The organism is Bartonella sp. MR90HLJMH, from assembly GCF_042194115.1.
Classification (GTDB): Bacteria; Pseudomonadota; Alphaproteobacteria; order Rhizobiales; family Rhizobiaceae; genus Bartonella; species Bartonella grahamii.
On sequence record NZ_JBHIMM010000001.1, the window covers coordinates 57,672 to 173,014 of the forward strand.

General features: G+C 37.2%; 89 protein-coding genes and 1 tRNA gene (2 of these 90 cut by a window edge). 38 read left to right on the forward strand and 52 right to left on the reverse strand.

Annotated features, from left to right (window positions below):
- Positions 1 to 406, forward strand: partial view of a TlpA disulfide reductase family protein gene (locus tag ACFIJ9_RS00255; RefSeq protein WP_375635321.1) — the 3' portion only. Its footprint begins 290 nt before the window's first position; only the last 406 of its 696 coding nucleotides appear in the window; its start codon lies off the left edge, out of view; the stop codon is at positions 404 to 406.
- Between the two features lies 1 nt (position 407).
- Here the strand turns inward: ACFIJ9_RS00255 and ACFIJ9_RS00260 are convergent, their stop codons facing one another.
- The 3 genes from ACFIJ9_RS00260 to ACFIJ9_RS00270 all read right to left on the reverse strand — a co-directional run bounded on the left by ACFIJ9_RS00260 (position 408) and on the right by ACFIJ9_RS00270 (position 3,110).
- The gene (locus ACFIJ9_RS00260) at positions 408 to 884 is read right to left on the reverse strand and encodes a YaiI/YqxD family protein (protein ID WP_375635465.1); all 477 of its coding nucleotides are present in this window, start codon (positions 882 to 884) and stop codon (positions 408 to 410) included.
- A gap of 31 nt (positions 885 to 915) precedes the next feature.
- On the reverse strand, positions 916 to 1,770 hold the full coding sequence (locus ACFIJ9_RS00265; protein ID WP_375635322.1) for a YihY/virulence factor BrkB family protein: 855 nt from the start codon (positions 1,768 to 1,770) through the stop codon (positions 916 to 918).
- Between the two features lie 410 nt (positions 1,771 to 2,180).
- On the reverse strand, positions 2,181 to 3,110 hold the full coding sequence (locus ACFIJ9_RS00270; protein ID WP_375635323.1) for a prephenate/arogenate dehydrogenase family protein: 930 nt from the start codon (positions 3,108 to 3,110) through the stop codon (positions 2,181 to 2,183).
- A gap of 1,261 nt (positions 3,111 to 4,371) precedes the next feature.
- Here ACFIJ9_RS00270 and ACFIJ9_RS00275 point away from each other — a divergent pair.
- Positions 4,372 to 4,518 (forward strand): hypothetical protein, encoded by a 147-nt coding sequence (locus tag ACFIJ9_RS00275; protein ID WP_375635324.1) that lies wholly within the window; start codon positions 4,372 to 4,374, stop codon positions 4,516 to 4,518.
- 375 nt (positions 4,519 to 4,893) lie between these two features.
- On the opposite strand, the gene holA is transcribed toward ACFIJ9_RS00275, so the two are convergent.
- The 4 genes from holA to ACFIJ9_RS00295 are packed head-to-tail and all read right to left on the reverse strand — an operon-like array spanning position 4,894 to position 8,658.
- Positions 4,894 to 5,934, reverse strand: coding sequence for a DNA polymerase III subunit delta (holA, locus tag ACFIJ9_RS00280; protein WP_375635325.1), 1,041 nt, complete (start codon positions 5,932 to 5,934; stop codon positions 4,894 to 4,896).
- A 4-nt stretch (positions 5,935 to 5,938) separates the two neighbouring features.
- Entirely contained in the window at positions 5,939 to 6,733 is a 795-nt protein-coding gene (locus ACFIJ9_RS00285) for an ABC transporter ATP-binding protein (RefSeq protein WP_015857078.1), read from the reverse strand.
- Complete coding sequence (locus tag ACFIJ9_RS00290) at positions 6,726 to 7,622, reverse strand: ABC transporter permease (RefSeq protein WP_375635326.1); 897 nt, start codon at positions 7,620 to 7,622, stop codon at positions 6,726 to 6,728. Before ACFIJ9_RS00290 ends, ACFIJ9_RS00285 begins: the two co-directional genes overlap by 8 nt.
- Positions 7,623 to 7,680: 58 nt before the next feature.
- Positions 7,681 to 8,658 (reverse strand): ABC transporter substrate-binding protein, encoded by a 978-nt coding sequence (locus tag ACFIJ9_RS00295; RefSeq protein ID WP_375635327.1) that lies wholly within the window; start codon positions 8,656 to 8,658, stop codon positions 7,681 to 7,683.
- 185 nt (positions 8,659 to 8,843) lie between these two features.
- On the opposite strand from ACFIJ9_RS00295, the gene ACFIJ9_RS00300 reads away from it, so the two are divergent.
- Both ACFIJ9_RS00300 and ACFIJ9_RS00305 read left to right on the forward strand, forming a co-directional pair.
- A tRNA-Gly gene (locus ACFIJ9_RS00300) sits at positions 8,844 to 8,918 on the forward strand.
- A 558-nt stretch (positions 8,919 to 9,476) separates the two neighbouring features.
- A complete protein-coding gene (locus ACFIJ9_RS00305; protein WP_375635328.1) occupies positions 9,477 to 10,208 on the forward strand; it encodes a GNAT family N-acetyltransferase in 732 nt (243 codons plus the stop codon).
- A gap of 1,330 nt (positions 10,209 to 11,538) precedes the next feature.
- On the opposite strand, the gene thiD is transcribed toward ACFIJ9_RS00305, so the two are convergent.
- A complete protein-coding gene (gene thiD / locus ACFIJ9_RS00310; RefSeq protein WP_375635329.1) occupies positions 11,539 to 12,393 on the reverse strand; it encodes a bifunctional hydroxymethylpyrimidine kinase/phosphomethylpyrimidine kinase in 855 nt (284 codons plus the stop codon).
- A gap of 129 nt (positions 12,394 to 12,522) precedes the next feature.
- On the opposite strand from thiD, the gene ACFIJ9_RS00315 reads away from it, so the two are divergent.
- The 3 genes from ACFIJ9_RS00315 (at position 12,523) to ACFIJ9_RS00325 (ending at position 16,596) form a co-directional block, all read left to right on the forward strand.
- Positions 12,523 to 13,320 (forward strand): 1-acyl-sn-glycerol-3-phosphate acyltransferase, encoded by a 798-nt coding sequence (locus ACFIJ9_RS00315; protein WP_015857082.1) that lies wholly within the window; start codon positions 12,523 to 12,525, stop codon positions 13,318 to 13,320.
- A 706-nt stretch (positions 13,321 to 14,026) separates the two neighbouring features.
- Complete coding sequence (locus tag ACFIJ9_RS00320; RefSeq protein ID WP_375635330.1) at positions 14,027 to 15,118, forward strand: D-alanyl-D-alanine carboxypeptidase family protein; 1,092 nt, start codon at positions 14,027 to 14,029, stop codon at positions 15,116 to 15,118.
- Between the two features lie 416 nt (positions 15,119 to 15,534).
- Positions 15,535 to 16,596, forward strand: coding sequence for a CobW family GTP-binding protein (locus ACFIJ9_RS00325; protein ID WP_375635331.1), 1,062 nt, complete (start codon positions 15,535 to 15,537; stop codon positions 16,594 to 16,596).
- A gap of 878 nt (positions 16,597 to 17,474) precedes the next feature.
- On the opposite strand, the gene ACFIJ9_RS00330 is transcribed toward ACFIJ9_RS00325, so the two are convergent.
- From ACFIJ9_RS00330 to ACFIJ9_RS00340, 3 genes are all read right to left on the reverse strand, one after another.
- The gene (locus tag ACFIJ9_RS00330) at positions 17,475 to 18,224 is read right to left on the reverse strand and encodes a L,D-transpeptidase family protein (RefSeq protein ID WP_375635332.1); all 750 of its coding nucleotides are present in this window, start codon (positions 18,222 to 18,224) and stop codon (positions 17,475 to 17,477) included.
- 40 nt (positions 18,225 to 18,264) lie between these two features.
- On the reverse strand, positions 18,265 to 19,221 hold the full coding sequence (locus tag ACFIJ9_RS00335; protein ID WP_375635466.1) for an acetyl-CoA carboxylase carboxyltransferase subunit alpha: 957 nt from the start codon (positions 19,219 to 19,221) through the stop codon (positions 18,265 to 18,267).
- 78 nt (positions 19,222 to 19,299) lie between these two features.
- Positions 19,300 to 20,238, reverse strand: a complete 939-nt coding sequence (locus ACFIJ9_RS00340; protein ID WP_375635467.1) for a site-specific tyrosine recombinase XerD — start codon at positions 20,236 to 20,238, stop codon at positions 19,300 to 19,302.
- 259 nt (positions 20,239 to 20,497) lie between these two features.
- On the opposite strand from ACFIJ9_RS00340, the gene ACFIJ9_RS00345 reads away from it, so the two are divergent.
- The 4 genes from ACFIJ9_RS00345 to ACFIJ9_RS00360 all read left to right on the forward strand — a co-directional run bounded on the left by ACFIJ9_RS00345 (position 20,498) and on the right by ACFIJ9_RS00360 (position 23,465).
- Entirely contained in the window at positions 20,498 to 21,130 is a 633-nt protein-coding gene (locus ACFIJ9_RS00345) for a shikimate kinase (RefSeq protein ID WP_375635468.1), read from the forward strand.
- Positions 21,105 to 22,238 (forward strand): 3-dehydroquinate synthase, encoded by a 1,134-nt coding sequence (gene aroB, locus ACFIJ9_RS00350; protein WP_375635333.1) that lies wholly within the window; start codon positions 21,105 to 21,107, stop codon positions 22,236 to 22,238. The genes ACFIJ9_RS00345 and aroB overlap by 26 nt, the downstream gene beginning before the upstream one ends.
- 424 nt (positions 22,239 to 22,662) lie before the next feature.
- Positions 22,663 to 23,058, forward strand: a complete 396-nt coding sequence (locus ACFIJ9_RS00355) for an MliC family protein (RefSeq protein WP_375635334.1) — start codon at positions 22,663 to 22,665, stop codon at positions 23,056 to 23,058.
- A gap of 17 nt (positions 23,059 to 23,075) precedes the next feature.
- On the forward strand, positions 23,076 to 23,465 hold the full coding sequence (locus tag ACFIJ9_RS00360) for an MliC family protein (RefSeq protein WP_375635335.1): 390 nt from the start codon (positions 23,076 to 23,078) through the stop codon (positions 23,463 to 23,465).
- Between the two features lie 16 nt (positions 23,466 to 23,481).
- Here ACFIJ9_RS00360 and mnhG read toward each other — a convergent pair whose 3' ends face one another.
- From mnhG to ACFIJ9_RS00395, 7 genes are all read right to left on the reverse strand, one after another.
- A complete protein-coding gene (gene mnhG, locus ACFIJ9_RS00365; protein ID WP_375635336.1) occupies positions 23,482 to 23,892 on the reverse strand; it encodes a monovalent cation/H(+) antiporter subunit G in 411 nt (136 codons plus the stop codon).
- The gene (locus tag ACFIJ9_RS00370; protein ID WP_375635337.1) at positions 23,889 to 24,170 is read right to left on the reverse strand and encodes a K+/H+ antiporter subunit F; all 282 of its coding nucleotides are present in this window, start codon (positions 24,168 to 24,170) and stop codon (positions 23,889 to 23,891) included. Before ACFIJ9_RS00370 ends, mnhG begins: the two co-directional genes overlap by 4 nt.
- The gene (locus ACFIJ9_RS00375) at positions 24,167 to 24,652 is read right to left on the reverse strand and encodes a Na+/H+ antiporter subunit E (RefSeq protein ID WP_375635338.1); all 486 of its coding nucleotides are present in this window, start codon (positions 24,650 to 24,652) and stop codon (positions 24,167 to 24,169) included. Before ACFIJ9_RS00375 ends, ACFIJ9_RS00370 begins: the two co-directional genes overlap by 4 nt.
- Complete coding sequence (locus ACFIJ9_RS00380; protein ID WP_375635339.1) at positions 24,649 to 26,271, reverse strand: monovalent cation/H+ antiporter subunit D; 1,623 nt, start codon at positions 26,269 to 26,271, stop codon at positions 24,649 to 24,651. Before ACFIJ9_RS00380 ends, ACFIJ9_RS00375 begins: the two co-directional genes overlap by 4 nt.
- Positions 26,271 to 26,612: a Na+/H+ antiporter subunit C gene (locus ACFIJ9_RS00385; protein WP_015857096.1), complete on the reverse strand. Its 342-nt coding sequence runs from the start codon at positions 26,610 to 26,612 to the stop codon at positions 26,271 to 26,273. The genes ACFIJ9_RS00380 and ACFIJ9_RS00385 overlap by 1 nt, the downstream gene beginning before the upstream one ends.
- Positions 26,612 to 29,533: a monovalent cation/H+ antiporter subunit A gene (locus ACFIJ9_RS00390; RefSeq protein ID WP_375635340.1), complete on the reverse strand. Its 2,922-nt coding sequence runs from the start codon at positions 29,531 to 29,533 to the stop codon at positions 26,612 to 26,614. The genes ACFIJ9_RS00385 and ACFIJ9_RS00390 overlap by 1 nt, the downstream gene beginning before the upstream one ends.
- 231 nt (positions 29,534 to 29,764) lie before the next feature.
- Positions 29,765 to 30,262, reverse strand: a complete 498-nt coding sequence (locus ACFIJ9_RS00395; RefSeq protein ID WP_375635341.1) for a BA14K family protein — start codon at positions 30,260 to 30,262, stop codon at positions 29,765 to 29,767.
- Positions 30,263 to 30,429: 167 nt separating this feature from the next.
- Here ACFIJ9_RS00395 and ACFIJ9_RS00400 point away from each other — a divergent pair, with 167 nt between their 5' ends.
- Together ACFIJ9_RS00400 and ACFIJ9_RS00405 are read left to right on the forward strand one after the other, a co-directional pair.
- Positions 30,430 to 31,527 (forward strand): carboxynorspermidine decarboxylase, encoded by a 1,098-nt coding sequence (locus tag ACFIJ9_RS00400; protein WP_375635469.1) that lies wholly within the window; start codon positions 30,430 to 30,432, stop codon positions 31,525 to 31,527.
- A 53-nt stretch (positions 31,528 to 31,580) separates the two neighbouring features.
- Complete coding sequence (locus tag ACFIJ9_RS00405; protein ID WP_375635342.1) at positions 31,581 to 32,819, forward strand: saccharopine dehydrogenase NADP-binding domain-containing protein; 1,239 nt, start codon at positions 31,581 to 31,583, stop codon at positions 32,817 to 32,819.
- A 1,164-nt stretch (positions 32,820 to 33,983) separates the two neighbouring features.
- On the opposite strand, the gene lpdA is transcribed toward ACFIJ9_RS00405, so the two are convergent.
- From lpdA to ACFIJ9_RS00445, 8 genes are all read right to left on the reverse strand, one after another.
- Entirely contained in the window at positions 33,984 to 35,390 is a 1,407-nt protein-coding gene (lpdA, locus tag ACFIJ9_RS00410) for a dihydrolipoyl dehydrogenase (protein WP_015857101.1), read from the reverse strand.
- 31 nt (positions 35,391 to 35,421) lie between these two features.
- Positions 35,422 to 36,633, reverse strand: coding sequence for a 2-oxoglutarate dehydrogenase complex dihydrolipoyllysine-residue succinyltransferase (gene odhB / locus ACFIJ9_RS00415; protein WP_375635343.1), 1,212 nt, complete (start codon positions 36,631 to 36,633; stop codon positions 35,422 to 35,424).
- A 32-nt stretch (positions 36,634 to 36,665) separates the two neighbouring features.
- Positions 36,666 to 39,665, reverse strand: coding sequence for a 2-oxoglutarate dehydrogenase E1 component (locus ACFIJ9_RS00420; protein WP_375635344.1), 3,000 nt, complete (start codon positions 39,663 to 39,665; stop codon positions 36,666 to 36,668).
- 164 nt (positions 39,666 to 39,829) lie between these two features.
- On the reverse strand, positions 39,830 to 40,732 hold the full coding sequence (sucD, locus tag ACFIJ9_RS00425; RefSeq protein ID WP_375635345.1) for a succinate--CoA ligase subunit alpha: 903 nt from the start codon (positions 40,730 to 40,732) through the stop codon (positions 39,830 to 39,832).
- Positions 40,733 to 40,735: 3 nt separating this feature from the next.
- Complete coding sequence (gene sucC / locus ACFIJ9_RS00430; protein ID WP_375635346.1) at positions 40,736 to 41,932, reverse strand: ADP-forming succinate--CoA ligase subunit beta; 1,197 nt, start codon at positions 41,930 to 41,932, stop codon at positions 40,736 to 40,738.
- A gap of 90 nt (positions 41,933 to 42,022) precedes the next feature.
- The gene (gene mdh, locus ACFIJ9_RS00435) at positions 42,023 to 42,985 is read right to left on the reverse strand and encodes a malate dehydrogenase (RefSeq protein WP_375635347.1); all 963 of its coding nucleotides are present in this window, start codon (positions 42,983 to 42,985) and stop codon (positions 42,023 to 42,025) included.
- 288 nt (positions 42,986 to 43,273) lie between these two features.
- A complete protein-coding gene (gene zapE, locus ACFIJ9_RS00440) occupies positions 43,274 to 44,473 on the reverse strand; it encodes a cell division protein ZapE (protein ID WP_375635470.1) in 1,200 nt (399 codons plus the stop codon).
- A gap of 98 nt (positions 44,474 to 44,571) precedes the next feature.
- Positions 44,572 to 45,117 (reverse strand): AprI/Inh family metalloprotease inhibitor, encoded by a 546-nt coding sequence (locus ACFIJ9_RS00445; protein WP_015857108.1) that lies wholly within the window; start codon positions 45,115 to 45,117, stop codon positions 44,572 to 44,574.
- Positions 45,118 to 45,344: 227 nt separating this feature from the next.
- Between ACFIJ9_RS00445 and dapF the strand changes: the two genes are divergently transcribed.
- From dapF to ACFIJ9_RS00475, 6 genes are all read left to right on the forward strand, one after another.
- On the forward strand, positions 45,345 to 46,196 hold the full coding sequence (gene dapF, locus ACFIJ9_RS00450; protein ID WP_375635348.1) for a diaminopimelate epimerase: 852 nt from the start codon (positions 45,345 to 45,347) through the stop codon (positions 46,194 to 46,196).
- Positions 46,196 to 47,479: a tRNA (N(6)-L-threonylcarbamoyladenosine(37)-C(2))-methylthiotransferase MtaB gene (gene mtaB / locus ACFIJ9_RS00455; RefSeq protein ID WP_375635349.1), complete on the forward strand. Its 1,284-nt coding sequence runs from the start codon at positions 46,196 to 46,198 to the stop codon at positions 47,477 to 47,479. Before dapF ends, mtaB begins: the two co-directional genes overlap by 1 nt.
- 14 nt (positions 47,480 to 47,493) lie before the next feature.
- Positions 47,494 to 48,747 carry a signal recognition particle-docking protein FtsY gene (ftsY, locus tag ACFIJ9_RS00460; RefSeq protein ID WP_375635350.1) on the forward strand — a complete coding sequence of 418 codons (1,254 nt, stop codon included), beginning with the start codon at positions 47,494 to 47,496 and terminating at the stop codon, positions 48,745 to 48,747.
- Entirely contained in the window at positions 48,744 to 49,430 is a 687-nt protein-coding gene (locus ACFIJ9_RS00465) for a septation protein A (RefSeq protein WP_375635351.1), read from the forward strand. The genes ftsY and ACFIJ9_RS00465 overlap by 4 nt, the downstream gene beginning before the upstream one ends.
- Before the next feature lie 62 nt (positions 49,431 to 49,492).
- Entirely contained in the window at positions 49,493 to 50,254 is a 762-nt protein-coding gene (gene gloB, locus ACFIJ9_RS00470) for a hydroxyacylglutathione hydrolase (RefSeq protein ID WP_375635352.1), read from the forward strand.
- Between the two features lie 65 nt (positions 50,255 to 50,319).
- Positions 50,320 to 51,159, forward strand: coding sequence for a hypothetical protein (locus ACFIJ9_RS00475; protein ID WP_375635353.1), 840 nt, complete (start codon positions 50,320 to 50,322; stop codon positions 51,157 to 51,159).
- A 558-nt stretch (positions 51,160 to 51,717) separates the two neighbouring features.
- On the opposite strand, the gene ACFIJ9_RS00480 is transcribed toward ACFIJ9_RS00475, so the two are convergent.
- The 6 genes from ACFIJ9_RS00480 to rho all read right to left on the reverse strand — a co-directional run bounded on the left by ACFIJ9_RS00480 (position 51,718) and on the right by rho (position 58,686).
- Entirely contained in the window at positions 51,718 to 52,623 is a 906-nt protein-coding gene (locus ACFIJ9_RS00480) for a ParB/RepB/Spo0J family partition protein (RefSeq protein ID WP_375635354.1), read from the reverse strand.
- 32 nt (positions 52,624 to 52,655) lie between these two features.
- Entirely contained in the window at positions 52,656 to 53,453 is a 798-nt protein-coding gene (locus tag ACFIJ9_RS00485) for a ParA family protein (RefSeq protein ID WP_273787549.1), read from the reverse strand.
- A 6-nt stretch (positions 53,454 to 53,459) separates the two neighbouring features.
- Positions 53,460 to 54,107 (reverse strand): 16S rRNA (guanine(527)-N(7))-methyltransferase RsmG, encoded by a 648-nt coding sequence (gene rsmG / locus ACFIJ9_RS00490; RefSeq protein WP_375635355.1) that lies wholly within the window; start codon positions 54,105 to 54,107, stop codon positions 53,460 to 53,462.
- Complete coding sequence (gene mnmG, locus ACFIJ9_RS00495) at positions 54,107 to 55,975, reverse strand: tRNA uridine-5-carboxymethylaminomethyl(34) synthesis enzyme MnmG (protein WP_375635356.1); 1,869 nt, start codon at positions 55,973 to 55,975, stop codon at positions 54,107 to 54,109. Before mnmG ends, rsmG begins: the two co-directional genes overlap by 1 nt.
- A 106-nt stretch (positions 55,976 to 56,081) precedes the next feature.
- A complete protein-coding gene (gene mnmE / locus ACFIJ9_RS00500) occupies positions 56,082 to 57,389 on the reverse strand; it encodes a tRNA uridine-5-carboxymethylaminomethyl(34) synthesis GTPase MnmE (protein ID WP_375635357.1) in 1,308 nt (435 codons plus the stop codon).
- Between the two features lie 31 nt (positions 57,390 to 57,420).
- Positions 57,421 to 58,686: a transcription termination factor Rho gene (rho, locus tag ACFIJ9_RS00505; protein ID WP_015857121.1), complete on the reverse strand. Its 1,266-nt coding sequence runs from the start codon at positions 58,684 to 58,686 to the stop codon at positions 57,421 to 57,423.
- 554 nt (positions 58,687 to 59,240) lie between these two features.
- Between rho and ACFIJ9_RS00510 the strand changes: the two genes are divergently transcribed.
- The 6 genes from ACFIJ9_RS00510 (at position 59,241) to polA (ending at position 66,064) form a co-directional block, all read left to right on the forward strand.
- Positions 59,241 to 60,065: a pyruvate, water dikinase regulatory protein gene (locus ACFIJ9_RS00510; RefSeq protein WP_375635358.1), complete on the forward strand. Its 825-nt coding sequence runs from the start codon at positions 59,241 to 59,243 to the stop codon at positions 60,063 to 60,065.
- Positions 60,066 to 60,077: 12 nt separating this feature from the next.
- Positions 60,078 to 60,674: a Maf family nucleotide pyrophosphatase gene (locus tag ACFIJ9_RS00515; protein WP_273787544.1), complete on the forward strand. Its 597-nt coding sequence runs from the start codon at positions 60,078 to 60,080 to the stop codon at positions 60,672 to 60,674.
- The gene (locus tag ACFIJ9_RS00520) at positions 60,667 to 61,539 is read left to right on the forward strand and encodes a shikimate dehydrogenase (RefSeq protein WP_375635359.1); all 873 of its coding nucleotides are present in this window, start codon (positions 60,667 to 60,669) and stop codon (positions 61,537 to 61,539) included. Before ACFIJ9_RS00515 ends, ACFIJ9_RS00520 begins: the two co-directional genes overlap by 8 nt.
- Positions 61,536 to 62,120 (forward strand): dephospho-CoA kinase, encoded by a 585-nt coding sequence (coaE, locus tag ACFIJ9_RS00525; RefSeq protein WP_012754436.1) that lies wholly within the window; start codon positions 61,536 to 61,538, stop codon positions 62,118 to 62,120. The genes ACFIJ9_RS00520 and coaE overlap by 4 nt, the downstream gene beginning before the upstream one ends.
- 4 nt (positions 62,121 to 62,124) lie before the next feature.
- The gene (gene dnaQ / locus ACFIJ9_RS00530) at positions 62,125 to 62,832 is read left to right on the forward strand and encodes a DNA polymerase III subunit epsilon (RefSeq protein ID WP_375635360.1); all 708 of its coding nucleotides are present in this window, start codon (positions 62,125 to 62,127) and stop codon (positions 62,830 to 62,832) included.
- A gap of 322 nt (positions 62,833 to 63,154) precedes the next feature.
- Positions 63,155 to 66,064 (forward strand): DNA polymerase I, encoded by a 2,910-nt coding sequence (gene polA / locus ACFIJ9_RS00535; protein ID WP_375635361.1) that lies wholly within the window; start codon positions 63,155 to 63,157, stop codon positions 66,062 to 66,064.
- 5 nt (positions 66,065 to 66,069) lie between these two features.
- Here polA and ACFIJ9_RS00540 read toward each other — a convergent pair whose 3' ends face one another.
- From ACFIJ9_RS00540 to ihfB, 7 genes are all read right to left on the reverse strand, one after another.
- Positions 66,070 to 66,933 carry an endonuclease/exonuclease/phosphatase family protein gene (locus ACFIJ9_RS00540; RefSeq protein WP_208439356.1) on the reverse strand — a complete coding sequence of 288 codons (864 nt, stop codon included), beginning with the start codon at positions 66,931 to 66,933 and terminating at the stop codon, positions 66,070 to 66,072.
- A 112-nt stretch (positions 66,934 to 67,045) separates the two neighbouring features.
- Complete coding sequence (locus ACFIJ9_RS00545; protein WP_012754440.1) at positions 67,046 to 67,819, reverse strand: Bax inhibitor-1/YccA family protein; 774 nt, start codon at positions 67,817 to 67,819, stop codon at positions 67,046 to 67,048.
- A 1,004-nt stretch (positions 67,820 to 68,823) separates the two neighbouring features.
- The gene (gene lspA / locus ACFIJ9_RS00550) at positions 68,824 to 69,327 is read right to left on the reverse strand and encodes a signal peptidase II (protein WP_375635362.1); all 504 of its coding nucleotides are present in this window, start codon (positions 69,325 to 69,327) and stop codon (positions 68,824 to 68,826) included.
- A complete protein-coding gene (locus ACFIJ9_RS00555; RefSeq protein ID WP_273787537.1) occupies positions 69,317 to 70,171 on the reverse strand; it encodes an RNA methyltransferase in 855 nt (284 codons plus the stop codon). The genes lspA and ACFIJ9_RS00555 overlap by 11 nt, the downstream gene beginning before the upstream one ends.
- 2 nt (positions 70,172 to 70,173) lie before the next feature.
- Positions 70,174 to 71,106, reverse strand: a complete 933-nt coding sequence (locus ACFIJ9_RS00560) for a class I SAM-dependent methyltransferase (RefSeq protein WP_375635363.1) — start codon at positions 71,104 to 71,106, stop codon at positions 70,174 to 70,176.
- A 173-nt stretch (positions 71,107 to 71,279) separates the two neighbouring features.
- Positions 71,280 to 71,576, reverse strand: a complete 297-nt coding sequence (locus tag ACFIJ9_RS00565) for a lipopolysaccharide assembly protein LapA domain-containing protein (protein ID WP_375635364.1) — start codon at positions 71,574 to 71,576, stop codon at positions 71,280 to 71,282.
- Between the two features lie 7 nt (positions 71,577 to 71,583).
- Positions 71,584 to 71,862: an integration host factor subunit beta gene (gene ihfB, locus ACFIJ9_RS00570; protein ID WP_012754445.1), complete on the reverse strand. Its 279-nt coding sequence runs from the start codon at positions 71,860 to 71,862 to the stop codon at positions 71,584 to 71,586.
- Positions 71,863 to 72,046: 184 nt separating this feature from the next.
- Between ihfB and lptC the strand changes: the two genes are divergently transcribed.
- From lptC to rlmN, 6 genes are all read left to right on the forward strand, one after another.
- Entirely contained in the window at positions 72,047 to 72,691 is a 645-nt protein-coding gene (gene lptC, locus ACFIJ9_RS00575) for an LPS export ABC transporter periplasmic protein LptC (protein WP_375635365.1), read from the forward strand.
- Positions 72,692 to 72,767: 76 nt separating this feature from the next.
- Entirely contained in the window at positions 72,768 to 73,364 is a 597-nt protein-coding gene (locus tag ACFIJ9_RS00580) for an LptA/OstA family protein (protein WP_375635366.1), read from the forward strand.
- Between the two features lie 6 nt (positions 73,365 to 73,370).
- Positions 73,371 to 74,165 (forward strand): LPS export ABC transporter ATP-binding protein, encoded by a 795-nt coding sequence (gene lptB / locus ACFIJ9_RS00585; protein WP_375635367.1) that lies wholly within the window; start codon positions 73,371 to 73,373, stop codon positions 74,163 to 74,165.
- Between the two features lie 911 nt (positions 74,166 to 75,076).
- Positions 75,077 to 75,541, forward strand: coding sequence for a PTS IIA-like nitrogen regulatory protein PtsN (gene ptsN / locus ACFIJ9_RS00590; RefSeq protein WP_012754449.1), 465 nt, complete (start codon positions 75,077 to 75,079; stop codon positions 75,539 to 75,541).
- Between the two features lie 1,801 nt (positions 75,542 to 77,342).
- Complete coding sequence (locus ACFIJ9_RS00595; protein WP_026500150.1) at positions 77,343 to 77,846, forward strand: invasion associated locus B family protein; 504 nt, start codon at positions 77,343 to 77,345, stop codon at positions 77,844 to 77,846.
- A gap of 42 nt (positions 77,847 to 77,888) precedes the next feature.
- Positions 77,889 to 79,115 carry a 23S rRNA (adenine(2503)-C(2))-methyltransferase RlmN gene (gene rlmN / locus ACFIJ9_RS00600; RefSeq protein WP_375635471.1) on the forward strand — a complete coding sequence of 409 codons (1,227 nt, stop codon included), beginning with the start codon at positions 77,889 to 77,891 and terminating at the stop codon, positions 79,113 to 79,115.
- 497 nt (positions 79,116 to 79,612) lie between these two features.
- Here the strand turns inward: rlmN and ACFIJ9_RS00605 are convergent, their stop codons facing one another.
- Positions 79,613 to 80,260, reverse strand: a complete 648-nt coding sequence (locus tag ACFIJ9_RS00605) for a LysE family translocator (protein ID WP_375635368.1) — start codon at positions 80,258 to 80,260, stop codon at positions 79,613 to 79,615.
- A 170-nt stretch (positions 80,261 to 80,430) separates the two neighbouring features.
- Between ACFIJ9_RS00605 and ACFIJ9_RS00610 the strand changes: the two genes are divergently transcribed.
- The 6 genes from ACFIJ9_RS00610 (at position 80,431) to trxA (ending at position 93,106) form a co-directional block, all read left to right on the forward strand.
- Entirely contained in the window at positions 80,431 to 81,678 is a 1,248-nt protein-coding gene (locus ACFIJ9_RS00610; RefSeq protein WP_375635369.1) for an argininosuccinate synthase, read from the forward strand.
- Positions 81,679 to 82,042: 364 nt separating this feature from the next.
- Positions 82,043 to 83,704 (forward strand): lysine--tRNA ligase, encoded by a 1,662-nt coding sequence (locus ACFIJ9_RS00615; RefSeq protein WP_375635370.1) that lies wholly within the window; start codon positions 82,043 to 82,045, stop codon positions 83,702 to 83,704.
- The gene (locus ACFIJ9_RS00620) at positions 83,704 to 85,278 is read left to right on the forward strand and encodes a peptide chain release factor 3 (protein WP_208438469.1); all 1,575 of its coding nucleotides are present in this window, start codon (positions 83,704 to 83,706) and stop codon (positions 85,276 to 85,278) included. Before ACFIJ9_RS00615 ends, ACFIJ9_RS00620 begins: the two co-directional genes overlap by 1 nt.
- Positions 85,279 to 86,008: 730 nt before the next feature.
- The gene (addB, locus tag ACFIJ9_RS00625) at positions 86,009 to 89,128 is read left to right on the forward strand and encodes a double-strand break repair protein AddB (protein WP_375635371.1); all 3,120 of its coding nucleotides are present in this window, start codon (positions 86,009 to 86,011) and stop codon (positions 89,126 to 89,128) included.
- 2 nt (positions 89,129 to 89,130) lie between these two features.
- Positions 89,131 to 92,607: a double-strand break repair helicase AddA gene (gene addA / locus ACFIJ9_RS00630; protein ID WP_375635372.1), complete on the forward strand. Its 3,477-nt coding sequence runs from the start codon at positions 89,131 to 89,133 to the stop codon at positions 92,605 to 92,607.
- A 175-nt stretch (positions 92,608 to 92,782) separates the two neighbouring features.
- Positions 92,783 to 93,106, forward strand: a complete 324-nt coding sequence (gene trxA / locus ACFIJ9_RS00635; RefSeq protein WP_375635373.1) for a thioredoxin — start codon at positions 92,783 to 92,785, stop codon at positions 93,104 to 93,106.
- Positions 93,107 to 93,844: 738 nt separating this feature from the next.
- Here trxA and tsaE read toward each other — a convergent pair.
- The 11 genes from tsaE to gyrB all read right to left on the reverse strand — a co-directional run bounded on the left by tsaE (position 93,845) and on the right by gyrB (position 112,189).
- A complete protein-coding gene (tsaE, locus tag ACFIJ9_RS00640) occupies positions 93,845 to 94,315 on the reverse strand; it encodes a tRNA (adenosine(37)-N6)-threonylcarbamoyltransferase complex ATPase subunit type 1 TsaE (RefSeq protein ID WP_375626156.1) in 471 nt (156 codons plus the stop codon).
- A gap of 51 nt (positions 94,316 to 94,366) precedes the next feature.
- Positions 94,367 to 96,832: a PAS-domain containing protein gene (locus ACFIJ9_RS00645; protein WP_375635374.1), complete on the reverse strand. Its 2,466-nt coding sequence runs from the start codon at positions 96,830 to 96,832 to the stop codon at positions 94,367 to 94,369.
- Between the two features lie 33 nt (positions 96,833 to 96,865).
- Complete coding sequence (gene ahcY, locus ACFIJ9_RS00650) at positions 96,866 to 98,263, reverse strand: adenosylhomocysteinase (RefSeq protein WP_375635375.1); 1,398 nt, start codon at positions 98,261 to 98,263, stop codon at positions 96,866 to 96,868.
- Positions 98,264 to 98,981: 718 nt separating this feature from the next.
- Positions 98,982 to 99,980: a complex I NDUFA9 subunit family protein gene (locus ACFIJ9_RS00655; protein ID WP_375635376.1), complete on the reverse strand. Its 999-nt coding sequence runs from the start codon at positions 99,978 to 99,980 to the stop codon at positions 98,982 to 98,984.
- A gap of 42 nt (positions 99,981 to 100,022) precedes the next feature.
- Complete coding sequence (locus tag ACFIJ9_RS00660) at positions 100,023 to 101,342, reverse strand: bifunctional folylpolyglutamate synthase/dihydrofolate synthase (RefSeq protein ID WP_375635377.1); 1,320 nt, start codon at positions 101,340 to 101,342, stop codon at positions 100,023 to 100,025.
- Positions 101,343 to 101,346: 4 nt separating this feature from the next.
- Positions 101,347 to 102,267, reverse strand: a complete 921-nt coding sequence (accD, locus tag ACFIJ9_RS00665; RefSeq protein ID WP_375635378.1) for an acetyl-CoA carboxylase, carboxyltransferase subunit beta — start codon at positions 102,265 to 102,267, stop codon at positions 101,347 to 101,349.
- 906 nt (positions 102,268 to 103,173) lie between these two features.
- Positions 103,174 to 103,893, reverse strand: coding sequence for a sulfate transporter family protein (locus tag ACFIJ9_RS00670; protein WP_375635379.1), 720 nt, complete (start codon positions 103,891 to 103,893; stop codon positions 103,174 to 103,176).
- Between the two features lie 1,883 nt (positions 103,894 to 105,776).
- Positions 105,777 to 107,198: a bifunctional phosphopantothenoylcysteine decarboxylase/phosphopantothenate--cysteine ligase CoaBC gene (gene coaBC, locus ACFIJ9_RS00675; protein WP_375635380.1), complete on the reverse strand. Its 1,422-nt coding sequence runs from the start codon at positions 107,196 to 107,198 to the stop codon at positions 105,777 to 105,779.
- 68 nt (positions 107,199 to 107,266) lie between these two features.
- Positions 107,267 to 108,853 carry a 2-polyprenylphenol 6-hydroxylase gene (gene ubiB / locus ACFIJ9_RS00680; protein WP_375635381.1) on the reverse strand — a complete coding sequence of 529 codons (1,587 nt, stop codon included), beginning with the start codon at positions 108,851 to 108,853 and terminating at the stop codon, positions 107,267 to 107,269.
- Positions 108,854 to 108,855: 2 nt separating this feature from the next.
- Complete coding sequence (gene ubiE, locus ACFIJ9_RS00685) at positions 108,856 to 109,638, reverse strand: bifunctional demethylmenaquinone methyltransferase/2-methoxy-6-polyprenyl-1,4-benzoquinol methylase UbiE (protein ID WP_375635382.1); 783 nt, start codon at positions 109,636 to 109,638, stop codon at positions 108,856 to 108,858.
- 118 nt (positions 109,639 to 109,756) lie between these two features.
- Positions 109,757 to 112,189, reverse strand: coding sequence for a DNA topoisomerase (ATP-hydrolyzing) subunit B (gene gyrB / locus ACFIJ9_RS00690; protein WP_375635383.1), 2,433 nt, complete (start codon positions 112,187 to 112,189; stop codon positions 109,757 to 109,759).
- A 1,410-nt stretch (positions 112,190 to 113,599) separates the two neighbouring features.
- Between gyrB and ACFIJ9_RS00695 the strand changes: the two genes are divergently transcribed.
- Positions 113,600 to 114,520: a transporter substrate-binding domain-containing protein gene (locus ACFIJ9_RS00695; RefSeq protein WP_375635384.1), complete on the forward strand. Its 921-nt coding sequence runs from the start codon at positions 113,600 to 113,602 to the stop codon at positions 114,518 to 114,520.
- A gap of 11 nt (positions 114,521 to 114,531) precedes the next feature.
- Here ACFIJ9_RS00695 and ACFIJ9_RS00700 read toward each other — a convergent pair whose 3' ends face one another.
- Positions 114,532 to 115,343: the 3' portion of a YifB family Mg chelatase-like AAA ATPase gene (locus ACFIJ9_RS00700; protein WP_375635385.1), read on the reverse strand. Its footprint extends 721 nt past the window's final position; 812 of the gene's 1,533 nt are visible here — the last part of the coding sequence; its start codon lies off the right edge, out of view — the gene reads right to left on this strand; it ends in the stop codon at positions 114,532 to 114,534.

A 115,343-nucleotide genomic window follows, 5' to 3' on the forward strand; every position in this document is an offset into this window, starting at 1 on the left:
AAAAGAGCACACACTCAGCGAATTTATTGGAAAACCGATGCTGATCAATCTATGGGCTATTTGGTGTGCACCTTGCCGCACAGAAATGCCCGAACTTGCGCAATTAAAACACGAATTAGGTGGAGAAAACTTTGATGTCATAGCTATTAATATCGATAAAACTGCTTCTCCTGAAAAAATTCAGCAATTTTTACAGAATATTCATGCGAATAATTTGCTTTACTATCGCGATGAAACAATGGATATTTTCAACAATGTTAGAAAACAGGGGCTTGCTTTAGGACTCCCCATTACATTTCTCATCGATAAAGAGGGATATCTCATTGCTTCCTTCAATGGTGCAGCTCCATGGGCCAATGACGATGCCAAAGCACTTATAAAAGCTGTTATAAAAGAAGCCCTATAACCTAATAACCGCGTCTTTTTAAACGTTGTATAACGAGATCCAGTGCTGATAAAAAAGCAGAACGGTCTTTACGACAAAAAGGACGGAGACCACCCGTTATACTGCCCTGTCCCCGCAAATCTTCCATCAAATTGCGCATCGCCAAAGCCTGACCAATTGAATTTACATCAAAAATACGCCCCGTTGGCGAAAGACAAAAACCCCCAGCTTGCACAACCCGTGCTGCTAAAGGAATATCACTGGTAATAACAATACTTGCCTCATGCACATGTTCTACGATCCAATCATCAGCACCATTGAATTCACCAGCAACGACCACTCTTTCAATGAGTGCTTCATCCGGAAGGGACAAAAAACGATTTGCCACAACAAATGTCTTAAGCTGATAACGATTCATCACACGATAAACTTCATCTTTTACAGGACAAGCATCCGCATCAATCAACAAAGTGATAGCAGGCTTTATTGGGATATTCATACCTTGGCTTTCACGCAATAGTTAGGTTCTTTCATTCATCTGAATGTTGCAAATGCTTGCGATAAAACATTATCGCCGCGTTTATTTCTCCTCCCAAAATAAAAATTGCACTCAATATGTAAAGAAAAATAATAGCAACCATAATAGATGCTAACCCTGCATAGGTAGAAATATAATCAAACATTGTTAAATATTGAGCAAAAGCAATTGAAGCCATAAACCATACAAACATTGTCAGTACAATTCCTGGTAAAATATCTATAAACTTCCGCCGCTCTGCTGGTAGCCATTTATGAACAATCAAAAGGCTTACAAAGAGAACAACCGCTGCGATTATGTAACGCCATAGACGAATGATACCGATATATTCTGTAATGAAAAAAGAATGATTTTGCATAATCTTGATCAGCAGAGGTGTTAAAATCAACAAAACGCTGATCACAATAAGACCAACAGCTCCAAGAATCACAAAAAACAAACTTTGAAAACGACAAAACAACAAGCTACGCCGATCAACAACACGATAAGCTCTATTTAAAGCTGTACGTAATGCCTCTATCCCATTAGAGGCAAAATAAGCCGCTCCAATGACAGAAACTGTCAACACTCCTCCCCGCTGTATGGTTAAAACATTGATAATTTCCTGAGATAAAGGCTCTGCAATGACATCTGGTAATAACTGCACAAGTGCTTTGATTTTTTGCGGTGTATATGTAAAAGCACCAAGAAAACTGGCAAGAGAAGTTCCAAAAATAAAAAAAGGGAAAAATGCTAAAAGCCCAGAGAGCGCGACATGGCTTGCAAAAGCACTCCCATTATCACGCCAATAATGGCTTACTGCGTCAACAAGGATACGATAGCTATACCAAAAGATATTTCTTAACAAATCTCAATACTTTCTGGTAAAACTCTTCCTCTGTCTATTTCAAGCTTTATAAAAATCATCAAAACCCTGCAAACAAACATTTCCCAATGTTGCAATATAAAGGGCAATAATCAATACGGTCAAGCCTGACTTTATACTAAAACAAAAACAACAACCCACTATATGAAATTCTACAACGACTTCATTTTTTTGTCTCTTCTATAGATCCGTAACCTCTTCTGTACATCATATGCCCTATAGATAGTTAAGCACGATAATCTTGCGCACATAAAACCTTTTGAAGTCACGGTTATCTGTATCGAAGCAATCGCCACTCTTTTTTATTGCAATCTATGACTGAATAGAGAGAAAACTTCTTATCAATTTCTAGAAAAAACCAATGAAATTCAACAAAAAACCCTTGCTTTTACTCACCCTTTTTTAGAAACACTCTGACGTCCAAAATCAGGAGCATCAATTTCTTGTCCAGCATCAATAATATTGCGACGTACAGCACGCGTACGTGTAAAAAAGTTAAACAATGTCTCACCATCTCCTAAACGAATTGCCTGCTCTAAAAAAGCAAGCCCCTCACTAAAACGGCTCAACATTTCTAAAATAGCATCCTTATTATGCAAACAAATATCGCGCCACATAACGGGATCAGAAGATGCCAAACGCGTAAAATCACGAAAACCGGAAGCAGAATAAGCAATCACTTCTGAATTTGTCACCTTTTCTAAATCACTCGCTGTCCCAACAGTATTATAAGCAATCAAATGCGGCAAATGCGAAACAATAGCCAAAACAAGATCATGATGTTTAGGTTCCATCTTTTCGACACGCGCACCACAAGCTTCCCAAAACGCTGTCAATTGTGCGACAGCAGCAGCATCACTCTCAGCAAAAGGCGTTAAAATACACCAACGATTCATAAATAAATCAGCGAAACCAGCATCCGGTCCTGAATATTCCGTTCCAGCAATAGGATGCCCTGGAATAAAATGAACCGTTTTTGGCAATAAAGGCGCCATTTCCGCAATAACCAACGCTTTCGTAGAACCAACATCACTCACAATCGCTCCAGGTTTTAAATGATCATGAATATTTTTTGCCACCTCTGCACTCGCCCCAACAGGAACAGAAACAATAACCAAATCCGCTCCTTCAACAGCTTTTGCATTATCTGTCGTATAAAAGTCCCCAAGCTCCAATTCACGCGCTCTTTTCAGGGTTTCTGAACGACGCGTTGCAATAGAAATCTGAGCCGCAAGATTTTTCTTTTTAATCACCCTTGCTAAAGAAGATCCAATCAGACCGATCCCAATGAGCGCTATTTTTTCAAATTGAATATGGGGCATCTTTCACCTTCAAAGATTCTTTGCAAATGGCAATAAAGACAATTGTAAAATCATAATTTTCCTGTCTGTTTGTTCAAGAATTATGCGTAAAACATTAAAAAACGACAACTAGAGAATAAAGAATAACGCAGTTTACCAATCATCACCTGCGCAAGCTGACAACAGATCATTTTACCTAGAAAACACATAAAAAATAAATGACGAGAAATCTAACATCACGCTCTAAAACTCCCACTTAATTACTGATCAAAGCACATCACTGAAACAAAATATAAATGCACTCTCAATTATGATAACAACGACTCTACATAAAATCTCATCAGTTTACTTTATCTTACTAATTTACTCATAAAAAAACACATCAAAAGCGTAAGCAGACACCAACTCTTTCCCAATTATCCCGATACATTTATTAATTTGTACATTAGACCTATATAAGAACGTATTACGCCTCCACCTACAACATCAACACAAGTTTTGTGAATATTGAAAACACCGTAAAACAACGCATACAAAAAATACCATTAAAAACATTTTCCTCTCCCAATTCCTGATACCGTAAATCAAACAAATACGAGAAAAACACCCCCTCTCAATAAAGAAAAAGTTTGATAACAAAAACACCAAACATCCCTTTAATGGAATCACAACCCTCACGTAAAATAGAACGCCCCAAACAGAATAGATTTGGATTACAAATTCATGCATTTGTTTTAAAAAGCATCTCGCTCCCCAGCCTATCTCACAACAGTGTTCGTAAATGTTATAACTATAAATCCATTAAGTACGAGCCTCTTTACACTTAATAAAACACTATCATTATATTTGCCTACCCCCCAATGTTGCGAAAATCCTTGGAATTTGAGAGCATTCATTGCTAAGATAATCATCCCTGTATCAAACATAAAAGTCTCCCCATAGGTACTGTCGTTTTCATCATAATCTATCTTGACTTTCTCCTCATCCCACGAAGATTCTTAATTCATACCGATCTGCAAACAATTCATTTTCTTATCTAAAAGATTCCACTGGTTCACTATTTTAAGTGATTCTATTAATCTATAATATATTGATTTATAAATATAATAATTGTTTTTCAATTTGAATCATAACTTCAAATACGGTAAAATTCTTCCATCACAAATCCTCTTATCAATTAAAATCTCTTGTCTGCACGTCACAAGAAGGCATGTGAGAAAAAAATGATGAAAAACGCTCTCTAATGCCAAAAACTGTAGCAAATTAGAGACTAGGCAAATATATGATAGTGCTCTGGCTTGCACTTTTATTAAGCGTAAAGATAGAGATGCTCTATGGATTTTATATTCTTCACGGAGAACTTTACCGTTATACCATTCACAAACGCCGTCGCGAAATAGATATGACGCGCATTGAAAAATATTTCTAAGAAAGCGTATGAATTTACCATACAAGTGTCTTCTGTTGTTTGAGATGCTCTGTTTTGCATGAGGGGTGTTACCCCAATTAAGGCGCTATGAACCAGCCTAATATTCACCACATACTCACACAAAAACACCGAATGCGTAAAATTTTACCTGAGCTCTATATCACGAACCAACAGTGTTTTACGGCACAACAAGATAATAAAACGGTGTAAAAACTGCCTTTCGAAGATAAATAATTTTTCTAAAGAAAAATTTCTATAAAACTTTCAAGCTCTTCAAAACTACAACTAACCTCTACTTGTTAACACAAAAGTTTTAATTGCTGAAAATACCTCTGTGGCGTACTAAAAATAAAAAATCATCATATTTTTAAACTGTTAAGCTGCCATCTGGCGTCGTGCAATAATTGTGAGCCCTAACAAAACTTGACGAATGATAGCTTCACCCAAAAGTGGATTTTTACGACTGTCTAAAACAGCACCCTGAATTCTTTCCATTGCGTAGGAAATCTGTTCTAACTTCCAATATTTTAAAGCTTGTTCAACTGTCTTTTTCCGTTGAAAAAAAATGGGAGGCCGTGCTTGAGAAACCACCGTAAAAGGCGATTTTCCTTCAACCTCTACCTGATAACGCAATAGCTGTAATTGCTGAAAATGCCTTTGTGCTGTACTCAAAATAAAAAAAAGCGCCCCATGCAATGCTGCATGTCGATTAAAATGCACTTCAAAGCCTGATATATCACCTAATAAAAGAGCATCTATGACTTCATCTTGAGAAAGAGCACTGACATCGCTTACAACAGCTTTCACATCTTCAAGAGTAATATGAACATTTGCAGCATAAAGACAAAGCTTTTCTAATTCACCTCGTGATACAAGGCGATCCGCCCCTAAACTTTCATGCAACCATCTACGTGCATCCAAAGAAAGAGTCTTTTTAAACTGCTCTAAAACCTCATCAATCAAACCGTCAAGAGAACGCATATCATCCGCAAAACAGGGCAAAGCCATTGCTTTTGATGACGTTTCAACAGCATTGCGCAACCCTGTTCCTTTTTTTAAGTCCCCTGATTCAATGAGAATAAAACAGGCTTCTGGTGGCTTCTCAATTAAAATTTTCAAGGCAGCAAGAAAACCTTTTTGGTTAGCAGCATTAGAGATCCATATCAAACGATCTCCCCCAAAAAGCGATAACGTACGCGCTTCATTTTCCAAACGTGCAGGATCTTTATCAATTTCAGCAGCATCCAAACGAACTGTCGAAAATGGATCTTCTATTGCTACCTGTGTAAGTTTTGCAAAACATTGTGCACGCTCACAAATAAGACCACGATCTGGCCCATAAATGAGAACAATAGGAAAAGCACGTGAAAAACGCGTTAAAAACTGATCAACTTCATGTGCTTTTTTCTGAGCCACATTATTAATCCATTAACAGTTCATCATCATCAAGAACTTCCCCGCGAACTTTCTGAAACATGCCAATTAAATCATTGACATCCAAGCCCTTACGCTCTTCATGACAGACATCCAAAATCACTTTTCCACCATGCAACATCAAGGTGCGATCGCCATAATCAAGAGCCTGACGCATAGAATGAGTCACCATGATAGTCGTTAGTTTTTTCTCTTCAACGATTTTTTCAGTCAACCGCATCACAAAATCAGCCATTCCAGGATCAAGCGCTGAGGTATGTTCATCAAGCAATAAAACATCCGCATGGGCTAATGTTGCCATCACAAGGCAAACAGCTTGGCGTTGCCCACCTGATAAACTGTCCATAGGATTATGAATATATGCTTCAAGACCAATGCCTAATTGAGCAATTTTTTCTCGAAAAAATTGCCGTTTCTCATGGTTTAAAGCCGAACGCAAACCACGACGACTTCCTCGAAGAGCAGCAAGAGCCAAATTTTCTTCAATTGTTAAAGAACCGCAACTGCCTATCAAAGAATCTTGAAAAACACAAGCAACCTTTCCAGCGCGTTCACTGACTGATTGTCTAGAAACATTTTGCCCATTGATAACCACTTTCCCTGTTGAGGGAAGCGTTGCACCTGCTAAAACACTGAGCAAGGTTGATTTACCAGCGCCATTTGAACCGATAACCGTAACAAAACTACCCTGATCAATTTTAAGGTTAATATCAATCAAAGCCTGTTTTTCCAAAGGTGTTTGCGGTTTAAATGTAACCCCAACATGAGAAAACTCAATCACGTTTACGCCTCCTCCAATAGCGTGGCACAATAAGGGTTAAAATAACCAACAGTGAAGTAATCAACTGAAGATCTGTCGACGTATCAATACCAATTCCATTTGCCTCAAATGCAAATTGCACCGCCACACGATAAAGCACAGACCCCACAATACAGCTGATTATAATCCAAAAAATATTACGCGTACGAAACAAAGTTTCACCGATAATCACAGCTGCCAATCCAAAAACAATTGTTCCAATTCCACCGGTAATATCCGTTGCAATTGCAGTTTGAATATAAAGAGAACCACCAAGTGCAACACAGGCATTTGAAAGCCCCATACCAAAATAAATTAGCGCCGACGTATGAACCCCTTGAGCTGTAGCCATCCGTGGATTAGCTCCCATTGCACGCATAGCAAGACCTATTTCACTTTCCAAAAAACGCCAAATCAAAAACGCTACAACCAGCAATACAGTACCAATGAAAAGAGGACGCACAAAAATATCAGACAAACCAAACAGATTATAAAAGGGCGTTAACGCCGTATCAGCAAGCGCTAAATTAATATTAGATCCTCCCATAATTCCCATAATACGAAGATTAACCGTATAGAGCGCTGACATTGTTAAAATGGAAGCCAAAAGATTCAAAATACCAAAACGCAAATTCAACATAGCTGTTAATAAACCAGCTACCATGCCTGCACAAAAAGCACATGCCATAGCTGTCCATGCATTAAAACCTAAAAGAATCAAGACGCCACAGACACAAGACCCAAGAAGAAATGAGCCATCAACTGTTAAATCAGGAAAGTCCAAAACGCGAAAAGAGAGATAAACCCCTATAGCCACAAACGCATAAATAAGACCCAATTCCACAGCGCCAGAAAACGCAAATATATTCATGTAAAGACAATCCCCATGAAAACTTAACGTATTTTATTGTATCAACATCCTATCAAAGTTATTGAATCACTTTTGTCGCACGATCAATAACTGCCTGCGGAATAACAATCCCCGCTTTTTCTGCTGCTTTCATATCAATTCGAATGTCATTACTAGCCGCCTGCACAACATCAATATCACCAGGCTTTTCACCCTTTAGAATACGCACAACCAATTTCCCAGCTTCAACCCCTACATCATAGAAATTTACGCCCTGCGTCATAAAAGGACCGCGTCCAATAGAATTAGAATCGACAGTAAATACAGGAACATTTGCTTCCTGTGTAACTTTTGCTGCTCCTTCTAAAACAGAAAGAACCGTATTATCAGCGGGAATAAAAATAACATCCACTTTACCAATTAAAGCCCGCGTTGCCGCCTGAACATCAGAAGGTTTTGGCGCCGATGAAGGAATGACTTCAATTCCAACTTTTTTTGCCACGTTCTTTAACACCTTAAGTGTTGAAACAGAATTTGCTTCAGAAGCATTATAAAGATAACCGAGTTTTTTCAAATCTGGTTTTACTTCTTGTAAAAGTTTAACACTTTCTGCAACATCTATACGATCAGAACTTCCCGTCATATTACCGCCAGGTTTGGTAAGCGAAGAAACGATTTTAGCTCCAATAGGATCAGAAATCGCAGCAAAGACGATAGGAATTGTTTTTGTCGCCGCAAGCATTGTTTGTGCTGAAGGCGTGGTAATCGCTACAATAACATCAGGTTTATCACCAACAAATTTACGTGCAATTTGCGTTGCTGTTGAAATATTGCCTTGCGCTGATAAAAAGGTAAGTTGAAAATTTTCACCTTGCTTATAGCCATTTTCTGCAAGAACATCTTCCACACCTTTACGAACGGTATCCGCAGCAGGATGGACCATAATCTGTGTAATTGCAACTTTAACGCGTTTAACTTGGTCATCCGCTTTTGCAACACTGTTCATCATAAAAACAGCTGCAATGATAATCCCTAATATTTTTATTCTCTTCAACATTATACTCCACCCCTCTCTATGCAAAATTAAAAAAGGAATAATCTATTACTGAAGAATCTTCTAAAATCAATCTTTATTTCAATTTATTAAAACATGTACAAAATAAATCAAACTAAAATGATATTTTTTTGTTGCAATTCGTAGAAGCCTACGCCATACAGGCAAGACATATATCGAATCGGTCAGCGGGTGTAGCTCAGGGGTAGAGCACAACCTTGCCAAGGTTGGGGTCGTGGGTTCGAATCCCATCGCCCGCTCCATTGAATTTTGTATTTATTCGCTCTTGCGTGTGTAGCTTGCCAGCGGGTTTTGTATATTTTGCCACTAGGTTTTGTGCCAATTTATTTTTTCTCAAAGAGTTTTAAGATTCGTAATTTCTTGTGAAGCATCTATTGGATTGGGGCTTAGATCATAAGATAACAATTTTTAACTTAGACGGATTTTTTCTGGAAGGTTACCGTTGTCTATTAGGTCGTTAAATCCGTGTAAAATAAGCTTGAAAAGCGAGATGGACAATTCCCATTGGTTCATGACGTTATTTGGCAACAATAACTTTATTTCTTGCAATCCCGAGAATAGTTTTTTCAGTATTCGCGGCAGATCTTTTACGACCTTGGCAGGTTATAGAGGCGTATTTAAAAGAATTTGGGATTACTTTTGAGCTAACGGATTTTCTTACAGCCCCAATATTAAAAGATTAATTAGAAATGATGAGCCATGACAAGAAAAACAAATGCTAAACAAATCAAAAATTGACTTATCATTAGAGAATAATTTTTGCTCAAAGGTACGTTTTTTTACCAAAATCATGCCCTAAAATGAAGGTTGTTGATTTTCCAAATGGAGTATCTTCTGTTAATTCAACATTTGCTTCAGACACATTCAATATTGTCTCTGCTAAAAGTTTACAAGAAATTATACCTACAAACCAAGCAAAATCCATAATCCATTCCTTTAATGCACAAAAACTACCTTTAGCTTGGTGGGTTGGACCTCATTCGTCTCATTATAAAGTTGATGAAGTTCTCTTATCTATTGGTTTAGAGCATGTTGAAACAGAGGTAGGAATGGCAGCTTTAGCACAAAATATAGACTCACATGTTACTTCTACGCCAGATAATTTCAAAATCAAGGAAGTTGAATCACTTCAAGATTTTAGAGATTACGGAAATGTTACGGCATCAATCTTCGAGCCTTTTGATGAAGAAGCGGTTATATTTTATGAAACAATAGGCCGTTGTTATAAAAAAGGTCCCGATGTAGAGATGTTCGTTGGTTACATAAATAATAATCCTGTAGCAATATGTTTTTGTATTAAAGCAGATGGAGTTGGTGGAGTGTATGATATTGTCACCAATCCAGATTTTCAGAAAAAAGGTGTTGGGACATTCATGACAAAAATTGCTATTGAGCATTTAAAAAGAAAGAAATGTCATGTTATTGGTATGCAAGCATCTCACGAGGGAATTGGCATTTATAAAAAATTGGGTTTTATAAACTTTGGTGAATTTAAAGTTTATTCCAATAAACACATGATCATTGAGCGATGAATTCTTTTCATCGATAAGCGAACTTATTATTTTCAGCAAAACTCAAATACAGAAAACCAATCTATACAACCAAGAAAGTTTAGCCAATCTTCTTTAATACTGATAGTGAAAAGTTAAAAAAGTTATTACAAATATAATTGTTTCAAATGACTCACTCAAATTTTCTTACTTTTATAATTTTCAGGATCATTGTCTTAAAAAAGATATCTATCACAGATCTAAGTTGAACAAGTGAAAATTTTATTTGATATGATCGATAATTTACTGTCTGTTACTGATAATTATAAAAAACTCGAAAAAGCAAATATTTAAAACTACAGTTATATCATAGTTTGTTAGATGGTTAGTCTGTTAGTCAATTAATAGAAAAAATCTTCGCTTTATACAATAACCAAAGGAGCTTCAAAACCCTTTTAAAGGTCCTTTATGTATATTGTTTCTTTTTTTAGATTACAGTTGATGATGAGAAATCTCTTTAAAATAAACATGTTAATTAATAATATAAGTGCACTCTACTTGAAGCATACTATTTTATATGAGGAACAAAACTTCAATCAACGTAAAATAAGGTGTTGAACAGTCATAGTGCACAATAAAATCAAATCATTTTAAATACTTAATGGTGAAATCCATTAAATGACAGAATAAAAATTCAAGTTTGAAAAGATTAAACCACACGCTACAAGTCTATTGAAACTCCGATTGTGCGATCGACTACCTTCTCGCTAAAACTTAATCACTATAAATATAAAAACCTTAAAGCCGCTCTAAATCCATAAAAGTTTCTAGATCTTGCTGTATTAAATGTTGAAACTCCTCACGGCTGCTCATCTGAAACGCCAACAATTCCATAAAGCAGTTCCATAAAAAGAGGATAATGACGTTACGTATCAATTGCCATTTAGAAAACCCTACCCATGCCGACAAAAAATTCTGTAAATATTAGATATATTCAATAATTTTTATAACGACTTCGGCTCATCCTGTTTTGCCACCAATGTAAGAAACAGCAAATATGGCGGGATCAGCCAGCTTTAATATCGCCTTGTAAAAGGTCTTTCCCTCTACTCTTTTTGCTATCAAATCCTGATTTTACAATTCCTTGCTCTCTTTTTATACTCAAAATTGCCTCTGAAACAGGATAGATTAATCGTAAAAAATATATAAAAGAAATAGATTATAACATTTTTTTCTCATTCTTCTTAATACAAAATAACTGTTAATCTACAATGCGCTAACACTTATCAGTCATAAGTCCAAAACAGCATATACAGCATATAATGACGAAACAAATTCATAGAGTGAAGATTTTTCACAATCAATTATTGTATTAATCTTTCCATAATGCATAAAAATGATGAAGCGGCCCTCGCCCTTTCCCTACTTTTAAAGCATTTGAGGCAGTTAAAGCGCCATGCAAATAATCTTTTGCTTGTTTAACAGCGCAATCCAAAGGTTGGGTAGGTAACAGAGCTGCAATGGCGGCAGAAATGGTACACCCTGTCCCATGATCATGAGTGGTTGAAAGACGAGAAGCTTCAAGTATAACAAGGTTTTCACAATCACAATAAAGATCTGGACTAGAATAATCGTAATTTTCTGTACTATTCTTGGTAAGCGTATTCAAATGTCCCCCTTTTAACAAAACTGCATGACACCCTAGCGCCAAGAGTCGTGGAGCATATTGATACATAGTCTCTAAAGACCATTGCACTTCACCTCCCAATAACAGTGCAGCTTCAGGCAAATTTGGCGTGATCAAAGTTGACATCGGCACAAGAACATCACGCATAATTTCAATTGCATCAGACTTTAAAAGAACATCACCACTTTTTGCAACCATAACCGGATCAAAAACAATAAAACGTGCTTTATGATAAGCAAGACGTTCTGCAATAACCTGTGCAATCTGAGCATTTGCAACCATACCAATTTTAACGGCATCAACATGGATATCCTCAAAAACAGAATCAATTTGATCTGCAACAAAAGAAGCATCTAATGCCTGAAAAGAACGCACACCCTGAGTATTTTGTGCAACAACAGCTGTAACCACACTCATACCATAAGTTTTCATAGCTGAAAAAACCTTCAAATCCGCCTGCATTCCAGCGCCACCAGAAGGATCTGTTCCCGCAATAGATAAAATCCGTGGAATAAAAAGTTTATCTTTTTGTAATTCCATCAACCTCTTTCCTTCTGTTTTTAAATATCGGAAAATGAGTTACCGAAAAAATAGATGCTTGAAAAAACATAAAGAAGATGTTTTCTCATGTGAATTATATTATATACGAAGTCTTCTTATAGATATAAAATGGAAAATGTAGTGCTTATCCTTCGTTCTATTCTTTTTACGTTCGCTTTTTATACAACAACTTTCATACAAATGATCCTTTACGCTCCCGTTTATTTTTTAATGCCCCGCAAAAAGGCATGGATTGTCCCTAAAACATGGGCGCGCGTTACACTCTTTTTGCAAAAATACATCGCAGGTACAAGTTATGAGATTGAAGGTTTAGAAAATCTTCCCAAAGGAGCTTATATCATTGCTCCAAAGCATCAATCGGCTTGGGAAACTTTCAGTCTTGTTCCCTATTTAGATGATCCTACTCTCATTTTAAAACGTGAATTGATGTGGATTCCATTGTTTGGCTGGTATATGGCAAAAACACAAATTATCCCCATTAACCGTACAACGCCCATCAAAGCCTTAAAAATGGTTATACAAAAGGCAAAAGAGAAAGTAAAACAAGGGCGCCAAATCTTGATTTTTCCCGAAGGAACACGCCGACAACCCGGTCAAGAACCAGATTATAAGTCAGGAATTGTCGCGCTCTATAATGAATTAGGGCTTCAAGTTGTGCCTATTGCACACAATGCGGGTTTATATTGGCCACGCAATAATTTTCGCCGCTATCCCGGAACAATTCGTGTCCGTATTCTTCCCCCGATAGAAGCTGGTTTAAGCAAACGTGATTTTCTAGATCAACTTGTCCAAAAAACTGAAAAAGCATGTGATGAACTGCTTCTCTTAGCAGCTCAAGATCCTACCCCTCCTCCTATGCCACCATACGCTGTTCAGAAACTTCAAAAACTAAATCATTCATCATGAAACAATGTATTGATTGATCAGAATAATGCATCACTTTGTATATTGAGAAGAGTATATGGAACAAAAATATAAGAAAGATACTTCAAACTTTCTAATTCAAAATTATAAAACACATGTACATTATAAGAAATGACCAATGTATGAATTTTTTTTGAGAAAGAATTCTTCCTCTCTTTAAAATCGTTTAAATAACATACATAATATTGATTTATAAGGATATTTTATCGTTATTCAACTTGAATGAGACCTCGAAATACCGTAAGATTCTCTCATTTCAAATCTATTCCATATTGAATCAATTAGAATCATTTGCTTGCACATTACAAGCAGGGATATCTGTGTGAATAAAACGATACAAGAAAAGATTAAATGCTTTTTACGACCCCTCTCAAGTGCCAAGGGCTGTCCTAACAGGAGGACAAGAAAAATGTATGATTATGCCGATTCGTTCCTTCCTAAGAAACATCAATCCCCCAAGAACCTGAAATCTTGTACAATCTTCATTATTTAAAAAGTATTTCTTAAGATACTGTAAGTCATCAAACCAAATTCAAGGGGAAAATAAAAATGAGTATTGGTTTTTATCTCCGAGACACAACGGATACAGCAATTAACCATCTTTCCTTCCTAACCTAGACTTAAAAGCTTTGTGTGCTACATTAAAACAATTCTAAATAACGAATAAGAAGGAACTCGATTTAAATTAATGCAACGTCTCTTCTATAATTTATTTTTTTCTGTGATTTTGAGTTTATTCAGCGCTGTTGCTCTAGCGCAGCCTTTTATTTCTGTTGATGTTACAACGGGGCATATCTTAAAACATAATCAAGCTTTTGAGCGTTGGTACCCTGCTTCCTTGACAAAATTAATGACCGCTTATGTTATTTTTCGTGCCATGAGCCGAGGGGAAATTTCACCAGACAAACATATCACCATCAGCGAATACGCCGCAAAAGCTCCCTCATATCGTTCAGGCTATAAAGCTGGTTCTGTACTCACACTTGATACAGCCTTAAGTATCACCATGGTTAAATCTACCAATGATTTAGCCATTGCCATGAGTGAAGCTGTTGCAGGTTCACAGAAAAATTTTGTACGTAAAATGAATAGCGAAGCTAAACGTTTAGGCATGTTTGGAACGCATTTTGCGAACGCAAGTGGTTTACCAGACCCTCAAAACTACTCCACAGCGCGCGATATTGCTCTTTTAGCCGTTCAAATACGTCGAGAATTTCCACAATATGCTCATTATTTTTCTATTCCAGCCATTGATTTTGGTAACAATCGAAAAGTCCAGCATAACTCAAACAACCTCATTGGCCGTTTTTATGGAATAGACGGTATGAAAACAGGCTTTATTTGTGCCTCGGGTTTTAATCTTGTTGCCTCAGCCACACGCAATAAACGTACAATTATTACTGTCATTCTAGGTGCTAACAACATAACTGAAAGAGAAGAAAAAGCTGCACAACTTCTTGAAACAGGATTTTTGCACCAAGGAAGACCCCAATTAACACTAGCAACATTAAAACCTTATGGGAGAAATATAACACAAGCCAACAATATGAGACAACAAACATGCACACCTGAAGCCATAAAAATGCATGCAAATTCATATGATGATCAAGGAAATATTATTCTCACCTCACCTTTTATCACTGCTCCACCTCCTTTTTCTCATCCTTTACCAGTACATCTCATTCGTACGCCAAAAACACCTAAAATAACAGTAAAGCCACTAAGAAAGCCCTATAGTTCGTATAAAAGACGCGCAAACCATTCTATAAAAAAGCCATAAATCATAATCTACGATTAATTATAATACTTTGATTTATAATGATAATTAATTATTTTGTATCTTATGTTAGAACCACAAATGTTGTAAGATTCTCTCATTTCAAATCTGTATTTGTTGAATCAATAAAAACCAGTCTCTTGCACATCACGAGGTAGATGAACATGTAGATAAAATAATTAAAACAAGGAATAAAAATTCCTCCTATAAATTCTTTCAAGAACCAAGAATTATCATAACATTGACGCTAAAAAAGTGTATGATATACCCTGCATACACCTACCTTTATAAGCGTAAAGATAGTGGTACAATGGATTTCATAGGGTGTTAACCATTATATCCCTCACGGACACCATTATAAATTGGTTAGACGTACGGAAATATGTTTTTTTAAAACAAAACCACGGTTGATGATTAACATGAAAATAAAGCGCATCCCTCTCACGCTTATTACTGGTTTTTTAGGCTCTGGCAAAACAACTTTGCTCAACCGTATGCTACAAGACCCTATTTTAACAGAATGTGCTGTTATCATCAATGAATTCGGCGAAATCAGTATTGATCACCTTCTAGTTGAAAAAACGACAGAAGGAATTATTGAGCTTGCCAATGGTTGCTTATGCTGCAATTTACGCAGTGATCTCATCGATACATTAATTGATTTAATAAATCGCGTTCAAACAGGACAGATCAAACAACTCAATCATATTATCATTGAAACCACAGGGATGGCTGATCCCGCCCCTATTTTACAAATACTTTTAAGCCACCCGTTATTTATTCAAACATTATCCATAAATGCTGTTCTTGCAACATTTGATACATTAAGCACACTTTCCATATGTGAGCGCTACCCTGAAATATATAAACAATTAATATTTGCTGATAAAATTATTCTCACCAAAACAGATCTTAGAGACCCACAAACGCTTTCAGATACGCTCCTTAACACACTTAAAACGATTAATCCTACAGCACAAATCATTGACGCCCATTCTGAAGATTTTTGTTCAAATCTGTTAATAAATAACACATTATGGGATGAAAAAGTAGAAAATACAAAACTTAAACAAAATCTTACGACTACCCCACATGATCATACCCCCCATAAAACCATTCGTACCTTTTCACTCAACTGTGAGGGTCCTGTTGATTACGCCACAATTGAAGCTTTTTTAGATCTCCTACAAGAGCGTTATGGTACAAAACTATTACGTATTAAAGCAATTATCGCACTGCATGATGACCCTTATCGCCCACTTGTATTACATGGCGTACAAACATTTTTTCATCCTCCCATAAGATTGCCAGCATGGCCAAAAGGAATAAAACAAACACGTTTTGTCATCATTGCCGATGGTGTTGAAAAAGAAGCAATACAAAAGCTCCTCAATGCTTTCTTTAATAAACCAGCAATAGATACTGCAGACAAAACAGCTCTCTTAGAAAATCCTCTGATCATTCCAGGAATAAAATTTTAATTTTTTCTCACCCTCAATGATATAACATTAAATTCATTGGCACCACCATCTTTATGCTTTTAAAGGAGCAAACTGATAGCCTCATACTCTTGCCAGTTAAAAATGTTTTAGAAAACTTGGCACTTTAGAGTACTCATGAAAACTATCTGTGCTCTTTTCTTTAAGAGTTTTATTCACATGCTAATCCAATTTTATGGTGTGCAAAAAATGGTTTCGATTGATTCATTATAAACAGATTTTAAGATAAAAGGATCTTATGATATTGAGTCCCTCAATTCAAACTAAAAATAATAAACTGTCATTGTAAATCAAATTGTTATGATAAAAATTTTAATATCCATAAATCTGTAATCAGATTGTTTTCTCTCTAAATGCACTTCATCTGCGAACCACTTCATGCGATTCATTTCACAGACCGATTGGACAAATTCTTGGTTCTAAAATATTCTGCTCAACTCTATATTTACTCCAGCTAAGTGAAATCAAAATCCCTGTTAAGAAAAAAACAAAATCAGACAGAGGCAATATCGCATTTTAAAATGTGTGAATGTATCTTATATAATAGCACGACAAGATAATATTTTACAGCATGAAAGAATAAAACTCTTTGAAAGAAATAAAAAGAGAAGTACATTTTATATTAACTTACTCTTCACTAAAAATGAAGATTGACCGATGTGCAAACAATCCAACTTCTTTGAGAAAATTCCTCTTGGCTTCCCACTTCATCTGATTTACTTACATAAGACTCTATGAAAAAACTCTAGGCTTTAAAAGACTGACTACTCACTTAAACACCTTATGCGTAAAGTTTTTGCATATCCTGTATCGCCATTTATAAGTGATAGTGTCTACGGTCCATCAGGATACAATAACACTCACTGCAATAGAGAAACTGAAGTTTTATCAATATCGCGATTAAAAACGTAACGTTTTCCATAAACTTCAACAGTTGGAGGCTGACGATTTTTTTCAAAAAAATCATAACCTTTCTTAAGCATAACCCAGAATTGATAATGAGGATCATTGCTATGACGTAACATATTATCCTCGGTCATGCGGAAAGGAAAGGCCTGCAACTGAAACTCTCTTTGTCCTCCTTTAAAAGCATCCCGTGCAAACGCATAAATTTGAGCCATGTTCTTATCACTCATAGAATAACAACCTGCGGAAAAGCAAGAACCGTGCACCATAAGATTGCTTCCTGTACGACCATTTTCCTGATCATAAAGGTTAGGAAATCCTATATTAAAAGAAAGATAATATTTTGAATAAGGATTCATTTGGTTTGCGCTAATAGTATAAAAACCCTCTGGTGTCTGAAGATCCCCTTCTTTATATTTAGGTCCAAGCTTACCAGACCATTTGCAAATGCCATAGCGAGCAACCAAGATAAAAAGCCCTGAACGAGATTGCTTCCAAACTTCAGCAAGATTTTCTTCCTTGAAAAATCGCATTACAATTGGTGCATAAGGATCAATATCGTACAAAGCCATTCTGTTCTGGATTTCTTGTGGCAACGGCTGCTCAACTTTGGCACGAATAGAAGCTGGCAATCTTCCCCCACATGCCGCTAATATTCCCATTACAAACAACACACACACAGCGAGGAATCTGCTAAATGTCATCGAATAAAACTCCAATCCAACACCCCTCACAAAAAATAACCTATGTTAGAGATCGACCAATTTGAAGGTATTTTTCCCTTCGCTCTTGTTTAAGAGCTTCACCATCTTTTCCAGCCATAACTTTTAAAGCCTCCGAAATAACATCACCCGTTGCATCAATGACAATCTCTTTGCCACGATGCGCTCCCCCTAAAGGTTCCGAAATAATGCCATCAATAATCTTTAAGCGATATAAATCTTGAGCGGTAATACGCATATTCATTGCAGCATCTTTTGCACGAGCTGGATCACGCCATAAAATAGAAGCTGCTCCTTCTGGTGAAATAACAGAGTAAATTGCGTGCTCCAACATATAAACTTTGTTGGCAGCCGCGATTGCTATCGCCCCTCCAGAACCGCCTTCTCCAATAACAACGGAAACCACAGGAACTTTCAAACGCAAAGTTGCAGCTGTTGATTGAGCAATTGCTTCCGCTTGCCCACGTTCTTCAGCACTCACACCAGGATAAGCACCTGCTGTATCAATAAAAGTGAGAAGTGGCAAACCAAAGCGGTCAGCCATTTCCATAATACGTACAGCTTTACGATAGCCTTCTGGACGTGCAGAACCAAAATTATAACGCAAACGTGTTTGCGTATCGTGACCTTTCTCTTGACCGATATAAGCAACTGCTTCTCCCCTAAAGCGTGCAAACCCAGCTTGAATAGCCTCATCTTCAGCAAACTTGCGATCTCCTGCCAAAGGTGTAACATCATTCAATAAGCGTTTAGAATAGTCCATAAAATGGGGACGATCAGGATGACGAGCGACTTGTGTTTTTTGCCACGGCGATAATTTTTTATAAATATCGCGCAACGCTGTTTGGGAACGCGTTTCAAGACGAGCAATCTCGTCACTCATATCAAGACTGCCTTTTTCCTGAGAAATTTTTTTTAATTCAAGAATTTTCCCATCAAGATCAGCAACTGGTTTTTCAAAATCAAGATAATTATACATTTGTACCAACTCATTCAGTGTCACTTATACACTTATAATTTGCTTTATAAAGTCTTTTTCAAAAACATCACCTTTTCTTTAACGAGCCTTTTGCTCATCGGCAAGTGGATGATGCTCATTAACTAAACGATAAAGTCCCTCTTCCAACACATGGGTATAAATCTGAGTGGTAGCAATATCAGAGTGACCTAACAAATGTTGAACGGCACGCAAATCAGCACCATTTTGCAAAAGATGGCTAGCAAAAGCATGGCGCAACACATGGGGAGAAAAGTGTTTACTTTCAATTCCTGCCCTTGTGGCGAGATTTTTCAACTCCCGTGCAACAACTTGACGCGCAATATACCCTGTTTCTGAATGCGCTGGAAAAAGATAAGAACTTGCGGCATCCTTTCCCTGATCACGCAAATTTAACCACTGCAAAAGAACTTGATATGCTTTTTTTGATAACAGCACCATTCGTTCTTTTTTGCCTTTACCACGAACCAAAATGCTGTATGCTTTCCCCCGAACAGCCTGCACAGGCAGACTCACCAATTCACTAATGCGTAATCCTGTTGCATAAAGCATTTCACTCAATAGCTGAAGACGCAATGCACGCAGATAATCCTTAGATCCATAATGAGCTTGATTAACTTCTAACTGTGCTAAATCAAGCAATTTTATCACTGCATCTTCACTCATGATTTTTGGCAAAGGACGCCCTTGGCGAGGCGCGTCAATATCATGAGAGGGATCATCTGCTCTCAACCCTTCAGCATAAAGGAATTGATAAAACTGACGCAAAGTCGATAAACGGCGCGCTTGCGACGATGCCGCAAAACCAAAAGTATGCATAAGCGATAAAAGAGTAATTAAATCTTCTTTTTTTGCTGAAAAAAGCGAAACAGAGTGTGAAGACAATTCGTCTTGTGCCCACTGCAAATCATGCTGATAAGCCGCAAGCGTATGAGGTGAAGCCCCCCTCTCCGCGCTCATCATCTCAAGAAAATGATCTATCACAGCACCACTTTTCATTTCATTGATTCGCTTCCGTAGAAAGATTCCATGAATCCAAGGGGACATCAATGTACATATCCACAGTTACTGGTTCAACCCAAACCACAAGAGCACCCATTATAATGAAAAGAACAGAAAGCAAAATGAAAAGAATCATCAAAAATCTGGTCAATGTTGGCATAAGATAATAACCTACCAAAAATATTCTATCTCGTATTATGCCTCACAAAGATTAACAGGAATTGACTTTAAGATGGATAAATGCCGAAATAAAGTTATGAAAAGCAATCGACCAAAACGCGTCCCCATAACACAAATAAAGAATCAGCTCTTATCGTCCCTTGATAAAAGAGTACTTGTCCTTGTTGGTCTTATGGGGGCAGGAAAATCAGTGATCGGAAAACGCGTCGCCACCATGCTCCGTTTACCCTTTTATGATTCTGACCAAGAAATTGAAAAAGCTGCGCAAATGACAATCACTGAACTCTTTGAAATTTATGGTGAATCAGAATTTCGTGCTCTTGAACAGCGTGTTATTCTAAACCTCATAAAAAAAAGTCCCCTTGTTTTAGCAACAGGTGGTGGTGCCTACATAAATGAAAATATCCGAAAAGCCATTCACCAAAATGGTATATCCATATGGCTAAAAGTCGATCTTGATATCCTCATGAAACGTGTCTCAAAACACCCAGCACGCCCCCTGCTTCAAACAGCTAATCCTAAAGAAACCATGCAAAAACTCATGGAACAGCGTTATCCTATCTATGCAAAGTCAAACTTAACAATTAACAGTCATAAAGAAAGCCGTCATACCGTAGCACAAAATGTTATACGATCTGTACAGCACTACCTATACACAGAAATTAACAATAGGGACAACCAGCATGCAAACAAAGACCGTCACTGTTAAACTGGACAAACACTGTTACGATATCATCATTGGTCCGAATCTGATTGCACAAGCTGCTTCACAGATTAAACATGCTCTTAACAAAAAAGATCCTCATCCAACGCGCTTGGCACTTGTTACAGATACAAATGTTGCTTCTCTTCATTTGGAAATATTACAAGCAGAGTTAATAAAAAATAAAATTCATACTGTTCCTATTATTGTAGAAGCAGGAGAACAATCAAAATCATTTTCAACCCTGCAAATTGTCATCGGTCAAATTCTTGCTGCGCGTTTAGAAAGAGGCGATTGTGTTATTGCTTTTGGTGGTGGTGTCATTGGCGATCTAGCAGGATTTGCGGCAAGTATAATCCGCCGTGGTATGAACTTCATTCAAATGCCCACAACGCTTCTTGCACAAATTGATTCCTCCGTTGGTGGAAAAACTGGAATCAATAGCCAATATGGTAAAAATCTTATTGGTACTTTTTATCAACCGCAATGCGTTATTGCTGACACATGTCTTCTTGATACCCTACCACCGCGCGAATTTCGTGCTGGTTACGCAGAAATGGTTAAATATGGATTCATTAACCAGCCTGATTTTTTTGAGTGGCTTGAAAAAAATGGGAAAGAAATTTTTTCCAATGGCCCAATACGAACAGAAGCTATTGTCCGCTCATGCCAATTTAAAGCTGCCATTGTAGCACGTGACGAACACGAAGCAGGAGAGCGCGCGCTCTTAAATCTCGGCCATACATTTGGACACATGCTTGAAACAGCAACCGCCTATGACTCAGACCGCTTAATCCATGGCGAAGCTGTAGCAATTGGAATGATTCTAGCGCATCAATTCTCTGCTCAACTAAATTTGATAAGTCCCACACTTACACAACGTATTGAAGCACACTTCAAATCTATAGGGTTGCCTACACAATTAAAGGATATCCCAGGGAAGTTACCAGATTCTGACACTTTAATGACTCTCATTGCCCAAGATAAAAAAGTTTCGCAAAACAATTTGACCTTCATCTTAACACGCGGACTTGGTCAATCATTTATTGCAAAAAATGTCTCTCCGGAAGCAGTTTTGACTTTTCTGGAACAAAAATTAGCAGAAATTCGTTAATTCATATTGAATATAATTGATTCGTTTTTATACTTCTATTAAAGGAATAAGTATGATGATGTCTGCGTAGCTCAGTAGGATAGAGCACAGGATTCCTAAAGAAATTGGGCGCTTTAAGGAGAAATCCTCAAAGTGGATCTGCTCAAATTCGGGGAAAGCTTCATGGGAGACTATATGCCAATGCCAATCCCGAGCCAAGTCTCTCCTCAAATGAGAGAAAGGTGTAGAGACTGAACGGGCAGCACCTAAAGAGCTAAAAGCTTCAAGGTGAAGAGACAGTCCAGACCACAAACAGCCATGAAAAGCTGGCGGTGAAAATCGAAGTGGTATGAATCCTGGGGTCGCAGGTTCGAATCCTGCCGTAGACACCATTGTATCAATCAAATTATTCTTTGTGAACAATATAGGAATATAGGGAAGCATCATGAAAAAAACTTTACATTTTTTAGGATTTTTCACCGCTTTAAGTTTATCAATCTTCAGCTCAAACAATAGCTTAGCTGGTTCTTTTATCATTGAGGTACCAGACAATCCAGAGCCAAAAACTGAGACCATTACCTACCAGTGCGATACTGGAACAGGTAAAGAACGCGTTGAAGCGGTCTATCTCAATGCTGATAATATTTCGTTGGTTGATTTCAAATGGAAAGGAGAGCGCGTCGTTGCTGCAAATGTAGTCGCAGACACAGGGGAAAAATACGAAGGAAGCTGGTATATTTGGTGGAAAAAGAACAACGAAGTCACACTTTACGATCATCTTCGTGATCCAGAAAGAAAAACCCCCATCCACTGTAAAGATGAATCAACATTGTTGTTCTAAATAACGAAGGAATCATTATGAAAAAAACTCTTTTTAATTTACGGTTTTTAGTCGTTTTAAATCTATCGCTTTTTAGCTCAACGAGTGCCTTTGCCGGCTCTTTAGTCATTGAGGTACCAGACGATTCAGAACCAAAAAAAGAAACCGCTGTCTATCAATGCAGCAATGAAACAAAAAAAGAACGTGTTGAAGCAACCTACTACACTACCAATGATATTGCATTAGTTGATCTCAAATGGAATGGAAAGCGCATCATCGCTTCCAATGTCGTTTCTGCTTCTGGAGCAAAATATGTAGGGGGTGAATATGTTTGGTGGACAAAAGGAAACGAGGCCTCATTCTACAATACTCTTACTGAAGACCACGCAACGTCCCTCACGTGTGTAGAAGAAAAAAGCACAGAATAAAGAAGCTTCTTGTATTTCAAGAACCGCGCTGGCTCTCATCGCTTGATGTTCCTTCTGACGTGAGTAACTTTTCCTCCGTCTGGTCTAATAAAAGAGCCAGCGGTTTTTCTGACTGTTCTTCTGAATGATGTCGATAAGCTGCTGTATGTGAGAGCAACATAGAAGCTACCGGTGCTGTTAAAAATAAAAAAAACATCAGCAACACTTCATGAAAAACAAAATAATGGTCCACAAATATTGAATAGAGAAATGAAGAAATAAGAATGCTACCAACGCCCCAACTCGTACATACTGAAAGCATATGCAAACGCTCATAAAAACTGGAAAAACGCACCAAACCTATCGTTGCGATCAGTGTCAATCCAGACCCTAATATTAAGAAAACCGTGATAGCAATAGCAACCACAAGCGATACGTCATCTTTCATTCAATAACCTCCCCCCGCATAAGAAACTTCGCTAAAGCGATGCTTGAGACAGACCCCAACAACCCAATAATGAGGGCAGCAACAAAATAAATGGTTGTTCCTGAACGGATATCGAATGTAAGAAACAAAAGAACAGTGGTTATATAAAGAGCATCCAAACCAACAATTCTATCCTGTGCCCGTGGACCACGAATCAACCGAAACAATGCGAAGACCACCGCCAAACTTAAAAAAAACTGTGAAAAGAAAAGCCCCCAATAAAGGATCACCATACTCATAAGAAAATCTCCAAAAGTAACTTCTCATACCGTTGTTTTATCAATCGTTGATAATCATATCCATTTTTTAAATTTAGGACATGGAGCAAAAGCTCACCCTTTTTACTATTATAGGCAACCCAAGCCGTTCCAGGAGTTGCCGAAAGGATGCACGCTAAAATAGCCAAAGCAGTGCGATTATGAAGCAGAAGAGGCACTACAATAAAGCCAGATCGCTGTTTTCGAGACCTTTTTGTTAAAACAAACCAAGCCACCGAGATATTTGAGGATATAGAATCTATCAAGACTCGAAAAATAAGACGAAAAACCGCACTCCAGTTTTTAATAGCAACCTTCTCCGGCTCAAGAAGCCGTATCATCCAACCACAAAACAAAGCGGTTATAATACCTAAAAACAATTGCCCTAAACTAAAACCATTTAAAATAAGCCACATAAGGACAATGACACCACTGAAAAAAGGAGAAGGACAAAAACGATTCATTTATTCATCTCCCTCTTTTCGAGAGAAAAATCCGTTAAAACGCTCCCAATATAATTCTGAGGTTCATACAAAGTCTTAGCAGTTTCAGACATATAATGACTAACAGGACCGGCTACAATTGTTATAAGAAAACACAAGGCAAGAAGAACAGCAATAGGCGCAAATTCTATCACCTGCACACGGGGAACGCGACCTTCAAGAGAAACCCAAAAAGTTCGAATCCCCGTTCGTGTCAGTGCAATCAAAGCTGCAAAACCTGAGAGGGTGACAAAAACCACAAAAAGCCAATCATGATAAACCGGAAGAGAGGCAAAAAAATCCTCTCTACTATGGTTTAAAACTGCCATGAACATCATAAGTTTAGCAACAAAACCAGAAAAAGGTGGCAATCCAATAATCAAAATGGCACAGATACCAAAACAAGCCCCAAGAATTGCCAAGGTTACAGGGAGATATGTGCCAACTTCATCTTCTTCCTCCTCTTCATCATCACCATAAACCTCCATTGTGACAGCCAGAACATTAGCAGCCACATCTTGACAGCGTTCAACCAACTCTACCAAAAGAAAAAAAGCTCCCAGTGCTAAAGTTGAAGAAACAATATAAAAAAGTGCACCTGCTGTCAGTGCTGCATTGCCAATCCCTATTGCTGCCAACAATGTACCAGAAGAGACAAGAACACTATAAGCTGCCAAACGCACCAAAACTTGGCTCGCCAATACCCCAATAAAACCAAAAATCAAAGTGGCAAGCCCACCATAAAACAAAACCGTATGACCAAAATGGTTAAAATATTCACTTTCAGGACCAAACCACAGCAGCGTTAAACGTAAAATAATATAAATACCCACCTTGCTCAAAAGTGCAAAAGAAGCTCCAACGGGCGCTACTGCCGCGCTGTAAGTTGGCACCAACCAAAAATTAAGCGGCCACATACCAGCCTTAAGCAAAAAAGCAATACCTAGAAGTGCAACACCTATTTCGAACAAAACAATATCTGTAGAAGATATATATTTTATTTTAACAGCCAAATCGGCCATATTAAGAGTACCAGCGACTCCATAAATAAGTGCTGTACCAACTAAAAAAAGTAATGAAGCAACAAGATTAACCACAACATAATGCAACCCTGCACGCACGCGTGTCTGACCAGAACCATGCAAAGCAAGCCCATAGGAAGCCGTTAACATAACTTCAAAAAATACAAATAAATTAAATAAATCACCGGTCAAAAAAGCGCCGTTCATTCCAACCATGAAAAATTGCATCAGTGACTGAAAATGAGAACCCGCTTTGTACCAATGAGCCCGCGCAAAAACCAGTACGCTAGTCACCAATAAGCTTGAAAGTAAAAGCATCATGGCGCTTAAACGATCAAGGACCAAAACAATTCCGAAGGGAGAGAGCCAATTGCCAAGCCGATAAACATCGCAAGCCGGCGCTATTTCAAGAGTACGTATAATCAGTAAAACAGCAATAACGACCGACAATCCCGCCGAAAAAAGACTAATCAATGATTTAAATTTCGAACGCCGTTCATCATAAAAAAGAAGAAGTGCTCCAGTGATTAACGGCAAAAGAATAGGCAAAATAAGGAGATGGTGCACCCCTACTTCCATCACTGCACCTCACGTCCATCAACGTGATCTGAACCCGTTAAACCGCGTGAAACCAAGAGAATAACTAAAAATAAAGCTGTCGTTGCAAAACCAATCACAATCGCAGTTAAAACTAAGGCTTGAGGAAGAGGATCGACATAATTAGCTGGATTAATAACAGTAGTAGGATCAACAATTGGAGCGGCATTACTACGCGGTCTACTCATTGAAAACATAAAAAGATTGACACCATAGGAAATCAAAGACAAACCAAGAATGACTTGAAAAGTGCGTGGACGTAAAATAAGCCAAATTCCTGATCCAACAAGAATACCAATACCTAAAGAAAGAACAATTTCCATTAATTTTCCTTCTCTTTCAAAACAGGTTTCTTACCGATTCGGTAACTCCGAATTGACTGGTGTGCAAGTGCAATTAAAATGAGAACAGTTGCTCCTAACACAAGAGAAAGCACACCAAAATCAAACAAAAAAGCAGATGCCATGGGAACTTTTCCAATTAACGGAAAATGAATATATCGAAAAAAGGATGTTAAAAAAGGATATCCAAAAAACCAAGAGCCCATCCCCGTTACGACTGACAACAATAAACCAAAGCCCATCCAACGCAAAGGTAAAACTCTCAAATGCGTTTCCACCCACCGAATATCGCGTGCAAGATATTGTAAAATAAATCCTATCGCCAAAGTAACACCACCGACAAATCCACCTCCTGGCAGATCATGCCCTCGCATAAATAAATAAATAGCAAAAGCGATAATAATCGGAAAGAGCCAACCCATAATAACAGCAGGAACAGCTAAATAATTCAACACTGTATCTCCCACATTTCGATTAGGCTGTGCCATATCAAAGGCTTTCTGGACACGTTGCTGAAAAGGTGCATCAATACTTTCAGGGGCAGGACGAAACCGCCGTAAAAGGGCAAAAACAGTGAGTGATACAACACCCAAAACGACAATTTCTCCCATAGTATCAAAACCACGGAAATCAACCAACAACACATTCACAACATTGCGACCACCAGCATCAGAGTAAGCCTTGGTGAGAAAAAAATCAGAAATCGTCGTACCTTGAGGACGTGTCATCACTGCAAAAGAGAGCCATGCTACACCAGCACCTCCCACAAGGGCTATGATGAAATCACGGATACGACGCAAGCGCACGAAAAAACGAACAGGCGTTGGAGTAGGATTATGCAAACGTTTAGGCAACCACCGTAAACCAAGCAATAATAAGACGACTGTAACAACCTCAACAACTAATTGTGTTATTGCTAAATCAGGAGCAGAAAGCCATAAAAAGGTTGCACAAGTCATCAAACCAGCTCCCCCCGACAACATGAGTGATGCAAGACGATGAAACTTTGCTTGCCAAGCAACTAAAAGTGCACATAATCCGCCAACTAACCAAAGAGCGAGAAAGGGAATATCAACTGGGAAAAGCGGTAACGCCCCCGCTGAAATAAAACCATCGCACCAAAGTAAAAGACCAACAAATGCAAAACACACCCAAAAAATCCAGTGCAACTGTATCTGCAAACGACGTGTTGACAAAATAGATTCCACCGCACGTGCCCATTTCCAAGAAATAATCACGAGAATGCGTTCAAAAATACGCGGTCCATTTAAGTGACGAAAAAAAGGCGCTCCATCATCACAGGATAAAAAATAACGGTGCCCGACAGCGTAGAGTAATCCGCCTCCTAATAACGCAACAAAACTCATCACTAATGGAGTATTAAACCCATGCCAAACAGCTAAACTATAAGGGATTGTCATTGATCCTAAAACAGACACAACCGCGTTATCTAAAATAGGTCCTATTGTTAAATTAGGAAAAATACCAACTGCTAAACAAATAAACACCAAAAGCTCCATTGGTAAACGCATGAAATGCGGTGGTTCATGGGGAGTTTTGGGTAAATTGACAGGTTTTGGTCCCAAAAAAACGCCATGAATAAAGCGTATAGAATAGGTTACACTAAACAGACTAGCCAGCGTTGCTACATAAGGTGCAATCCAATCGAGCCATGATTCCATATGCGTTTCAACAGCTTCAGCAAAAAACATCTCTTTCGATAAAAAACCATTCAACAAAGGAACTCCAGCCATCGCTGCGCTTGCAACTAAAGCGAGAGTTGCTGTAATAGGCATAGAGCGATAAAGCCCTGACAATTTACGCATATCACGTGTTCCCGTCTCGTGATCAATAATACCAGCAGCCATAAATAAAGAAGCTTTAAAAGTAGCATGATTAGCCATATGGAAGATCGCTGCAACACAAGCAAGTGGACTACCAAGGCTTAAAAGCGTGGTAATCAATCCAAGATGACTAATAGTTGAATAAGCAAGCAGCCCTTTCAAGTCTTGCTGAAACATGGAAAAATAGGCACCAAGCAGCAATGTAGAGAGTCCTGAAAAGCCAACCAGCCAAAACCAAGATTCTGTCCCAGAAAGCACAGGCCATAAACGAACAAGCAAAAACAATCCCGCTTTTACCATGGTTGCTGAATGCAAATAAGCCGATACAGGGGTTGGAGCAGCCATCGCATTGGGCAGCCAAAAATGAAAGGGAAACTGCGCACTTTTTGTTAATCCCCCCAATAAAATACAAATAAGGACAGGACTATAAAGAGAACTTGACCGGATCATATCTCCAGACTGCAGCACTTTATCCAAATCAAAACTGCCAACAATATACCCGATCAATAAAACCCCAATAAAAAGTGCAAAACCGCCAAAACCTGTGATCGTTAGAGCCATACGCGCACCCTCACGCGCACTTGCATTATGATACCAATAGCCGATCAACAAAAAAGAAAAAATGCTGGTGAGTTCCCAAAAAATAACCAAAAAGACGAGATTACCTGATAAGACTATTCCCGTCATTGATCCCATAAAGGCCAAAAAAAAGGAAAAAAATCGCGGTACAGAATCTGCTGGATCCATGTAATAACGTGAATAAATGACAACAAGCAACCCAATTCCTGTAATGAGCAAGCAAAAAAGCCACGACAAACCATCTATACGGAGAATCAAATCGCTCCCCCATTCTGGAAGCCAAGAAATATCTAAACGCACTACGTGGTTTCCGCGAACTTCCGGATAAAGCATTATTGTAAAAATAAGACAGAAAAGTGCAACAATCCCAGCAAACCATGCTTCATTATTTTTTGCTGTCGAGCGAAAAAAGCCAATGATAGCACTTCCACCAAAGGGAAGCAAAACGAGCAATATCAACATTGCTTCCCGTGTTGTCATTCTTTCAACTCCATCCTGTCCTTAATATTTTGTCATCGACAAAACAAAAACTTATATCCTCACCCCCCATTCCACACTTAATGATAATAAGATTTAATAAAACTTAAAAGTATTTAAATTTTTCAAAAAAAACGCTTTCATGAAAATGCTGCGCACCACGCAAGTTTTCCCTTTATTGTAAGAACAATAACGCCCACGACAAGAAGCAATTAAAAATTTATTTAATAATTTCTATCCTTTAAAAAAGCGTGATAAACACTGTTTACGCCCCCCATGAAAAGGCTGAAAACTATTATCATTTTTATTATAAGAGCGATAACGCGCACGGCAAGATTCAATATGTTGTTTAAGCATCCATGGCTCTTTTTTTTCTAATTTTTCCGAAGAAGACGTTAAAAACACTTTTTTAGCATCTGGTACAGCTTTTAATGATGCGCTTTTTGTGCTTAAGTGCGGTGACGTAACAAATGCCACTTCAGGATACCACCAATTATCACTATATTTACGATAACCACGCCGATAATGACGATAACCTTTAAAACCATTAAGTTCTCTACGCCCCGTAAAAATCAAAGGCACCGAACTATCTTGGACAGAAGTCTGAGTAACCAGTTTGGCTTTAGCATCACTCCTATTTTGCCCCCAATTAACAAGAGTAGTTGTTACAATGAAAAAACTGCTAACCAATACAAAAGCTAAAGCATAATATAATTTTTTTTTCATACTCATAACGCAAAACTCAAAATAATAAACAACAGTAATTACAGAAAGCCTTTCTCTTTCTAGACAGAAACAGATTCTTTTCTTAAGACTCTTTTTTCTTGAGACATTCTGTTACTCTTTGTACTAAACGTTGATCTTGGTAATAAGATCCTTCAAAGAAGAATGAATAAATGATGATAAAAACCCCCTACTACCTTATAGACAAATCGAAACTCATCAAAAACATGCAAACAATTTCTCGTTTACGGGAAATGTCTGGAGCTAAAATTTTACTTGCTTTGAAATGTTTTGCCACATGGAGTGTTTTTGATTTAATGTCTGAGTTCATGGATGGAACCACATCATCATCCCTTTATGAGCTGCGTTTAGGAAGAGAAAAATTTGGCAAAGAAACACATGCTTATTCGGTTGCTTGGGCCGATCATGAAATTGATGAAGCCTGTAGCTATGCAGACAAAATTATCTTTAACTCAATCCAACAACTTCAACGTTTTTCTAAAGCTAGCAAAACCATCCAACGGGGTTTGAGGTTAAATCCAGGAATCAGCGCATCCAATTTTGATCTTGCCAATCCCTCCCGCCCTTTTAGCCGCTTAGGCGAAACCAATCAAAGCGCTATAAAAGAAGTTCTACCCCTCATAAATGGCCTGATGATCCACAACAATTGCGAAAATGCTGATTTTAATCTTTTTAACCAAATGCTGAATCACATGGAAGAAAAATTTGCAGAACTTTTCGCTGCGGTTAACTGGATAAGCCTTGGTGGCGGAATCCATTTTACCGCTGAAAATTATCCTTTAGAATCTTTCGCAAAACGTTTAAAACAATTTTCTAAAACCCATGGTGTTACTCTTTTTCTAGAACCAGGAGAAGCTGCTATCACCAAAAGCACCACATTAGAAGTCAGTGTTCTTGACACATTGTATAATGAAAAGAATCTTGCCATCGTTGACAGCTCAATTGAAGCACATATGCTTGATCTTCTCATTTATCGTGAAAATGCCAAATTAGAACCGAATCAAGGACCACACGAAATCATGGTTTGTGGAAAATCTTGTCTTGCTGGTGATATTTTTGGAACATTTCAATTTCAACAACCTCTTAAAATAGGCGATCGGCTGTCTTTTCAGGATGCAGCAGGTTATACAATGGTCAAGAAAAACTGGTTTAATGGCGTTACAATGCCTGCTATTGTTCTCAAAGAATGCGATGGTACACTAACACTTCAACGCCAATTCAGCTATAACGACTATCAGAAAAGCCTTTCATAAAGATCAACCATAAAAACGTCATACAACAGTATTAAAAAGGAGATGAACCTACAATGAAAAAAAATGTTCTCATTATTGGTGCTGGAGGTGTTGCACAAGTTGTTGCACACAAATGTGCTCAAAACAACGATATTCTTGGTGAAATTCATATTGCTTCACGAACACTCAAAAAATGTGAAGCCATCATTGCTTCTATTAAAGAAAAAAACACTATGAAAGAACAGGGTGTTCTCAAAAGCCATTCGCTCAATGCCATGAATGTAGAAGAAACTATAAAGCTCATCCAAAAGACCAAATGCGAAATTGTCATTAATGTTGGTTCTGCCTTTCTTAATATGTCTGTTCTTTCAGCTTGTATTGAAACCAAATGCGCTTATATCGATACAGCGATCCATGAAGACCCCTTGAAAATTTGTGAAACACCTCCTTGGTATGGCAATTATGAATGGCCTCGGCGTCAAGAATGTGAAAAAGCTGGTATAACCGCTATTTTAGGAGCAGGTTTTGACCCAGGTGTAGTGAATGCCTATGCAGCATTAGCGCGCGATAATTATTTTGATAAAATCACAGATATTGATATTATTGATATTAATGCCGGAAATCATGGGCGTTGGTTTGCTACAAATTTTGATCCAGAAATTAACTTCCGTGAATTTACAGGACAAGTATGGTCATGGCAAAATAAAAAATGGACTTCCAATAAAATGTTTGAAATCAGCCATGAATGGGATCTCCCCGTTGTTGGAAAACAAAAAGCCTATATGACAGGGCATGATGAAATTCATTCATTATCGAAAAATCTCGATGTGGAGAACGTCCGTTTCTGGATGGGATTTGGTGAACGTTATATCACTGTTTTTACGGTTCTAAAAAACCTCGGACTCTTATCCGAACAACCGATTAAAACGGCAGAAGGTCAAGAAGTCGTGCCCTTGAAAGTCGTGAAAGCCGTCTTACCCGACCCTTCCTCTCTCGCCCCAAACTACACAGGAAAAACCTGTATCGGAGATCTTATTAAAGGCGAAAAAGATGGACACCTGCGAGAAATTTTTATCTATAATATAGCCGATCATAAACAAGCTTTTCATGAAACTGGAGCACAAGGCATTTCCTATACCGCTGGCGTACCAGCTGCTGCTACAGCCCTTCTCATTGCTACAGGCGAATGGGATGTTAAGACTATGGTCAATGTAGAGGAATTACCACCCCGCCCTTTCCTTAAATATCTTGATCGTATGGGGCTTCCCACTTTTATAAGAGAACAACAAGAGGATAAAAAATTAGAATTTTAAATTTATACCTATAGAAAACATATGCTTAATTTTTTAAGTTATCAGAAAACTGCCCAATGAAAACAAACTTAATATTCTCATGTAATTATGGTTTTCAAAAAAATTTTAGTTATTCGTTATATTTTGGCAACATTACGATTTCTTAACAACCTTAAAGAAGAAACATATCATCTTTCTAAGACATAACAAGCAATGATCAAGAAAAACAGAGAAGCAAAAACTAATTTAATCACACTGTATAACTTGTCATTATCATCAAAAAGATAGTGTGATAAAGAAAAGATATAAAAATACCGCTCTTTTAAAAAAGAGTGGTATTTTGTAGAATATTCAATCCCTCCCCTCTTCATCTTAAATGACAAATATCCTTAACCCACACCAATCATTAAACAATTCAATTTCTTTGAGCGAATTCCTCTTGGCTTCTCTCTTCATATGATTCATTATCATATATAACACATTGATTTATAACAATAAATATCACTTTCAACTTGATTCATAACGCTGAATATTATAAGATTCTCTTATCACAAACTCCCTCACATTGAATCAATTAATATCTTTTTCCTGCACATCACAAACAAAGCGGGCGTGTGAGTAAAAATGATAAAAGAAAAGAATAAAAATCTCTCTTATAAAAACTCTCAAATAATAAAGAGCTTTAGCAATATTGAGAACTGAAAAAGTGCATTATAATGTCAGCGTGTACTTTTACTAAACATAAAGATGATGATGCACAAATAGGTCTTATAACAATTTGAATGAATTTTATATATTTCAAGAGGAACTTTACAGCTATACCATTCATGAGCACCATCGTGAAATAGGTTTGCGCATTTTGAGAGATGTGTTCTTAAAACAAAGCACGCAAATAGGCTCAGAACCCTATCCTAAATATTTTATAATAGTATAAAAACCACCCCATATGTAAAACTTTACATAAACCAAACAAACACCACCGCTCTAAACAATAATACACAACAGGATAATCAATAAAAACTACACAACTGAATTTTAAAACAATAATTATAGAAAAGCATACAACAAACGGAATATTTCAATACAATTGGTTGTATTCCTTTTTAAAGTTTTAAAATGTTGTTGTATGCTTCACAAATATTTTCTGCCTCCTATGACTTTTAAAATGTACTTTTTAAAAGCTTTTTAAATATGAAGTGGTTTAGCAAATGTTGCCAAAGCTGCCTCACGCACGGCTTCTGATAAGGTAGGATGTGCATGGCAACAACGCCCCAGATCTTCTGATGAACCACCAAATTCCATTAAAACTGCAATTTCATGGATCATTTCACCAGCACCAAATCCAAGAATATGCCCCCCTAATACCCGATCTGTTTTTTTATCAGAAAGGATTTTAACGAACCCATCACTCTTTTGCATTGCACGAGCACGACCATTAGCCATAAAAGGAAATTTGCCAACATTATATTCAATACCAGCAGTTTTTAGCTCTTCTTCTGTCCTTCCTACACTAGCAATTTCCGGCTGTGTATAAACAACACTAGGAATAACATCAAAATTAACATGCCCTTTTTGACCTGCCAAAATTTCTGCCACAGCAACGCCTTCTTCCTCTGCTTTATGCGCTAACATTGGCCCTTTTACGACATCACCAATCGCATAAATTCCTGGAACATTCGTCTGCCAATGGGCATCAATTGCAATAAATCCGCGTTCATCTAACTGAACACCAGCCTCCCCTAAGCCAAGCCCCTCCGTATACGGAGAACGTCCAGTAGCAATAAGCACAACATCAGCCTCTAAAGTTTCAGCTGCACCACCTTTGACGGCTTCAAAAGTCACCTGAGCAGTTGAGCCAGATTGTGTAACAGCTGTCACCTTTGTTCCCGTCTTATATTCTATCCCCTGTTTTTCCATTAATTTCTGAAATTGCCGTGAAACTTCACCATCCATTGAGCCCAAAATTTTATTAAGATACTCAATAATGGTAACTTTAGCACCTAAACGGCTCCAAACTGATCCAAGTTCTGAACCAATAACACCAGCACCCACTACAATCATATGCTCTGGTACTTTTTCAAGTGAAAGGGCTCCCGTAGAAGAAACAATAGTCTTTTCATCAATTTCAACATTCACACCTGGAATGCCTGAACTCTCTGAGCCCGTAGCAATAATAATATTTTTTGTTTCAATTGTTTGTTTATTACCATCTCTGGCAACAACTTCCACATGACCCGCACTCAAAATTTTAGCTGTCCCCAAAAAAGTATCAACTTTATTTTTTTTCATCAAAAAAGAAACGCCACTTGTATTGGCTGTCACCACAGCTTTCTTATGAACCATCATTTGTTCAAGATTAAGCTTAGATTTGCCAATAGAAATACCAAGTGTTTCAAAACCATGCTGGGTTTCAGAAAACACTTCTGAAGCATGCAACAACGCTTTAGAAGGAATACAACCAACGTTGAGACATGTTCCTCCTAATGTTGTACGCTTTTCAATAATCGCTACTTTAAGTCCTAGTTGTGCAGCCTTTATTGCTGCTACATAACCACCTGGACCCGCTCCGATCACAGCCACATCATAAGACATCCGTTTCTCCTTTCATCCTGAAAACTGTATTTTACAAATCAAGAACAAGGCGTTCCGGATCTTCTAAGCTTTCCTTAACACGCACAAGGAAAGTTACAGCTTCTTGCCCATCCACAATACGGTGATCATAAGAAAGCGCTAAATACATCATGGGGCGGATCACAACTTGGCCCTCAACAACCATTGCTCGCTCTTTAATCGCATGCATTCCCAAAATACCAGATTGTGGTGCATTCAAAATCGGTGTTGACATCAACGATCCATACACACCACCATTGGTAATGGTAAAAGTTCCCCCTTGCATATCAGAAACGGCTAATTTTCCATCACGCGCAAGACGCCCCAAACGACCAATCTCTTTTTCAATCTCTGCCAATGACATTTGATCTGCATCTCGCACTACTGGAACAACAAGCCCTTTATCCGTTCCAACAGCAATTCCAACATTGACATAGTTTTTGTAAACAATATCTGTCCCATCAATCTCGGCATTAACAGCAGGAAGTTCTTTTAATGCATGACAAACAGCTTTGGTAAAAAAGCCCATAAAACCAAGTTTAACACCATGTTTCTTTTCAAAAAGGTCCTTATAACGCTTGCGCAAATCCATCACCGCTGACATATCAACCTCATTAAATGTGGTTAACATTGCTGCTACATTTTGTGCATCTTTAAGACGGCGAGCAATTGTTTGACGCAATTTCGTCATACGAACCCGCTCTTCACGTGTTTCTTGGACAGGAGCTGCCGAAGCACTCGTCGCAGAAGAAGAGGGTGTAGAGGCATTTGTACTTTGTTTTAATCCACCAAGAACATCTTCTTTAAGAATTTGTCCACGTTTTCCAGAACCTGAAATATCGCTTTTTGCAACATTATTTTCAGCCATCAATTTTGCTGCTGAAGGAGAAGGAGGCATTGTACTGCTCGAAGCAGGCTTCTCTGATTCAGATGAAGCCGCTGGAACAAGTGTAGCAGAAGGTGAAGATGATTGGGAGACACCAGCTTCTCCAGCTTCCACCACTCCTAAAAGAGCATTTACTTCAACCGTATCGCCTTCTTTTGCAATGATTTCAGATAATTTTCCCGCAACAGGAGAAGGAACTTCAACGGTCACCTTATCAGTTTCTAATTCAACCAAAGGCTCATCCATAGCGACAGCTTCGCCAAGTTTTTTAAACCATTTGCCAATCGTTGCTTCGGTAACCGATTCGCCCAAAGTAGGAACACGAATTTCAGTAGTCATAATATTTTTCCATACATCAGAGTAGTAATAAATTAAGAACCTAACGCGTCTTTAAGAAACGCAGCCAGTTGTTCAAGGTGTTTCACCATTAACCCAGAGGCCGGTGACGCACTCGCAGGACGTCCTGCATAACGAGCACGTGAATATTGCGCATTAATATGCGTCAAAACCCATTCCAAATAAGGCTCAATAAATGACCAAGCCCCCATATTTTTTGGTTCTTCTTGGCACCAAAAAACTTCCGCCTGCAAAAAGCGCGACAACACATTCACCAAAACTTTAGCAGGGAAAGGATAAAGTTGTTCAACACGAAGGAGGTAAACATCATCAATACCCTTTTTTTCACGTTCTTCATAAAGGTCGTAATAAACCTTACCAGTACAAAGAACGACACGGCGAATTTTATTATCTTTCTGCAACTTAATGACAGAATCTTTGAGACATTCTGCATCATCAAGCAACACACGACAGAAACTTGTTTCTGGCCCCATTTCATTGAGAAGAGAAACAGCGCGCTTATGACGTAAAAGTGATTTCGGTGTCATCAAAATCAATGGCTTACGGAAGTCACGCTTAATTTGTCGACGCAAAATATGAAAATAATTTGCAGGGGTTGTACAATTAGCAACCTGCATATTATCTTCCGCACAAAGTTGAAGAAACCGTTCTAAACGTGCAGAAGAATGCTCCGGCCCTTGCCCTTCAAAACCATGAGGCAATAAACACACAAGACCAGACATACGAAGCCACTTACGCTCCGCGGATGAAATAAATTGATCAAAAATGACCTGTGCACCATTAGAGAAATCACCAAATTGTGCTTCCCAAAGTGTTAATCCTCGTGGTTCAGCAAGAGAATATCCATATTCAAAACCAAGAACAGCTTCTTCAGAAAGCATAGAATTAACAACTTCATAAAGCGCTTGCCCTTTTTGTAAATGATTCAAAGGAATATAACGCGCCTCATTTTCTTGGTCATAAAGAACTGAATGACGTTGTGAAAAAGTTCCCCGTTCAACATCCTCACCGGAAAGACGAACCGGTGCTCCTTCCAAACAAAGAGAACCAAAAGCTAGAGCTTCAGCGGTTGCCCAGTCAACACCCTCACCGGTTTCGAAAATTTTAGCACGATTATTTAAAAAACGTTGAATGGTTTTGTGAACGTGAAAATCTGCCGGAATTTCGACAATTTTCTGACCAATTTCCTTTAAAATTTTTAATTCAACACCGGTTGTTCTAGAATGTTGTTCATCAGAACTACTAAAAGCTTTGAGTCCCGTCCAGCTTCCATCAAGCCAATCAGCTTTATTAGGCTTATAAGAAGCACTTGCTTCAAATTCACCTTCAAGCTTATCGCGCCATAATTTTTTTTGTTGCTCAATCTCTTCTAAAGAAATCACCCCTTCTGCTACCAATTGGTCACTATAAAGTTGAAGTGTTGTTTTATGATTACGAATTGCTTTATACATAAGCGGTTGCGTAAAGGAAGGCTCATCACCTTCATTATGCCCATAACGGCGATAACAAAACATATCAATAACCACCGGTTTATGGAAAATTTGGCGAAACTCTGTTGCTATTTTGGCAACAAAAACAACTGCCTCAGGATCATCACCATTCACATGGAAAATTGGTGCATCAATCATTTTTGCAACATCTGATGGATAAGGCGAAGAACGTGAAAAACGTGGAGATGTTGTAAAACCAATCTGATTATTGATAATAACATGAAGTGAGCCTGCAACACGATAACCTTTAAGACCTGAAAGACCAAAAGTTTCTTGGATAACGCCTTGTCCCGCAAAAGCAGCATCACCATGAATAAGCAATGGCATCACTTTTGAACGCTCACTTAATGAGAGTAAATCAGTATGTGCAAGTCCCATAAGTTGATCTTGTTTAGCACGTGCTTTTCCCATAACAACCGGATCAACAATCTCAAGATGAGATGGATTGGCCAACAGCGATAAATGAACTTTTTTACCATCAAATTCAAGATCAGCTGAAGTTCCCAAATGATATTTGACATCACCGGATCCCTCCACATCATCAGGCTTATAAGATCCCCCTTTGAATTCATGAAAGATAGCCCTATGCGGCTTGGCAAGAACTTGTGAAAGAACATTTAAACGACCACGATGTGCCATTCCTAAAATAACTTCCTGTACCCCTAAAGCACTACCACATTTGATAATCTGTTCAAGAGCGGGAATCAGCGCCTCACCACCATCGAGTCCAAAACGCTTTGTACCTTTATATTTAGTGTCTAAAAACTGTTCGAATCCTTCTGCCTGAATAAGCTTTTTCAGGATAGCTTTCTTGTCTTGTTGTGTGAAAGAAATTTTTTCATCTCGCCCTTCAATGCGTTCTTGAAGCCATGCTTTCTGAACCGGATCAGAAACATGCATATATTCCACACCGATTGTTGAACAATATGTACGGTTGAGAATTTCAAGCATTTGTGGAATAGTTGCATATTCCAACCCTAAAACATTATCAATAAAAATGGGACGCTCGTAATCAGCTGGAGTAAAACCATAAGCTTCTGGAGAAAGTTCCTTATAATCTTCTTGTTTTTCGGCCAATTGAAGAGGGTCAAGCCGCGCACGAAGATGCCCCCGTGCTCGAAACGCACGAATCATCATAATTGCATGAACGGAATCACGTGTTGCACGAATAATATCTTGCTCACTGGAAGTTTTTCCCTTTTGTGCAGCACCTGTTATTGCTTTTTCCTTTAATTTATCACCAAGATATTTTTCAAGAGAAGACCAATCACCATCAAGAGCAGAAACCAATTCTCCATTTGCCTTTACTGGCCAATGATCACTTTGCCATGTTGCCCCTTCAGCATTTCTGAGAACATCTTCTTTATTATCATCAAGTCCTTCAAAAAAAGCACGCCACTGTGAATCAACACTGGTAGGATCTTTTTCATATTGAGCATAAAGTTGATCTATATAATCCGCATTGCCACCATAAAGAAATGATGTCTGTGCAAAAAGGCTATTTATTTCGTCCTGCCTTGCCATATACCTCTCCGGAACATCTATTCCGTCTCCTTATATCTCTTTTCGACCTTTAAATGCTTACAAAACAAGCAATGATTCAAACATTCAAAAAAGTTTTACCTTTTTATACTCAAGTTTTTTCACCTGAATCTAAGAACTTTTTCTTATTCAGGTGAAATTTTCTTTTAGCCCTTCAAAACTGACATCAAAGTCTTACCTATCTGTGATGGTGAAGGAGACACTCGAATCCCTGCTGATTCCATTGCCGCAATTTTATCTTCTGCTCCACCTTTACCACCAGAAATAACAGCACCAGCATGTCCCATTGTACGTCCTGGAGGAGCTGTACGGCCAGCAATAAAGCCAACAACTGGTTTTTTACGACCTTTTTTTGCTTCATCTTGCAGAAACTGTGCTGCTTCTTCTTCAGCAGAACCACCAATCTCCCCAATCATAACAATAGACTGAGTTTCATCATCCGCTAAAAACATTTCCAACACATCAATAAATTCAGTGCCCTTAACAGGGTCGCCACCAATCCCTATCGCAGTTGTTTGCCCGAGACCTTCCTGACTCGTTTGAAAAACGGCTTCATAAGTTAAAGTTCCCGACCTCGAAACAACCCCAACAGAACCTTTTCTAAAAATAGAACCAGGCATAATACCAATTTTACATTCATTTGGTGTAAGAATACCAGGACAATTAGGACCAATAAGACGAGACTTTGAGTTTTCTAATCGCGCCTTCACTTTAACCATATCCATAACGGGAATACCTTCCGTAATACAGATAATTAAACGAACTTCAGCTTCAATAGCCTCTATAATAGCTGCCGCAGCCCCTGCAGGAGGAACATAAATAACAGAAGCATCCGCGCCTGTTTTTTCCTTTGCTTCTGCAACATTAGCAAAGATAGGAAGAGTTTCGCCTTTTGAACCTTCCCATGTTTCTCCACCCTTTTTAGGATTAACACCCCCAACCATTTGCGTATCATGATAAGCAAGCGCCTGTTCTGTATGAAATGTTCCTGTTTTTCCTGTAAGCCCTTGAACTAGAACTTTTGTCTCTTTATTCACAAGAATCGACATAGCTTAAGCTCCCTTCACGGCTGCAACAATTTTTTGGGCAGCATCATCTAAATCATCAGCAGGAATAACATTCAAACCACTTTCATTAATAATTGCTTTACCCTGCTCAACATTAGTGCCTTCAAGACGAACAACTAAGGGAACCTTTAAACCAACCTCACGAACAGCAGCAACCACACCTTCAGCAATGACATCACAACGCATAATACCACCAAAAATGTTAACCAAAATGCCCTTAACATTTGGATCGGCCGTAATAATTTTAAAAGCAGCTGTCACCTTTTCTTTTGACGCTCCACCACCAACGTCAAGAAAATTTGCAGGCTCAGCTCCATAGAGTTTGATAATATCCATTGTTGCCATAGCAAGACCCGCACCATTAACCATGCAACCAATCGTACCCTCGAGAGCAACATAAGCAAGATCATGCTTTGATGCTTCAATTTCTTTTGGATCCTCTTCTGAAAGATCGCGTAATTCTAAAATATCTGGATGACGAAACAGAGCATTATTATCAAAAGAAACTTTTGCATCAAGAACACGTAAACGACCATCTTTCATCACAATAAGCGGATTGATTTCTAAAAGGCTCATATCTTTTTTACAAAATGCCTTATAGAGAATCGGAAAAAGCTTTTCACCATCTTCTCGCGCACTACTTTGTAGTTTCAATGCATCACAAAGTCTTGCACAATCAACCGAAGTAACACCCTCTACAGCATCAATGGGAAGCGTGAATATTTTTTCTGGTGTCTCTTCAGCAACCGTTTCAATATCCATTCCACCTTCTGTTGAAACAACAAAAGCAATTCGACCAACGCTACGATCAACCAAAAGTGAAAGATAAAGCTCCCTTTCAATATCAGCACCATCCTCAATGTAAAGACGATTGACCTGCTTACCCTCTGGACCCGTTTGTTTGGTTACCAAAGTTTTACCAAGCATTTCTTGAACATTTGCAACAACTTCTTCAACAGATTTTGCAAGCCGAACACCACCCTTTGCATCAGGACCAAGTTCTTTAAACTTACCCTTACCACGACCACCAGCGTGTATCTGACTTTTAACCACATAGAGAGGTCCGGGCAATTTTTCCGCCCATTTTTCAGCTTGCTCAACAGAATAAACAGCAACACCATTTGCAATTGGTGCTCCATATTCATGAAGCAGACGTTTGGCCTGATACTCATGGATATTCATGCATTTGTCCTTTTCTTTTATGGATCATTATTAATCCTAAAGTTTTAATATTCTAAATACTTAGTTTTAATGAATTAAATCTTGTTCAATTTACTTGAGACTAGGCACAAGAGCAATACAAGCTTCACAAAGCTTTTTAACTGCATTTACTGAATGATCAAAAGCACCTCTTTCTTCTTTATCAAGATCAATTTCAATGACTCGTTCAACACCACCTGCACCAATTACAACAGGAACACCAACGTAGGTATCATTAACCCCATATTCTCCTGAAAGATAAGCTGCAACAGGCACAACACGCTTAGTGTCCTTTAAATAGGCCTCAGCCATAGAAACAGCAGAAGCTGCTGGTGCATAATAAGCAGAACCTGTTTTTAACAAACCAACAATTTCTGCACCGCCATCACGGGTACGCTGGATAATTTGATCAATTCTTTCCTGTGTTGTCCAGCCCATCTTTATAAGATCAGGCAAAGAAATACCACCAACTGTTGAATAACGCACGAGAGGAACCATTGTATCACCGTGCCCCCCTAAAACAAACGCTGTCACATCTTTAATAGAGACCTTAAATTCCTCAGATAAGAAATGACGAAAACGCGCTGAATCAAGAACACCAGCCATACCAACCACTTTATGTGTAGGGAGACCTGAAAATTTCTGCAATGCCCACACCATTGCATCAAGGGGATTGGTAATACAAATAACAAATGCTGAAGAAGCGTATTTTTTAATTCCAGCTCCAACTTGTTCCATAACCTTTAAATTAATGCCCAAAAGTTCATCACGGCTCATACCAGGTTTTCGCGCAACGCCTGCTGTTACAATAACAACATCAGCACCTTCAATTGCTTCATAAGCATTAGCACCTTTTAGACTGATATCAAAACCATCAACGGGAGAAGATTCGGCGATATCTAGAGCCTTACCTTGTGGCACACCTTCTGCAATATCAAATAAGACCACATCAGCAAGCTCTTTAAGCCCAATAATATGTGCTAAAGTACCACCAATCATACCTGAACCAATGAGAGCTATTTTTTTCCGTGCCATTTTATTTTTTCCTAACTTTTAGATAATTCAGCGCACACCCATCAGCGTCCCTATACTGAATATTTTTGACTTCAACCATATTCAAACAATATCATAAAAAGGAGTAAAGAAATGAAATTTACAAATTTTTCTCCTTACAGAAACAACAACCCTCCGCTGAAACAACTATTAGAAAATTATCACGATGTATCGATAAAGTGAATTTTAAAAAAATACAACAGAATTATTACATTTCTTTAATTTCAAAGAGTTATTGTTTTTACAGTTTACGTAAAGGTAAAAGTATAATCAATGCTTCTTCTTCAAAAGAAAATGTTCTTCCCAAAGTTTTAAATAATCGTGGCTTTGCATTTCAAAAAGACGTGACTGTGTTCTTTGAAATTCAAATGTTTCCGTAATCTGCGCATGCCCTTTATACAAATCTCCCACCTCTGCCGCAGCCGACATAAATAACCGTATGTGGCGCTCATAAAGAATATCAATAAGCAAAATAAACCGTTTTGTTTCATTGCGACATGTATCATCCATGACCGGTACATTATCAATAAAAATCGTATGATAATTCTCCCCTAATACCAAATACTCAGCCGCTGCCAAAGGCTTTGCACATAAATCTCCATAATCAAAGCGTGCACATCCTGCACCAACCCGCGGAATAGGAATAAGGCGCCCTTTTATAGAAAGCTCATCAGATATCTCCTTATGTCCTTGCAATACAAGTGCCCATGCTTGATCCATGCATTCATCTGCTTTTTTCCCTAAAGGTGCTACATACACAGGCTGTAGATTTGATTTTTCAAGACGATAATCTGTTTTTGCATCAAGATTAACAACACGAACATATGCTTTCAAAACTTGAATAAAAGGCAAAAAGAGTTCACGATTTAAACCGTTATAATAAAGGTTATCCGGCGCCACATTTGAAGTCGCAATAAAGAAAATTCCTTTATCAAACAAAGCAGAAATAAGCCGCCCCAATACCATAGCATCAGCAATATCTGTTACACTAAACTCATCAAAACAAAGTACCTTTGCTTCTCGTGCAAGATCTTCAGCAACAGCTAAAATAGGATTATCTTGTTTAAACTTTTCACCCCCAGATGCTTGACGATAAAAATTAATACGCTCATGCACATCAGTCATAAAATCATTAAAATGAGCACGCTTTTTATGACCTTTAGGCAAACAAGAAAAGAACAAATCCATCAGCATGGTTTTGCCCCGTCCTACTTCACCAAAAACATACAACCCCTGAAAAGAACCTTTTTCATCCCCTTGTTTTACAACACAAGAGATATTTTGTTTTTTCCTCTTAAATATTCTATTAAAGAAAAAGCAAAATATCCAAGTCCAAGGACGAGAGATGTTTTGTTCCGCAATTTTTTTTAATAAATGGTCAAAATATTCTGTTATAGCTAATTGAGCGGGATCAAAACAAACCTCCCCTTTAGAGACAAGCTCTTTATAACGTGTTGAAACGAGAATCATCCAAATAACCTTTTTCAAACCGTTCTCAATGAAAAATACAAATACTTTTCACGAATCTGCCCGTCTAGCTTAGTTTTTCATAAACGATCAAAAATGATTTAACGACTTAAAACAACGGGATGATCATCAAGTGTACGTCCCTCAAAACGATCAACATTTGAAGAGTAGAGAGCAAGGATAACACGTCCAGAGTTATTATAAAAATATAATCTTTTTCCTTTAACAGCCCACGATCTCACTTGGGAAGCAATTCCTGGACAGTGTAAAGGACCAGCGCGGTACCCTTGTCCAAACTTTGTTTGCGGCGTTGCGATCCGACAAACTTTACCCCCCATAGAAAGATTCCATACACCAGCAACACTTGCAGGAAATAAATCAGTAGCATTACTTGGCAATTCGAGACTAGCCATTCGTCCATCACTCTGAGAATCTCCTTTTTCATACATCGAAGCGTTTGCTGCCTCAGATATCGACGAAGAAGTAGATGACAGATCAGACACTTCCAATGTTGTCATTTGTTGAGATGGATAAAAAACTTCTAATGCGTTACTACCGTCATTACTGTCAAACCGTGTTGTTGAACATCCCCCTAAAAGCATTACAGTTGATAGTGCAACGAAAAACGAAATTTTTGAAAACGACATATCTGTACTCTCTCCCACGACAATAAATAAGTTCACAAAAAAAATTAAGTGAATATTTGTTATAGTTACAAAGATAAATTAACAAATTAAAAAAAACAGGTTAAAATCACTTATTTTTAAACGAAATAATTTATGTACCCAATTTTATCTTTATTAAAGACTAGAAATTTATAAGATTTTCAGTCATATATTTCTTTGTAAGTAATCATTAGAAATAGAGAAGTTTCATGAAAACGCCATTTAGCAAAATGGACGGTCTTGGAAATCAAATTATTGTTATTGATATGCGTGAAAGCACTCATGCTCTTACACTACAAGCAATCCTTGCTTTGTCAGCAGATCCCGAAATGCATTTTGATCAAATCATGGCTATCCACACACCAACCCAGAAAAAAGCCGACTTCCGCATAGAAATATGGAATGCCGACGGATCAATGGCTAAAGCTTGTGGCAATGGTACCCGCTGTGTCGTTGCATGGCTTAAAGATCACAATTTTGGTGAAAAATTTCGTTTAGAAACTCCCGCTGGAATTATTGAAGGGACATATCAAACCGATAATCTCATTTCTGTTGATATGGGATGCCCAAATTTCAATGCAAAAGAGATGCCTGTTTCACGTGAAATAGTTGATACCAATCACGTAGAAATTACGGCTGGTCCTCTAAAAGATGCTTGTCTCATATCCATTGGCAATCTCCATGCTATCTTTTTTGTTGAAAATGATATTCAACATATTCCATTAGAAAAATATGGACCAAAACTTGAACATGATCCCCTATTTCCCGAACAGTGCAATATTTCCATTGCTTGCATAACGTCAAAGAAAAGTCTAAATTTACGGACATGGGAGCGAGGAGCAGGATTAACACAAGCATGTGGAAGTGCTGCCTGTGCAAGTGCAGTGGCTGCTTATCGTCGTGGTCTTACACAACGCCATATTGATGTAAACTTACCAAAGGGAACACTTAATATTTTTTACCGAGAAGATGATCACGTTATTATGACAGGACCAATAAAATATCAATTTAGTGGTTTTTTAAGCCCTTTAACAGGGTGCTACAAAAAGGATCACTCCTGATGGCAATAGAAATTGTAACTTTTGGTTGTCGGCTTAATAGCTACGAATCGGAAATCATTCGCAAAGAAAGTACTTCTTCAGGGCTAGATCAGCTTAAAGATGGTGCTATTATCTTTAATACCTGTGCTGTCACTACCGAAGCCGTACGACAAGCAAAACAAGCTATCCGCAAAGCACGACGTGAAAATCCTCATGCACGTATCATTGTAACAGGGTGTGCAGCCCAAACAGAAGCACAAAATTTTTCCTCAATGACAGAAGTGGATCTCGTTTTAGGAAACGAAGATAAACTTCACGCCCATTCTTATCGTCAACTTCCTGATTTTGGTATTAACCATTCCGAAAAGGTGCGTGTCAATGATATTATGGAAGTACAAAAAATTGCTCCACATATGGTCAGTGCAATGCAAGAGCGCACCCGCGCTTTTGTACAGGTACAAAATGGATGTGATCATCGCTGTACATTTTGCATTATTCCTTATGGACGAGGACCATCTCGCTCTGTTCCCATGGGTGCTGTCATAGAACAAATTAAAAAGCTGATCGGTGAGGGTATCCAAGAAGTTGTCCTTACAGGTGTTGACCTTACAAGTTATGGCCACGATCTTCCTGGAAAAGCTACTCTAGGAAAATTAACTTCAGCAATTTTGCATCATGTCCCTGACTTAGCGCGATTACGCCTCTCATCTATTGACTCTATTGAAGCAGACGAAGAACTCATTAATCTTTTAGCTTATGAAACAAGGATCATGCCCCATTTGCATTTATCTTTGCAAGCAGGTGATAATATGATTTTAAAACGGATGAAACGGCGACACTTACGCGAACATGCCATTCAATTTTGCCAAGAGTTGCGTGCCAAACGTCCTACAATGGTTTATGGTGCCGACTTAATTGCTGGTTTTCCTACAGAAACAGAAGAGATGTTTCAAAACAGTCTTGTTTTAATCAAAGATTGTAATTTAACCCATCTCCATGTCTTCCCCTTTAGTCCAAGAGAAGGAACACCTGCCGCACGTATGCCACAAATCAACCGTAAAATAGTTAAGATGCGTGCTGAAAAATTACGTAAAGCAGGTGAAGAGGCTTACCAAAAGCATCTTGCTCATTTGCAAAACAGTCTACAAACAGTTCTCATTGAAAAAGATGAAATCGGACGAACAGAAGATTATACTCTTGTACAAGTTAAAGGTGCAAAAGCAGGAACAATTGTTCAAGCCCTTATCGTTGATCATGATGGCGATAAATTGATTGCTGTCCTTCCAAAATTAAACGCTGCTTGAGCAGGAAAATTCTTATGACGAAATCTTTTATTAAAAAAATATTCTCTTTTAACAAATCTCAAGAGCAGGAAATGAAACAACAGATTTCTATTCCTGATAAAAGCGATATAATGGAAGAAAATAAAGACAAAAATGAAAGGACAAAAAATAACCAAATCTCTATATACACAGAAAAAGAAGAGCAAACAAAAAATCGAGAGTTAACACTTACAAAATATGATAAAAAATCTCCATTTCTAGAATCCCATTCTGATAAAATTCCTCTTTCTGGTAAAATTATTGTCACAGACAACATCCGTGAAAAAAAGAATGAAGAAATTTTATCTGAACCTTCTGTTGAACAAAAAAAGATAGCGTGGTTTGGGCGCCTTAAAAAAAGTCTATCTCTTTCTTCACAACGCCTAAGCGGATCAATTGGCGACCTCTTTGTTAAAAGAAAACTTGATGAAGATACATTGCAAGAGCTCGAAGATATCCTTATCCAAGCTGATCTTGGAGTAGAAACGGCGACACGCATCACAAATACTTTAGCTTCCAGTCGTTACGGAAAAGATCTTTCCCCAGACGATATTCATACTATTGTAGCTGATGAGGTCAAAAAAGTTCTGGAACCTGTTGCAATTCCATTAGAGCTTGATCTCAGCTATAAACCTCATGTTATTTTGCTGGTAGGTGTAAATGGAACTGGAAAAACGACAACAATCGGAAAACTTGCAGCAAAATTAACAGCAGGGGGATTAAAAGTTATGCTTGCAGCTGGTGATACTTTCCGAGCCGCAGCTATTGAGCAATTGCATATTTGGGGTAAACGTACTGATTCTCCTGTTATTTCGACAAAATTGGGTGCAGATGCCGCCAGCTTAGCCTTTGATGCTTATGAAAAAGCAAAAAAAGCAAACAGCGATGTATTAATTATTGATACAGCAGGGCGTTTACAAAATAAATCTGAATTGATGGATGAGTTGGCAAAAATTATTCGTGTTTTAAAAAAACACACCCCCCAAGCACCCCATACAATCCTTCAAACGCTTGATGCAACTACCGGACAGAATGCACTCAACCAAGTGGAAATTTTCCGTGATATTGCTGGTGTTAATGGTTTAGTCATGACAAAGCTAGATGGAACCGCACGAGGAGGAATTCTTGTCGCTATAGCAGCAAAATATAAATTACCCGTTTATTTTATCGGTATAGGAGAAAATATTGAAGACCTTCAACCTTTTTCTGCTTCTGACTTTGCCGAAACTATCGCAGGAAAACATACATGAAACAGCCTTTATCTAACTCTAATTCACGCAATAATTCTGAAAAAAATATGAATAACAATAAGACCCCCCCTCTCTCACCAACCATAAAGTTTCTCTTAGAAATGGGTCCGCTGGTTGCCTTCTTTTTTGCCAATTATAAGGGAGAATGGTTAATAAAAAACATTGGATTTTTTCAAAATTTTAGTAAACCTATTTTCCCTGCAACAGCTATTTTTATGATAGCGATTATTATTTCTCTAAGCTTATCATGGATCCTTGCAAGACAAATTCCTATTATGCCTCTTCTTTCAGGAATCTTTGTTCTAGTCTTTGGATTTTTAACTCTTTGGCTTCACAACGATACTTTCATCAAAATGAAACCAACAATTATTAATAGCTTATTTGCGCTCATCCTTTTTGGTGGTATGTGTTTTAAAAAACCACTTTTACGTTATGCTCTTGATTCTACATTAAAACTTGATGATTTAGGCTGGCAAAAACTTACCTATCGTTGGGCATTCTTTTTCGTTTTTCTTGCCCTTTTGAATGAAATTATTTGGCGTAATTTTAGCGACAATTTTTGGACAAGTTTTAAAGTATTTGGCGTCATGCCCCTAACAGTCCTCTTTATGCTTACCCAAATGCCTATCATTATGAAACATTCAAAAGGACTTTTCACAGAAGAGGACAAATCTGATTCTTAAAAAAATTCACCACTATATATTATTCTATAGATTCATCACCAAACACTGTTCAGGAGAAAAACATGTTGATTGAACAGTTTATTTGTCGAAAAGATAACTTTGGTGTACTCATTCATGATGAAAAAAGTGGCTACACAGCTGCAATTGATGCTCCTGAAGGTGAAGCGATTCATGACGCCTTAAAACGCCGTAACTGGACACTTCAGGCTATTTTTGTAACTCATCATCATCACGACCATGTAGAAGCATTGGAAGAATTAAAACAAGTATACAACGCTATGGTTATCGGACCAGAAGCAGAAAAAGAAAAGATTCACCATCTTGATCAAACACTTCAACCTGATGAAAAACTTCTCTTTGGTTCTCACCCACTTTTGGCTCTTTCAACACCTGGTCACACTTCGGGCGCATTATCTTATTATTTTCCTGAAGAAGGTTTGCTCTTTGCTGGAGATACACTTTTCTCACTCGGTTGTGGACGCCTTTTCGAAGGAACACCTGCTCAAATGCTGAACTCTTTAAAAAAGCTTCGTCAACTTCCCGATAAGACACTTCTTTATTGCGGTCATGAATATACCAAAAACAATGCTCTTTTCGCGTTAACACTTGATCCACATAATCAGAAACTTCGTCAAAGAGTAGAAGAAGTTTTTTTGCTACATGCAAAAAATACTATGACTTTACCAGTAACCTTAGGGCAAGAAAAAGCTACCAATCCCTTTCTCCGCTGGGATGATAGTGTGTTGCGAAGGAACCTCGCAATGGAAGAAGAAACAGATGAAGAAATCTTTGCTGAAATTCGAAGAAGAAAGGATAACTTTTAAACATGCTTAAGTTCGTATTACGTTTGTTCCTCCTTTTTCTTTTCGTGATACATACTAAACTAACAATGGCAAAGGAAATAGACAATCAATTTAATTTCCAGCATTTCATTGAAAATTACACCCTAACTGAAGACTTTCTTTTAAAAATGGAACAAATTGGAAAGGAATATGAAAATTTACTGCCAGAGTTAAAAACATCTAATACCCCATATAACAGTAGTATTAAAGAATTTACCGCTTATATTTTTGATCAACCAAAATTAATGAGTATTTTAAAAAACAATAACATCACACCTAAAGATTTTGCTGTTGGTTGCAATATGTTTGAAGGAATATTGATGGCGCTTAGCTGGGGTTTTGAATTTGATGAAAAAAAAACTGTGTTTTTAAGCAATTTGGAATTTGGTAAAAAACATATGTATAGAATATTGGCTGTTGAAAGCAAAATTTGTAACCCAACAAAGAAAAAGGAAACAGCCAATAAATTCAATTTCCCGCATGTCATCGCAAATTACATCTTAACGGAAGATTTGCTTTTTAAAATGGAACAAATTAATAAAGAAGAGTGTGAAAACTCACCACCAGAATCAAAAGTATCCAATACTGAAAAAGCATCTGATATTGAAATTGAACACGATGACAGTATTGAAAGATTAGTAGCTTCTATTTCTAATCAACCAAAATTAATGAATATTTTAAGAAAAAATAATATAACACCTAAAGATTTTGCTATAGGAACCATCGCCCTTCAAGCAACATTAACAATGCTTTTAGCTCCTCTTGAACTTCTTAAAAAAGAGGGGATTTCTTTTGATGAAAAAAATACTGTAGTTTCAAACAATTTGGAATTTGGTAAAAAATATATGTATAGAATGCTTGTTGCTTTAAGAGGGCGTTGTAAATAGAATTCATGCTACTTTGAACAAATGATTAACTTCGCAAACGGAAAAGTCTTCACTGAAATTTGGAAAAGAAAGGATAAATTTTGATCATGTTTAAATTGGCATTGTGTTTGTTTTTTCTTTTCTCTTTTTTAACATATATTCAAATAACAATGGCAAAGGGAACAAACAATCTATTTGTTCTCTCCCTAGCAGCCATCCAAATATCACTGTAAATTATCCTTTAACAGAATATTTCCTCTTAAAAATAGAATAACTAAAACAAAGAAATTGAGGATTTACCTCCAGAGCCAGAGGTATCCAATACCGGAAATGATAACAGCATTAAAAGACTCATTGCTTCTATTTTTTCTAGATCAAAACTAACAGATCTTTTAAGAAAACATAATCTCTCACCTAAAGATTACATTATTGATCTCATGACTCTTCAAGCAACTTTGCTGCAATAATAGCCTTTGAAGATAAAGAAATCCTCTTCAATGAAAAAATACTATATCTTCAGATGATTTAAATTTCGATCAAAAATATATCGATAGAATTCGTACTATTTTAGACAATTAACTAGTTTTGCAAACGCCGGCAAATATCATCTAATTGTTCTAGTGAAGAGTAGCGTATTTTTAAATCACCACCTTTTTTGCCATGCCGGATAGTCACTTTCATTCCGATAACATCTGCAAGTAATTTTTCTAAAGATTTTGTTTCTGTATCTTTCTCAACAGCAGTTCGTTTTTTGACTTTTGGATTTGCTTGTTCATACGCAAGTATTTCCGTTTGGCGCACAGAAAGCCCTTCGCGAATAATTTTTTCGGCTAAATCCTGTGGATTCTCAACAGTGATAAGACAGCGTGCATGACCAGCGGAAAGTTGTCCATCGGTTAAGAATTGTTGTACTTTTGGTGGAAGTTTTAACAAACGAAGCGTATTAGCAACATGACTGCGACTTTTTCCAATAACTTGCGCTAAATCTGCCTGCGTATATCCATGCTCATTCAGCAAAATTTCATATCCCATTGCTTCTTCGATAGGATTAAGATCGGCACGTTGAACATTTTCAATAATTGCCAATTCCAAAGCCGTTTTATCATCTACATCGCGAACAATAACAGGTAATTTATTTAAATTAGCTCGCTGTGCAGCACGCCAACGCCGTTCGCCAGCAATTAATTCAAAACGATGAGGATGATCACGTGATGGTCTTACAATAACAGGTTGAACAACACCGTGCTGGCGAATTGATTGTGCTAAATTATCAAGTTCTGAATCGGTAAAATGGCGTCGCGGATTATGTGGATTGCACGAAATAGATTCAAGCGGAACAAATCGTTCAGAAACAGGAGAAGCTGTATCGGACTCTGTAAATTTGTCAGTATTTGATGAACGTGTAAGATCGCTGTTTAAACTGATATCCCCAATTAATGCCGCTAATCCACGACCCAGCCTTTTTTTTGATTGATCATCATTCATAATTTTGCTCTTTAAATTTTTAGTTGATTTTTTTAAGCAGCAGCACGCGCTTGTTTTTCACGTTGAATCATTTCTGATGCTAGACGCAAATAAGCTTGGCTCCCAGCACATTTGAGATCATAAAGCAATACAGGTTTTCCAAAAGAGGGCGCTTCTGATACTCTTACATTTCGTGGAATAACAGTACGATAAACCTTATCTCCCATAAAAGAACGTACATCTTCAACAACTTGATTTGAAAGATTATTACGTCCATCATACATTGTTAGAACGATACCTTGGATTTCTAAAGATGGATTAAGTACGGATCGCACTTGTTTTACTGTTTCAAGTAATTGACTTAAACCTTCAAGTGCTAAAAATTCACACTGCATAGGCACTAAAACAGAATCTGCAGCCCCCATAGCATTAAGTGTTAAAAGATTAAGGGAGGGAGGACAATCAATTAAAATATAATTGAATTTTTTTTCCATTTCCGGATCATCATAGAAAGCTTTACGTAAGCGTTGTATGCGATCTTGTGATGAAGAAATTTCCATTTCCACACCTAAAAGATCAAGTGTAGAGGGAACTATATAAAGATTAGGTACTGCTGTTTTTAAAGCCGCTTGTGTAATTGAAATTCCCGAAACTAAAACATCATAAGAAGATAAAGGACGGTTATTACGATCAATCCCTAAACCTGTACTAGCATTACCTTGTGGATCAACATCCATAATAAGGACATTTTCACCAATAGCCGCTAAAGCTGTTGCAAGATTAATTGCTGTGGTTGTTTTTCCGACTCCACCCTTTTGGTTTGCAATAGCGATAATTCGTGTTTCGCTCATTTTGCTCTACCCTCTATATGATCGAATATGAGAAATTTCTAAAATAACAGAATTTTCATCAACTTTACTTTTATGTTTTAACAGATCAAAGTGCCAATTGGCAGAGGCATTTTTTATTTCTGTAGCGTAATCCCGACCTTTTTGCAAAAGAGCGATTGTTTTTTCTGTTAATAAAGGAAAAATAAGTTGTAAAAGACTATTGAGCGGCGCTAATCCCCGTGCCGTTATAATATCAGATACGGGAATTTTTTGATATACATCTTCAATTCTAGCGTGATAAACCGTTGCTGGAAGATTAAGTTGAGCAATAACTGTTCGCAAAAAAGAAACTTTTTTCCCATTACTTTCAACAAGATTAATATGTCCTACTTTTTTTTCTTTCAAAAAGATAGCAATCACAATTGCAGGAAAACCTCCTCCTGATCCTAAATCACACCAATGTAAAGAATGAGCATACAAAGGAAAAATTTGTGCTGAATCTAGAATATGCCGTGTCCATAGATCTGGTATCGTTGTAGCAGATATCAAATTAATATGCGCATTCCATTGAAGTATTAAAGACTCAAACTGAATTAAATTTTCCATCGTTTCACGTGAAACAGAAGGAACAATATTTAATAATTGTTGATATTTTTTTTCTGTAGAAAAATCCATTAAGCTGTTTTAGCCTTTTCACGTCGTTGACGTTGAATATATGTAATAATAAGCGATAACGCGGCGGGTGTCATGCCATCAATTTTTTGTGCATCAGCAATTGAACGCGGCGACACTTCTTGAATTTTTGATTTAAGTTCATTTGAAAGACCTGAAATTGCCTGAATATCAAGAGAAGAAGGAATTTCTAAACGCTCATCTCTTTGAAGAGAGGCAATATCTTGTGCTTGTTTATCTAAATAAACCACATATTGTGCTTCAATTTCTAAAGATTCTGCTGTTTTAGAATCAATCATTTGTAATTGTGGCCAAAAATCTGAAAGACGCTCTAAAGTCATATGAGGATAAGCAAGAAAATCATAAGCGGAACGCCGAATTCCATCATGATTAACGTGTAATCCATGAGCAGAAGCTTCATTGGGTGTTAAAAAAAGATTTTGACATATTGATCGTGCTTGATCAAGCCGTTGTTGTTTTTTCTGATAACATTCCCAACGTATTTTACTCACAATACCCCATTTTTGTGCCAAAGGTGTTAGACGCGTATCAGCATTATCAGATCGTAAAGATAAACGAAATTCAGCACGTGATGTAAACATCCTATAAGGTTCACAAACACCACGTGAAACCAAATCATCAACCATAACACCAATATAAGCGGTAGAACGACTTATAAGTATTTCATCTAATTTACCTACTTTACGTGCCGCATTTAATCCAGCTAAAAGTCCTTGTGCTGCTGCTTCCTCATATCCTGTTGTACCATTAATTTGGCCTGCTAAGAACAAACCCGGTAAAGAACATAATTCTAAGCTTCTCGTTAATTGTTGTGGATTAACAAAATCATATTCAATAGCATAACCAGGTTGCAAAACTATAGCATTTTCCAACCCTTCAATGGTTTTCAATAGAGAAATTTGTACATCTTCAGGAAGAGAAGTAGAAAGACCATTTGGATAAACAGTATCATCATTTAATCCTTCTGGTTCTAGAAAGATCTGATGTCCATCACGTTCTCCAAATTTCACAATTTTATCTTCAACAGAAGGACAATAACGTGGTCCTAACCCTTCAATATTTCCAGAATATAAAGCAGAACTATAAATATTCTCGCGAATAATTTGATGTGTTCTCTCATTTGTACGTGTTATTGCACATTCAATTTGTGGTTGTTCAATTTTCTCTGTTAAAAGAGAAAAGGGAATGGGATTTTCATCTGCTTGTTGTTTTGGAAGATGATCCCAAGCAATTGTTTTTTTACTCAAACGAGCAGGGGTTCCTGTTTTTAATCGACCAAGTTTTATATGATAATTTTTTAAACGTTTAGCAAGTTGCACACTTGACTGATCTCCCATACGTCCAGCAGCCCATGTTTTATCACCAATATGAATAAAGCCATTTAAAAATGTTCCTGTTGTTAAAACAACAGCACCAGATAAAATTGTTCCTTGTTTTTTTAAAATAACACCTGATACACAATTATCTTTAACAACCAGATCAATAACTTCATCCTCAATAAGAGTAAGATTTTCTTGTTCTTTTAATAATTTTTGAATTGCTTTTTTATAAAGTTGTCGATCCGCCTGTGTCCGTGGTCCTCTTACTGCCGGTCCTTTACGTCTATTAAGTAGTCTAAACTGAATTCCAGCAGCATCTGCTGCTCTTCCCATGAGACCATCTAACGCATCTATTTCACGAACTAGATGCCCTTTTCCAAGTCCACCAATAGCAGGATTACACGACATAGTTCCCAGTGCTGATATTTTATGTGTAACAAGCACTGTTTTGGCTCCTGCACGCGCTGAAGCTGAAGCCGCTTCACAGCCAGCATGACCACCACCAACAATAACAACATCATATGATTGCATTTTATTCATTCCGTAGAAAATATTCTAAGGTTTCACGTGAAACAGAATATAAATTACATAATCTTTATAATCTGTCTATGAAATAATCAATGTTTCACGTGAATCATTATTTACCAACACAAAACTCTGAAAAAATAATATCAAGCAAATCTTCAACATCAATATCTCCTGTAATTTTTCCAAGAAAATCACTTGCACAACGGAGATGTTCTGCACGTAAACTGAGATCAAGAGAATGATAATTAAGAGAATATTCAATCTCTTTAACAGCCTCCTTTAATAATTGAAGTTGTCTTTTACGCGCCGGAACAATATTTCCAATTTCAGAAGCACGATGATGACAAAATGATTCAAGTTCTTTGATAAAATAATCAAAATTTAAACCAGTTAATGCGGAAAATTGTATAGACCAATGCTGATCATTTTTTTCATAAAGATCAAGCTTATTGCCAACACACCATATTTCAGCCGATGTTTCTGGTAAATCAACTTGCTCAGGATTTCCTATATCATAAACCAAAATAACTAAATCAGCTTCCCTAACATGCTGTTTAGCAACTTCTATTCCCATTTGTTCTATTTTATTTTCTGTTTTTCTAAAACCAGCAGTATCCGTTAAAAAAATAGGTAAACCACCAAGAATAATTCTCATTTCTAAAGCATCACGGGTTGTTCCTGCTTCTTCCGTTACAATAGCAACAGATCTTCCTGAAAGACGATTCATAATGCTTGATTTTCCAGAATTTGGAGCACCAGCAATAACAATTTTTAATCCATCACGTAAAATACTAGCACGCTCTCCTTCAGTAATATATTCACGAATAGAAATACAAAGATCCTCAACATCTTTCCAAACTTTATCAGATATTGCGTTAGGAATATCTGCTTCATCAACAAAATCGAGTTCTGCCTCAATAAAAGCACGCGCCTTCATAAGCTTATGACGCCAATCACGATAAAGTGTCGTTAAATGTCCACTTGTACCCATAACAGCTAAACGCCGTTGGCTTTCCGTTTCTGCTTCTATTAAATCAGCAAGACCTTCTGCTTGAACAAGATCTAATTTTCCTTCCATAAAAGCACGACGTGAAAATTCACCTGCTTCTGCAATACGGCATCCAGAAAATGTCGACAATTCATCGAGAAAACGACTAACAACGGCTTTTCCTCCATGTAAATGGAATTCTGCACAATCTTCCCCCGTAAAACTATGAGGAGCGGGAAAAAAAACAGTTAAACCAGAATCTAAAAAGCTCCCATCACGAGCAGTAAGATTTCCATAATGCATAAAACGTGCTTTAGGTAAACGACCACAAAGCGTTTTAACTATATCCACAACATGAGGACCAGAAAGCCGAATGACTGCAACCCCTGAAGGTAACAATCCACTCGAAACAGCAAAGATTGTATCCACAGGTTTTATCCTAATAAAAACTTTAATGACTCTACGTATTCATTGAATCAAAAAATTCACTATTGTTTTTGGTTTGCTTTAATTTATCAATCAAAAATTCAATTGCATCTGTTACATTCATAGATGCTAAAATACGACGAAGAACAAAAATTTTGTGCAAATCTTGTCGTTCTACCAGAAGTTCTTCCTTACGCGTTCCTGACTTTAAAATATCCATAGCAGGGAAAATACGCTTATCAGCAACTTTTCGATCAAGAACAATTTCAGAATTACCTGTTCCTTTAAATTCTTCAAAAATAACCTCATCCATACGACTTCCTGTATCAATCAAAGCCGTTGCAATAATGGTTAAAGATCCACCTTCTTCAATATTACGTGCTGCACCAAAAAAACGTTTTGGACGCTGGAGAGCATTTGCATCCACACCACCTGTTAAAACTTTACCCGAAGAAGGAACAACTGTATTATATGCACGCCCAAGACGTGTAATAGAATCAAGAAGAATAACAACATCGCGTCCATATTCAACGAGGCGTTTGGCTTTTTCAATGACCATTTCTGCTACTTGTACGTGACGTATTGCAGGTTCATCAAAAGTAGAAGAAACCACTTCTCCTTTTACTGAACGCTGCATATCTGTAACTTCTTCTGGTCGTTCATCAATTAAAAGAACAATGAGATAACATTCAGGATGATTAGTGGTAATGGAATGAGCAATATTTTGAAGTAAAACTGTTTTTCCTGTCCGAGGAGGAGCAACAATTAACCCTCTTTGTCCTTTTCCCAATGGAGATATCAAATCAATCACGCGTGATGACATATCTTTCTCTGTAGGATCTTGTATTTCCATTTGGAAACGCTCATTTGAATAAAGAGGAGTAAGATTATCAAAGTGAATTTTATAACGAATCTTTTCAGGTTTTTCAAAATTAATTGTATTAATTTTAAGGAGAGCAAAATAACGTTCTCCCTCTTTTGGACTGCGTATAGGGCCTTCAATGGTATCGCCTGTTTTTAAAGAAAATGACTGTATTTGTGCTGGTGAAAGATAAATATCATCAGGACCAGGAAGATAATTAGCGTCAGCAGATCTCAAAAAACCAAAACCGTCTTGTAAAACTTCAACAACACCCTCTCCTATAATTTCTACATCTTGTAGAGCAAGTTTTTTCAAGATAGCAAACATTAATTCTTGTTTGCGCATAAGAGAGGCATTTTCAACTTCTAATGTTTCAGCAAAAGAAACAAGTTCAACGGGATTTTTGCTTTTAAGTTCTTGTAGTTTCATTTTTTGCATGAAATATGCTCTTTGTAATTAAGGAGAAGATTATCTTAAATAATTTACGGAAATTTATGAATGAAATATTCTTAAGAAGAGAAATATTTTACACTCAATTTTTTTAATCTGCAAGTACCATTTATATGAAATTTATCCCTATAATATTAAGTAATTATATGAAAAACTTGAAAAAATATAAAACACAAATAGTATTAAATTTAATTTATAACAAAAATATGAGTTAGAGTTATAGCATTAATTAAATGCTATTCAAAAGTATTTTTTACAGAAATTTATATTAATAAATTTATATTAAAGAAGGGATTATTCTTATTTATAACTGTGTTTAGTGTGGATTATTATTTATCCTCAATTTTATCCACAAAAGGAACTAAAAAAAAGAATAAAAATAACACTATCTTAAAGATATTATCCCCTCTTTTTTATAAGAGGTATAAAATTATCACGAGCATTTAATTTGTGCATAAAAACGAAGAATTTTTCCTAAATTTTAGTTTTATAAGAAACGGTAAAGGTATATACACATATCTTAACAAGGAGTTAAAATTTCTGTGACAAAAGAAAAAAAATTCTTTCATTTACACATGCTTTCTGATGCAACGGGAGAAACATTAATCTCTGTGGGAAGAGCTGTAGCATCGCAGTATACAATGAGTCAGGCAACAGAGCATATCTATCCTATGATTCGTAATAAAATACAGTTACAAAAAGCTCTTGATGAAATACAACAAGAGCCAGGTATTGTTCTTTACACAATGATCGATGAAGAATTTAAACTTCTCCTTCAAAAAAGGTGTAAAAAAGTAAAAGTTCCTTGTATTGATATATTGCATCCTGTTTTAAATGCTTTTCAGTCTTACCTTGGAATGCCAACACATTTACGTGCAAGCGCACAACATGATCTTAATGCAGATTATTTTCGCCGTATTGAGGCACTGGATTTTACAATAGAGCATGATGATGGACAGTCTTCCAATAGCTTATCCGAAGCAGATGTGATCCTTGTGGGAATTTCAAGAACCTCTAAAACGCCAACAAGTATCTATTTAGCAAATCGCGGAATAAAAACGGCTAATGTTCCTCTTATTCCTAATATTGATTTGCCAGAATCCCTTTTAGAGGCAAAAAATTCTTTAATTATTGGTTTAATTGCTTCAGCTGAAAGAATCTCACATATTCGCCAAAATCGAGATTTGGGAGAAGGTTTTGCTCTTGATAGTTATACAAATCGTATCAACATAGCTGAAGAATTAATCTATGCAAAACGCATTTGCGAACGTTTTGGTTGGCCTATTATTGATGTCACAAGACGCTCTATTGAAGAAACTGCTGCTGCAATATTTGAACTTTTATCACGATTTCGTGAAGGAAAATGAGAGAAAATTCTCATGAACGCAGATACGTTAATATTAGCATCTCTTAGTTTTTATCGTGCAAAATTATTAAAAAAAGCAGGTTTAAATTTTTTCATTGAAGGAGCTTCTTTTGATGAAAGAGAAGTAGAAAAAAAAGCAAAAGAAAAAACACCTAAAGAACTCAGCTGTTTTCTTGCGGGTGCAAAAGCAAAAAATGTTTCAGATCGTTTTCCTGATGCTTTCGTTATTGGTTGTGATCAAGTGCTTGATTTGGAAGGTAAAGTTTTTCACAAAGCAACAAATATTAAGGAAGCACATCAACGTTTATGTGAGTTATCAGGAAAAACCCATTCTCTTCATAGTGCGGTAGCTTTATTTAAAAATGGTCAAAAAATTTGGGTTGAAGCTTTTAGTGCACATATGTCCGTCCGTTTGCTCTCGTCAGAATTTATTGAACATTATTTAGCACGCGTAGGAAAAGATGTTCTAAACAGCGTGGGAGTATATCAAATTGAAGGGGAAGGGATTCATCTCTTTGAAAAAATTGAAGGAGATTTTTTTACCATTGTTGGTTTACCTTTGCTGCCTCTACTCATAAAACTGCGTCATTTAGGAATTATTGATGGTTGACTTAGTAATAAAAAAAATAAATTATCCGCGTGCTTTTGTTGTTGGTTCTCCAATTCATCATTCAAAATCGCCTAAAATTCACAATTTTTGGATTAAACAATATGGTTTACAAGGAGAATATTTTGCACAAGAAGTAACATCTGAAGAATTCAGTCATTTTATTGCGTCTTTACAAAAAATAGGCTTTTGTGGGGGAAATGTTACTTTGCCTTATAAACAGGAAGCTTTTCGTTTAGCAGATTATAAAGATGAGAGAGCAATAATGATTGGTGCTGTTAATACACTTTGGTATGAAGGAAATAAGCTTTGTGCCACGAATAGCGATGCCTATGGTTTTAGCGCTAATCTTGATGATTTTGCATCTGATTGGGGAGGGGAAACAGCTCTTGTTTTTGGAGCAGGTGGTGCCGCACGCGCTATCATATATGCCTTAAAAAAACGCGGATTTGAACAGATTTATTTGGTTAACCGTACAAAACAACGCGCCGATAATTTAGCTCAGCATTTTGGAAAAACCATTAAAGTTTACGATTGGCATAAAATCCATGAAATACTCCATCAAGCTGATTTGATTGTTAATACAACCTCTATTGGCATAAAAAATCCAGAAGAAAAAAGTGATTCTTTTTTTTGCGATTTTCATAAAGCAAAAAAAACGGCGTTAGTAACAGATATTATTTATACACCATTGATAACTCCTTTTTTACAACAGGCAAAAGCTTGTGATCTCAAGACGGTTGATGGGCTTGGGATGCTTCTACATCAGGCTGTTATAGGGTTTGAACAGTGGTTTGGAATAAGACCACAGGTAACAAAAGCGTTACGGACAGCCATTTTAGAGGATATGAGTGAAAAAAGAGAATGAAGATCATAGGATTAACAGGATCAATTGCTATGGGAAAATCAACAGTTGCTGATTTTTTCAAGCAGGCGGGTATTTCTGTTTTTAGTGCTGATGAAGCAGTACAACAGCTTTATAAAAGTGAGCCAGCTTTGTCATTCATAGAGCGTATTTTTCCAGGTGTTGTTGAAAACGGTGAAGTTAACCGTTTGAAACTTTCTGAAATTTTGATTGATGATAAGGAAAAATTACAAACATTAGAAAAAATAATTCATCCTTTGGTGCAAGAAAAAGAAAGGGAATTTATTAATATAGCGCGTGAACAGGGGAAAAAATTAGTTATTCTTGATATTCCACTTCTATTTGAAAAAAATGGTGAAAGTCGTGTGGATAGCGTTATTGTTGTTTCTGCCCCACCAGAAATACAAAAAGAACGTGTAATGATTCGCAAAGGTATGAATGAGAAAAAATTTGCCTTTATCAATGCTCAACAAATGCCGGATGAAAAAAAACGAGAACGTGCTGATTTTATTATTTATACAGGGAAAGATTTAGAGAATACACGTCAACAGGTTTTTGATGTGATAAAAAAACTAAAGAATTGAAGTCATGCGGGAAATTATTTTTGATACAGAAACAACAGGTTTAGATAAAGAAAAAGATCGCGTAATCGAAATTGGTTGTGTAGAAATGGTTGATCGTTATCTTACGGGGCGCCAATTTCATGTTTATTTAAACCCTGAAGGCGTTATTATTCCTGATGAAGTTGTAGCAATTCACGGATTAACCAATGAACGCCTAAAAAACGAGAAAAGTTTTAGTGATATTGTTGATGAATTTTTAGAATTTATTAAAGGCGCGACAATGATTGCGCATAATGCGAGTTTTGATATTGGTTTTATTAATGCAGAATTAAAACGCGTCAACAAACCGCTCATCAGTGTTGATAATATTCTTGATACACTGGCTATGGCACGGCGTAAATTCCCTATGGGGCCTAATTCTCTTGATATTTTATGCAAACGTTTTGGAATTGATAACAGCCATCGTGTTCTTCATGGTGCTTTGCTTGATGCAGAGATCCTAGCCGATGTTTATATTGAACTGATCGGTGGAAAACAAGGTGTATTGGGTTTTGGTAATAGAAGGGGTGTTGATGAACATATCCAGAATGATAAAGATACATCTTATGCAGTTAAAATTCGCCCACAGGCTTTACCTTCAAGATTGAGTACGCAAGAAAAAAGGTTTCATGCCGATTTTATCAACACGATGAGTGAAAAAGCTCTGTGGAATAACTTCAAAATTCATGAATAACATCATCTTTTCTCTAAAAAAGTCACCATTTAAATTAAAGAATATGGATGTCAAAAAAAACGGTCGTTGTGGGGAGGGGAACACCACAACGACCCTGTCGCTACATCGTACCTCAGCTATCATAGGAGGAGCAAAATGAAAGCTATTAATCCTGTAACAGCAAAGAAAAGCTCTAGGTACTTAATATAAAGTGCAACGACTTCATGTCTTATGAAAAGAAAAAATGGCTTTTTAGAGGCAAAGTGAAAAAAATAAAATAAAAGTGAAAAAAATATATAAGGGTAATTTGCGTTTTTAGCTGAAATGGAGAAATAAAATTGTCATGAAAGCAACAGATCATCTTTTTTTGGTTGACGGATCAGGCTATGTTTTTCGTGCTTATTATGCTTTGCCGCCTTTAAAACGTAAAAAGGATGGACTTCCTGTAGGAGCAGTAGCTGGTTTTTGCAATATGTTATGGAAATTACTTTGTGATGCTCGTAATACAGCGACTGGTATTGTTCCAACACATTTTGCTGTTATTTTTGATTATTCATCTGATACTTTTCGGAAACAAATTTATCCTGAATATAAAGCGAATCGCGCTGAACCTCCTGAAGATCTAATTCCTCAATTCGCGCTGATACGTCAAGCAACGAAGGCTTTTAATTTGCCTTGTATTGAAAAGGAAGGCTTTGAAGCGGATGATTTGATTGCTACCTATGCAAAATTGGCAACAAAGGTTGGGGCAAAAACAACCATTATTTCTTCTGATAAGGATCTTATGCAACTCGTAAATACGCATGTATCTTTATATGATGGAATGAAAGACAAGCATATAGGTATCTCAGAAGTTGTAGAAAAATGGGGTGTTGCACCTGAAAAAATGATTGATTTACAAGCATTAATTGGAGATTCAACGGATAATGTACCGGGTATTCCAGGCATTGGTCCCAAAACTGCAGCTCAGTTGTTAGATCAGTTTGATTCTCTTGATCTTTTATTGCAAAACGTAACAGAAATTAAACAAACAAAACGACGTGAAAACATTCAAGCTTATAGAGAACAAGTTAAAATTTCTCGTGAACTTGTTAGGCTTAAAACAGATGTTCCTATAGATAATGATTTAGATGATTTTATTTTGGAGCCACAAGATGGTCCACGTTTAATTGCTTTTTTGAAAGCGATGGAATTTTCAACATTAACGCGTCGCGTGGCAGAGGCAACGTCATGCGATGCGGCTGTTATTGATGCACTTGATATAGATGTTGAATGGGAAAAACTGAACCACGGGCATGACTCTGATATCAAGAATACTGAGCGCGCATCTCTTCATAATTTTTCTGAAAATTCTCCACAAGTTTTTGCACAAAAACGTAAAGATCAAGCGCTGACTCAAAAAATTACAAGAGATGCTTATACAACAATTCTTGATGAGGAAATTTTAAAAGATTGGTTGTCACAAGCACAAGAGCAGGGTTTCTTCGCTTTTAATACTGAAACAACATCTCTTGATCCGATGCAAGCAAAGCTTGTTGGTTTTTCACTCGCATTACAGCCAGAAAAAGCAGCTTATATACCTCTTGAACATTTTTATGAAGGAGAAGAGGACCTTTTGAGGGGCGGGCGCATTGCCTCGCAGATTGAGACCCGAAAAGCTTTAGCACTTTTAAAACCGATATTAGAAGATTCATCGGTGTTAAAAATTGGTCAGAATATAAAATATGATTGGTTGGTGATGAAGCAATACGACATTATTATAAGCTCTTTTGATGATACCATGCTTTTATCATATGCTTTTGATGCTGGAACATTAACTCATAATATGGATGATTTGTCTGAACGTTGGCTTGAGCATAAACCAATTTCCTATAAAGATTTAACGCATAACGGAAAAAAAATTACTTCTTTTGCACAAGTAGATTTAAAACAAGCAACCCTTTATGCGGCGGAACGTGCTGATATAACGCTACGCCTTTGGCAAGTATTAAAACCTCAACTTGTTGCTCGTGGAATGACAAAAATTTATGAACGTCTTGATCGACCCCTTGTAGAAGTTCTTGCAAGAATGGAAGAACGTGGGATTCTTATTGATCGGCAGATTTTATTGCGTCTTTCAGGAGAATTGGCACAAGCTGCTTTGATTCTAGAAGAGGAAATTTACAAACAAGCTGATGAAAAGTTTAATCTTGCCTCGCCAAAGCAATTAGGGGATATCCTTTTTGGAAAAATGGGATTACCTGGAGGCGCTAAAACTAAGGGTGGACAATGGTCAACTTCTGCACAGACCTTAGAAGAGTTGGCTGCTGAAGGTCATGTTTTACCGCGTAAAATTATTGAGTGGCGTCAACTTGAAAAGCTAAAATCTACCTATACAGATGCCTTGCCTTCTTATATTTTTTCAAAAACAGGGCGAGTTCACACGAATTATTCTTTGGCAATAACATCAACAGGGCGGTTATCATCATCAGAGCCAAATTTGCAAAATATTCCAGTGCGGACTGCTGAAGGACGTAAAATTCGAACAGCTTTTATTGCTCCAAAAGGACATGTGTTACTTTCTGCTGATTATAGTCAGATTGAATTGCGTATTCTTGCACATATTGCGGATATAAAAGCATTAAAAGAAGCTTTTGCTAAAGGGCATGATATTCACGCTATAACGGCATCACAAATGTTTGGTGTTGCGATAGAAGGAATGCATTCAGATATACGACGGCGTGCAAAAGCGATTAATTTTGGTATTATTTATGGTATTTCAGCTTTTGGATTAGCCAATCAATTGGGAATTTCACGCCAAGAAGCGGGTCGTTATATTCAACTGTATTTTGAAAGATTTCCAGGAATTAAAGATTATATGGAGAAGACCAAAATCTTTGCACGTGAAAATGGTTACGTAGAAACAATTTTTGGACGTCGTATCCATTATCCAGAAATAAAAGCAAAGAATGTAAAAATTCGTTCTCTTAATGAGCGAGCAGCTATCAATGCTCCAATTCAAGGTTCCGCGGCTGATATTATTCGCCGCGCTATGATACAGATGGAAAATGCTTTAAAAGAAGAAAAACTATCAGCAAAAATGTTGCTGCAAGTGCATGATGAACTGATTTTTGAAGTACCAGAAGAAGAGAGTAAAAAAACCATGGCTGTTGTTAAAAATGTTATGGAAAATGCTACAATGCCGATTTTATCTTTATCTGTACCGCTTGAAGTAAAAGTCATGACGGCTCAAAATTGGGATGAGGCACATTAATTTTTTTATTTATTTTTAAGAATGTTGATTGCGTTGGAAAGATTAAGATAGGCTTTGATAGGCAAATGATCTGAAGCAATGCGTGCAAGCGGTGAATGATGATTTTCAATACTTGTTACCAATTGGTGGGGAAAAGAAAAAACTCTATCAAGGGCTAAAAAAGGAAAGCGAGATGGAAAACTTGGTACAACTTCAAAAGTGCTATCAAAATAGGGAGAAAAATGATTTAAAGATGAGCCTTTTCCCATCCGCCATTCATTAAAATCTCCTATGAGGAGTGTAGGCATAAGGGAGCGTTTTTGGAAAATTTCAAGGAGCATTTTTGTTTGTTGTTTACGAGAGTAACGTAATAAGCCAAAATGAGCCGCAATAATACGAATAGGGCCTGCTGCCATTTCCAACTCTACAATTACAGCCCCACGTGGTTCAATACTGGGCAGAGTGACTTGTAAAGTATCACGTACATATCCCTTTCGCAAAAAAAGAGCATTCCCATGCCAACCGTGTCCATGAGGTGACATAGTATTAAGAGGTACAGGAATCAAACCGGTTTCAGCTTTTAATAGCTGAAGATTAATCAAACCGACGCGTTCTCCAAAACGTCTATCTGCTTCTTGAAGAGCAAGGATATCAACTTGTAATTCAGTAATAACACGGACAATTCTTGTAGGATTAAAAATTTTATCAACACCTACACATTTATGCACATTATAGGAAGCAACAGTCAGATCATAATTACTATTTTGATTGATGATGTTTGATTGATGATGAGAGCGGCTGTGAATTGCATTTAAAAGGGAGCTATGGAGTTTTTGTTGGATAAAACCGGTAAACCAAGGGAATTTTTGCTTATAAGGTATTTTTGTCATTTTGCGAAAAGAATAGTCCCTAAGAGGCAAAGGGTAAAGACTTACACTAAAAACAAAAGAACCTTGTCTCTTTTAGAAACAAGGTTTTTTAATTAAGTTATGATTTCTGCAATCAATCACGGTTTGAGCCAAGAAATTGTAGCAAGAAGACAAACATATTGATGAAATCAAGATAAAGATTCAACGCGCCCATAATAACTTTACGTCCTCTGGTGTCGCTTTCATCTCCTTCATAATACATCAACTTAATGCTTTGGGTATCGTAGGCTGTTAAACCAGCAAAGATCAACACGCCAATCACAGAGATAGCAAATTGCAAAGCGCTTGATCCAAGAAAAATGTTCACAATCATGGAAAGAAACAAGCCGATCAATCCGATGAATAGGAATGAACCGATTGCCGTGAGATCACGCTTTGTCGTATAACCATAAAGTGAAAGAGCTCCAAAAGCTGCAGCGGAAATGACAAAGGTTTGCACAACACTTTCTGTCGTATAGCGCAAAACGATTGAAGACAGTGAAAGACCAACCAGAGCAGCATAACCAAAAAAGAGGCTACGAGCAGCATTTGTGCTCAATGTATTAATTTTAAAACTGAGGAATAAAACTGCTATGAGTGGTGCAAACATAACAATGTAAGAGAATGGCGATGTATAAAATGTTACTCCAAATGATGTTAAATAAACACTGCTATTGATTTGAGCTGCTGCTTGGCTCATATCTGTTGTCGTTGCTAATGATACAATTACATAAGCGGCAGCAGCTGTAATAAGCAAACCAATGGCCATTGTATTGTAGACACCCAACATATAATCGCGCAATCCCTGATCAATTGATGCATCGGCGTGAGAAGTAGGCGCCGAACGTAAATTTTTAAAATTAGCCATAATATAAAATCCTTTAGCATATGTCCCGTCAGGTATAGGGCTTTAAAAGTGTCTCTGTCATTACACAGATAAGCTTGGCATAAGCCTTAATTGGGCAAATACAAAAACCCTTAAGAATCACTGACAGAATTCCAGCATATTTGCTCTTATTATGGAGATTTATTTAAAAATTACAAGAGATTTATATGAAGAAGGAACCTTACAAATTGGTAAGGAAACGGTTCATTTTAATAAAAAATATTTCCATTTTTTGCCATATTTTTACAAGATAAAAAGACTACACCCAAAAAATTTTTATTATTCACAGAAACTATGTAATACAATCCTTTATAAAATATCCACTATTTTTGCATTTGTAAGAAGAGCGGCAAGTATCTATAATACTATTTTTCAACCTTCAATATTGCACCTGTTTTGCACGGTTAGAAGAGCTATTGAATTGGATTTATATAACATATTGATATATAGTGATAAACTGTCTTTTTGTATGCTAAATGATATTTCAAATAAAAGAGATTTAGGCTATTAAGGGCTTTTATCCAATATAAAAAACGATGATTTATATTTATAATCAATAGGTTGCTTTAACAATACACCATTGAAAATAGTTGAAAAAATGTTTTTTATTAAACAATATATAAAATAAAAAAGGAGAGTTTTTTAACGAAGCACTTAAGAAAGGCTCTGTAAAAAACAATATCTGTAAAAACTAAAAAACATATGAAAAGCAAATGTTCTAAGCAAATAATAGAACTTTAAATGCTGTAAAATATTTTCTCTCTGAATTTGATAGAGGACATATGGATAAAAAATATTGATTTCTATTTGAGTTCATTTCTTTTGCATTGACCAAGTGTAGAAGTGTAAAGTTGAAAAATAAGATTTTATAATTTTATGAAAAGAAACACGAAAAACAATTAGCTGCAAGAATTATCCAAGAAAAATCAATTTACAATCAGGCTTATGATGGTCAATAAGCTCTGTTTTCTAAGACAATGAGCATATCAATGAGAAGATGTACTGTTAGAATGACGTTTTTCTTTCATCCAAGTGCGCAATTCTTCAATAAGAATGGCAATAACACCGAGAGTTATAAAACTATCTGCAAGGTTGAAAATAGCAAAATAAAAAATATCATCAATATGAAAGAGTATATAATCAGTGACATGATGAAAGCGAATACGATCAACGAGATTGCCAATTGCTCCCCCAATAATAAGAATAAGGCCAAAGCGCATTAAAGACTTATTATGTTCAGTATTTTTCCATAGCCATAGAAGGAAGATAATCACAATGATTGTGATGGCGATGATTCCCCAGTGAGAAAAGGAAGAAAAAAACGAAAATGCAATGCCAGAATTACGCACATGATAAAGGGAAAGAAAAGGTATAAGCGAAATTTCTGTTCCTAAAGGCATATTGTGCATAACCCAGTATTTGACAGCTTGATCAAGTACTACTGTAAAAGCCAAGCCCAAGAGAAGAAAAGGGAGTGATTTACGCATCATATTTTTCCTCACATGGTTCCAGTATTAAATAGGGGCGACGGATTTCATAAAGCATAACAGCTGTTGCTACAGCTAGATTAAGCGAGTCTGCACGTCCGCTTTGTGGAATACGCGCAAGTTTATCACACCGATTTGTAAGAAGATCTGATAATCCCTGTTTTTCATTTCCCATTAAAAGGATAATAGGGCCATTTTTGAAATCAAGTGTGCGATAATCCAGAGATCCTTTGAGATGTGTTCCAACGATCATACCTTTAAAGTGAGCAGACCAGTTTAAAAAGGCGCTTTCATCAAGACGATAAAGTGGTACAGAGAAAATAGATCCCATGGTTGCACGGACCGTTTCAGGCGAGAAAGGGTCTGTTGTTTCGCCAATTAAAATAACACCTTTAGCACCTACAGCATCAGCAGTTCGAATAATGGTACCAAGATTTCCAGGGTCACGTACACGATCTAGCGCGATGTAAACATCTTTAATCTGTCCTTTTATCATTTCAAGAGAGTGCCATTTTTGCTTGAAAATACCAATAACTGTTTGTGGATTATCGCGTCGTGTAAGTGATTCCATAACCTTTTGTGAGGCTTTAATAACAAAACCACCGTTGGCTACAGCACGTGCGGCAGTATTTTCGATAGCAGCATTACCGATTTTACTTTTAGAAAAAATAAGCGTCTGTATTGTCCAGCCGAGATTGAGAGCATCAATGACCAATTTCAATCCTTCTGCCATGAAAAGACCTTCTCTATTACGGTTTTTCTTTTGGCTAAGTGCTTTAAGGTCTTTTATGATGGGGTTGCTAAGAGAGGTAATTTCTTTCACTCTACCAGTTTTGGGTCTACACATATTCAAGCAATCCAACGGCTAAAAAGAGAAGTAGAAAGAGCACGTCCTGAAACTTCTTCACGCAAAATGAGTTCTCCTGATTCGACTGTACCACCAAGATTTACAAATGCATCACGCATTAAAGCATGAAGTGCAAAAAAGGAAGCACGAATAGAATAAGCTGTAAGGACAACAGAGAGCGGTTTATCAGAGAGAAGTTTACGACAATTTGAGATCATAGCGGGTAAATGATCAAACAGTTGCCAAATTTCACCATGGGGTCCACGCCCATAAGCAGGGGGATCAAGAAGAATCATATCATAGCTTTTCTTACGACGCAGTTCACGCTCGACAAATTTCATAGCATCATCGCAAATCCAGCGAATAGAATGATCTGGTAATCCTGCTTTTTCTTGATTAGCTTTTGCCCACGCAATGGCTTTTTTAGAAGCATCAACATGGGTAACATTCGCACCCGCTCGTGCCCCAATCAAAGAGGCAATACCTGTATAGCCAAAAAGATTCAACAATTTTATAGGACGTTCGGCTTTAACAATTTGCTCTTCCATAGAGCGCCAATGAGCATCTTGTTCAGGAAAAACCCCCACATGACGAAAGGAAGTAAAACGGCCTAGAAAAAACAATCCATTCCAAGAAAGAGTCCATGTTTCATCAAGTGGCTTTTTAGGAAAATGCCAACGACCAACCCCTTCTTCATCACGGTTTCCTGTGAAAATAGCATCAACATCAGCCCATTGTTTTCGTGGTAAAGCGGGTTTCCATAGTGCTTGACCTTCTGGTCGAATAATGCGGTAAGCTCCATAACGTTCTAATTTTTGTCCATGACCAGAATCAATGAGAGCATAGTTTTCACTTACACCTGTTTCTAAAATAAGGGGCAACTTTTCCTGCGGATATCTATTGTTATGGGAGGATTGAAAGCATTGTGCGGGCATGTTTTGTATCACGGTATATGAGGTATGAAAATATATTATAAAGCTCTTAAGTGTTTCGTAAAAGTGCAAAAGAGCTAAAGCCAATTAAAACATGTATAAAAAAAAATAAAAGAGCACTTTTAAATCTGTACTGAATATAAAATAAAGAGAGAAAAGATTTAATTAAAATACCATTACACCAGATTTGTGATAGACGTTTTCAATTTCTCGATCTCTGCTTTACTTTTTTTGAGAGCTTTTTTGTATTTGTGATAGGAAAACCAACTGATCAGATTTCCTAATAAAATACCAAAACCAAAGAAAATAAAGAGCCATATAAAAAGGGGAGCATGATAAGTAAAACTTTCAGAATCTGCTCTAAAAGGATCAAGGGTTAACGGAACCATCTGACGATTAGCCACGATAAAAATAATCAAGAACGCTGTGAGAATCACACCGATACTTGTTAGAAGAATACGTTTAATTATCATAAGTTTCTCACTGATTAAGACGGTCGCGTAAATCCTTGCCAGTTTTAAAAAAAGGAATCCACTTTTCTTCAACAGAAACGGCTTCACCTGTTCGTGGATTACGTCCATTACGGGCTGAACGGCTTTTTACAGAAAAAGCTCCAAATCCACGAAGTTCAACGCGATTGCCATTTGCAAGTGCTGTTGAAATTTCCTCAAAAATAGCGTTTACAATATTCTCTACATCCCGTTGAAAAAGATGCGGGTTATGACGAGCGATAATTTGCACAAGCTCTGATTTTACCACAATAGCCTCACTTTCACACAAAAATTTTTTTGTAATTGTGCACTTCATGCATATTACAATATATAAACGGATAAAAGCAAAATAAAACCAAGAAAAAACAAATTGCAAGAAACAAAATTTGAAAATACCTTCTATAAAGGTTATACAGATTAAAAATGCGGAGTATTTAAGAGATTAGGAGAGTATGTCCGTACACAATAATTATGAAGCCTTTTCAACGCAATCATCTTTTGGAGATGTTTTTAAAAAAGCATCCCTTCATTCGCGTCGCATTAGCATATTAAAAATTTTTTTACCTCTCTTAGCGTTGATTTCAGCGCTGGTTTTTTGCTGGTTTACGTTTTTCTTGGTTCCCGTTACTTCTGATTCTATGCCTTTGAATAATGAAGAAAGTGGCGTGGTGAATTTGACAATGCTCAATCCAAAGTTAGAAGGGTATACGCGTGCTCATGAACCTTATTGGCTTAAAGCAGAAAAGGCATTTCAAGACCATACACACTCTGGAATGATTGGGTTGCAAAACATTACAGCTAAAGCATTTATGGGCCAACAAAAACAGGTTTTTCTCGCAGCACAAGGGGGGGTTTACGATAACATTAATGGTTTTTTACAGTTGGACAAGCCATTCACCATTACGACGAATGATGGGATGATGGCACAATTTATGTCAGCGAGTATTAACTTATCCGAGGGACAGTTAAAAACAGATCAGCGTGTTAATATTCAGCAAGCCGGTTTGCATCTTGCCGCAAATGCCTTACAAATTCGAGAAAAAGGAAAAAACGTGTATTTCCATGGTGGTGTGCATTTAGTGCTTCAAAAGCAATGACGTAATATCAATACGAATCTTCAAAGGATATTTATAAAGAGAAGTATGTGTATATACAAACAGAAGAATTGAAATAATGAAATCGTACAAAAGATGGATAGGTGTGACCTTGGCTTTTAGCATGGGAATGTTAGGAGGAGCAGTTTTAGGATATGCCGAAGTGGCTCATTTTGGAATAAGTTTATCAAGCGACAAAGAACCGGTAGAACTTCATGCAGATTCTTTGGAAATACGTGATAAAGAAGGGATAGCGCTTTTTAAAGGTGATGTTTCAGTGGTGCAAGGTGAACGTCTTTTAAGAACGGCAAAATTAGTTGTTTACTACGATAAAGCATATAAAGAAATTGATAAAAACAAGGAAGATACAAAGGCATCATCTGTTTCTTTATTTGGTTCGTCGGGTATACAAAAAATGGAAGCTTTAGGAAAAGTTTATATAAAAATTGCTACGCAAATTGCTACGGGTGATAAAGGCGTTTTTGATGGAAAGTCAAAAATGATGAGTTTGACAGGGAGTCATGTTGTGTTAACTGACGGTGACAATGTGGCCACGGGGTGCAAACTAACGGCAAATATGGAAAGCGGAAAGGCTTTTTTAGAAGGTTGTGAGACGCCTAAGAAAAAAGGTCGTGTTTCTATTATTTTAAAACAAAATCAAAAGAATGGCCATTAAGATTTCATGTTTGGAATCAAAAGAAAAAAACAGACCGATAAATATAATCTTGAAAGTGAAGCTTCAAAAAATCCCTTAAAAGGGACCTTGATTGCCAGTAACTTGATTAAAGTTTATCGAGGAAGACGAACTGTTAATGGTGTTTCTTTTGGCATTCGTACGGGAGAAGCCGTTGGCATTTTAGGGCCCAATGGGGCAGGTAAAACAACTTGTTTTTATATGGTTACGGGGCTCATAAAATCTGATGGAGGATCCATTAAAATTGATGGATTTGATATTACGCATCTTCCGATGTATCGACGTGCGCGTTTAGGTATTGGATATCTTCCACAGGAGGCTTCTATTTTTCGTGGTCTTTCAGTAGAAAATAACATTAAAGCTGTTTTAGAGGTCGTTGAAAAAGATCGCCTTAAACAACGTGAAGAGTTAGATAGCCTTTTACATGAATTTAAAATTGATCATTTACGTAAAATGTCTGCACTTTCGTTATCTGGAGGTGAACGTCGGCGACTTGAAATTGCGCGCGCTTTAGCTTCTCGTCCCCATTTTATGTTACTTGATGAACCATTTGCAGGAATTGATCCTATCGCTATTTTCGATATTCAACAACTTATTCGTCATTTAACTAGGCGTGGCATTGGTGTTCTGATAACGGATCATAATGTGCGTGAGACATTAGGGCTTGTCGATCGCGCTTATATTATTCATACAGGGCGGGTGTTAGTTCACGGTTGTCCTAATGATATTATCAACAACGTTGATGTACGCAGAATTTATTTGGGAAATCAGTTTTCTCTTTGATTTTACAGCTTTCACGAGTTTCCATTTAAGTTTAACCAAACATTATTACTGAAAATCTCCTTATTTATGCCAAAACTTCTTTTATGACTATAACCTTAATGTTGTTATTGAGTGGTGAAAAAGACTTCATCATTAGAGGGTTAGTTTGTTGTTTTATAAGTTTAGCTTGCTCATGATTGTATCATAGAAAAGATATCACTAGATTAACTTGATAATGAGTGATAAACGAAGCTCTCAATAAATGCGTGTGTTATTGAAAGGTAAGAGATATTTATCATATTTTTCTCTGTCGAATCAAATAATATATCGATGATGCTGTTTTAGGTATTTTGATGGGAGCACCGGTTATATATTGCGGTTATTCAATAGGAGTTGTCGTATTTTATTGGTTTATATGGCCTATTTGAAAATAGGAGCTCGGCTAAAGATATCAGGATAAATCTATAAACCTTTCAAAACAATCATTAAATCTCTAAAAACCTTTATATTCTTGTTATAAGGCGATGTTCAAGCTATACAGTAATTTTCAAAGTAAAGGTCCATTTTGCTCAGTATGCTTTTCATCTTAATTTAAGGGCTCATTTTTAAAGAAAGAAAAACTCTGATGGCGAATTATACATCAACTCTTATGACAAGTTTAATAAATTTATGAATAATGACCTTTTCTAGAGTCGTGAGGAAATTAACTTTATGAACAACTTCATTTCTTTGGTTTCTCATGCCGTTAATGATGATCCGAATACTATTTATTGTTGTGTTAGAAGTGATATGAGATGTATTGAGCCATCACCCATTATAAATTGAAAAGTAAAAACACATGCGATGTTGCGAAAAGTGAAAGAACATTAAGTATCTATACCGTTTATAGGTTTATTGATGAGCATTTTAGCGTGTAAGAGGAAAATTAAAGTATGAATTTGAGTGAGTTAATAGCACCGGAAGCGATCATTCCGGCTCTTAAGGCTAATTCGAAAAAACAGGTTCTGCAAATTTTAGCCGAAAAAGCTTCCAAGCTAACAGGTCTTAGTGAGCATGTGATTTTTGATGTTGTTTTACAACGCGAGAAGCTTGGTTCAACGGGTTTGGGTGGAGGTATTGCGATTCCTCATGGAAAATTACCTGATATTAATCGGATCATTGGTATATTTGCACGTCTTGAAAGTCCTGTTGATTTTGAAGCTCTTGATGACGAACCTATAGATCTCGTTTTTCTCCTTTTAGCACCTGAAAATGCTGGTGCAGATCACTTAAAAGCTTTATCACAGATCGCACGTGTTTTGCGTCACACTGATGTTGTGCAAAAATTGCGCAATACGCATAATGCTAATGCGCTTTATGCTTTACTGATTCAAACTTCAGAATCAAATGCAGCTTAGAAGATATTATGAGTGTATAAGTTGCAAGGTATACACCACGGAACGTAGAAAATAATATAATTTTTATCTTAAAAGACTGATAACAAAAGGTTATGTCATGCAATTTTGAGAAATCGTTTCTAAGCGAACCTTCTTTTTAAAGAGCAAGTAACAAAAACGAAGTACTTGTTTTTGTTACTTGCTCTTGTATATTAAAGCATCTAATCATTATGCTTCGTGGGTTCATTTATCCTGTTGTACTGTAAAAAGCCATCATTTGAGGTGTGGAGAGATAAGGCATGTAAGTCTTCTTAATACATTAAATGCTTTTAGAATGTGTGGTAAATATTCTTAAGCAGGACTTGTTTGTAGAGCTTTTGGTTAGGTAAATCACATAAGTGGGAAGACAAGAGGAGACCGCTCGACAAGAATCCAAACTTTTTCAGTCCAGATTGGATTAAGAATCTTTGTCCTTTGAAAGCGGGAAAGAAATCAACAGAAAAATTTATTTGTGCATCGAATTTTTTCGTAAATTGAGTTTGAGTGTTTAGGGATAATATTTTAATGCTCAAGAAGAAATAAGAGTGTATCCTCAGTATAGCAAGATATTGATTTATAAATATAATTCACTATTTTGCATGTTGTAAATGGAATTAGCGTGTGGATAAAAACTGTACAAGAAAGGGTAAAAATGCTTCCTATGAATCGTCTCAAGTATCGAGGGTTGTAGCAAAACATTGGGAGCTGGAAAATAGTGTTATGGTGCCGGTTTGCTTCTTCACAAGTGGGGAGGTCAACTATTTTATAGATATGATTTAGATGTCAGCTGTTTTATAGAGCCCATGCTAAAAAACAATTTTGTACGGTAAAAATGAAAGTTATAGCTTTAGGTTGGGTGAAACAGCTTTGTGCATGGGAAGATTTATTCAGATCCACTTTAATTGATTAAAATGTTGTTAAAAAACGATAAGGTTAAAATTGCTGTAGAAAAAGATTTTATATTTTTGTTGATAAATTACTTAGAAATAAGAGAAGGAAACTTTTCAAAAGAATTCTTAGGAAGTTTTTTATAACAGAAAGGAAAATGTCGTCTAACATATTAAAATAATATGATTAAGCTATTATAAGCTACTAAAATCATTTTAGAAATTAATAATTGGAGATAAAATATATAGGGAAATAAGATCAAAAGAAACAAAGTGGTATGTGATTATTGAGATAGAATCTGAATTCTTTATGTTTTATTATTAATATCTTGATAATATTTTATTATTTTTACAAGATATTTTGAAGATTGAGAAAAAGTGTTATCGGGACGATATTGAATACGAAGTATGAATGCACTATAATGGGTGAAAGATGGAGTATTTTGTGAACATAAATGTATTGAATGCATAAAGTCGAGAAGTGATATCCGTAAGGCGATTAAGCTTTTTTGCGGGGAGTATGGGGTGTATTTTCAAAATTTTGCATCAGATTGCTTGTGACATAAAGAGTATGGTTTATTTCTTAACAGAGTGATGGTATATTTTCATCTCGTTTTGAAGTTCTATAGCTTAAAGAAATCGTTTTTTATACAAAAACGAAATGAGTAGCATAAAATGAAGATGTTATTTTTTAATGTGGTTATTGAATAAGAAGTTTATGTTTTGGTAACGATTAAAAGGTCACAATGGAACGTGGAAATCTATTCTGGTTAGTGTGAAAATATTTCGCTTATTGAAGGAATTAAGACAATAACACATGGATATCGAGGAGTTTTTGTTGAATTTTTCCAATGAAGAGAATCTTGTTAGAGACTAAAGAAGTGAGCTAAATGAAGATGTTTGAAAAGACTGTTATTGCTGCATCTGTAATGGTTTTTGTTACAGCGGGCGTGGCATATGCACAAACGCCAAGCCGTTTAAATCAATTTGAAGCGTGGGGAGCCTATTCTTATAAATCGCCCAAAAATACGATTTGCTATGTGTTATCGGTACCTTTGAAGGCTCTTCCAACGACAGTTAATCATGGTGATAACTTTTTCTTGGTTACCAAGCGTTCTCATTCACCTATTTCGTTTGAACCGCAGTTTATGGCTGGTTATACCCTTCAAGAAGGGTCGAGAGTGACAGTGACCATTGGAGGTAAGGACTTTGATTTTTTCACGAAAGATTCCTCAGCTTGGTTGGCTTCATCAGAGCTAGAAAAGCAGCTTGTTTCTGCTATGCGTGCAGGAAGCAATATGACAGTGAAAGCGATATCAAAACGAGGAACGCATACCACTTATACTTATTCCTTAAAAGGGGTCACTGCTGCATTAAATGCAGCTCAAAAGTGCCATTAAGGTTTCGATAATTTCTAGAATAGTGATGTGAATTGGAAAGCAATGGCCATTTCCTATGACCTTAGACCAGTTGGTTCATGTTTTGCGCGAGAAACAGATAATGTGGTCGTGAAGGAGAGTTCTAAGCTCTCTTTAATTGGTTTGTCACAAGATGAGATGGTGCAAGCTTTAAAGACGGTTGGTGTACCAGAGCATCAAACGCGTATGCGTGTGCGTCAGCTTTGGCATTGGCTTTATGTGCGTGGTGTTTCAAATTTTGATGAGATGCTGAATATTTCTAAAGCAATGCAAGAAACACTTAAGTGTCATTTCTCCATTGCGCGCCCAGAAATTGTTGGAGAACAAATATCAAAAGATGGTACGCGTAAATGGCTCTTACGTTTTTCTGCACGTGGAGCTGGAAGGCCTGTTGAAATTGAAACGGTTTATATCCCTGAAGAAGGACGTGGTACTTTATGTCTTTCATCGCAAGTAGGGTGTACGTTAACTTGCTCTTTTTGCCATACGGGAACGCAGATGCTTGTTCGCAATCTGACTGCGGAAGAAATTTTGGCACAATTATTGGTTGCACGTGATTGTTTGGGTGATTTTCCTGATAAAAATACCCCTGATGGGGCAATAGTTCCCATTGAAGGTCGCAAAATTACCAATATTGTTATGATGGGGATGGGAGAACCTCTTTATAATTTTGAAGCTGTTAAAAAAGCTTTATTAATTGCTTCTGATGGCGATGGGCTTTCTTTATCAAAACGTCGGATTACGCTTTCAACCAGTGGGGTTGTTCCTGGAATTATCCGAACCGGAGAAGAAATTGGTGTTATGTTGGCGATTTCACTCCATGCAGTACACGATACATTAAGGGATATGCTTGTTCCCATTAATAAAAAATATCCGCTTGCTTTACTAATGGAGGCTTGCCGTAATTATCCTGGTCTTTCCAATGCAAAACGAATCACTTTTGAATATGTTATGCTGAAAGATATCAATGATAGTTTAGATGATGCTAAGCGATTGATTAAGTTATTGAAAGGGATTCCTGCTAAGATCAATTTAATCCCTTTTAATCCGTGGCCAGGGAGCAATTATCAGTGTTCTGATTGGGAGCAAATCGAGCGTTTTGCTGATGTCGTTAATCAAGCGGGCTATGCTTCTCCTATTCGGATACCGCGTGGACGCGATATTTTAGCGGCATGTGGACAACTTAAATCAGCTTCAGAGCGTTTACGGAAATCTGAACGTTTGCGACTTGAAAATGCCATTGGTCATTAGTTAATGCAACTTTCTGCGATATTAAAGCCTATGCTTTTTTTTCAGTAAATCAGCATATAATAGCATGTGTGAGACAGAGATTAAGATGGATAAGTGTTAGACGAACAGTTTCAGCTTTTATATGCTCAATGGGGAGAAATATTGTATATAGCAGTCTGTTTGCGTAATTTCTAAAATAAGGAGGAAACCTCATTTAGAGGCAATATGAAGTCTTAAGGGTCTTAACTAATTTCCATATTATTATCGTACATTTTAATTCTATTTTATGACTTTTAAAAGCATCTACGGTAATATCTTTTAAAAAGTGGAGATTGTGTATTGCCTCACTCTTTTGTTTATTACGTTCTTTAAAAAGATTTCGCTTCACACACGAAAACTCCCGATTCGCTTATAACGTACAAGGGAAAGATATTGTTTGATTCAAAATAAACAGGTTTGAAATGAGAGAATCCTACAATATTTTGGTTCTCATTTAAATTAAAAACGATAAATTACATTTATAAATCAATTTTTGTAACTATAAGGAGATGGAGGGCAAAGATAGTAAAAGTACCAGCAATAAGCCAGTCGAGAAAGCGAATATAAAGAGGTTTTTTCTTGAGAATTTTGGTAAGTTTATGCGCTGTAAAAACGATAGAAATTGTAATGGGAAAAGAAATAGGGATATAAGAGAGTCCTAAAAAGAGTAGCTTTTGTGTTGCCATAGGATCATCCGCATTGATAAATTGTGGTAAGAATGTCGCGTTAAAGAGTATAACTTTAGGATTTAAAAGATTGATTCCAATACCAGCAAGATAGTTACGTTTAGCGCTTTGAGATTTAGAAGATGTCTGTTCGAAGGAAAAAGTTGGATTTCTCCGTAACGCTTGAAAAGAAAACCATAAAAGATAAAAGGCGCCAGCAATTTTTAGAAGAATAAAAGTGTGTGGCGCAGCAAAAATAAGCGCTGATAAGCCAAGTGCTACAGCGGTAACCTGAATGGCAAACCCTGTTGCACTACCCAAGGCGCACATAATTCCAGCTTTTTTGCTTTGTGTAATGGTTCGTCCTACAGAAAGCATCATATCAGGTCCTGGAATAAGTGCTAAAATCAACGATGCTAAAGCAAATTGTACAACAATAGACCACTCCGGTAGAAATGACACGTAAATCTCCTTTTATTTTTAAGCAGTATTCATTATTTACACTCTAAAGCGTTTTTATTTACGTTTTTTGCGTCTTTTTAATGTTGCTTAAAGAGAATTTATTTTTATATTTGTTGCATTGTTTTGATTTCTAGGTAGAGATAAAAGAGCAGCTCATATAGAATTTTGAAATGAAGAAGTGGCAAAATATTAGAAAAGTTGTTTTGGCTTATTCAGGGGGATTGGATACGTCAATTATTCTCAAATGGTTGCAAAGTACGCTAGGCGTTGAAGTTGTAACTTTTACAGCGGATTTGGGGCAGGGGGAAGAGCTAGAATTTGCTCGTCGTAAAGCTGAAATGTTAGGTGTTAAAGAAATCTATATTGAAGATTTGCGCGAAGAATTTGTGCGTGATTTTGTTTTTCCGATGTTTCGAGCCAATACCGTTTATGAGGGAACTTATCTTTTAGGAACATCAATTGCACGCCCACTTATTTCAAAACGCCTTATTGAAATTGCTAAGGAAACAGGAGCAGATGCAATTGCTCATGGGGCAACGGGCAAAGGCAATGATCAGGTACGCTTTGAGCTTTCCGCTTATGCTCTTAACCCTGATATAAAGATTATTGCTCCATGGCGTGATTGGGATTTTAAGAGTCGGACAGATCTGTTTGAATTTGCTCGTATACATCAAATTCCTGTAGAAAAGGATAAGCAAGGCGAAGCACCTTTTTCAGTGGATGCAAATTTATTGCATTCTTCATCAGAAGGAAAGATTTTAGAAGATCCAGCACTTCCTGCTCCTGAATATGTCCATATGCGTACTCTTTCGGTGGAAGATGCTCCAGATCAAGCAACCAGAATCACTCTTGGCTTTAAAAAAGGTGATGCTGTTTCAATCAATGGAAAAAATTTATCTCCTGCAACTTTACTTGCAGAATTAAATCATTATGGGCGCGATAATGGTATTGGTCGGTTAGATTTGGTAGAAAATCGCTTTGTGGGTATGAAATCGCGGGGTATTTATGAAACACCAGGGGGGACCATTCTTTTAACGGCTCACAGAGCTATAGAATCTTTAACGCTAGATCGTGGTGCAGCTCATTTGAAAGATGAATTGATGCCACGTTATGCAGAACTCATTTATTATGGATTTTGGTTTTCGCCGGAACGTAAGATGCTGCAGGCAGCTATTGATTTATCTCAAGAACATGTTGAAGGTGAAGTCACGTTAAAACTCTATAAAGGAAACGTAATTGTTGAAGGGCGCCAAAGTAAAAAATCACTTTATTCGAGTGAGTTGGTAACTTTCGAGGATGATCAAGGTACTTATGATCAAAGAGATGCAACTGGTTTTATTAAATTAAATGCTTTACGTTTGCGTACATTAGCAATGCGTCATCAAGGTGACAAAAAAAGAAATAGAAAATTACAGTGACAAGTGTAAAGTAGGGGAAGTACTTTTGTATGGAATGCCTAACTTAAGCATTTTTATCTGTTGGTTTTTGCAGTCCTTTCATTCAATGTTAGAGGCTTCGCTTTTGTACTAAATCAGTATAATAAGCAAAATTCATGATAATAATAGCAATGAAGGCTCTGATAATCAAAACAAGTCAATTTTGCTTTATAATATTGAATGTTTTTGATTTTTATCAGAACAAAATATGTTTATAGCGAGGGCGATTTTTGTATTGTGACTTAAGAGTATAAAGAAATTTTCATCTTTTTGCTTGCTATTATTGACGAATAAATTCAAGAACCATACACCCTATTTTGAAAGAGTGTAATTTTTAGGACAAATAATGATGCGTGATCAGTGTGATACCCTTAACCTTGCGCCTGAATTAAAAGATGCGGCTTTTCAATCGAGAACTTGGCCATTTGAAGAAGCACGTAAGATTATCAAACGGTATGAAAAGACGGGTTATCCAGACAGTGTGATATTTGAAACAGGTTATGGACCTTCTGGTTTACCGCATATTGGTACTTTTGGGGAAGTTGCACGTACAACCATGGTGCGTCATGCATTTCATATTCTTACGGAGAATAAAGTAAAAACAAAATTGCTTTGTTTTTCTGATGATATGGATGGTTTGCGCAAGGTTCCTGAGAATGTGCCTGATCGCGAGAGGATGGAACATTATCTTGGTCAACCGTTGAGCCGTGTACCCGACCCTTTTGGAGATGACTATCCTTCTTTTGGGGCAGCAAATAATGCGCGGCTACGGGCTTTCCTTGATCGTTTTGGTTTTGATTATGAATTTGCAAGTGCTACGGATTATTACCATTCTGGTCGTTTTGATGAAACACTTTTGAAAATCCTTGCCTGTTATGACAAGGTTATGGCAATTATTTTACCAACATTGGGTGCAGAGCGGCAAGCGACCTATTCGCTCTTTTTACCAATTTCTCCTTTTTCTGGAAAAGTATTACAGGTACCGATGATTGAGCGTAATGTTGAAAAAGGTACAGTTACTTATATCGAACCAGAAACAGGAGAAACCATAGAAACAGAGGTTACGGGGGGCAAGGTTAAATGTCAGTGGAAGGTGGATTGGGCAATGCGTTGGACAGCACTTGGCATTGATTATGAAATGGCAGGAAAAGACCTTATCGATTCCACAAATCTTTCTTCTAAAATTTGTAAAGTATTAGGTGGGAAGTCCCCAGAAGGATTCAACTATGAGCTATTTTTAGATGAGAAAGGGCAGAAAATTTCCAAATCCAAGGGAAATGGCTTAACCATTGATGAATGGCTTACTTATGCCCCAACAGAGAGTTTAGGGCTTTATATGTTTTCAAAGCCTAAAACAGCAAAAAGGCTTTATTTTGATGTCATTCCTAAAGCGGTTGATGAATACTATGCGCATCTTTCAGCCTATGGTCGCCAAGAATGGAAAGAGCGGTTGAATAATCCTGTATGGCATATTCATAATGGTTGTCCTCCGCAGGTTGATTTGCCTGTTTCCTTTGCGATGCTTTTAAATTTGGTAAGTGCTTCAAATGCGGAGAATGCAGAAGTTCTTTGGGGTTTTATTTCTCGTTACGCTAAAGGAGCAAATGCACAAACTTATCCAGAACTTAATCAATTAGTGAAGTTTGCCATTAGATATTTTGATGTTTTTGTTAAACCAAACAAAAAATTCCGGCTCCCTGATGATAGCGAACGAGCAACATTAGCACAAATTGATGAAAAATTAGCTAATTTACCTGAAACTGTTGATGGCAATATGCTACAAAATATGCTTCTTGATGTTGCGCGGTTAACGGAACGCTATCAAGATCATAGCAAAAAAAGCCCTGAAGGTGGGCCTGGTGTTTCCAATGTTTTTTTTCAAATGTTGTATGAAGTCCTTCTGGGACAAGAGCGAGGTCCACGATGGGGATCATTTATAGCGCTTTATGGGATTAATGAAATGCGTGCACTGATTGCTGAAGCGCTTGCACGTCCTGTGGAGGAATAATGGAAAAGAGAGTGCAGGAAGTAAAGCGACGCCGTACATTTGCAATTATTGCTCACCCAGATGCTGGGAAAACAACATTGACAGAAAAGCTTTTATTGTTTGGTGGTGCTATTCAACTTGCAGGAGAAGTAAAAGCCAAAAAAGATCGTATTCAAACCCGTTCTGATTGGATGAATATTGAGCGTGATCGTGGTATTTCCGTTGTAACTTCGGTGATGACGTTTGAATATGAAAATCATATTTTTAATCTCCTAGATACTCCAGGACATGAGGACTTTGCGGACGATACCTATCGCACACTCACAGCTGTTGATAGTGCTGTCATGGTTTTGGATGCGGCACGGGGAATTGAGCCTAGAACATTAAAATTGTTTGAAGTGTGTCGGATGCGGGATATTCCTATTGTTACGTTTATCAATAAAATGGATCGTGAGGCACGTGATCCTATAGAGCTTTTAGATGAAATTGAAGAAAAGCTTGCTCTTGATACTGCGCCTATAACATGGCCAATTGGTACGGGTAAAGATTTTGTTGGTACCTATGACCTTTATCATAATCGTTTTCGTCAAAAAGATGATGAGATAACACAGCAGATAGTTTCAAATCCCAGAGAGGTTGTCCATTTACTTCCTGAATATCAACATTCAACTTTTATTGAAGGGGTAGAACTCGCTCAAAGTGTTTGCAAGAATTTTGATCTTCAAGCTTTCCGTGAAGGTCATATGACTCCGGTTTATTTTGGTTCAGCTTTGCGAAATTTTGGTGTTCGTGATTTGATCAATGCGCTTATTGATTTTGGTCAAAGTCCTCGTGACCAAAGTGCAGATCAGCGCAATGTCATAGCCATGGAACCTAAAATGACGGGATTTGTTTTTAAAATTCAAGCAAATATGGATCCTAATCATCGTGATCGTATTGCATTTTTTCGGGTATGTTCGGGAACACTTGAACGTGGTATGAAGACAAAGTTGGTTCGAACAGGAAAACCAATGACACTTTCGGCTCCACAATTTTTCTTTGCGCGTTCACGCCAAATTGCTGATCAAGCCTATGCCGGTGATATCGTAGGGATTCCTAATCATGGAACATTGCGTATTGGCGATACTTTGACTGAAGGAGAAGATATCCTCTTTAAGGGAGTACCAAATTTTGCACCAGAGATTTTGCGTCGTGTTTGTTTGGGCGATCCAATGAAAGCAAAAAAGCTCAAAGAAGCTTTGCAACAAATGGCTGAAGAAGGGGTTGTACAATTGTTTATTCCTGATGATGGGTCGCCTTCTCTCATTGGTGTTATTGGTGCTTTGCAAATTGATGTTTTAAAAGAACGATTAAAAATAGAATATTCTTTGCCAGTGAATTTTGAGTCTGCGCGTTTTAATTTATGTCGTTGGATTTCAGCGCAGAGCAAAGATGAGTTGCAAAAGTTTCTCAGCAATCACCGCTCTGCTATTGCGTATGATTTAGAAGGTGATCCAGTCTTTTTAGCGGAGAATCATTTTTCATTGAATTATGAGGCAGAAAGAGCTCCTAAAATAAAATTTTCTGCTTTTAAAGATTACCAAGTACGCTCTTAAAATAAAGAAAAATATTTTCTACAATAATTTGATTTATAATGATAATTTATCATTTTTTATATTGGGTTAAAAATCTGAATATTATAAGTTTCTTATATTGAAACAATCAAAATCGTTTGTTTGCATGTCATAAGTAGGATTGATGTGTGCGTAAAACACTGGAAGCAAGAAATACAAAGCCTCTTATAAATCTTCTCCATAGCCAAGAGCTTTCAAAATATTGGGTGAGGGTAAAAAAGTGATGATGGTGGTTTGTAGCGTTATGATGTAACGATGGTGGTGTGTGGTGTATCTTATCCCATTCACGGAAGTTTAAGTTATACTATTCATTTATATTATTTACGGGACGACATTACGAGGTAAGCTCAAGTACAATGAAAGATGTCTCTTTAAAAACAAACATATAAAATTGCAACATAATGATATTTTTGGGCATTCTATTTTGCATAAGGGATGTAATCCTAGCAAAATAGAGGCTTGCACGATAAACTTTTGCAAAACTCTCTCCATCAAAGTAATCTATTTTCGCTGTGAAGGGTGGAAATATTATTTTTTTTCCCAAGCTTTTTATGGGAAAATATTATTTATGAAACTGATTTTTTAAATCTAAAATAAAAAATCTGCTGTATAAATATAGCTTTTCAGTTTTTCCTTGTATAAATATTGTATACAGTCAAAATAATACAAATAATCAATAAGCTGAAATTTGTTATCCCAAATATGAGATCATATGACCTATAAACCGCGTGTCTTTTCTATTTCTCCGGGAACTGCTTTTTTGCCTCACTTTGTTGATGCACTACTCTCTGGTAGCCTTATTGATAATTTCGCTTCCAGTGGAGATATTCAAACTGCCCTTGCCGATAGCCTTATTTATGTTCCGACACGTCGTGCTGCTCGCGCTTTGCGTTTAGCCTTTGTTGAAAGAAGTGATACACAATCAACATTCTTGCCAACCATTCGTGCTCTAGGAGATGTAGATGAAGACAGTTTCCTTTTTGTTGAAAATCATACCAGCACTCTCGATCCGCCTATTGGAGAAAGCGAACGTCTTTTACTTTTAGCACGCCTTATTCGTCCATGGCGTGAAAATTTACCTGCGCATCTGCGTGCCATGTTTGGCACAGAAGATGTGCTTATTCCGGCTCATAGTGCTGATGCGATTTGGCTTGCGCAAGATTTAGCACACTTGATGGACGAAATTGAAACAGAAGGAGCAGACTGGTCAAAACTTAAAAATATTGCACCTGATATGGTCGCTGAATGGTGGCAAATAACGCTCGATTTCTTGACTATTGTTACGCAAAATTGGCCAAAAATCTTGACAGAAAGACAACGAAGTAATCCCGCTGAATGGCGTAATCAAGCACTCACAATGCACGCAGAGACTTTACGACGTATGCCGCCTGATAAACCGGTCATTGCAGCTGGTGTGTCAGGTTCTATGCCCGCAGTTTCTCATCTTTTAAAGGTTATAGCTTCTCTGCCAAAAGGGGCTGTTGTTCTTCCTGGCCTTGATCTTCATATGGATGAAGAACAATGGAATGCACTATGCACAAGCCATAAAGAAAAAACAGCTTGTGATTTTTTTGATCCTGCAGAAAATGTTTTTAGCCATCCTCAATATCATTTAAAAAAACTTCTAACTCTCATGGAGTGTCAACGTCATCATGTTTGCGAAATTGGCCAACAAAGTATAACAAAGAAAAGACGAATGGCTCTTTTATCAGAAGCACTCCGACCAGCTTCTACAACAGATAAATGGATACAAATTGTCCGTGATGATTATGAAAATCTTTGTGCAGATTGGTCATTTATTGAAGCTATAAATGAACGTGAAGAAGCTCTCGCTATAGCTGTTACCTTACGTAAAGCTATTGAAGAACCCCAAAAAACTGCGGCCCTTATTACAAATGACCGTAATTTAGCACGCCGTGTTGCTGTGGAATTACAGAGATTTGGAATTGAAGCAAATGATTCAAGCGGAATACCACTTGCACAAACATTGCCTGTAACTCTCTTACGGCTTATTTTAGAAAATGTGTTGCAACCCGATGATCCCATTGCTTTTCTTTCTCTTCTTAAACATCCTCTGACAACACTCCAACAAAACCGTCATCGTTTACGCGAAATGGCAGAAAATTTTGAACTTTTTATTCTTCGAGGGAATACAGGGCGCATCAATCTTTGCGAATGTGATCAATTTCTTGAAAAATGGATTGAAACGCACTTTCATAATAGTTCTGAAATCAACGCTCTTGATCAGCAGAAATGTGAAGAAGCACGTTTCCTTTGTCATCTTTTGAGGAAAGCTGTTGAACCTTTAACATCTCTTATGAAAAAAGAGAAAGAATGCACCATCACCGAAGCTGCGATAGCAACTGTTGAGGTTTTTGAAAATTTTGGTCGCAATGAAGATAATTCTCTTGCACATCTTTATCAACACGAAGCAGGACAAGCCCTATCAAAATTTTTACGTGAATTGGTCAGTGATCAATCAGGATTAACATTTCATCTTTGCGAATGGCCCGCTATGTTTTCTGCCATAATAGCAACCCGTTCCGTCACACCTTCGCCTGGAGGACATCCACGTTTATTCATCTGGGGTACTTTGGAATCACGTTTGCAAACAGTTGATACAGTGGTCATCGGCGGTCTTAATGAAGGGTCATGGCCGATATCAACCCGAAATGATGCTTTTTTATCGCGACCGATGAAAATGATGTTAACTCTGGAGCCACCAGAGCAGCGTATTGGTCTTTCCGCGCATGATTTTCAATGGGCGATGGGAATGGATAAAGTGGTGATGAGTCGCGCATTGCGCGTTAATCATACACCCTCCATTCCTTCACGCTGGCTACAACGCATGGAAACAGTTGTAGGGAAACAGGTTTGGAAAAAAATCCGTGAACGAGGTGAAATACTACGCCATTGGGCAAAGATGCTTGATCATACAAGCATAACTTCTGAGGTGGAACGTCCTTGCCCTGCTCCACCTCTTGATATACGTCCGCGTCATTTTTCAGTCACTGAAATAGAAACATTGCGGTATGATCCTTATGCTATTTATGCTAAAAAAATCTTACGGCTCAAACCACTTAAAGAACTTATTCATGATCCTAGCGCTTCAGAACGTGGAACACTTTATCACGCTATTCTTGCAGCTTTTTGCACACAAATAAAAAATCCAAATGCTGCAAATGCACTCAATGTGCTGCTTTCTATTGGACGTAAAGAGTTTGATAAATTCAATTTTCCACCCGACATTGAAGTAATTTGGTGGAATAGTTTTGAAAATCTTGCTCCACGCCTTATTCAATGGGAACAAAGTTTAGGACTGCGAGAGCGATATTCGGAAGTGGTATCACAAAAAATCCCTATAGGAACAACAGGGGTAACCCTTTCAGGACGTGCTGATCGTCTTGATGTTTTGCCAGATAAAACAGTTGAAATTCTAGATTTCAAAACTGGTACCCCTCCTTCATCAAAACAAGTTCGTGAATTATTATTTCCGCAATTGGCTTTAGAAACAGCTTTACTCATACAAGGGGGATTCCCAGATTTTCAAGATTTTACTCCCTCAAATTTATTTTACATACCCCTTAACAAAAAAGGTGAAATTAAATCCCAATCAATTCTTTTAAAGAAAAAAGACGGAAAAACTCACCTAAGTGCTGTTAATCTTGGTGAAAATGCATGGGAAAATCTTATCGCACTCATAACTTATTATCAAAATCCACAACAAGGCTATCTCTCATATGCTGTCCCCATGTCAAAACGATATGAAGGCGACTACGACCATTTGGCTCGGTTGTGGGAATGGTCAAGTGGTTTTCATAAAGAAGAGTAATCATGACGATTTTTTCTATTCCTGAAGCCGCTCTTGATGCACAAGCAACGGCAACACATCCCCAAAAAAACGTGTGGGTTTCTGCAAATGCTGGATCTGGAAAAACCCATGTTTTAAGTGAACGTGTTATCCGTTTGCTTTTAAACGGTACGCCTCCAGCACGTATTTTATGCCTTACTTATACAAGAGCTGCTGCTGCTGTTATGCAATCACGAATTTTTCGCACGCTTTCCAGTTGGAATGAACTCGATGACGCACAGCTGCAAGAAACCTTAACACGGTTTGAAAAAAAAACTGTTAATGCGCAAAAACTAACTTATGCACGACAACTCTTCGCGCGTGCTCTCGAAACGCCTGGAGGCTTAAAAATCCAAACGATTCATGCTTTTTGTGAATCTCTCTTGCATCAATTCATGTTAGAAGCCAATATTGCAGGGCATTTTGAACTTCCCGATGATATCAGTCGAAAAAAATTACTACAAGAATCTCGTCGCCAACTTTTAGCTCGTCGTGATGTACAGCCTGCTTTACAACAGTTATTTAAAGTTATTAGCGAACATACTTTTAATCAATTGCTCTATGAAGCAACGGAAAAGCAACATAAATTATCTGATTTTTTATCTTCTCTTCTATCTGAAAATGGAGAAGAAAAATTGCGTGCACTTTTTAACTTAGCGCCAGATGAAACAAACCAATGTCTATTGGAACAAATTAAACAGACAGCGCGCCTTCCTCTTTATGCTCTTAACCATTGTGAAACCAATGGTAGTCAAAGCTGCAAGGATATGGTGGAAAAACTTTCCCAATTAGAAAAGGTGCATGATGAGACAAATATTCTCAATATTATTTCTGATATTTATTTTACAATAAAAGGTGAGCCACGTAAGTTTTCACATTTATCTCGTAAAAAGTCAGACCAAATTTGGCCTTTTATTCAACAAATGCTTGAAGATAAACAAAACAAGCTTTCTATTCTTTTAGAGAAATATCAATGTGCAAAAGTTGCTACTCTCAATATGGCTGCTTTTCAGTTATGTGCTGTTTATCTCAAAATCTACACGAATCTAAAAAAGGCCAATGGCTTCTTAGACTTTGACGATCTTATTGAGCGTACACTTCATTTATTACAGCGTAAAGGTGCAAGCCAATGGGTGCATTATAAACTTGATCGTGGTCTTGATCACATTCTACTTGATGAAGCACAAGATACTAATCCTGAGCAATGGCAAATTATTCAACTGTTGGCACAAGAGTTTTTCTCAGGTTATAGCCAACGAACAAATATACGGACTCTTTTTGCTGTTGGAGATGAAAAGCAATCTATTTATTCTTTTCAAGGCGCAGCTCCAGAAAATTTTGCTGAAAATGGACGAATCATTCAAAAAAAAGTGCAGCAAACAAATCAGCAATTTGAAAAAATACAACTGCATTACTCTTTTCGCTCTACAGCGGATGTTCTTAAAAGCGTTGATATTGTTTTTGAAACACCAGAAAACTACAAAGGACTTTCGGCAGAAAATACAAAAACGGTGCATGAAGCTATTCGTGTTCATAGTCCCGGTGAAGTTGTTATATGGGATGCTATTTCCCAAGAGACGAGTGAATTTCCTCATGATTGGCATTTAAGCGTTGATCATTTAGATACCCCTGAAGTTCGTTTAGCAGAAAAAATTGCTGAAACTATTGCCAACTGGTTACAAAAAGGTGAAATGCTTCCAGCAAAAGGACGCTTAATACGTGCAAGTGATATTATGATCTTGGTTCGTAAACGTGATCAATTTGTCTCAGCTCTTTCTCGTGCTTTTAAACACCGCAATATTCCCGTAGCAGGGGCTGATCGTTTACAGCTTACCAAACATATTAGTATTCGTGATTTAATGGCGCTTGCGCGTTTTATTTTGCAGCCACAAGATGATCTTTCTCTTGCTTGTGTTTTAAAAAGCCCCCTTTTTGCTCTTAGTGAAGAGGAACTCTATCAGCTTGCTGCACACCGCACCGGCTCTCTTTGGCAAAGCTTATTTACGCACGCATCATCGCAGGCATCTTTTAAAGATGCTTTTGAAAAGCTAAACCATTATCGCGCTTTAGTGGATAAAATACCGGTTTTCGAGTTTTATAGCCATATTTTGAATAATGATAAGGGAAGACAAAAAATTCTGTCTCGTTTAGGATCTGAAGCAAATGATGTGCTCGATGCTTTTATGGATTATACGCTCACTATTCAAAAAACAGGATTACCAGGATTACAAGCTTTTTTAGAAACATTAAGTGCAAGCGAACCAGAAATTAAACGTGAATTTGAACAAAATAATGAAGAAATCCGCATCATGACTGTTCATGCTGCAAAGGGACTAGAGGCTGCTATTGTGTTTTTGGTCGATCCTGGTAGTGCGATTTGGCATCCTCAGCATGCGCCTCACTTGCTTAAAGTTTCTTTAAACAATGCACAATGGAATGGAAAACAAGCCTTTATTTGGCGCCCCAATGAAAATTTTGATACAAAACCCTCTAAACAAGCAATTTCACATTTAAAAGAGCGTGCAGAAGAAGAATATAGGCGCCTTCTTTATGTAGGAATGACACGTGCTGAAGATCGCTTGTTTATTTGTGGATATAAAGGCCAGAAAACGCAATCTCATACATGGTTACAACTGGTAAAAAAAGCCCTCGAACCGCATGCTCTTGCTATAAAAGATTCTGCGGAAGATATTGCAGCTTGGCGTTATTGTATTACATCTCCTTCCTCTGCTTCTATAAACCCAAAAGTCCCTTGCGCTGAATGCCAAACCTTACCACCTTTGCCTGCTTTTTTCTCCCATAAAGTACCAGAAGAACCAGTGCTACCAAAACCGTTAAAACCCTCAGTCGCGAGCCTTTCCATTGAAGCTGATACAGAGCTGTCCTCAAGTCCAAAACAGCTTACCACCTCCCCTGTTTTAGGAGCAACAAATACTAACAGAGCTTTTTCCATTGAATATGGTAATATCGTTCACCGATTGTTACAATATTTACCCGATTATCCCCTACAAAAACGTCGAGACTATGCTCGAAACTATCTCAATATCAAAGCCTCTCATTGGTATGAGAGCCAAAGAAAAGATGCTCTTCGCCATGTTTGGAAAATATTAGATCACGTTTACCTCAAGCCCCTTTTTTCTGAGCATTCACGTGCTGAGGTCTCCTTAATGGGTATAGTGAAAATTCGTGGAAAAGAACAAGCAATTTCTGGTCAAATTGACCGTCTCTACATCACGCAAAACAGCATTATCTTTGCTGATTTTAAAACAGGAACCCCGCCAGAAAATGAAGCTGCTATTGCTTCCCATCACTGGTTGCAAATGGCTCTTTACCGAAAATTGTTGCAAGCTATTCATCCCGATAAAGATATCCAAGCTCTGCTTATCTACAGTAAAGAAGCCAAAATTTTTAAACTTTCTCCAGAAAAACTCGAGGCATTTCTTGGTGAAGTTGCCTTATAAGTTACTCCTTTCCTTCAAAGTATCCTTACACTTTTTTACTTTCATAAAATCGCCCAAACAAACACAATACACAATCTCTGGTGTAAAAAAGTCCTTTAATAATTTATCTTTGCAATAACTTGATATGAATTGTTATCATACCAATCTATAAAAAGTGAATATAAAGGATAAATCAATGACGTGTATAAAAGTTGATAAGGACAATTTCGAAAGTGAAGTTCTAACCTCTTCCACCCCTGTTGTGGTTGATTTTTGGGCAGAATGGTGTGGCCCTTGCAAAATGATTGCTCCAATTTTGGATGAAATTTCAATAGAAATGCAAAATCAAGTTAAAATTGCTAAGGTAAATATTGATGAAAATCCAGAACTGGCTACCCAATACGGAGTACGTTCTATCCCTACATTATTAATGTTTAAAAATGGAAATATTTCATCGAATATGGTTGGCGCTACCTCTAAAGGACGTCTTTCTGAATGGATAAAAGATGGGCTTAGTTAATTCCACATATAATCACTATAAAGGAGAGAAGCTTTGTCTCTCCTTTTGATTTTTAAACATTCTTTTTTGCATTATACTATAATAAAAAGATAATAAAATCAAAATGTTAAATGAATTTAAGAATTCATACTTTTATGCATGATTCAATTGACTATTTTTTATAAAAAATTGCCCTGTATGAAGAATATAGGCAATTCTTTCCTTATATGCGCGTCAAAAATATTGGGTGAATGATAATTTCATAGAGGTATTTTCTTCTTGAATAAGACTATTGAGATAGATAGTGCTTTCAACACATAAAAAGGCAATATCAATCTAGAAATAAGGAGATTTTAAGAAAAAACTTTGCAAATTACTTTTCTGAAGTTCACAATTTTTAAGCAGAAAGAAGTAAGCAATTCACTACAGATTATATAATGCTCTTCTAAAGGGTTACCACTTCAATTTAAAATTCTCTTGTACTATTCTCTAGAATCAAAAGATTTTTTTGGAGCCTTTACCAAAAATATGAAAGGCAAAAAACATTCTCTAAAATAAATTGATAAATTCCTATAAATTAACGGATGTCCTTTGCAATTTATGTCATTGTTATATAAAAGAGTCAGTATTTCGTCTCATCTTCATGGTTGATCCGCCATGAGGGACTTCTTTATGTTGTTCATCATTTCAAATTTCGGTACGTATTAGAGGTATTATCAATTAAAAAATGATGAGGTCCATGCTCATGTCGATGTTTTTTTAAAATGTACGAATTGCAAAAGACTGTTGCAAACGTTCAATGGAATGTTGTGCTGATCTGAGTGTTACATGACGCCCATGTTCTTTATAGTGTAAGGTGAGTGCAAAAGTGGCAAGCTCTAAAAGAGCTGTATTTCTTTCTGGCCATTCAACAAGCAAAATATTTTTCTCACGAGCTTCATGAAGCCCTAATTCATCAATTTCTTCTGCCATAGAAAGGCGGTAAAGATCAGCATGAATAATTTCAAACTGTGGAAGTTGATAGCTTTGCACAAGAGTAAAAGTAGGGCTTGGAACATCCATAGTGTTATCATTCGCAAGTGTTTGGATGATTGTACGTGCAATAGTTGATTTTCCAGTTCCAAGATCTCCTTGCAACGTTACAAGATCCCCCGGCTTTAAAGAAAGGGTTAAATGTTGTGCAAAAAGCTTTGTTGCCTCTTCATTTTCAAGAAAAAAACTAAAATTCATTAAGAGTTCCATGAAATGGATGAAAAATTTTTGTTATAATAAAGATTGAAATTAAAAAATCTTATCTCCTTTGGGAAGTGGGAAAAAACATTTAACTGTTGTTCCTTTTCCAGAACCGGTAAGAATCTCAACATGTCCACCGTGTAGTTCAACGAAACTCTTCACAAGGGAAAGGCCAAGACCCGCTCCTGCACGCCCGCCATGGTGTGAATGAGAAGAAAAACGTTTAAAAATACGATCAAGGACGTCTTTTGGAATATCAGAGCCTTCATTGTGAACGCTAAAGACAATATTATCATCTTGTTCATCGACGCAAAATTCAATAGTGCTCGCTTCCGTTGCAAAATTAATAGCATTACTCAGCACATTCACAAAAATTTGATGCAAGCGTTTTTCGTCAGCAGAAATGGAATTTAAGGAAGGAGAAATTTGTTGTAAAAGCGTAATATGGCGTCCATTAAGGCGATCTTCTATACGTGTTACTGCTTGTATCATAGCATCTGCAATATTAACCGATTTTATGTCCAACTCCATAATGCCTGCATCAAGGGTAGCAAGATCAAGAATATCGTTAACAATATTTAAAAGAGTTCCTGATTCTGAATGAATATGCCCAAGATATTCTTGTTGACGTTTATTGATAGAGCCGAAAATTTGATCACGTAAAATATCCGAAAATCCAATAATATTGGTGAGAGGTGTACGCAATTCATAGGAAACATGTTGAACAAATTCATTACGCAAACGATCAGCACTTTCTAATGCTTCATTTCTTTCTTGAAGAGCACGCGCAACATGGACAGTGTCCGTAACATTCACAAAAGTAAGCATCGTTTGTCCATCGGGAAGAGGGACCAGAGTATAGTCAATAATCATATCATTTTTAAGATCTATACGACCTGAATATGTTTCACGTTTTTCAGCAAAACCGGTAATGAATTTGGTAAATTGATCCCATTCTTGTCCTAAGGTTAAGGCTGAACAATGGCTTTGTAACTGTGTAATATGGGTCCCTTCTACCAGTAAATTATAGGGAAGCGACCACAATTTCGACAGGGCAGGATTCGATAAACGAAGGCGCCCATCAGTACCAAAAACAACCACGCCTTCGGAAAGTTTATCAAGTGTTTCACCTTGTATTTTAATAAGTGTATTATAACGGCGTTCAAGATCAATTTTTTCTGTAAGGTTTTCGTAAAGCCAAGTGACACCTCCTTGTGGATGAGGGTTCGAGATAACACGCACCGTACGCCCATCTGGAAGATTCCAAATTTGTTGGTTCGATTCTGTTTGTCGATAGGCTTTAAAAAGTTCTTCTTTCCACGCGCGCCAATCGGGGTGTTCAGCAATGAGCCCTTTTTCACGTAAACGTTCAAGAAATAATGTATGGCTTGGTTCACTTTCTAAAAAGGAAGTCTCCAACGGCCATAAAATTTTAAAAGCATGATTACAGAATTTTAATTTTTGGTTTGTATCAAAAATAGCTACAGCTGTTGAAATTTGGTCAAGTGTTTCACAATGGCTTTGAAGAACATAACTTAATTCATGAGCAAGATTTTCATATGCGCTGTCATCACGCGCAAAAGCTGCCATCCCTTCGGCTGTTGTAATACGTGTGAGATGAAAACGATGTCGTTCTCCATCAATAACTGTGTGAACATGTTCTTGAAAAATTGTTTCTGTTTCATCTGTTTTACGTTGTGTATTTTCATTGAAAAGATCCCCCACTTCATCACTGTCTTCACGAAAGTCTGTCATTTCTCTAAAGGCGCGATTTATAAAACAAACTTTTCCTTCACAATCTTTTATCCATACGGGCTCTTGAATAAGATCAAGAAGATTACGCTGCATTCTCAGTTCAGTAAGAAGGCGGGCGATATCTTTCTGTAAACGAGCATTTTCACTCTGTTGTTTTGAGATATCTTGAAAACGAGCAATAGCGACTGTTCCTGCGATAACTCCTGTAACTTGCAGCAGTACATTGTTTGTGGTGGTGATAGAAAGATCAAAAGGGTGACATTTACAACGTAGTTGAGTCAATGCATAATCAAGTTCTCGCAGAGAATTTTCTTCAACCCAGAGCTCAAAACGCTGAAAATCTTTCTGATCGATTCCTATTTTTTGCAATGCAGAAAGGGCACCAACGACACGGGGTAAGGTTGTTGGATTTTCCCAAATAAGAAGGAATTGCTCGGTTTCTTCCAGAAGCCATTCATAATATTTAAGTTTTTCAGAAAAATTTGCCTGAATTATCTTCAAAGGCTTCTGTGCAGTTTTTTTTGCACGCATAATAACAGCTAGGCACGTGAGAAGTGAAGCACAAGAAATTCCTCCACACAGCGCTAAAAGCAGCCATGGACCATCTAGTAAAGTGAAGAAAAATGGTAGATAACCTTCCAGTGGCTGAGCAACAGCGCATGTTGGAGAAAAAAAGAAAAAAAGGCAAAATATATACGCATAGATTCGAATCATTTTTTGAGCTTTTTCTTTGGGGTTATAGTCACCAAAGCTGCGCACGACATCTTTCCCTTTTTTAACCCAAGGAAATGTTTAGTAACGGTAATGGTTTGGTTTATAAGGTCCTTGTGGTGTGACTCCAATATAAGCGGCTTGTTCTTCTGATAAAACACTTAATTTTATTCCTAACCGGTCAAGATGTAGACGTGCAACTTTTTCATCAAGATGTTTAGGCAAAACAGTGACTTCATTTGTATAGTGTTCTGCACGGGTAAAAAGTTCAATTTGCGCTAAAACTTGATTAGTAAACGAGGCTGACATGACAAAAGAGGGATGCCCAGTCGCATTCCCGAGGTTTAACAAACGCCCTTCAGAGAGCAAAATGATGCGTTTTCCATCGGGAAAGGTGATCATATCAACTTGTGGTTTAATATTTGTCCATGGCAAATTTCTAAGGGCTGCGACTTGGATTTCGTTATCAAAATGACCAATATTTCCAAGAATACACATATCCTTTACTTGTCGCATATGGTCTAAACGAACAACATCTTTATTGCCTGTTGTCGTGATGATAATATCAGCACTGGAAGCAGCATCATCCAAATTAACAACTTCATAGCCATCCATAGCTGCTTGAAGAGCGCAAATAGGATCAATTTCTGTTACTTTAACACGAGCCCCAGCACCAGAAAGAGATGCTGCTGAACCTTTTCCTACGTCACCATAACCACAGACAATGGCAGTTTTACCAGCGATCATCACGTCTGTTCCACGTCGAATACCATCGACCAATGATTCTTTACATCCATATTTATTATCAAACTTTGATTTAGTGACGCTATCATTGACATTAATAGCAGGAAAAGGCAGAAGCCCTTCTTTTTGTAACTGATAAAGACGGTTTACACCTGTTGTGGTTTCTTCGCTTACACCTTTAATTGTTGCACGCTGTCGTGTAAAAAATCTTGGCGTTGCATCCATACGCTTTTGTATTTGTTTGAAAAAAATTTCTTCTTCTTCTGTTTTGGGATGCGATAGGATATCTTTATTTTGTTCTGCACGACTTCCCATTAAAATATAGTTTGTGGCGTCAGCTCCATCATCTAAAATAAGATTGGAAGGATTACCATCTGGCCATTGGAAAATTGCATCTATATAAGTCCAATATTCTTCCAATGTTTCACCCTTAACGGCGAATACAGGAATACCAGTTGCGGCGATAGCTGCTGCTGCATGGTCTTGCGTAGAAAAAATATTACTAGAGCTCCACCGTATATCGGCGCCAATAGCTTTTAATGTTTCAATTAAAACAGCTGTTTGAATTGTCATGTGCAATGAGCCAGAAATACGCGCTCCGCGCAAAGGTTGATTAGAGGAAAACTCCTTACGACAAGCCATCAAACCAGGCATCTCAGTTTCAGCAATATCAAGTTCTTTACGACCATAAGCGGCAAGTGCAATATCTTTGACAACAAAATCTTGAGCTGCCATTCTTTATTCCTTTAAAATAAGTTTTTCCAAGACGGTAGGAGAAATTAAAAAAAAATGCAAGACAAGAAGAGGACTTCTTTATGTGAAAAAGCTCTTTTAAAATCTTCATAAATTTGTGCAACAAATATGCATTTATGAATCTGAGTGATGATGTTACTGACAGAATAAGAGATCTCCATGATAAGTCTTATTATATAAACAAAACTCTATCCTTTTCACGTAACGTTAAAGCTTTTAAAAATCTCCAGAGAGAATACCTTTTAAATAATAAAAATTGTGCATTGCTTCACAGTTTTTATATCGATTTTTTATGGGATAATATCGAAAGTAGTATACGAGTATTCTACTCGCTTATGCGGTTGTTGAAAAAGGAAGTATTACCTTACTTTAATCTCATTATTAAGCTTTCTACCAAAATAATATAATGCAAAGCCATAGGTTATCATATTTATGAATAGGCAATTCAGAATCGGTTCTTTAGGATTCCAATGTTGCATCTGTTCTTGGATAAAGACAGTTTATAGGAAGTGCTTTTCTCCTGTTTTCAACGATTTTTATCAAAATACTATAGATATACGATTAAACATTTTTTGTGATACTGAATAGAGCATTAAAAATGCAAAGACATTACTCTATTGAGCACTCTGATTTTAGAACCGCGAACAACGAGCTATGAATTATAAATCAAATAATTAACTCAGTTTTGGAAAAATTTATTCTAGACGAGTAAGTTTTGGGAAAATTGACCATGTGGACGAAATCGCCAAAGATAACTTGGCAAGAATGCAGCCATTGCTCTGGGGGTAATTCCCACACCTTCTAGAGTATATCCATTCTCTATAGCCTCTTTAGAAACAATGTTATCCATTTGCAAAAAACGTATCTGATTGGCTGTTACGAGTGTTGGTACAAAAGGCAATTTACCGATAGTTCCCAAAATTCCTCCAATCAATAGACCAGCAGAAAGGGGCATGGATAGGATTGTTTTTTTACGGTGAATAATTTTGAGTATATTTTCAAGAGTATTTTGAAAGGTGATAATCTGGGGACCACCAAGATCATAATTTTTTCCCCAAGCAACCTGTCCATCTAAAGTGCGCGCGATAAACTCAGCAACGTCACCAACATACACGGGTTGCAATTTGCTTTGCCCACCCCCAAAAAGAGGCATAATTGGTAAAAAACGTGACAAATCTGCTAAGGTGTTAAAGAAACAATCCTCTGGTCCAAAGATAACGGATGGACGGATAATAATTGCTTGAGGATGCTTGTTATGAATGATTTGTTCACCCATAAACTTAACACGTGCATAAAGACATGAAGCATTCTCGTTAGCCACAAGTGTGGACATATAGATGAGTGGAATAGCAGCTTGTGCTGTTAATTCAGCAACATTGTAAGCACCATCAATTTGTGTGTTTTTAAAATTCGATTGATTTGCTTGTTTTAAGCTACCAGGTAAAAACACTGCCGCATCAGCTCCAAGCAACGCGCGTGCAACAGAGGCACGATGCTTGATATCCGTTTTAAGCATTTGGGTTTGTCCTACTTCTCCTATTTGGAGCATGTAATAAGCTTTTTGTGGATAACGAACAGCGATACGAACGCGATATCCCCGCTTAGTCAAAGTTTCAACGACATGTCGTCCTACAAAACCAGATCCGCCAAAAACAGTAATAAGTTTAGGATGTTGATAAAGTGCACAATCAAGTTGCATGATTAAAAAGTCTATCTTTCAAAGCTTTAAAATAATCAATTTCTAGCATGGAGGTGTTTTATTGTCACGTAAAATATCGCCCGCAAGATAAAGGGAACCACTAATAAGGACAATTGCCTCTTTATATTCGGCTCTAATCTTATGCAAAGCATCTTGTAGATGTGCTTGTGGAGTAGCAAAGATTCCTGCTTTTTGCGCTGATTCAGCTAATTTTATTGGAGAGATACTGGCATTATTGTTAATCAGCGGTATCGTATATATTTTATCGACAAGGTTCGCTAAGGAACGAAAATAACCGACAGCATCTTTGGTATTGAGCATGCCAGCAATCATAATAATGGGACGATCTGTTTTTTTTCTCCATTGTGTAAGTTCTGCCGCAATAACTTTTCCAGCAGCAGGATTGTGACCACCGTCTAACCATAAATCAATATTAGGAGACAGTTGATCAACCAAATGTCCTTGGATAAGATGTTGCATCCGTGCGGGCCAATAAATATTTTTCAAAGCGTCATTTATGGTTTGTTCTGAAAGTTGAAAACCTGCTTGACAAACTGCTTCAAGAGATGCGCCAGCATTGGCAACTTGGTGGTCTCCAATAAGGTTAGGAAGTGAAAGATCCATGAGACCTTGATTGTTTTGAAAAACCATACGTCCATGTTCTTTATAACTTTGATAATCTTGATCAAATAGAGAATAAGGTGCTTTATTTTTATCGGCAAGGGGTATTAAAGTAGCAAGAGTTTCTTCATAATTTTGCTTCCCGATGACTACTGGAACATTTGGTTTGATAATTCCCCCCTTTTGAAAAGCGATTTGAGCAATTGTGTTTCCAAGAAAGTTCTCATGATCATAATCAATGGGCATAATAAGCGATACAGCTGGTTTGTTAATGACATTGGTAGCATCAAAACGCCCTCCCAACCCAACTTCTAAAATGACAACATCAGCTGGATGTGTACTAAACAGCATAAAGGCAGCGGCTGTAAAAATTTCAAAAATAGTAATCGGCTCTTGACGATTTACTTTTATAATTTCACGGATTGTCTCAGCCAATTGGTTTTCTGTAACAAGTTGACCACCTCCTTTTTGACCTAACCGGCAGCGTTCATTCCAGTTGACGAGATGAGGTGAGCTATAGACATGAACGCAGTATCCTGCACTTTCTAAAAGAGCACGGCAAATCGCTGAGGCAGATCCTTTGCCATTTGTTCCAGCGATGTGAATAATAGGGGCAAGTTTTAAATGTGGATTACCAAGACGCTCTAAAAGGTGAATAATACGCTCTAAAGAAAGATCAAATTTTTTCGGATAATTTTTTAGTAAATCATCCACCACCCTTTGTATCTGGTTTTGTTGCATAAATTTAAGCTGCTTTTGTTGTAGAAAGCGATGTTTGAGAGTCTGTTGGGGATGGATCGGAAGGGTCAAAAACAGCAGGGCGTTTCATCATCAAACGTAAAAGACGCGCAATTGTTGTTTTCATTTCTAAACGTGATACAACCATATCAATCATACCATGTTCGAGCAGATATTCACTACTTTGAAAACCTTCTGGTAGGGTTTCGCGTATAGTTTGTTGAATCACACGTGGACCAGCAAAACCAATCATAGCGCCAGGTTCAGCAATGTGAATATCACCAAGCATGGCGTAAGAAGCAGTAACACCACCGGTGGTTGGATTAGTCAGCACAACAATATAGGGAAGTTTTGCTTCTTTCAACATTTCAATCGCTACGGTTGTACGAGGCATTTGCATCAACGAGAGTGTTCCTTCTTGCATGCGTGCGCCACCAGAAGCAGAAAAAAGAACTAACGGGCGCCTTTCGGCAATGGCAGTATCAAAAGCTTTAATAATAGCTTCTCCTGAAGCCATACCGAGTGATCCACCCATAAAGGCGAAATCTTGAACGGTCGCAATGATTGGTAAGCCTTCAATCGTACCACGTGCACTTAAAATATTATCATCAACACCAAGTTTAGAACGATAATCTTTTAACCGGTCAATATAGCGTTTTTCGTCACGAAATTTTAAAGGATCTGTTACAACTTTTGGATTTTCAAGAGCTGTATAAACACCATCATCAAAAAAATGCATGAGACGATTTTTAGCGCTGATACGCATATGATGGCCAGAATTGGGAGCTACAAATTGATTAGCTTCCAGATCTTTATGGAAGATCATTTCACCACTGGTAGGATCTTTAATCCATAGATTTTCTGGAATTTCACGGCGCCCCAATATAGAGTTAATTTTAGGACGAACATAATTTGTAATCCAGTTCATCTTTATAACCTTCCTTTAAATATTACACATCTTTCGCATGATTTGAAAGAATATGAACCTAAGCAGTCACATTTGCTTTACCGGTGGAACAAAGGAGTCTATTTAATACTTTTATCTGTGTACGTATAGCTTGTTTTTTAATTTTTATTTTTTTACTTTGGTATTAAAATTCACTCCTTGCGATGGTTAACAAACCCCTTATTTTTTAATAAAAATGAAAATCCAATTAATCATTCGTATCAACAGTTTTTAAGAAAAGAAACCTTATAATATAAGGCTTTAACAAGGCTAAAATAATCCATTTAAGATAATGTACATGATAACACCATATTAGCGAAACGTTATCATCAGAGCAAGATTTTTTTCAAAAGGTTTCTTTAAAGCGCGCGCTTTTCACAATTAAAATTGAATACCCTCAAAAATGCTATTATATTACTCATTCATGTGCTTGTTTTACAAAGACATTTTTCAATAATCACCAAAACTCTCTTAATGACTGTCCTCAGAAGAGTATATACTCTCCGTAAATGGTATAAAATACATTATGCTCTTCATTTTTACTGAAATAGAAGGTACAAATCGATACCATCATACTCTTTTCCAGTTTTAATGTGACGATAATGTTTGCATTGAGAGGATTCATAAAAGATATTTCACGCCTTTTTGAAAGTACCTTTATCTACACACCACCTCCGTTTATGACATATTAACAAACGATTTCAATTAATCCAATATGAATAGGATTAAAATGAGAAAGCCTCATGATATTTAGGTTTTTCACTCATGTTGTGAAACAATAAATTATCGTTATAAATCAATATATTACTTTAATAAAAGATAAAGCATAAAATTTTATATTATGCTTTTTTGGCTGGCAAGTTTTATTAGCCTTAAAGTCAAGTAACATTATTTTTGTGTAATGCGTGCCATGGTCTTTTGGGAAAGCATTTTGTGTAAATATGTCATAAAGGCGGCTGCAAAAAGCGGTGTTGTTAAATTAAGAATTGGAATCGAAACAAAAAGCGCTATTAATAATCCTGCACCAAAAACCGTTGTGTAATGAGTATGTAAAAAAGCACGTGCATCTTGCTCTGTTCGAAAACGATAAGCAGCAAACAAGAAATATTCATGACCAAGCAAATAACCATTAATAACGTAAAAAGCGATTAAATTAATACCTGGTATGAAGAATAAAATAAAAGCAATTCCATTACCAAGAAGGCTTAAAATAACAAATTTAAAGGAAATGATAAGAGAACGCTGAAACGGCAAAGCTTGTCCAATAGGCTCGTTTGGGTAATCCTCTTTTTCAATGATTTCAGCAACAGAGTCAATGAAAAAACCACCAATCATAGCTGCGATTGGTGCAATCAAAAAAGCCAACAAAAGAGCCAAACCAAGATTAAAAATGATAAGCATGCTAAAACCAATCCATCCCGCCCAACTAGGGAGTTCAGGAAAAAACTGAGCAATCCAAGGCCAAAAGTAAGACATAAAAAGTTGGTGCACACATAACCATAAAATGGCGAGAATGAAAAAAGTAATCCCCAATGCTTTCAGTATCATAATACTATATTGCGAGGTCAGAAGACGTTGTAAAGCACGATAGGCAGCAGTAAAAATCATAAATTAATAAACTAAGGAAAGAAGCAAAAAAAACAAGAAATATATTTAAAGAATGTACGGTGTAGTTTTTTCTTTTTTGAATTACAAGATTTCTTTTCAAGAACATTATAAAAAACGGCTAAGGCTTCTTTGTTTAAAATAAAGTTTGAATAGATAGAAATTTTGATTTTTAAAAATCAAGAAGAATTTAAAAAGCAGCTGTTGTAGAAGAAATTTTTAATATTTTTGTACAGAGTGTAGGTTATTGCGTTTATATGATATATGTAAAAATTAAGGAATAAGAACTATTTGGGAGGAAAGTTGTTGACTTCTATTTATTCAGTAGAGTTGTCTAATTTCGTTTATCTACGTGCTTAATTGTTTTGCACAATTCCTAATGCTCTGTACTTTTATACTATTTGGCGGCATGCTTTTGCCTCTCGCTTTTATTCAAAACATATTGAGTTCAATGGAATAGGAGTAACGTAGTAGCTTGTAGATATTCTGATTTGGGCAACAGAATGATTAATATGATAGAAGTGGAAAAAATAAGCTTAGGCGATTGACTGTCCATATCCCATGGAAGGGTAATTTCTTGAGAAGAAGCAAAGAGTGGGAGACACCACTGATGATTAAAAATGATGAGATTTTGAATTTTAAAAGCTATAAGTGCAATGAAGTAAGAATTCATTGAAGCACTTTTCATATAAGTGGTGCACTGTATCAAATAATTTTTAGATAATAACACCACTAATTTATGAAGAGAATTGATCATTTTCAACTTGAATAAGAATCCAAAATATAGAAATATTCTTTAATTTCAAAGCCTTTATTCAACATCAAAAAATTATTTACTTGCACATTATAGGCGAGACCAGTGTATGGATACAAAGCTTTCGATAAAGGACTAAAAATGCTTCTCATGAAACATCACAATGTGAGGATATCATGGATCAAATCCTAGTCTTTGTGGTCTTGGTATGCTGGAGAGAGGACACACACATTTAATTTTAAAGACCGATCACTGAGGAAAATAATAAAGGCGTCAGTTTCATAAACTTATAGACAGTGGTGCAATGAATTTTGTTTACATTCTTTATGAGCATCAGTGTGAGATATGCTTCAAATTGCATTGAGATGTTATAATACATTGATTTATACATTATTTTTCATAGTGAATAAGAGCCCCAAGTAAAGTTGTCATATTTTCTTATTAGCTGCTCTCATCATGAAACAATCAAAAGCATTTATTTGCACATCATAAATAGGACTAATATGGGGATAAAAACATTGAAGAAAGAAAATGCTTTTATAAACTCTATCCAGTGCAAGAGCTTTCTCAAAATTGATGGTAGGCAAAGTAAATAATAGCTTGTTTTTTATAAGCTGGGGAAACAGAGGTGCAATAGATCCTACTTTTTATGATGGCTATGGGTGAAATAGAATTTTTTAAAGAAACATTTCCCAACGCTCGTCACACCCATTTCCCAACAGTGCTTGTGAATGGTATAAGGGTAAAGCTCTCGTGAATAATATAAAACTTATAGGGCACCACTATCTTTACACTTAATAAAAGAGCACTGCGGGCACCATCATTCTCTCAGTATTGCTCGACAGCTCTGTTCTTGAGACGGTCCATTATAAGCGTTTTTAGTTCTTTCTTAAACGTTTTGTATTCATACGGCTATCCTTCTTTGCAACGTGCAAGAAAATGGTTTTTATTGATTCAACATGAGAGAGAGTTGAAATGAGAGAATCTTACGATATTCAGGATTCTAATTTAATATGAACAACGCTAGATGATCATTATAACTCAAAATATTGTATACTAATCGAGATAGATAGACACCTATTGTTAGTTCTATTTTATAAGGTGTTTTAATATGAATGCATTTGAAGAGTTATTATTTGAAATGGGGTATATTTTCCTCATGAGGAGTAGGTGTCTGGGGGGCAAAAAATGATACAATCATGTTTGCTAATTTTTGCGCTACGTGTTGTTTACTCATATGGGGCCATTGTTCAACTTTTTCCTTACTCACGAGATAAACTTGATTTGTATCAGCACCCATGACACTTGTGCCATCTAGTTGAAGAGAAATATCATTAGCAAGAATGAAATCAGCTCCTTTTTCAACACATTTTTTTTGCGCATTGGCAATAATATCACATGTTTCAGCAGCAAAACCAATGACCAATGAGGGGCGATTTGGAGCGTGTCCAATCATTGCTAAAATGTCAGGATTTTCGACCATATGAAGGGATGGTGGTATTTTATGAGCATTCTTTTTAATTTTGTGTAAAGACTGCGTTTGACTGCGCCAATCACAAACAGCGGCGACAAAAATGGCACCATCAGCAGGCAATGCGGTTTGAACGGCTTGTAACATCTGTTGTGCTGTTTCAACATGAATGGTTTTTACTTCTTGTGGGTCTGCAAGATTAACAGGTCCACAAATAAGTGTTACTTTTGCACCCAAATGCGCAAGAGCAGTTGCGATGGCATGACCTTGTTTACCTGAAGACCGATTAGCAAGATAACGCACTGGATCAATTGGTTCATGGGTAGGGCCAGAGGTAACGATGAAATGGCGGTCAGAGAGAGGTTTTTCATGCACATTCAAAAGAGCCTCTATGGTAGCGACAATCGTTAAAGGTTCGCTCATGCGCCCATATCCTATCTCGTCACGTTCAGCCATATTTCCGATTTCTGGTCCAATGATATGAACGCCATCTGCGCGCAGTTGTGCAACATTGCGAATAGTGGCTGGATGCGCCCACATGGACGGATTCATAGCGGGTGCAATTAAGAGTGGACAGCGTGCCGCTAAAAGGATGCAATCAGCCAGATCATCTCCTATGCCATTGGCTATTTTTGCAATGCGATTGGCTGTAGCAGGGGCTAAAATAATAAGGTCAGCATTACGTGCTAATCGGATATGTCCAATATCGTGTTCTTCTTCGCGTGAAAATAAATCAGTATATACAGTACCACTGCTTAAAGCTTCAGCAGCTAAAGGCGTAATAAATTTTTGCGCTGCTTTTGTCATCACAACTTTTAAGTGTGCTCCACGTTCTTGTAAACGGCGAATCAAATCAAGTGCTTTATAGGATGCAATACTTCCCCCAATAATAAGAAGGAGAGATTTTGATTTCAATGATTGCACTTCAACAGCACTAGTATGAGAGAGTTGTGTGGTGAGAGGAGTGGGATTGCTTAAAAGGCGTCGGACTTCTTCTTCCATAGAAATACCATTTTGCGCGGCACGTATGCGCAAAGCTTCTTTGGTTTCAGGAGACAGGTTACGAATAGTAATACTGGCCATAAAATACCTCCAAGAAATAAAATGATTGCAATGATTTCATCGTTGATATTTTTAGCATATTAAGGAAATTAGAAAAGATGAAAAAAGTAAAAAGTGAGACAAACGCAACAAAGCGCAATGATGAAAAGACTATAACGACCATAACGGTTTCTACGACTTTGTTCGACAGCAATTTGTTTGATGGTGGCAGGAGAAAGATTAAAACCTGTTTTTCTCATTTGATCGAAATCTTCTTCTATCCGTTGGAAATTTTGAACCAATTGTGGTGTTTTGCGTGCCAGCGAAAGGAGAGCTTGCGCTCCTTCACTAAAGTCTTTTGCAACGCCTACAGGTCCCAAATTTTTACTAATCCATTCTTTGACAACAGGTTCAGAAGCTTTCCACATATTAAAAGTGGGGTCTAATGTGCGGGCAACACCTTCCACGACAACCATCGTTTTTTGCAGCAATAAAAGTTCAGGTCGCGTTTGCATGTCAAATAATTCAGTGACTTCAAACAATAAAGTGAGCAATTTAGCCATGGAAATACTTTGTGCTGATTGTCCATGTATTGGTTCGCCAATAGCGCGGTTGGCTTGCGCAAAGCTTTCAATGTTATGGTGTGAAGGAACATAACCGGCTTCAAAATGGGCGCGTGCAACCCGATGATAATCACGGGTAATAAAGCCATAAAGGATTTCAGCAAGGAAATGCTTTTCTTTTTTGCCAAGCCTTCCTGTAATGCCTAGATCAACAGCAACAATACATCCTTTTGCATCTACAAATAAATTACCAGGATGCATATCAGCGTGAAAAAAACCATCACGCAATGTATGACGAAGAAAAGATTGAATAAGCGTAATGGCAAGCGCCTGCAAATCAAATCCTGCTTCTTTGAGTTTGGAAATTTCGGATATTCTGATACCATCAATCCATTCCATTGTAAGAACATTACGTCCTGTCCGTTCCCAGTCAATACGTGGAACCCGAAAGCCTGTATCATGTTGAATATTTTCAGCCATTTCAGATATAGCCGCTGCTTCTAAACGTAAATCCATTTCAATGCGTGTTGTTTGTGCTAAAGTATCTACCACACGAACAGGACGAAGCCTTCGAGAGGCAGGGATATAGCGCTCTTGTAAGTGAGCAATGAGATAGAATCCTCTAAGATCTTTAGAAAAACGTGCTCTGATATTAGGACGAATAACTTTTACAGCACATTTTTTCGTATGACCAGTTTCATCACTGTATTCAGCTGGATGAACTTGAGCAATAGAAGCTGCAGCAATGGGGGGATAAAAATTTATGAATAAATCATCGATAGAGCGACCAAGAGAACTTTCAATTTGAGCAACAGCAGCAGTGCAAGAAAATGTTTGGACACGATCTTGTAGTTGTGACAAATCTTCCGCAATATCACGCCCAACAATATCAGGTCTTGTGGCAAGAAATTGACCAAGTTTTATGTAAGAGGGTCCAAGCTTATTAATGGCATACGAAATATTTTCAGATCGCTGTTTTTTTTTCGTTTTGCGTCGTGCTAATGCACTCGCTATACGATGACATAGCGCTGGAAATCCTTGAAGATCATCATGAGGAAGAGCACTTAAAACACCTTCACGTGCTAAAACCCATCCTGCATGCATCAATTGAAGGTAAGGGGAAATTTGCACCATTTTTAAATTTTCCAACCTGAATGCAGCGCTGCAATCGCACCGGTGAGATTGCGGTACGATACCCGCGAAAATCCTGCATGCTTGATCATATGGGCAAAATCATCTTGCTTAGGAAATTTGCGGATAGATTCAACCAAATAACGATAAGCATCACCATCATTTGCAATAAATTGACCAAGCTTAGGGATAGCATGGAAAGACCAAAGATCATAAATTTTATCCAGCAGAGGCGTCTCGACATTTGAAAATTCTAAACATAAAAAACGTCCACCGAGCTTTAAAACACGAAAAGCTTCTCTAAGAGCTTGATCAATATGAGGAACATTGCGAATTCCAAAAGCAATAGTGTAAGCGTCAAAGCTTTGATCTTCAAAAGGTAGATTTTCTGCATTGGCTTCAACAAAATCAATCAGAGGGGCAAGACCATTTTTTTGTGCGCGCTTTTTGCCAATGTTGAGCATTGAGCCGTTAATATCAAGCACTGTAGCATGGGCTTTTTGGCGTGAAGCATTAAGAATACGAAAAGCAATATCACCTGTACCGCCAGCGACATCAAGAACTTTCCAATGAGAAAGTGCTGGTGGGGAAAGCCAAGCAATCATGGAATTTTTCCACACACGGTGTAACCCTAATGATAAGATATCATTCATCTTGTCATAATTTTCAGCAACAGAATGAAACACACCATCCACCATGGATTGTTTTTGTGTTTCATCTACTCTTGTAAAACCAAAAGAGTGCTCCATGCCACCCTTGGCTCCTACACGTTCTGTTTCAACTGCCATGTGTATGACCTTCCTTATTTTTCTTTTATCGTAAATGAAATAAAGAGGGAATGTTCAAATACGAAAAAACAACGTATAAAACTGCGACATTTACACAGCTAAAAACAGAAGAGTACCTTTAGATATCAAGATTGGCAACGCTTAAGGCATTGTCTTGAATAAAAATACGTCTAGGTTCAACTTCATCACCCATGAGACGAGAAAAGAGTGAATCTGCATCGGTTGCATCATTAATTTTTACTTGTAAAAGAGAACGTGCATTAGGATCAAGCGTTGTTTCCCAAAGCTGTTCAGCATTCATTTCCCCAAGACCTTTATAACGTTGAAGAGTAATACCTTTTTTACCGTTTGTAAAAATGCTCTCTAAAAGGCTCATAGGACCAAAAATACGCTCTGTTTTATCTTTGCGACGTAAAAGAACAGGAGGATGATATATGTCGATAAAATTTTGGGAAATGCGATCAATTTGGCGTGCGTCAGTTGAATTTATAAGTCCCACATCAAGCGTAACAACATCTTTAACACCACGCAAAATACGCTCAAAACATAAGTTTCCATCTGCTGTATATTGTCCACTCCAACCTTGTTCCATATCATCAGCAATCAGATTAAGGCGGTGTGCTATAGTATCTGCTATTTTTTGCGCTTTTTCTTGTGTTGCAAAGACTTCAAGATTAAAAGCGCCAACGATTGCTGCTTGTTCAACGATATTACGGTCATAACGGGTATGAAGACCATCTAAAAGTTGACGTAATATACGAGCATCTTTAGCGAGTTGATACAAATCAGCCCCTGCACGAACTTCTCCCGTTGAAAGCTCAAGCGTTGTTTCTTCTAATCCAGTATCGATCAAGAATTCTTCAAATGCTGCTTCATTTTTAATATATTGGGAAGATTTTCCACGCGATACTTTATAAAGAGGAGGCTGAGCAATATAAAGATGCCCACGTTCAATCAACTCGGGCATTTGTCTAAAAAAGAAAGTGAGCAGCAGAGTACGAATATGGGCTCCATCAACGTCCGCATCTGTCATGATAATAATCTTATGATAACGTAATTTATCCGGTGAAAATTCATCTTTACCGATAGACGTTCCAAGAGCTGTAATAAGTGTTCCAATCATATCAGATGAGAGCATGCGGTCGAAACGTGCTCGTTCAACATTGAGAATTTTACCACGAAGGGGTAAAATTGCTTGATTTTGACGTGAGCGCCCACTTTTTGCTGAACCGCCAGCCGAATCCCCCTCGACAATAAAGATTTCTGATTTTGCAGGATCACGTTCTTGGCAATCGGCAAGTTTTCCTGGTAAAGAAGTGATATCAAGCGCCCCTTTTCGTCTTGTGAGTTCACGTGCTTTGCGTGCTGCTTCACGTGCTGTTGCAGCTTCTACCACTTTACTAATGAGAAGTTTTGCTTCATGAGGATGTTCTTCCAGCCATACTGAAAGACCTTCATTGACCAAATTTTCAACAATAGGACGCACTTCAGAAGAGACTAACTTATCCTTTGTTTGTGAAGAAAACTTTGGATCAGGAACTTTCACAGAAAGAATAGCTGTTAATCCTTCACGGCAGTCATCACCGGTTAAGTTTACTTTTTCTTTTTTAGCAATACCTGAAGATTCAGCATAGCCATTAATTTGGCGCGTAAGGGCACTTCTAAAACCTATCAAATGAGTTCCACCGTCACGCTGAGGAATATTATTGGTAAAACACAGGACCTTCTCATGATAGGAATCATTCCACCATAGGGCAACATCAACGCTCATACCATCTTTTTCACTTGCAATGTAAATAGGATTATCAAGCAGAGCTTTTTTTGATTGATCAATATATTTGACAAACTCCGTTAATCCACCTTCATAATGTAATTCAACTGATTTAGTATCAGCATGACGCTCGTCAACAAGGAGAATATAAACGCCAGAATTTAGAAAGGCTAATTCCCGTAAACGGCGCTCCAAAGTTTCAAAATCAAACTCAACCATAGTAAAAGTTTCAGAACTTGGTAAAAATCTGATTTCTGTTCCACTTTCTCTATCGCAATCGCCAATAACTTTTAATGGAGCATCAGCCACTCCGTGGGTAAATGATATTTCATGAATTTTACCATTCCGTCTGATTTGCAATTTAAGCCAAACGGATAATGCATTCACAACAGAGACGCCAACACCGTGTAATCCACCTGAAACTTTATAAGAGTTTTGATCAAACTTTCCGCCGGCATGAAGCTGTGTCATAATAACTTCAGCTGCAGAAACACCTTCTGTTGGATGGATATCTGTCGGAATTCCACGTCCATTATCACGAACAGAACAAGAACCATCAGCATGGAGTGTAACGTTTACAAGAGTAGCATGACCGGCTAAAGCTTCATCGATAGCATTGTCTACAACTTCATAGACCATATGGTGTAAACCCGATCCATCATCAGTATCACCGATATACATACCAGGACGTTTGCGTACAGCATCAAGGCCTTTGAGGACTTTGATAGAAGAAGCGCCATAATCATCACTTTGTGCCGCTGAGGTTATTTCATCACTCATAAGTTAGTCCATTCCTGTGTTCAATTTACAATATTCTATCTGCTTTTTTAAAGCTTAATGTTCTGATCAGTTATTTATGGAATAACCACATTAAACATTTACCGTATATCAGAACTAGATTCAATATCTGTCGATATATAATGAAGAGAATGATGAAATGAGATTGTACTGTTATGTCGTAAAACTCCGTCATTTAGGGCGGTGATATGGTGATATAAGGAAAGTAAGCACTACCTTGATACATTAAGTATTTTTAAAGTGTGTGGTGAATATTCGGAGCAGGGTTTATTTGTATAACCTTTAGTTAAGTAAATTGCATGAGTGGATAGCCCCAAGGAATTAGTCGAGAGAAGCAAGACTGTCTAGACGTCAACGCTAGTAGGAATCCTTTTCCTTCGAGGTGTGGGAATGAGGTCAACTAAGCTTTACAATAATGATGCTATTTATTTTGTTTATTTTTGCATATGCGTAATGTTTCAAAATTAGTTATACATTTTTGTGTTAGACTAACAAAGGTCTTACTTGTTTTATCCATAAATCAATTTTCAATTCTAATGCTGCCGTATATTTAAAACAAAGGTTACGAGCTCTCTAAGCAGCTCAAATTTTTATATATTAGATTGAGGCGAAAATATTGGGTATATTGGTTTGTGGCATCTTTAAAATGTGGAAAATATAAAGGCGTAAATGTAAAAACACGTTTCCACTATCATTCTTTTATTCAGTTTTACAACTTTTAAAAACGTCTACGGCGATGTTTTTAAAGAATGGGGGTGATGACGCATTGTCTTACGCTTTTGTTTTTCTCATTCCTGTAATGGAGGTTACGTCCCTTATTTAAAACAAAGCCCCATTGCGCTGTTATTCACGCGCTTTTTTAAGAAACATCTCTCAATGTTCCTAAACTCATTTTACAACGATGTTTAAATAGTATAACGCACAATACCCTGTGAATACTACAAGATTCATGTCCCCTATCTTGCCCATATTGACAATAAGGTGCAAACCAGCGGCATCATTTTATTTTCCAGCTCTTAAATGTTGACACAACCTTAATGTTGAGAAACCCCTCGGCATTTGAAGGGTATTTTTACTCTTTTCTTTAATAGTGTCTATATACTCCTTCTGGTTGTGATACGCAAGAAAATGGTTTTGATATTTTGATAAAATGGAGTGTGCCACTAAAGTATGTAAAGCTTATTTCTTATATTTAAAAAATCAAATCGCCTTTCTCTAAAATTACATTTTTATATATTCATTTGGGAAAATTAACACCAAAAGCTTAGGCATTTTCAATGGTTTTTAAAAATAGCAAGAATTTTATTTATTAAACGCCAGATATTTTGGTGAAGAGCGTTAGATAATAATCGAGAAGAGTTGCATCTTAGCTTTAAAAATGGGGGAGAGATTTTGAAAATAAAAAAATCTATATATATAAAACATCTTCAATTGCGTTTATGGTATTTTTTATTCAATAATCCATACAATATTTTTATTCGTATTATTTTTATTCGTATTTTATTTGTAGCAGGGGGGGGTCTATTTTCCTCTTACGCAGAAGCTGAAAGGTTGCCTTCTTTTTTTGATTCGCATGAACATTTGGTACAACCTGATACGACGGATATTCTTCGTTTGCGTTTTGTAACAACTTTTGATTTTCCTCCTTTTAATTTCCTTGATCAAACGGGGCATCTTGCAGGTTATAATATCGATTTATTGCGCGCTATTTGCTCAAAATTAAAATTAGAGAAGCTTTGTGAAGTAGAAGTAATTCCTTGGAAAGAGCTTGTAGAATATGTTAAAAATGGTGGTGCAGAAGTCATTATTGCGGGTTTAAAAGAAACAAGTAAAACCCAGCAAGATCTTGTTTTTACAAAGTCATATTTGCGCTTTCCAGCGCGATTTGTTGCTTCTCGACTTTTAGATCTCGATGAGCCAATAAGCGATCAATTGGTACATTTAACCAGTGGTGTTTTGTCTAAAAGTATTCACGAAAAGCTCTTTCATCATTATTTTCCTAAAGCAAAATGGCAAGAATTTAAAAAGAGAGAAGAGCTCTATAAAGCATTACAAGAGCGTAAAATTGACCTTATTTTTGATGATGGATTTGCTTTATCGTTATGGTTCAAAAAACAAAAATCTGTTGATTGCTGCCATTTTGTTGGGGGGGCATATATGGCGCCACAGTTATTGGGACAAGGAATGCAGCTTGCTGTTGCAAAAAAGAATGAAAAATTGGTTGATATACTCAATTATGCGCTGAAATCTCTAGAAGAGGATGGTAAACTTACAGAACTTTATTTGCGTTATTTTCCAATAAGTTTTTATTGATGAATAGTTTTTTAGTTAAGGGCTGTTAATCTTTCTGCGCCTAGTCGATAGGAAATAGCTTCTGCGAGATGATAGCGTGAAAGATTATCTGATCCGTCAAGATCAGCAATTGTGCGTGCAACTTTGAGAATGCGATGATAAGCGCGTGCAGAGAGGTGCATTTTTTCACTCACATCTCGTAAGAGTATGGTCGCACTTTTATCAGGAATGGCAATCTGTTCTATAATTTTGGCAGGGCAATCGCCATTGGTGCGAATATGATCAAACCCCATTGTTGCAAAACGTTTAGCTTGAATGGTACGGCATCGTGCGACGCGTTTGGCAACATCGCAGCTTTTTTCTGATTGTTCTGGTTGCATAAGGTCCATAGCTGTCAAAGCAGGGACATCAATCCGTAAATCAATTCGGTCAAGCAGAGGACCAGAAATACGGGACTGATAATCGATTTGGCAGCGTATTCCTTTAGCGCAAACATGGTCTTTTTCGCCTGCCATACCACAACGGCAAGGATTCATTGCGGCAATGAGTTGGAAGCGAGCAGGATAGCTAATATGGTGATTAGCGCGGGCGATAACCGATTCCCCACTTTCTAAGGGTTGACGAAGAGAATCAAGAACCTGCGGAGAAAATTCAGGCAATTCATCAAGGAATAACACACCATTATGGGCAAGAGAGACCTCTCCCGGTCGTCCTTTAAGTCCCCCACCAATCATTGCGGCCATGGAAGCAGAATGATGTGGGGAACGAAAGGGGCAATGAAGTGAAATGGTATTATGAACCGTTTCTCCTGTAATAGAAGCAATCAGAGAGACATCTAAAAGCT

Bases quoted from the DNA above. Each gene is read 5' to 3' on its own strand.
- ACFIJ9_RS00260 (WP_375635465.1), bottom strand. From the start codon at position 884: ATGAATATCCCAATAAAGCCTGCTATCACTTTGTTGATTGATGCGGAT.
- ACFIJ9_RS00270 (WP_375635323.1), bottom strand. From the start codon at position 3,110: ATGCCCCATATTCAATTTGAAAAAATAGCGCTCATTGGGATCGGTCTG.
- ACFIJ9_RS00275 (WP_375635324.1), top strand. From the start codon at position 4,372: ATGATAGTGCTCTGGCTTGCACTTTTATTAAGCGTAAAGATAGAGATG.
- ACFIJ9_RS00290 (WP_375635326.1), bottom strand. From the start codon at position 7,622: ATGAATATATTTGCGTTTTCTGGCGCTGTGGAATTGGGTCTTATTTAT.
- ACFIJ9_RS00295 (WP_375635327.1), bottom strand. From the start codon at position 8,658: ATGTTGAAGAGAATAAAAATATTAGGGATTATCATTGCAGCTGTTTTT.
- ACFIJ9_RS00305 (WP_375635328.1), top strand. From the start codon at position 9,477: ATGAAGGTTGTTGATTTTCCAAATGGAGTATCTTCTGTTAATTCAACA.
- thiD (WP_375635329.1), bottom strand. From the start codon at position 12,393: ATGGAATTACAAAAAGATAAACTTTTTATTCCACGGATTTTATCTATT.
- ACFIJ9_RS00315 (WP_015857082.1), top strand. From the start codon at position 12,523: ATGGAAAATGTAGTGCTTATCCTTCGTTCTATTCTTTTTACGTTCGCT.
- ACFIJ9_RS00320 (WP_375635330.1), top strand. From the start codon at position 14,027: ATGCAACGTCTCTTCTATAATTTATTTTTTTCTGTGATTTTGAGTTTA.
- ACFIJ9_RS00325 (WP_375635331.1), top strand. From the start codon at position 15,535: ATGAAAATAAAGCGCATCCCTCTCACGCTTATTACTGGTTTTTTAGGC.
- ACFIJ9_RS00330 (WP_375635332.1), bottom strand. From the start codon at position 18,224: ATGACATTTAGCAGATTCCTCGCTGTGTGTGTGTTGTTTGTAATGGGA.
- ACFIJ9_RS00335 (WP_375635466.1), bottom strand. From the start codon at position 19,221: ATGTATAATTATCTTGATTTTGAAAAACCAGTTGCTGATCTTGATGGG.
- ACFIJ9_RS00340 (WP_375635467.1), bottom strand. From the start codon at position 20,238: ATGAAAAGTGGTGCTGTGATAGATCATTTTCTTGAGATGATGAGCGCG.
- ACFIJ9_RS00345 (WP_375635468.1), top strand. From the start codon at position 20,498: ATGAAAAGCAATCGACCAAAACGCGTCCCCATAACACAAATAAAGAAT.
- aroB (WP_375635333.1), top strand. From the start codon at position 21,105: ATGCAAACAAAGACCGTCACTGTTAAACTGGACAAACACTGTTACGAT.
- ACFIJ9_RS00355 (WP_375635334.1), top strand. From the start codon at position 22,663: ATGAAAAAAACTTTACATTTTTTAGGATTTTTCACCGCTTTAAGTTTA.
- ACFIJ9_RS00360 (WP_375635335.1), top strand. From the start codon at position 23,076: ATGAAAAAAACTCTTTTTAATTTACGGTTTTTAGTCGTTTTAAATCTA.
- mnhG (WP_375635336.1), bottom strand. From the start codon at position 23,892: ATGAAAGATGACGTATCGCTTGTGGTTGCTATTGCTATCACGGTTTTC.
- ACFIJ9_RS00370 (WP_375635337.1), bottom strand. From the start codon at position 24,170: ATGAGTATGGTGATCCTTTATTGGGGGCTTTTCTTTTCACAGTTTTTT.
- ACFIJ9_RS00375 (WP_375635338.1), bottom strand. From the start codon at position 24,652: ATGAATCGTTTTTGTCCTTCTCCTTTTTTCAGTGGTGTCATTGTCCTT.
- ACFIJ9_RS00380 (WP_375635339.1), bottom strand. From the start codon at position 26,271: ATGGAAGTAGGGGTGCACCATCTCCTTATTTTGCCTATTCTTTTGCCG.
- ACFIJ9_RS00385 (WP_015857096.1), bottom strand. From the start codon at position 26,612: ATGGAAATTGTTCTTTCTTTAGGTATTGGTATTCTTGTTGGATCAGGA.
- ACFIJ9_RS00390 (WP_375635340.1), bottom strand. From the start codon at position 29,533: ATGACAACACGGGAAGCAATGTTGATATTGCTCGTTTTGCTTCCCTTT.
- ACFIJ9_RS00395 (WP_375635341.1), bottom strand. From the start codon at position 30,262: ATGAGTATGAAAAAAAAATTATATTATGCTTTAGCTTTTGTATTGGTT.
- ACFIJ9_RS00400 (WP_375635469.1), top strand. From the start codon at position 30,430: ATGATAAAAACCCCCTACTACCTTATAGACAAATCGAAACTCATCAAA.
- ACFIJ9_RS00405 (WP_375635342.1), top strand. From the start codon at position 31,581: ATGAAAAAAAATGTTCTCATTATTGGTGCTGGAGGTGTTGCACAAGTT.
- lpdA (WP_015857101.1), bottom strand. From the start codon at position 35,390: ATGTCTTATGATGTGGCTGTGATCGGAGCGGGTCCAGGTGGTTATGTA.
- odhB (WP_375635343.1), bottom strand. From the start codon at position 36,633: ATGACTACTGAAATTCGTGTTCCTACTTTGGGCGAATCGGTTACCGAA.
- ACFIJ9_RS00420 (WP_375635344.1), bottom strand. From the start codon at position 39,665: ATGGCAAGGCAGGACGAAATAAATAGCCTTTTTGCACAGACATCATTT.
- sucD (WP_375635345.1), bottom strand. From the start codon at position 40,732: ATGTCGATTCTTGTGAATAAAGAGACAAAAGTTCTAGTTCAAGGGCTT.
- sucC (WP_375635346.1), bottom strand. From the start codon at position 41,932: ATGAATATCCATGAGTATCAGGCCAAACGTCTGCTTCATGAATATGGA.
- mdh (WP_375635347.1), bottom strand. From the start codon at position 42,985: ATGGCACGGAAAAAAATAGCTCTCATTGGTTCAGGTATGATTGGTGGT.
- zapE (WP_375635470.1), bottom strand. From the start codon at position 44,473: ATGATTCTCGTTTCAACACGTTATAAAGAGCTTGTCTCTAAAGGGGAG.
- ACFIJ9_RS00445 (WP_015857108.1), bottom strand. From the start codon at position 45,117: ATGTCGTTTTCAAAAATTTCGTTTTTCGTTGCACTATCAACTGTAATG.
- dapF (WP_375635348.1), top strand. From the start codon at position 45,345: ATGAAAACGCCATTTAGCAAAATGGACGGTCTTGGAAATCAAATTATT.
- mtaB (WP_375635349.1), top strand. From the start codon at position 46,196: ATGGCAATAGAAATTGTAACTTTTGGTTGTCGGCTTAATAGCTACGAA.
- ftsY (WP_375635350.1), top strand. From the start codon at position 47,494: ATGACGAAATCTTTTATTAAAAAAATATTCTCTTTTAACAAATCTCAA.
- ACFIJ9_RS00465 (WP_375635351.1), top strand. From the start codon at position 48,744: ATGAAACAGCCTTTATCTAACTCTAATTCACGCAATAATTCTGAAAAA.
- gloB (WP_375635352.1), top strand. From the start codon at position 49,493: ATGTTGATTGAACAGTTTATTTGTCGAAAAGATAACTTTGGTGTACTC.
- ACFIJ9_RS00475 (WP_375635353.1), top strand. From the start codon at position 50,320: ATGGCAAAGGAAATAGACAATCAATTTAATTTCCAGCATTTCATTGAA.
- ACFIJ9_RS00480 (WP_375635354.1), bottom strand. From the start codon at position 52,623: ATGAATGATGATCAATCAAAAAAAAGGCTGGGTCGTGGATTAGCGGCA.
- ACFIJ9_RS00485 (WP_273787549.1), bottom strand. From the start codon at position 53,453: ATGAGCGAAACACGAATTATCGCTATTGCAAACCAAAAGGGTGGAGTC.
- rsmG (WP_375635355.1), bottom strand. From the start codon at position 54,107: ATGGATTTTTCTACAGAAAAAAAATATCAACAATTATTAAATATTGTT.
- mnmG (WP_375635356.1), bottom strand. From the start codon at position 55,975: ATGCAATCATATGATGTTGTTATTGTTGGTGGTGGTCATGCTGGCTGT.
- rho (WP_015857121.1), bottom strand. From the start codon at position 58,686: ATGCAAAAAATGAAACTACAAGAACTTAAAAGCAAAAATCCCGTTGAA.
- ACFIJ9_RS00515 (WP_273787544.1), top strand. From the start codon at position 60,078: ATGAACGCAGATACGTTAATATTAGCATCTCTTAGTTTTTATCGTGCA.
- ACFIJ9_RS00520 (WP_375635359.1), top strand. From the start codon at position 60,667: ATGGTTGACTTAGTAATAAAAAAAATAAATTATCCGCGTGCTTTTGTT.
- coaE (WP_012754436.1), top strand. From the start codon at position 61,536: ATGAAGATCATAGGATTAACAGGATCAATTGCTATGGGAAAATCAACA.
- dnaQ (WP_375635360.1), top strand. From the start codon at position 62,125: ATGCGGGAAATTATTTTTGATACAGAAACAACAGGTTTAGATAAAGAA.
- polA (WP_375635361.1), top strand. From the start codon at position 63,155: ATGAAAGCAACAGATCATCTTTTTTTGGTTGACGGATCAGGCTATGTT.
- ACFIJ9_RS00540 (WP_208439356.1), bottom strand. From the start codon at position 66,933: ATGACAAAAATACCTTATAAGCAAAAATTCCCTTGGTTTACCGGTTTT.
- ACFIJ9_RS00545 (WP_012754440.1), bottom strand. From the start codon at position 67,819: ATGGCTAATTTTAAAAATTTACGTTCGGCGCCTACTTCTCACGCCGAT.
- lspA (WP_375635362.1), bottom strand. From the start codon at position 69,327: ATGATGCGTAAATCACTCCCTTTTCTTCTCTTGGGCTTGGCTTTTACA.
- ACFIJ9_RS00555 (WP_273787537.1), bottom strand. From the start codon at position 70,171: ATGTGTAGACCCAAAACTGGTAGAGTGAAAGAAATTACCTCTCTTAGC.
- ACFIJ9_RS00560 (WP_375635363.1), bottom strand. From the start codon at position 71,106: ATGCCCGCACAATGCTTTCAATCCTCCCATAACAATAGATATCCGCAG.
- ACFIJ9_RS00565 (WP_375635364.1), bottom strand. From the start codon at position 71,576: ATGATAATTAAACGTATTCTTCTAACAAGTATCGGTGTGATTCTCACA.
- lptC (WP_375635365.1), top strand. From the start codon at position 72,047: ATGTCCGTACACAATAATTATGAAGCCTTTTCAACGCAATCATCTTTT.
- ACFIJ9_RS00580 (WP_375635366.1), top strand. From the start codon at position 72,768: ATGAAATCGTACAAAAGATGGATAGGTGTGACCTTGGCTTTTAGCATG.
- lptB (WP_375635367.1), top strand. From the start codon at position 73,371: ATGTTTGGAATCAAAAGAAAAAAACAGACCGATAAATATAATCTTGAA.
- ptsN (WP_012754449.1), top strand. From the start codon at position 75,077: ATGAATTTGAGTGAGTTAATAGCACCGGAAGCGATCATTCCGGCTCTT.
- ACFIJ9_RS00595 (WP_026500150.1), top strand. From the start codon at position 77,343: ATGTTTGAAAAGACTGTTATTGCTGCATCTGTAATGGTTTTTGTTACA.
- rlmN (WP_375635471.1), top strand. From the start codon at position 77,889: ATGGCCATTTCCTATGACCTTAGACCAGTTGGTTCATGTTTTGCGCGA.
- ACFIJ9_RS00610 (WP_375635369.1), top strand. From the start codon at position 80,431: ATGAAGAAGTGGCAAAATATTAGAAAAGTTGTTTTGGCTTATTCAGGG.
- ACFIJ9_RS00615 (WP_375635370.1), top strand. From the start codon at position 82,043: ATGATGCGTGATCAGTGTGATACCCTTAACCTTGCGCCTGAATTAAAA.
- ACFIJ9_RS00620 (WP_208438469.1), top strand. From the start codon at position 83,704: ATGGAAAAGAGAGTGCAGGAAGTAAAGCGACGCCGTACATTTGCAATT.
- addB (WP_375635371.1), top strand. From the start codon at position 86,009: ATGACCTATAAACCGCGTGTCTTTTCTATTTCTCCGGGAACTGCTTTT.
- addA (WP_375635372.1), top strand. From the start codon at position 89,131: ATGACGATTTTTTCTATTCCTGAAGCCGCTCTTGATGCACAAGCAACG.
- trxA (WP_375635373.1), top strand. From the start codon at position 92,783: ATGACGTGTATAAAAGTTGATAAGGACAATTTCGAAAGTGAAGTTCTA.
- tsaE (WP_375626156.1), bottom strand. From the start codon at position 94,315: ATGAATTTTAGTTTTTTTCTTGAAAATGAAGAGGCAACAAAGCTTTTT.
- ahcY (WP_375635375.1), bottom strand. From the start codon at position 98,263: ATGGCAGCTCAAGATTTTGTTGTCAAAGATATTGCACTTGCCGCTTAT.
- ACFIJ9_RS00655 (WP_375635376.1), bottom strand. From the start codon at position 99,980: ATGCAACTTGATTGTGCACTTTATCAACATCCTAAACTTATTACTGTT.
- ACFIJ9_RS00660 (WP_375635377.1), bottom strand. From the start codon at position 101,342: ATGCAACAAAACCAGATACAAAGGGTGGTGGATGATTTACTAAAAAAT.
- accD (WP_375635378.1), bottom strand. From the start codon at position 102,267: ATGAACTGGATTACAAATTATGTTCGTCCTAAAATTAACTCTATATTG.
- ACFIJ9_RS00670 (WP_375635379.1), bottom strand. From the start codon at position 103,893: ATGATTTTTACTGCTGCCTATCGTGCTTTACAACGTCTTCTGACCTCG.
- coaBC (WP_375635380.1), bottom strand. From the start codon at position 107,198: ATGGCCAGTATTACTATTCGTAACCTGTCTCCTGAAACCAAAGAAGCT.
- ubiB (WP_375635381.1), bottom strand. From the start codon at position 108,853: ATGGTGCAAATTTCCCCTTACCTTCAATTGATGCATGCAGGATGGGTT.
- ubiE (WP_375635382.1), bottom strand. From the start codon at position 109,638: ATGGCAGTTGAAACAGAACGTGTAGGAGCCAAGGGTGGCATGGAGCAC.
- gyrB (WP_375635383.1), bottom strand. From the start codon at position 112,189: ATGAGTGATGAAATAACCTCAGCGGCACAAAGTGATGATTATGGCGCT.